At 71.0% G+C, this 95791-nt stretch carries 93 protein-coding genes and 1 tRNA gene (1 of these 94 only partly in view); 55 read left to right on the top strand and 39 right to left on the bottom strand.

The genetic code is table 11. From position 1 onward, the window contains the following. The 5 genes from KAG51_RS04980 to KAG51_RS04960 form a co-directional block, all read left to right on the top strand. On the top strand, nucleotides 1–2126 hold a 2126-nt coding region (locus KAG51_RS04980; RefSeq protein ID WP_290581227.1), incomplete at its 5' end, for an aconitate hydratase. A gap of 71 nt (nucleotides 2127–2197) precedes the next feature. After that, nucleotides 2198–2704, top strand: a complete 507-nt coding sequence (locus KAG51_RS04975; RefSeq protein WP_290581226.1) for a flavin reductase — start codon at nucleotides 2198–2200, stop codon at nucleotides 2702–2704. A gap of 41 nt (nucleotides 2705–2745) precedes the next feature. After that, nucleotides 2746–4659, top strand: coding sequence for a 1-deoxy-D-xylulose-5-phosphate synthase (gene dxs, locus KAG51_RS04970; RefSeq protein WP_290581225.1), 1914 nt, complete (start codon nucleotides 2746–2748; stop codon nucleotides 4657–4659). Between the two features lie 13 nt (nucleotides 4660–4672). Next, the gene (locus tag KAG51_RS04965; protein ID WP_290581223.1) at nucleotides 4673–5608 is read left to right on the top strand and encodes a PAC2 family protein; all 936 of its coding nucleotides are present in this window, start codon (nucleotides 4673–4675) and stop codon (nucleotides 5606–5608) included. Between the two features lie 26 nt (nucleotides 5609–5634). Further along, nucleotides 5635–6501 carry an acyl-CoA thioesterase II gene (locus KAG51_RS04960; protein ID WP_290581221.1) on the top strand — a complete coding sequence of 289 codons (867 nt, stop codon included), beginning with the start codon at nucleotides 5635–5637 and terminating at the stop codon, nucleotides 6499–6501. On the opposite strand, the gene KAG51_RS04955 is transcribed toward KAG51_RS04960, so the two are convergent. From KAG51_RS04955 to KAG51_RS04940, 4 genes are all read right to left on the bottom strand, one after another. Beyond that, nucleotides 6498–8393, bottom strand: coding sequence for a CocE/NonD family hydrolase (locus tag KAG51_RS04955; RefSeq protein ID WP_290581219.1), 1896 nt, complete (start codon nucleotides 8391–8393; stop codon nucleotides 6498–6500). The genes KAG51_RS04960 and KAG51_RS04955 overlap by 4 nt on opposite strands. A 69-nt stretch (nucleotides 8394–8462) precedes the next feature. Further along, nucleotides 8463–10676, bottom strand: coding sequence for a CocE/NonD family hydrolase (locus tag KAG51_RS04950; protein WP_290581216.1), 2214 nt, complete (start codon nucleotides 10674–10676; stop codon nucleotides 8463–8465). 60 nt (nucleotides 10677–10736) lie between these two features. Further along, nucleotides 10737–11618 (bottom strand): MaoC/PaaZ C-terminal domain-containing protein, encoded by an 882-nt coding sequence (locus KAG51_RS04945; RefSeq protein ID WP_290581214.1) that lies wholly within the window; start codon nucleotides 11616–11618, stop codon nucleotides 10737–10739. A 1-nt stretch (nucleotide 11619) separates the two neighbouring features. Then, on the bottom strand, nucleotides 11620–12966 hold the full coding sequence (locus tag KAG51_RS04940; protein ID WP_290581212.1) for a 3-oxoacyl-ACP reductase: 1347 nt from the start codon (nucleotides 12964–12966) through the stop codon (nucleotides 11620–11622). Nucleotides 12967–13111: 145 nt separating this feature from the next. Here KAG51_RS04940 and KAG51_RS04935 point away from each other — a divergent pair, with 145 nt between their 5' ends. Then, nucleotides 13112–14554: an acetyl-CoA C-acetyltransferase gene (locus KAG51_RS04935; protein WP_290581210.1), complete on the top strand. Its 1443-nt coding sequence runs from the start codon at nucleotides 13112–13114 to the stop codon at nucleotides 14552–14554. A gap of 196 nt (nucleotides 14555–14750) precedes the next feature. On the opposite strand, the gene KAG51_RS04930 is transcribed toward KAG51_RS04935, so the two are convergent. Further along, nucleotides 14751–15416 carry a TetR/AcrR family transcriptional regulator gene (locus KAG51_RS04930; RefSeq protein ID WP_290581208.1) on the bottom strand — a complete coding sequence of 222 codons (666 nt, stop codon included), beginning with the start codon at nucleotides 15414–15416 and terminating at the stop codon, nucleotides 14751–14753. Between the two features lie 90 nt (nucleotides 15417–15506). Between KAG51_RS04930 and uvrB the strand changes: the two genes are divergently transcribed. Both uvrB and KAG51_RS04920 read left to right on the top strand, forming a co-directional pair. Then, nucleotides 15507–17591, top strand: a complete 2085-nt coding sequence (gene uvrB, locus KAG51_RS04925) for an excinuclease ABC subunit UvrB (RefSeq protein WP_290581206.1) — start codon at nucleotides 15507–15509, stop codon at nucleotides 17589–17591. Between the two features lie 186 nt (nucleotides 17592–17777). Continuing rightward, nucleotides 17778–18848 (top strand): TerC family protein, encoded by a 1071-nt coding sequence (locus tag KAG51_RS04920; protein WP_290581204.1) that lies wholly within the window; start codon nucleotides 17778–17780, stop codon nucleotides 18846–18848. A 93-nt stretch (nucleotides 18849–18941) separates the two neighbouring features. Here the strand turns inward: KAG51_RS04920 and KAG51_RS04915 are convergent, their stop codons facing one another. Then, complete coding sequence (locus KAG51_RS04915) at nucleotides 18942–20402, bottom strand: APC family permease (protein ID WP_290581202.1); 1461 nt, start codon at nucleotides 20400–20402, stop codon at nucleotides 18942–18944. 125 nt (nucleotides 20403–20527) lie between these two features. Between KAG51_RS04915 and KAG51_RS04910 the strand changes: the two genes are divergently transcribed. Then, nucleotides 20528–21838 carry a cytochrome P450 gene (locus KAG51_RS04910; RefSeq protein WP_290581200.1) on the top strand — a complete coding sequence of 437 codons (1311 nt, stop codon included), beginning with the start codon at nucleotides 20528–20530 and terminating at the stop codon, nucleotides 21836–21838. Next, nucleotides 21835–22806 carry a hypothetical protein gene (locus tag KAG51_RS04905; protein ID WP_290581198.1) on the top strand — a complete coding sequence of 324 codons (972 nt, stop codon included), beginning with the start codon at nucleotides 21835–21837 and terminating at the stop codon, nucleotides 22804–22806. The genes KAG51_RS04910 and KAG51_RS04905 overlap by 4 nt, the downstream gene beginning before the upstream one ends. Nucleotides 22807–22921: 115 nt before the next feature. Here KAG51_RS04905 and KAG51_RS04900 read toward each other — a convergent pair whose 3' ends face one another. After that, nucleotides 22922–23575: an MBL fold metallo-hydrolase gene (locus tag KAG51_RS04900; RefSeq protein WP_290581196.1), complete on the bottom strand. Its 654-nt coding sequence runs from the start codon at nucleotides 23573–23575 to the stop codon at nucleotides 22922–22924. Between the two features lie 152 nt (nucleotides 23576–23727). On the opposite strand from KAG51_RS04900, the gene uvrA reads away from it, so the two are divergent. The 11 genes from uvrA to KAG51_RS04845 all read left to right on the top strand — a co-directional run bounded on the left by uvrA (nucleotide 23728) and on the right by KAG51_RS04845 (nucleotide 35841). After that, a complete protein-coding gene (gene uvrA / locus KAG51_RS04895; protein ID WP_290581194.1) occupies nucleotides 23728–26595 on the top strand; it encodes an excinuclease ABC subunit UvrA in 2868 nt (955 codons plus the stop codon). A 12-nt stretch (nucleotides 26596–26607) separates the two neighbouring features. Continuing rightward, complete coding sequence (uvrC, locus tag KAG51_RS04890) at nucleotides 26608–28554, top strand: excinuclease ABC subunit UvrC (RefSeq protein ID WP_290581192.1); 1947 nt, start codon at nucleotides 26608–26610, stop codon at nucleotides 28552–28554. Nucleotides 28555–28569: 15 nt separating this feature from the next. Continuing rightward, nucleotides 28570–29433 carry an RNase adapter RapZ gene (rapZ, locus tag KAG51_RS04885; RefSeq protein WP_290581190.1) on the top strand — a complete coding sequence of 288 codons (864 nt, stop codon included), beginning with the start codon at nucleotides 28570–28572 and terminating at the stop codon, nucleotides 29431–29433. Next, nucleotides 29430–30383, top strand: a complete 954-nt coding sequence (gene yvcK / locus KAG51_RS04880; RefSeq protein ID WP_290581188.1) for a uridine diphosphate-N-acetylglucosamine-binding protein YvcK — start codon at nucleotides 29430–29432, stop codon at nucleotides 30381–30383. Before rapZ ends, yvcK begins: the two co-directional genes overlap by 4 nt. A 10-nt stretch (nucleotides 30384–30393) precedes the next feature. Next, nucleotides 30394–31371: a DNA-binding protein WhiA gene (gene whiA / locus KAG51_RS04875; protein ID WP_290581186.1), complete on the top strand. Its 978-nt coding sequence runs from the start codon at nucleotides 30394–30396 to the stop codon at nucleotides 31369–31371. A gap of 4 nt (nucleotides 31372–31375) precedes the next feature. Then, nucleotides 31376–32137, top strand: coding sequence for a putative protein N(5)-glutamine methyltransferase (locus KAG51_RS04870; protein WP_290581184.1), 762 nt, complete (start codon nucleotides 31376–31378; stop codon nucleotides 32135–32137). Between the two features lie 70 nt (nucleotides 32138–32207). Next, nucleotides 32208–33212 carry a type I glyceraldehyde-3-phosphate dehydrogenase gene (gene gap / locus KAG51_RS04865; RefSeq protein ID WP_290581182.1) on the top strand — a complete coding sequence of 335 codons (1005 nt, stop codon included), beginning with the start codon at nucleotides 32208–32210 and terminating at the stop codon, nucleotides 33210–33212. 2 nt (nucleotides 33213–33214) lie between these two features. Then, nucleotides 33215–34414, top strand: coding sequence for a phosphoglycerate kinase (locus tag KAG51_RS04860; RefSeq protein ID WP_290581180.1), 1200 nt, complete (start codon nucleotides 33215–33217; stop codon nucleotides 34412–34414). Further along, on the top strand, nucleotides 34411–35214 hold the full coding sequence (gene tpiA, locus KAG51_RS04855; RefSeq protein WP_290581178.1) for a triose-phosphate isomerase: 804 nt from the start codon (nucleotides 34411–34413) through the stop codon (nucleotides 35212–35214). The genes KAG51_RS04860 and tpiA overlap by 4 nt, the downstream gene beginning before the upstream one ends. Nucleotides 35215–35251: 37 nt before the next feature. Then, nucleotides 35252–35488, top strand: a complete 237-nt coding sequence (secG, locus tag KAG51_RS04850; RefSeq protein ID WP_290581176.1) for a preprotein translocase subunit SecG — start codon at nucleotides 35252–35254, stop codon at nucleotides 35486–35488. Next, a complete protein-coding gene (locus tag KAG51_RS04845) occupies nucleotides 35488–35841 on the top strand; it encodes an RNA polymerase-binding protein RbpA (RefSeq protein WP_290581174.1) in 354 nt (117 codons plus the stop codon). Before secG ends, KAG51_RS04845 begins: the two co-directional genes overlap by 1 nt. On the opposite strand, the gene pgl is transcribed toward KAG51_RS04845, so the two are convergent. Genes pgl through tkt form a run of 4 tightly spaced genes read right to left on the bottom strand, consistent with a single transcriptional unit; the run spans nucleotide 35838 to nucleotide 41381 of the window. Beyond that, the gene (pgl, locus tag KAG51_RS04840) at nucleotides 35838–36530 is read right to left on the bottom strand and encodes a 6-phosphogluconolactonase (protein ID WP_290581172.1); all 693 of its coding nucleotides are present in this window, start codon (nucleotides 36528–36530) and stop codon (nucleotides 35838–35840) included. The genes KAG51_RS04845 and pgl overlap by 4 nt on opposite strands. After that, nucleotides 36527–38095: a glucose-6-phosphate isomerase gene (locus KAG51_RS04835; RefSeq protein WP_290581170.1), complete on the bottom strand. Its 1569-nt coding sequence runs from the start codon at nucleotides 38093–38095 to the stop codon at nucleotides 36527–36529. The genes pgl and KAG51_RS04835 overlap by 4 nt, the downstream gene beginning before the upstream one ends. 2 nt (nucleotides 38096–38097) lie before the next feature. Next, nucleotides 38098–39186, bottom strand: coding sequence for a transaldolase (gene tal, locus KAG51_RS04830; protein ID WP_290581168.1), 1089 nt, complete (start codon nucleotides 39184–39186; stop codon nucleotides 38098–38100). 29 nt (nucleotides 39187–39215) lie between these two features. After that, complete coding sequence (gene tkt, locus KAG51_RS04825; protein ID WP_290581166.1) at nucleotides 39216–41381, bottom strand: transketolase; 2166 nt, start codon at nucleotides 41379–41381, stop codon at nucleotides 39216–39218. A gap of 93 nt (nucleotides 41382–41474) precedes the next feature. Here tkt and KAG51_RS04820 point away from each other — a divergent pair, with 93 nt between their 5' ends. Together KAG51_RS04820 and KAG51_RS04815 are read left to right on the top strand one after the other, a co-directional pair. Beyond that, nucleotides 41475–42410 (top strand): heme o synthase, encoded by a 936-nt coding sequence (locus KAG51_RS04820; RefSeq protein ID WP_290581164.1) that lies wholly within the window; start codon nucleotides 41475–41477, stop codon nucleotides 42408–42410. Nucleotides 42411–42419: 9 nt separating this feature from the next. Further along, nucleotides 42420–42629: a hypothetical protein gene (locus tag KAG51_RS04815; RefSeq protein WP_290581162.1), complete on the top strand. Its 210-nt coding sequence runs from the start codon at nucleotides 42420–42422 to the stop codon at nucleotides 42627–42629. 157 nt (nucleotides 42630–42786) lie between these two features. On the opposite strand, the gene KAG51_RS04810 is transcribed toward KAG51_RS04815, so the two are convergent. From KAG51_RS04810 to KAG51_RS04800, 3 genes are read right to left on the bottom strand one after another with little or no spacing between them, the layout of a single operon-like run. Further along, nucleotides 42787–43716 carry a COX15/CtaA family protein gene (locus KAG51_RS04810; RefSeq protein ID WP_290581160.1) on the bottom strand — a complete coding sequence of 310 codons (930 nt, stop codon included), beginning with the start codon at nucleotides 43714–43716 and terminating at the stop codon, nucleotides 42787–42789. A 5-nt stretch (nucleotides 43717–43721) separates the two neighbouring features. Next, the gene (locus tag KAG51_RS04805; protein ID WP_290581158.1) at nucleotides 43722–44504 is read right to left on the bottom strand and encodes an ABC transporter permease; all 783 of its coding nucleotides are present in this window, start codon (nucleotides 44502–44504) and stop codon (nucleotides 43722–43724) included. After that, nucleotides 44501–45415, bottom strand: coding sequence for an ABC transporter ATP-binding protein (locus KAG51_RS04800; protein ID WP_290581156.1), 915 nt, complete (start codon nucleotides 45413–45415; stop codon nucleotides 44501–44503). The genes KAG51_RS04805 and KAG51_RS04800 overlap by 4 nt, the downstream gene beginning before the upstream one ends. Nucleotides 45416–45643: 228 nt before the next feature. On the opposite strand from KAG51_RS04800, the gene KAG51_RS04795 reads away from it, so the two are divergent. Further along, nucleotides 45644–46708: an ATP-dependent DNA ligase gene (locus tag KAG51_RS04795; protein ID WP_290581154.1), complete on the top strand. Its 1065-nt coding sequence runs from the start codon at nucleotides 45644–45646 to the stop codon at nucleotides 46706–46708. After that, the gene (locus KAG51_RS04790) at nucleotides 46705–47181 is read left to right on the top strand and encodes an OsmC family protein (RefSeq protein WP_290581153.1); all 477 of its coding nucleotides are present in this window, start codon (nucleotides 46705–46707) and stop codon (nucleotides 47179–47181) included. The genes KAG51_RS04795 and KAG51_RS04790 overlap by 4 nt, the downstream gene beginning before the upstream one ends. On the opposite strand, the gene KAG51_RS04785 is transcribed toward KAG51_RS04790, so the two are convergent. Beyond that, nucleotides 47178–47972, bottom strand: a complete 795-nt coding sequence (locus KAG51_RS04785; RefSeq protein WP_290581151.1) for a GTP pyrophosphokinase family protein — start codon at nucleotides 47970–47972, stop codon at nucleotides 47178–47180. The two genes, KAG51_RS04790 and KAG51_RS04785, sit on opposite strands and share 4 nt — an antisense overlap. Nucleotides 47973–48140: 168 nt before the next feature. Here KAG51_RS04785 and KAG51_RS04780 point away from each other — a divergent pair, with 168 nt between their 5' ends. Further along, on the top strand, nucleotides 48141–48371 hold the full coding sequence (locus tag KAG51_RS04780) for a hypothetical protein (RefSeq protein WP_290581149.1): 231 nt from the start codon (nucleotides 48141–48143) through the stop codon (nucleotides 48369–48371). 62 nt (nucleotides 48372–48433) lie between these two features. Here the strand turns inward: KAG51_RS04780 and KAG51_RS04775 are convergent, their stop codons facing one another. The 4 genes from KAG51_RS04775 to KAG51_RS04760 form a co-directional block, all read right to left on the bottom strand. Further along, nucleotides 48434–48724: a hypothetical protein gene (locus tag KAG51_RS04775; protein WP_290581147.1), complete on the bottom strand. Its 291-nt coding sequence runs from the start codon at nucleotides 48722–48724 to the stop codon at nucleotides 48434–48436. 152 nt (nucleotides 48725–48876) lie between these two features. After that, nucleotides 48877–49626: an S-layer homology domain-containing protein gene (locus tag KAG51_RS04770; protein WP_290581145.1), complete on the bottom strand. Its 750-nt coding sequence runs from the start codon at nucleotides 49624–49626 to the stop codon at nucleotides 48877–48879. Nucleotides 49627–49732: 106 nt separating this feature from the next. Beyond that, a complete protein-coding gene (locus KAG51_RS04765) occupies nucleotides 49733–50785 on the bottom strand; it encodes an ATP-dependent DNA ligase (RefSeq protein WP_290581143.1) in 1053 nt (350 codons plus the stop codon). An 82-nt stretch (nucleotides 50786–50867) separates the two neighbouring features. Further along, entirely contained in the window at nucleotides 50868–51536 is a 669-nt protein-coding gene (locus KAG51_RS04760) for a hypothetical protein (RefSeq protein WP_290581141.1), read from the bottom strand. Nucleotides 51537–51663: 127 nt separating this feature from the next. Between KAG51_RS04760 and KAG51_RS04755 the strand changes: the two genes are divergently transcribed. The 10 genes from KAG51_RS04755 to KAG51_RS04710 all read left to right on the top strand — a co-directional run bounded on the left by KAG51_RS04755 (nucleotide 51664) and on the right by KAG51_RS04710 (nucleotide 61427). Further along, on the top strand, nucleotides 51664–52398 hold the full coding sequence (locus tag KAG51_RS04755) for a metalloregulator ArsR/SmtB family transcription factor (RefSeq protein ID WP_290581267.1): 735 nt from the start codon (nucleotides 51664–51666) through the stop codon (nucleotides 52396–52398). Next, nucleotides 52395–53846 carry a Fe-S cluster assembly protein SufB gene (sufB, locus tag KAG51_RS04750; RefSeq protein WP_290581140.1) on the top strand — a complete coding sequence of 484 codons (1452 nt, stop codon included), beginning with the start codon at nucleotides 52395–52397 and terminating at the stop codon, nucleotides 53844–53846. Before KAG51_RS04755 ends, sufB begins: the two co-directional genes overlap by 4 nt. A 32-nt stretch (nucleotides 53847–53878) precedes the next feature. Next, nucleotides 53879–55036 carry a Fe-S cluster assembly protein SufD gene (sufD, locus tag KAG51_RS04745; protein ID WP_290581138.1) on the top strand — a complete coding sequence of 386 codons (1158 nt, stop codon included), beginning with the start codon at nucleotides 53879–53881 and terminating at the stop codon, nucleotides 55034–55036. Continuing rightward, nucleotides 55029–55388 (top strand): non-heme iron oxygenase ferredoxin subunit, encoded by a 360-nt coding sequence (locus KAG51_RS04740; protein ID WP_290581136.1) that lies wholly within the window; start codon nucleotides 55029–55031, stop codon nucleotides 55386–55388. The genes sufD and KAG51_RS04740 overlap by 8 nt, the downstream gene beginning before the upstream one ends. 1 nt (nucleotide 55389) lies before the next feature. After that, nucleotides 55390–56151 carry a Fe-S cluster assembly ATPase SufC gene (gene sufC, locus KAG51_RS04735; protein ID WP_290581134.1) on the top strand — a complete coding sequence of 254 codons (762 nt, stop codon included), beginning with the start codon at nucleotides 55390–55392 and terminating at the stop codon, nucleotides 56149–56151. Next, nucleotides 56151–57386: a cysteine desulfurase gene (locus KAG51_RS04730; protein ID WP_290581132.1), complete on the top strand. Its 1236-nt coding sequence runs from the start codon at nucleotides 56151–56153 to the stop codon at nucleotides 57384–57386. Before sufC ends, KAG51_RS04730 begins: the two co-directional genes overlap by 1 nt. A 13-nt stretch (nucleotides 57387–57399) precedes the next feature. Continuing rightward, nucleotides 57400–57861, top strand: a complete 462-nt coding sequence (gene sufU / locus KAG51_RS04725; RefSeq protein ID WP_290581265.1) for a Fe-S cluster assembly sulfur transfer protein SufU — start codon at nucleotides 57400–57402, stop codon at nucleotides 57859–57861. Continuing rightward, the gene (locus KAG51_RS04720) at nucleotides 57858–58226 is read left to right on the top strand and encodes a metal-sulfur cluster assembly factor (protein ID WP_290581130.1); all 369 of its coding nucleotides are present in this window, start codon (nucleotides 57858–57860) and stop codon (nucleotides 58224–58226) included. Before sufU ends, KAG51_RS04720 begins: the two co-directional genes overlap by 4 nt. Before the next feature lie 91 nt (nucleotides 58227–58317). Beyond that, entirely contained in the window at nucleotides 58318–58497 is a 180-nt protein-coding gene (locus KAG51_RS04715; protein WP_290581128.1) for a hypothetical protein, read from the top strand. Between the two features lie 47 nt (nucleotides 58498–58544). Next, nucleotides 58545–61427 (top strand): helix-turn-helix transcriptional regulator, encoded by a 2883-nt coding sequence (locus KAG51_RS04710; RefSeq protein WP_290581126.1) that lies wholly within the window; start codon nucleotides 58545–58547, stop codon nucleotides 61425–61427. On the opposite strand, the gene KAG51_RS04705 is transcribed toward KAG51_RS04710, so the two are convergent. Continuing rightward, on the bottom strand, nucleotides 61424–62401 hold the full coding sequence (locus KAG51_RS04705; protein WP_290581124.1) for a hypothetical protein: 978 nt from the start codon (nucleotides 62399–62401) through the stop codon (nucleotides 61424–61426). The two genes, KAG51_RS04710 and KAG51_RS04705, sit on opposite strands and share 4 nt — an antisense overlap. A gap of 201 nt (nucleotides 62402–62602) precedes the next feature. Here KAG51_RS04705 and abc-f point away from each other — a divergent pair, with 201 nt between their 5' ends. Continuing rightward, nucleotides 62603–64201, top strand: a complete 1599-nt coding sequence (gene abc-f / locus KAG51_RS04700) for a ribosomal protection-like ABC-F family protein (RefSeq protein ID WP_290581122.1) — start codon at nucleotides 62603–62605, stop codon at nucleotides 64199–64201. Here the strand turns inward: abc-f and KAG51_RS04695 are convergent. From KAG51_RS04695 to KAG51_RS04685, 3 genes are read right to left on the bottom strand one after another with little or no spacing between them, the layout of a single operon-like run. Continuing rightward, nucleotides 64185–64988: an SURF1 family protein gene (locus KAG51_RS04695; protein WP_290581120.1), complete on the bottom strand. Its 804-nt coding sequence runs from the start codon at nucleotides 64986–64988 to the stop codon at nucleotides 64185–64187. The genes abc-f and KAG51_RS04695 overlap by 17 nt on opposite strands. Then, on the bottom strand, nucleotides 64981–65193 hold the full coding sequence (locus KAG51_RS04690; protein ID WP_290581118.1) for an acetone carboxylase: 213 nt from the start codon (nucleotides 65191–65193) through the stop codon (nucleotides 64981–64983). The genes KAG51_RS04695 and KAG51_RS04690 overlap by 8 nt, the downstream gene beginning before the upstream one ends. A 5-nt stretch (nucleotides 65194–65198) precedes the next feature. After that, nucleotides 65199–65501, bottom strand: a complete 303-nt coding sequence (locus tag KAG51_RS04685; protein ID WP_290581116.1) for a DUF3099 domain-containing protein — start codon at nucleotides 65499–65501, stop codon at nucleotides 65199–65201. A 58-nt stretch (nucleotides 65502–65559) separates the two neighbouring features. On the opposite strand from KAG51_RS04685, the gene KAG51_RS04680 reads away from it, so the two are divergent. Beyond that, entirely contained in the window at nucleotides 65560–65775 is a 216-nt protein-coding gene (locus KAG51_RS04680; RefSeq protein ID WP_290581114.1) for a dodecin, read from the top strand. Further along, nucleotides 65772–66329, top strand: a complete 558-nt coding sequence (locus KAG51_RS04675) for a DUF6636 domain-containing protein (RefSeq protein ID WP_290581112.1) — start codon at nucleotides 65772–65774, stop codon at nucleotides 66327–66329. Before KAG51_RS04680 ends, KAG51_RS04675 begins: the two co-directional genes overlap by 4 nt. Here KAG51_RS04675 and serB read toward each other — a convergent pair. After that, nucleotides 66322–67554, bottom strand: coding sequence for a phosphoserine phosphatase SerB (gene serB / locus KAG51_RS04670; protein ID WP_290581110.1), 1233 nt, complete (start codon nucleotides 67552–67554; stop codon nucleotides 66322–66324). The genes KAG51_RS04675 and serB overlap by 8 nt on opposite strands. Nucleotides 67555–67611: 57 nt before the next feature. Between serB and KAG51_RS04665 the strand changes: the two genes are divergently transcribed. The 4 genes from KAG51_RS04665 to bluB all read left to right on the top strand — a co-directional run bounded on the left by KAG51_RS04665 (nucleotide 67612) and on the right by bluB (nucleotide 70673). After that, nucleotides 67612–68433 carry an ABC transporter ATP-binding protein gene (locus KAG51_RS04665; protein ID WP_290581108.1) on the top strand — a complete coding sequence of 274 codons (822 nt, stop codon included), beginning with the start codon at nucleotides 67612–67614 and terminating at the stop codon, nucleotides 68431–68433. Between the two features lie 22 nt (nucleotides 68434–68455). Further along, nucleotides 68456–68905 (top strand): NfeD family protein, encoded by a 450-nt coding sequence (locus KAG51_RS04660; RefSeq protein ID WP_290581106.1) that lies wholly within the window; start codon nucleotides 68456–68458, stop codon nucleotides 68903–68905. Between the two features lie 62 nt (nucleotides 68906–68967). Continuing rightward, nucleotides 68968–70035 carry an SPFH domain-containing protein gene (locus KAG51_RS04655; RefSeq protein WP_290581263.1) on the top strand — a complete coding sequence of 356 codons (1068 nt, stop codon included), beginning with the start codon at nucleotides 68968–68970 and terminating at the stop codon, nucleotides 70033–70035. Then, entirely contained in the window at nucleotides 70032–70673 is a 642-nt protein-coding gene (gene bluB / locus KAG51_RS04650) for a 5,6-dimethylbenzimidazole synthase (RefSeq protein ID WP_290581104.1), read from the top strand. The genes KAG51_RS04655 and bluB overlap by 4 nt, the downstream gene beginning before the upstream one ends. A 22-nt stretch (nucleotides 70674–70695) precedes the next feature. Here the strand turns inward: bluB and KAG51_RS04645 are convergent, their stop codons facing one another. Continuing rightward, entirely contained in the window at nucleotides 70696–71223 is a 528-nt protein-coding gene (locus tag KAG51_RS04645; protein WP_290581102.1) for a YbhB/YbcL family Raf kinase inhibitor-like protein, read from the bottom strand. Nucleotides 71224–71241: 18 nt separating this feature from the next. On the opposite strand from KAG51_RS04645, the gene KAG51_RS04640 reads away from it, so the two are divergent. Beyond that, complete coding sequence (locus KAG51_RS04640; protein ID WP_290581100.1) at nucleotides 71242–72051, top strand: RNA methyltransferase; 810 nt, start codon at nucleotides 71242–71244, stop codon at nucleotides 72049–72051. After that, nucleotides 72048–72608 (top strand): 1-acyl-sn-glycerol-3-phosphate acyltransferase, encoded by a 561-nt coding sequence (locus KAG51_RS04635; protein WP_290581098.1) that lies wholly within the window; start codon nucleotides 72048–72050, stop codon nucleotides 72606–72608. The genes KAG51_RS04640 and KAG51_RS04635 overlap by 4 nt, the downstream gene beginning before the upstream one ends. Nucleotides 72609–72614: 6 nt before the next feature. Here KAG51_RS04635 and KAG51_RS04630 read toward each other — a convergent pair whose 3' ends face one another. Together KAG51_RS04630 and def are read right to left on the bottom strand one after the other, a co-directional pair. After that, nucleotides 72615–73148, bottom strand: coding sequence for a GNAT family N-acetyltransferase (locus KAG51_RS04630; RefSeq protein ID WP_290581096.1), 534 nt, complete (start codon nucleotides 73146–73148; stop codon nucleotides 72615–72617). A gap of 10 nt (nucleotides 73149–73158) precedes the next feature. After that, nucleotides 73159–73761 carry a peptide deformylase gene (gene def / locus KAG51_RS04625; protein ID WP_290581094.1) on the bottom strand — a complete coding sequence of 201 codons (603 nt, stop codon included), beginning with the start codon at nucleotides 73759–73761 and terminating at the stop codon, nucleotides 73159–73161. Nucleotides 73762–73952: 191 nt separating this feature from the next. On the opposite strand from def, the gene KAG51_RS04620 reads away from it, so the two are divergent. Genes KAG51_RS04620 through KAG51_RS04605 form a run of 4 tightly spaced genes read left to right on the top strand, consistent with a single transcriptional unit; the run spans nucleotide 73953 to nucleotide 77299 of the window. Next, on the top strand, nucleotides 73953–75257 hold the full coding sequence (locus KAG51_RS04620; RefSeq protein WP_290581092.1) for an acyl-CoA dehydrogenase family protein: 1305 nt from the start codon (nucleotides 73953–73955) through the stop codon (nucleotides 75255–75257). Between the two features lie 16 nt (nucleotides 75258–75273). Then, nucleotides 75274–76494, top strand: coding sequence for an acyl-CoA dehydrogenase family protein (locus KAG51_RS04615; protein WP_290581090.1), 1221 nt, complete (start codon nucleotides 75274–75276; stop codon nucleotides 76492–76494). Between the two features lie 51 nt (nucleotides 76495–76545). Next, on the top strand, nucleotides 76546–76983 hold the full coding sequence (locus KAG51_RS04610; RefSeq protein ID WP_290581088.1) for a MarR family transcriptional regulator: 438 nt from the start codon (nucleotides 76546–76548) through the stop codon (nucleotides 76981–76983). A gap of 1 nt (nucleotide 76984) precedes the next feature. Next, a complete protein-coding gene (locus KAG51_RS04605; protein WP_290581086.1) occupies nucleotides 76985–77299 on the top strand; it encodes a DUF952 domain-containing protein in 315 nt (104 codons plus the stop codon). Here the strand turns inward: KAG51_RS04605 and KAG51_RS04600 are convergent. Further along, a complete protein-coding gene (locus KAG51_RS04600) occupies nucleotides 77296–78312 on the bottom strand; it encodes a zinc-dependent alcohol dehydrogenase family protein (RefSeq protein ID WP_290581084.1) in 1017 nt (338 codons plus the stop codon). The genes KAG51_RS04605 and KAG51_RS04600 overlap by 4 nt on opposite strands. 53 nt (nucleotides 78313–78365) lie before the next feature. Between KAG51_RS04600 and KAG51_RS04595 the strand changes: the two genes are divergently transcribed. Further along, nucleotides 78366–78728: an FKBP-type peptidyl-prolyl cis-trans isomerase gene (locus tag KAG51_RS04595; RefSeq protein ID WP_290581082.1), complete on the top strand. Its 363-nt coding sequence runs from the start codon at nucleotides 78366–78368 to the stop codon at nucleotides 78726–78728. A 92-nt stretch (nucleotides 78729–78820) separates the two neighbouring features. Here the strand turns inward: KAG51_RS04595 and KAG51_RS04590 are convergent, their stop codons facing one another. From KAG51_RS04590 to KAG51_RS04575, 4 genes are all read right to left on the bottom strand, one after another. Next, entirely contained in the window at nucleotides 78821–79723 is a 903-nt protein-coding gene (locus KAG51_RS04590; protein WP_290581080.1) for a DUF559 domain-containing protein, read from the bottom strand. Nucleotides 79724–79888: 165 nt separating this feature from the next. After that, entirely contained in the window at nucleotides 79889–83509 is a 3621-nt protein-coding gene (hrpA, locus tag KAG51_RS04585; RefSeq protein ID WP_290581078.1) for an ATP-dependent RNA helicase HrpA, read from the bottom strand. Further along, nucleotides 83506–84531, bottom strand: coding sequence for a nitronate monooxygenase (locus KAG51_RS04580; RefSeq protein WP_290581076.1), 1026 nt, complete (start codon nucleotides 84529–84531; stop codon nucleotides 83506–83508). Before KAG51_RS04580 ends, hrpA begins: the two co-directional genes overlap by 4 nt. A gap of 32 nt (nucleotides 84532–84563) precedes the next feature. After that, complete coding sequence (locus KAG51_RS04575; protein ID WP_290581074.1) at nucleotides 84564–85319, bottom strand: CPBP family intramembrane glutamic endopeptidase; 756 nt, start codon at nucleotides 85317–85319, stop codon at nucleotides 84564–84566. Nucleotides 85320–85416: 97 nt separating this feature from the next. Here KAG51_RS04575 and KAG51_RS04570 point away from each other — a divergent pair, with 97 nt between their 5' ends. From KAG51_RS04570 to KAG51_RS04560, 3 genes are all read left to right on the top strand, one after another. Further along, a complete protein-coding gene (locus KAG51_RS04570) occupies nucleotides 85417–86688 on the top strand; it encodes a DUF445 domain-containing protein (RefSeq protein WP_290581072.1) in 1272 nt (423 codons plus the stop codon). Between the two features lie 89 nt (nucleotides 86689–86777). Further along, nucleotides 86778–86862, top strand: a tRNA-Leu gene (locus KAG51_RS04565). Nucleotides 86863–86938: 76 nt separating this feature from the next. Continuing rightward, nucleotides 86939–87532: a class I SAM-dependent methyltransferase gene (locus KAG51_RS04560; protein WP_290581070.1), complete on the top strand. Its 594-nt coding sequence runs from the start codon at nucleotides 86939–86941 to the stop codon at nucleotides 87530–87532. A gap of 14 nt (nucleotides 87533–87546) precedes the next feature. Here KAG51_RS04560 and KAG51_RS04555 read toward each other — a convergent pair whose 3' ends face one another. The 7 genes from KAG51_RS04555 to KAG51_RS04525 all read right to left on the bottom strand — a co-directional run bounded on the left by KAG51_RS04555 (nucleotide 87547) and on the right by KAG51_RS04525 (nucleotide 95013). Next, a complete protein-coding gene (locus KAG51_RS04555) occupies nucleotides 87547–88419 on the bottom strand; it encodes a hypothetical protein (RefSeq protein WP_290581068.1) in 873 nt (290 codons plus the stop codon). 52 nt (nucleotides 88420–88471) lie between these two features. Beyond that, nucleotides 88472–89995: a carboxyl transferase domain-containing protein gene (locus KAG51_RS04550; RefSeq protein ID WP_290581066.1), complete on the bottom strand. Its 1524-nt coding sequence runs from the start codon at nucleotides 89993–89995 to the stop codon at nucleotides 88472–88474. A 10-nt stretch (nucleotides 89996–90005) separates the two neighbouring features. Next, nucleotides 90006–90506 (bottom strand): hypothetical protein, encoded by a 501-nt coding sequence (locus tag KAG51_RS04545; protein ID WP_290581064.1) that lies wholly within the window; start codon nucleotides 90504–90506, stop codon nucleotides 90006–90008. A gap of 60 nt (nucleotides 90507–90566) precedes the next feature. Continuing rightward, complete coding sequence (locus tag KAG51_RS04540) at nucleotides 90567–90899, bottom strand: DUF202 domain-containing protein (RefSeq protein ID WP_290581062.1); 333 nt, start codon at nucleotides 90897–90899, stop codon at nucleotides 90567–90569. Between the two features lie 16 nt (nucleotides 90900–90915). Continuing rightward, nucleotides 90916–92541, bottom strand: coding sequence for a GAF domain-containing sensor histidine kinase (locus KAG51_RS04535; protein WP_290581061.1), 1626 nt, complete (start codon nucleotides 92539–92541; stop codon nucleotides 90916–90918). Between the two features lie 73 nt (nucleotides 92542–92614). Then, on the bottom strand, nucleotides 92615–94084 hold the full coding sequence (locus tag KAG51_RS04530) for a VWA domain-containing protein (protein WP_290581059.1): 1470 nt from the start codon (nucleotides 94082–94084) through the stop codon (nucleotides 92615–92617). 11 nt (nucleotides 94085–94095) lie between these two features. After that, nucleotides 94096–95013 carry a MoxR family ATPase gene (locus KAG51_RS04525; RefSeq protein WP_290581057.1) on the bottom strand — a complete coding sequence of 306 codons (918 nt, stop codon included), beginning with the start codon at nucleotides 95011–95013 and terminating at the stop codon, nucleotides 94096–94098. Nucleotides 95014–95062: 49 nt separating this feature from the next. Between KAG51_RS04525 and KAG51_RS04520 the strand changes: the two genes are divergently transcribed. Continuing rightward, nucleotides 95063–95458, top strand: a complete 396-nt coding sequence (locus KAG51_RS04520; protein WP_290581055.1) for an SRPBCC family protein — start codon at nucleotides 95063–95065, stop codon at nucleotides 95456–95458. 35 nt (nucleotides 95459–95493) lie between these two features. Then, nucleotides 95494–95791, top strand: the start of a protein-coding gene (locus KAG51_RS04515) for a M20/M25/M40 family metallo-hydrolase (protein ID WP_290581053.1). 1010 nt of this gene lie beyond the right edge of the window; only the first 298 of its 1308 coding nucleotides appear in the window; the start codon lies at nucleotides 95494–95496; its stop codon lies beyond the right edge, outside the window.

Below are 95791 nucleotides of genomic sequence, written 5' to 3'. Positions count from 1 at the left end.
GCTGGGGCGTGGGCGGCATCGAGGCGGAGGCCGCGATGCTCGGTCAGCCCATCAGCATGCTGATCCCGCGCGTCGTCGGCTTCAAGCTCTCCGGCGAGCTGCCCGAGGGCTCGACCGCGACCGACCTGGTCCTCACGATCACCGAGCAGCTGCGCCACCACGGCGTGGTCGGCAAGTTCGTCGAGTTCTACGGCCCCGGCGTCAGCGCCGTGCCGCTCGCCAACCGCGCCACGATCGGCAACATGAGCCCCGAGTACGGCTCCACCATCGCGGTCTTCCCGATCGACGACGAGACCACGAAGTACATGCGTCTGACGGGCCGCAGCGAGGAGCAGATCGCCCTCACCGAGGCGTACGCGAAGGCGCAGGGCCTGTGGCACGACGACGACCACGAGCCCCGCTACAGCGAGTACCTCGAGCTCGACCTGTCGACGGTCGTGCCGTCGATCGCGGGCCCGAAGCGTCCCCAGGACCGCGTCGAGCTCACCGACGCCAAGGGCTCGTTCCGCACCGCGCTGGCCGACTACGCCAGTGACGACGAGCAGGGCGTCAACGGCTACGACGAGGCGGTCGCCGAGTCGTTCCCCGCCTCCGACACCCCGAGCAGCAGCGCCGACGGCACCAACGGCGACGCGCCGTCCGCCCCGGCCCCGTCGGGTGCGGGTCGTCCCAGCAACCCCCAGCACGTCACGCTGGAGGACGGCACCGAGTTCGAGCTCGATCACGGTGCGGTCACGATCGCGGCCATCACGTCGTGCACCAACACCTCGAACCCGTCGGTCATGATCGGCGCCGCCCTGCTGGCCAAGAAGGCGGTGGAGAAGGGCCTGACGCGCAAGCCGTGGGTCAAGACCACGCTGGCGCCGGGGTCGAAGGTCGTGACCGACTACTACGAGAAGTCCGGTCTGACGCCGTACCTCGACAAGCTCGGCTTCAACCTCGTGGGCTACGGCTGCACGACCTGCATCGGCAACTCCGGTCCGCTGATCCCCGAGGTCAGCCAGGCCGTCAACGACGGCGACCTCGCGGTCGTCTCGGTGCTGTCGGGCAACCGCAACTTCGAGGGGCGCATCAACCCCGACATCAAGATGAACTACCTGGCCTCGCCGCCGCTGGTCATCGCGTACGCCCTGGCGGGCACGATGGACACCGATCTGCAGACGGCGCCGCTGGGCCAGGACTCCGACGGCAACGACGTCTTCCTGCGTGACATCTGGCCCTCGCCGACCGAGGTCGAGGACGTCATCGCGTCGTCGATCTCGTCGGACACCTTCAGCTCGGAGTACGCCGACGTCTTCGCCGGCGACGAGCGCTGGCAGAACCTGCCGACCCCCGAGGGCGACACGTTCGAGTGGGACGAGGACTCCACGTACGCCCGCAAGGCGCCGTACTTCGAGGGCATGGAGCTCGAGCCGGCGCCGGTCACCGATGTCAGCGGCGCGCGAGTGCTGCTCAAGCTCGGCGACTCGGTCACGACCGACCACATCAGCCCGGCCGGTGCCATCAAGAAGGACAGCCCCGCCGGCAAGTACCTGATGGAGAAGGGCGTCGGGCCCCGTGACTTCAACTCGCTCGGCTCGCGCCGTGGCAACCACGAGGTCATGATCCGCGGCACGTTCGCCAACATCCGCCTGCGCAACCAGATCGCGCCGGGCACCGAGGGCGGCTTCACCCGCGACTTCACCGCGGGCGGTGAGGTGACCACGGTCTTCGACGCCTCGGCGAACTACCAGGAGGCCGGCATCCCGCTCGTCGTCCTGGCCGGCAAGGAGTACGGCTCGGGCTCGTCGCGCGACTGGGCGGCCAAGGGCACGGCCCTGCTGGGCGTCCGCGTCGTGATCGCCGAGAGCTACGAGCGCATCCACCGCTCGAACCTGATCGGCATGGGCGTGCTGCCGCTGCAGTTCCCCGAGGGCCAGGACGCCGAGAGCCTCGGCCTGACCGGCGAGGAGACGTTCGAGTTCACGGGCATCACCGAGCTCAACGAGGGGCGCACGCCCAAGACCGTCAAGGTCACGGCCGGCGACGTCGAGTTCGACGCGGTCGTGCGCATCGACACCCCCGGCGAGGCCAACTACTACCGCAACGGCGGCATCATGCCGTACGTGCTGCGCTCGCTCCTCTGAGCTGAGCACTCCCGACGCGGCCCCCTCCGGATCGGAGGGGCCGCGTCGTGTCGAGGGGGCAGGATGGACGCATGACGATCCACGACGAGCATCCGTTCCTGCCGCCCGAGGGCGAGCGTTCGGTGGTCCGCCGTCTGCGCGGCCGCTGGCCCGCGGGCGTGGCGGTCGTGACGACGGGGGCGGGACGGTCGCGCGTCGGCCTCACGGTGTCGTCGCTCCTGGTCGTCGACGGCGACCCTGGCGTCGTCGTGATGATGCTCGACCCGCTGTCGGACCTCGCCGAGTCGCTGGGGGCCGGCGTGCCGTGCGTCGTCAACGTGCTGGCCCCGGGCCAGGGCGACCTGGCCGAGGTGTTCGCGGGGCAGGCGCCGGCGCCGGGCGGGCCCTTCACGGTCGGCTCCTGGAGCGACGGCACCCACGGTCCCGAGCTGCTCGGCTCGGCCGCCGTCGTGCGGGGCCGGGTGAGCCAGGTCGCCGAGGGCGAGACGGGGTGGTCGGTGCGCCACGAGGTCGAGATCGAGGCCGTCGACCTGAGCGACGTCCCGGCGCTGCGGCACGAGCGGGGGAGCTACCACTGAGGCCTCCCAGCGCCGTGGGCGTGCCTCGGTAGACTGATCGAATGGCCGCGAACGACGCTGTGGAAGCCCGCGGGATCCTGGCCGGGATCTCGGGTCCGCGCGATCTCGAGGGTCTGGACCCGGCCGAGCTGGACCAGCTGGCCGAGGAGGTCCGTGAGCTCCTGATCGCGGCCGTGGCGGCACGCGGCGGGCACCTGGGTCCCAACCTGGGCGTCGTCGAGCTCACGATGGCGATCCACCGGGTCTTCGAGTCGCCGCACGACAAGGTCGTGTGGGACACCGGCCACCAGGCCTACGTGCACAAGATGCTCACCGGCCGAGCGCGGGACTTCGCGGGGCTGCGCACCGAGACGGGGCTCTCGGGCTATCCGTCACGGGCGGAGTCCGAGCACGACTGGGTCGAGAACTCCCACGCCTCCACGAGTCTGTCCTACGCCGACGGACTGGCGCGTGCCCACGAGCAGACCGGGTCGGACCGGCACGTCGTCGCCGTGATCGGTGACGGTGCCATGACCGGCGGCATGGCCTGGGAGGCGCTCAACAACATTGCGGCCCACCGCGACCGGCGCCTCGTCGTGGTCGTCAACGACAACGGACGTTCGTACCGTCCCACGGTCGGTGGGCTGGCCCAGCGGCTCACGCGCATCCGTACGAGCCCGGGCTACGAGCCGACCCTGCAGGCCATCAAGGAGCGCCTGACCGGCCGCGGCGGCGCGCTGGGCCCGGCGGCCTACGAGGCGCTGCACGCGGTCAAGAAGGGCGTCAAGGACGCGCTCGCCCCGCAGGGCATGTTCGAGGACCTCGGCATCAAGTACATCGGTCCGGTCGACGGCCACGACCGCGACGCGCTCGAGACCGCGCTGACGGCCGCGAAGCGGTTCGCGGGCCCCGTGCTGGTGCACGTGCTCACGACCAAGGGTCAGGGCTACGACATCGCGGTCGACAACGAGAACGACCAGATGCACCAGTCGGTGCCGTTCGACCGGCTCACGGGCGACGCCCTCGCGGTCGCCCCGGCCGGCTGGACCTCGGTCTTCCGCGACGAGATCGTGCGCATCGCCGACGAGCGCACCGACGTCGTCGGCATCACCGCGGCGATGCTCCACCCCGTCGGGCTCGACGCATTCGCCGACAAGTTCCCCGACCGGGTCTTCGACGTCGGCATCGCCGAGCAGCACGCCGTCACGTGTGCCACGGGTCTGGCGATGGGCGGGGTCCATCCCGTCGTCGCCGTCTACGCGACGTTCCTGAACCGCGCGTTCGACCAGGTGCTGCTCGACACCGCCCTGCACCGCTGCGGCGTCACCTTCGTGCTCGACCGGGCCGGCGTCACGGGCGACGACGGCGCCTCGCACAACGGCATGTGGGACCTGTCGCTGCTCCAGCTCGTGCCGGGGCTCCACCTGGCGGCGCCCCGCGACGGCTCACGCCTGCGTGAAGCCCTCCGTGAGGCCGTGGAGATCGACGACGCCCCGTCGGTCGTCCGCTTCGCCAAGGGCGCGGTGCCCGAGGACGTCGAGGCCGTCGAGCGCCTGGGAGTCGTCGACGTCCTGCGCCGCGACGACGATGCCGAGGTGCTGCTGGTCGGCGTGGGGCCCATGGCGCACACGGCGCTGGCGGCAGCCGAGCTGCTGGCCGACGCCGGGGTCGCCAGCACGGTCGTCGACCCTCGCTGGGTCAAGCCGCTGCCCCCGCAGCTGCTCGAGCTCGCCCGCGACCACCGGCTCGTCGTGACGATCGAGGACAACGGCCGGCAGGGCGGGGTCGGCTCGACCATCGTGCAGGCCGTGAGCGATGCCGGCCTGGCGGTTCCGGTGCGCGTCCACGCGATCGCCCAGGAGTTCCTGCCGCACGCCAAGCGCGACGTCCTGCTGGGCCGGCTGGGCCTGACCGCTCCGGCGGTCGCCGACGATGCACTGCGGTTCCTGCCGCCGAGCGGGAACAACGAGGGCTAGGGCAGGGTTGACGATGAAGTGGCCTTTGAAGCGTGACGAGACGCCCGACGACAGCTCCCCGACCCCTGACGAGCGGGGCGACGACGCCCTCGACCCGAACGACCAGACGGTGCTGGTCGTCGCGCTCGACGGCTTCCTGTCCGCCGGGGGCGGTCCCCGCCTCGCGGCCGAGCACCTGCTGTCCGGGCACGGCGACGTCGTGCACTCCTTCGACATCGACGCGATGTTCGACTACCGCGCCCGGCGACCCATGCTGCGGTTCCACAAGGACCACTACCTCGACTACGACGCCCCGCGGCTCGACGTCGTCCTGGAGCACGACCTCACGGGTCGGCCGTACTTCGTGCTCGCCGGTCCGGAGCCGGACTTCCTGTGGGAGCGGTTCGCCGCCGAGGTCCGGCAGGTCGTCGACAGCCTGGGGATCGACCTGACCCTGAGCCTGGGCTCGGTCCCGATGGGGGTCCCGCACACCCGGCCCATGCTCGTCACGGCCCACGGCACCTCGCCGGAGCTGATCGACCGCACGAACCTGTGGTCGGCCGAGCTCGTGGTGCCGGCCTCGGCGCAGTCGATGCTGGAGTACCGCCTCGGTTCCTGGGGCCACGAGGCCGCGGGCTATGTCGCGCACGTCCCGCACTACCTGGCCCAGGTCGACTATCCCGGGGCCGCGGTCGTGCTGCTCGAGGCCGTCACCGATCGTCTCGGCCTGCAGATCGACCTGACCCCGCTGCGGGAGCGTCACGCGAGCACGATGGTCGAGATCGAGTCGCAGATCGAGGACCAGCACGGCGCCGAGCTCGTCAGCGGGCTCGAGCAGCAGTACGACGCCTTTACCCGGGGCGCGGCCCAGTCCCTGCTCGCGAGCGACGAGGACCTGCCGAGCGCCGACGAGCTGGCCGGGCAGTTCGAGGAGTACCTCGCGCGCCAGCGCAAGAACGGAGACTCCTGAGGCCTGCGGGTCGCTAGGATCGCCTCGTGCCTGCCTCCCTCACCGAACTGCTGGACCTGCTCGAGCTCGAACAGCTCGAGGTCGGACTCTTCCGCGGTCGCCAGCCCCAGAACTCGATGCTCAAGCGCGTCTTCGGGGGTCAGGTCGCGGCCCAGGCCGTCGTGGCGGCGCAGAACACCGTGCCGGACGACCGTCACCTGCACTCGCTGCACATCTACTTCATCCTGGGCGGCGATCCGAGCATCCCGATCGTCTACGACGTCGAGAACGTGCGCGACGGTCGTTCGTTCACGACGCGGCGGGTCGCGGCGCGGCAGCACGGCATGATCATCTTCTACATGACGGCGTCGTTCCAGGTCGAGGAGCCGGGCTTCGAGCACCAGGACCCCATGCCGGAGGTCCCGTCGCCCGACGACGCGATCCCGCTGGGCGAGATCGTCAAGGCCCGAGGCGCGGAGTACGCCGAGCAGTGGAGCCGCGAGTGGTCGTCGTTCGACCTGCGCTACGTCGGTGACAACCGTGACGAGGCGGCGCGGGACGCGAGCGGACGGCTGGTCGTGCAGCGCCTGTGGTTCAAGGCCTCGGGCGAGCTGCCGGCGTCGCGACTGATCCACAACGCGGCCTTCACCTACATCAGCGACCTGAGCCTGCTCGGCGCCTCGCTGGTGCCCCATGGCGTCTACATCGGGTCGCCCTCGGTCCAGCCCGCGTCGCTCGACCACGTCATCTGGTTCCACCGGCCCGTCGCGGTCGACGGGTGGATGCTCTACGACCAGTCGTCGCCGTCGGCCTCGGGGGCCCGGGGCCTCAGCACCGCGCGCGTCTTCGACGAGCGCGGCGCCCTGGTGGCCACCGTGGCCCAGGAGGGCCTGATCCGCCGCGTGTCGAGCTAGCGGCGCCCCAGCAGGAGTCCGAGCGACGGCAGCACGGCGACCACGCTGGTCAGCAGCGACGTCACCGTGCCCACCACCGCAGAGTCGGGCGCGGGTGCGGTCGGCGCGGGCGACGTCGGTGTGGGCTGGGGTGCCGGCGCGGCGAGCGGCAGGGCCGTGGCGATGTCACTCTCCGGCAGCACGGGGAACAGCAGCCGCGAGCCGCTGTCGCCACCGACCTCGACGGTGTTGACGCCGGGCACGGTCGGCAGCGAGAAGGCCGAGGCGCCCACGATGTCGAGCCGGACGCGGTGACCCGCCTTGAACCGGTTGGCGAGCGGCCACATCTCGACCTGGTAGAGCCGTGGGCTCAGGAAGCCCGTCAGGGGAGTCTTGGCGCTGTAGTCGCCGTAGGGCTGCACGATCGTGCCGCTGGCGTCCTTGAGGGACTTCTCCTCGATGACGTCGGGGAAGGACGACAACAGCCGACCGACCGTCAGCGGGTGCGCCGTGCCGTCGGGGTGCACGTCCGACACGACGGCCCAGATCGCGGTCTCGGGCGAGGTCGACGACAGGCGGACCTGGAGCGAGGCGGGCCCCGCGGACACGACGTCCTGCGTGAAGGCGGGTGTCGTGTAGCTCAGGCCCGGCAGCCCGACCAGACCGTTCATGTTGGCCAGGCCGGGGATCTGCGAGGTCAGCAGCCGCAGGCCTGCCGCGTCGAGCAGGGACGCCGTGGGGGAGTCGGTCGCCAGGGGGCTCGTGGGCAGGGGGACGTACGTCTGCGCGCCGGACGCGAGGGGGGTGCCGAGCGTGAGGGTGCCGTCGTTGAGCGTGGCGGCCGTGCCGCTGCGGGTGGCGTCGAGGCTCAGGGCCGCCCAGGTCGTGCCGGGCAGCGGCCAGTCGGCGCCGTCGCGACTCAGGTACTGCCCGGCGATCATGTCGCCCCGATCGCCGTCAGACAGCGTGAGCTGGACGGCGGGCTCCTCGGTGATCCCGTTGTCGACGTCGCGCAGGTAGTGGTCGTACCAGGCCTGCATGTCGGCCTGGCCGTTGTCGGTCCCGGCGGGGAATCCGTCGTGGCCGCCGGCGAGCAGCAGGTGGGAACCGTTGTCGCGCAGCTCCTGGTAGCCCTGGAACGCGCCGCGGGACTCGACGTCGAAGATCCCGTTGACGGCGAGGATCGGCAGGTCGTTGACGTCGCCGCGGAAGCCGCGTTCCTGCCAGAACGTGTCGAGGGTCGGGTGCAGGAAACCGGCCTGGAGTCCGCTGTCGAGCAGGCCGCGGACGGCGTCGAGCGACCCGATCGGATCGGTGCTCGCCCGGTCGGGAGCCTCGGCGAGCGCGAGCGCCCCGATGCCGAGGATCACGGCGGCGCCCGGCACGATGTTGCTGACCCCGCCGGGCATGAGCAGATCGCGGTACAGCTCGAACGTGCCGGACCGCAGGGTCGCGGTGTCGACGCAGGGCAGCTCGAGGTGCATCGAGTTGTAGATCATGATCGCGCTGGCCGAGAACCCGTGGATGCCCAGACGTCCGTTGCTCCAGGGCTGGCCGCAGGCCCACTGCAGGACCTCCGCGACGTCCTGCTGGCTGCGCGGTCCGAGTGCGTCGAAGCCGCCGGAGCTCGACCCTGTGCCGCGCAGCTGTACCAGCAGGTGGTTGTAGTGCGCGTCGGGCATGAAGGTCTGGGAACCCGGTCCGTAGGGACTGAACTCGATCACGGTGGGCCGGGCCGCGACGGGGCCCGGGCTCGTGAGGGTCGTCTGCAACTGGACACCGTCGGAGACGGTCACCCGCTCCTCGTGGACGACGGTGTCCGCCGCGGAGGACGTCGCGGTCGTCGCGACGAGCAGCGGCACGAGCAGGGCCAGGGCGGAGGCGGTCCGAAGGGCGCGCAGTGGAGCAGTCACATGCGGATCAACGTCGTGATGTGACGAGGGTCACGGCTTCCGGCCAAAATTCTTGTACGGATGTACCAATCAGGGTCGGAGGCGCCCCCGGGCGACGATGCGGAACCGCAGCGCGGTCACGGCCCCGATCGCGACGGCCCCGATCGCGAGGGTGCCGAGGATCAGCACTCCGGCGGGCGGCATCGCGCCCGACCCACCGGTCCCGGCCGCGGCGGCGGTCTCGACGAGTCCCGGCACGAACGACGTGCTCGTGTCGCCGTCGGGGGAGTCGACGACCTCGCCCCCGTCGTAGCCAGTACCGGTACCAGTGCCGGGCCCGGGCCCGATCCCGGTGTCGGCCGACGCGAGGGCTGATCGCACGTCCTCGAGCACGGCCGCCTCGGCCCGGGCGTTCTCGGCACCGGAGGCGCCGAGCGTGGGCACCGTGAGGCGGGACGGGTGGTCGGCGTCGTTGTGGATCGTGATGACCCCGAGCTGGCCGGCCAGGTGGGTCAGCGGTGAGAGCAGGTGCGGGGTGTCGAACGACTGCACCGAGATCCGCAGTCGCTCGCCCGCGTTGACGACCGCTCCCGTGGGAAAGACCTCGACGTCGACCGGCACGATCTCGCCCGGGTCCAGCACACGGCGCGACTCCTGCGTGTACGGGTGCCACGGCTGGATGATCTCGCCGTCGAGCACGACCGATCGCGACTCGTCGAGCTCGGCCAGGGAGATGACCTGCCAGCCGCCGGTCAACCGGTCGACCACGCCGTCGGGTGTCACGCGGGACACGCTGACCGACAGCAGGCCGTCGCCGGTCGTGCTGGAGGTGTAGAGGCGTGCGTTGAGCGGCCCCAGGATGTTGAGGTCGCTCGTGAGCGGAGCGGTCTCGAAGACCACGCCGGTGGCGTCGTTGAGGCCGGCGTTCCGGTTGCAGGCGTCCCACGCCCCGATCAGGTTCAGGACCCCAGCGGTCCACTGCGAGGTGCTGCGCGAGCAGAGGCCGGCGACCGGGATCGGGAGGATCTGCGAGGAGCCGTCGACGACCTCGCCCTGCGTCAGCTGACCGTTCGCCCCGCCGAGCGTGGTGGAGGTGCCGGACAGCTTGAACGAGGCCGCAGTCTGGTCGCTGAGGTAGGAGTCGCGGTACTGCCAGGTGTCGGACCCGATCTCGTAGTAGGTGAAGCTCGGCAGGTCGGTGTCGAGGCCGGGGTCCGGCAGCCCCTTGACGTAGTGGTCGAACCAGCGCAGCTGCAGCTCGCTGAGCGTGCCGAGGCCGGCGTCCGGCACGCCTTCGCCGTTGGAGCCCTGCAGGTGGTCCCAGGGTCCGAGGATCATCTTGACCGGGACGCCCCGTTCGCGCAGCGCCTGGTACACCAACGGCGTCCCGCGCTGGAACAGGTCGTACTCGCCGCCGATCAGGAAGGTCGGGACGTCGATGTTCGGCACGGACCGGTCGATCGTGCTGCGTGCCTCGTAGAACTCGCCGTCGTAGGCCTGGGGCCCGCCCGTGGCCGCGTCGAGCAGGAGCTGGATCGAGGACGCGCCGTTGCCCACCAGGTGGGTCAGGAGGTTCTCGACGGCCTGCGGCGACGTGGACGGCACGAGCCCGGTGAGGTTGACCAGGCCCAGCCACAGCGGCATGAAGCCCGTGTCGAGCTGACCGCCCGAGGCGACGACGTCGCGGTACACCTCGGCGGTGGGCACCTGCGGGGAGATCGCCTTGAGGCCCTGGGGGTTCTGGCCGGCCGCGAAGAGCTGGCTGATGCCCATGTAGGACGGGCCCGACATCGCGACCGAGCCGTCGCTCCAGGGCTGCTGGGCCGCCCACTCGACGATCTCCTTCGCGTCGAGCTGCTCGCGCTCGCCGAACACCTGCCACGTGCCGCCGGAACCGCCGGTGCCGCGGGCGTCGACGGTCAGCTGCAGGTAGCCGCGCTGCACCAGGTAGTCGGGGCTGGCGCCGGCGATGACCGCGCCGGCGGTGCTCCCGATCGCGGTCTTGCTGTAGGCCGTGATCGTCACGACGACCGGGAGCGGGGCGTCGACGACCTCTCCGCCGGCGTCGACCGGGCGCTTCAGGTCCGCCAGCAGCACCGTGCCGTCGGAGGTCGGGATCGCCAGGTCGGTCTCGACCGTGGTCGAGGGGTACTCCTCGGGCCGTGGCTGCCAGCCCGAGGTGGTCGGGCCGACGGGCTCGGCGCTGACCGTCGTCGGGCTCGACCCGCCGGGAGCGGCGGTGGCCGAGCTGGGGGCGATCAGGACCGCAGCGGCCACCAGGGCAGCCGTCGTGAGACGTATCACAGAACCTCCGAGTGTCGACGTGACCAACGACACGGTGGGCGTCGAGTTACCCGGGCAGGCTCACGCGAGCGGCGTGACCCGACCGACCATGTGGGTGACGGGCTTGCGGGCACCGACGACTCCGAGATCGATCACGCCGCCGGCCTCGCGCGACCCGAACACCACGGTGCTCGGCAGCAGGATGGGCTTCTTGAACTCGACGTCGACCCGGTAGGAATCCGGCAGGCGGTTCGCCAGGGCGGCCAGGGCGTGGGCCTTGGTCCACATGCCGTGGGCGATGTTGGTCGGGAAGCCGAACGCCTTGGCGGTCAGCGGATACAGGTGGATCGGATTGCGATCACCCGACACCGCTCCGTAGCGCCGGCCCAGGTTGCCGGCCAGCTTCCAGTGCACGACGCCGCTCGGGGCCTCCAGGCCCTCCAGCGGCGCCGGGGAGGTCTCGGCCGAACCGCCCCGACCCCGGGCGAAGAGGGTCGTGACCTCGTTCCAGACGATCTCGTCCTGCACCGTGACGTCGGTGATCAGGTCGATCAGACGGCCCTTGGGATGCGGCCGCAGGTCGGCGGCCCGGACCGTGACGTCGAAGGTCTCGTCGGGGGCGATCGGGCGGTGCTGCGTGATCGCGTTGCGCAGGTGCACCAGCCCCATCGGGGCGAACGGGAACGCCGTGTCGGTCATGAGTGCCATGTGCAGCCCGAAGGCCGCCATGTGCGGATAGGTGACCGGGAGGGACTCGGCACGGCCGAAGCCGCAGACCTCGCGGTACCGCTCGAGATGGTCGGCGTCGGTCGCGACGCCCGGGCGCTGCAGCACGAGGTCGGGGGCTCCGCCCGACGCGTGCTTGACGCCCGGGAGCGATCCGACGCCGGGGATGGCCGGCAGGGCCGCCTTCAGCATCAACGGCGCCGTGGACGGCGCCTTCGCGAAGGTGCGCGTCGCCATGTCAGGACGCGCCGATCAGCATCTGGCCGTTGACACCGATCACGTTGCCGCTCACGGTGGCCGAGCCGGGGCTCGCGAGCCAGGCGATCGTCTCGGCGACGTCGACGGGCAGGCCACCCTGCGACATCGAGTTCATCCGCCGGCCGGCCTCACGGATGCCGAGCGGGATCGTCTTGACCATCTCGGTCTCCATGAACCCGGGAGCGATCACGTTGGCCGTGATGCCCCGGTCGGCGACGCGCTTCGAGAGCGACTGGATCCAGCCGATCACGCCGGCCTTCGCCGAGGCGTAGTTGGTCTGGCCGTTGTTGCCCGCGATCCCGGCGATCGACGCGATGCCGATGACCGTGCCGCCCTCGTTGATCAGGCCCTGCTCGAGCAGCCGGTCGGTGATGCGCTGCGGGGCCCCGACCGAGATGTCGACGACGAGCTGCCAGTTCTCGGGCTTCATGTTCCGCAGTCGCTTGTCGCGGGTGATGCCGGCGTTGTGGACCACGACGTCCACGGCGCCGTAGTGCTTCTGGATGTACTCGGCGATCTCCGCCGGGGCGTCGGGGGAGGTGATGTCACCGACGATGTAGCCGCCGCCGAGCTCGTCGGCCAGAGCCTTGAGGTCATCGGCGAGCGGGGGGACGTCGAGGCCGATCACGGTGGCGCCGTCGCGGGCGAGGGTGCGCATGTCGGCCTCGCCCAGGCCGCGGGAGGCGCCGGTCACGAGCGCGACCTTGCCCGCGAGCGGCTTCGTGACGTCCTTGACGGCCGGGGCCTTGGTGATGCCCGTGGTGCCGAGGCGGACGACCTGGCCCGAGACGTAGGCCGACTTGGGGGACAGCAGGAAGCCGAGGGTCGAGCCCAGGGTCTTCTCGGCGCCGCGCGAGACGTAGACCAGGTTGACGGTCGAGCCGCCGCCGATCTCCTTGCCCAGCGAGCGGGTGAAGCCCTCCAGCGCACGCTGCGCGATGGCCGCGCTCTCGGACTCGGCCTCGTCCGGGGTCGACCCGATCACGACGACGCGGCCGCTGGAGGCCACCTGGCGCAGGACGGGCGTGAAGAACTCCTGCAGGGCGACCAGGCCCTCGGCGGAGTCGATGCCCGTGGCGTCGAACACCAGGCCCTTGTACTTCTTGCCGTCGGCGCGGACGCCGGTGGAGTCGATGCCGTACGCCTTCAGTGCGGCCGCCACGGCCTTGCTGACCGGGCCGGGCGTCGCGCTGCCCGTGAGCACGCTGCCGGTGACCAGGGCGCCGCCGGTGTAGCGGTCGAGGTAGGGGGGATTCGGCAGTCCGAGGTTCTTGACCAGGAACTTGCCGACGGGGTTGTGTGCGAGATCTTGGTAACGATCGCTCACGGGGTGTGTCCTATCTCTCGAATACCGGTGGTATCTGAATCCGACACCTGACTGTAACCTCGTGTGACAGTACCGGTCCACTCCGGCACGACGAGGCACACGTCACGTTCCGTGACCATCATCGACACTTTCGAGGAGTCCCGCCATGGCAGGCAACACGCCCGCGAAGAAGGCCCCCGCCAAGAAGGCCGCCAGCACGAGCACCCCGGCCAAGAAGACGCCGGCCAGCAAGGCTCCGGCGAAGCCGGCGTCGGTCACGGAGACGGCGACGTCCGCGACCCCGTCCGACGACGCCCAGCGGGTGCGCCGCGTCGCGGTCATCGGCGGCAACCGCATCCCGTTCGCCCGCAGCAACACGGTCTACACCGATGTCTCGAACCAGGACATGCTGACGGCGGCGCTCGACGGTCTGGTCGAGCGGTTCGGCCTCGAGGGCGAGCGCGTGGGCGAGGTCGTCGCGGGTGCCGTGCTCAAGCACTCCCGCGACTTCAACCTCACGCGCGAGACGGTGCTCGGCTCGAAGCTCTCGCCCGAGACCCCTGCCACGGACCTGCAGCAGGCCTGCGGCACGGGCCTGCAGGCCGCGTTCGTCGTGGCCGACAAGATCGCGCTGGGCAAGATCGAGAACGGCATCGCCGGCGGCACCGACACCACGTCGGACGCGCCCCTGGCGGTCAACGACAAGCTGCGCAAGATCCTGATCGAGGCCAACCAGCTGTCGGCCAAGGGCGACAAGAAGGGCCTCGTCAAGCTGCTGACGAAGATCCGCCCCGGCTACCTGGCCCCGGACCAGCCCCGCAACGCCGAGCCCCGGACGGGCCTGTCGATGGGCGACCACCAGGCCATCACGACCCACGCCTGGAAGATCACGCGCGAGGCGCAGGACGAGCTCGCCGCCGCCTCGCACCAGAACCTCGCGAAGTCCTGGGACGAGGGCTGGCAGGACGACCTGGTCACGCCGTTCAACGGGGTCACCAAGGACAACCACCTCCGCCCCGACTCGACGGTCGAGAAGCTCGCCAAGCTCAAGCCGGTCTTCGGCCGCAACCTCGGCGCCGAGGCCACGATGACGGCCGGCAACTCCACGCCGCTGTCCGACGGCGCGTCGGTCGCACTGCTCGCCTCCGAGGAGGAGGCGAAGAAGCGCGGCTGGGAGGTCCAGGCGTACTTCGTCGACTACGAGACCGCCGCGGTCGACTACGTCAGCGGTGCCGAGGGCCTGCTGATGGCGCCGGCCTACGCCGTGCCGCGCATGCTCGCCCGCAACGGTCTGACGCTGCAGGACTTCGACTTCTACGAGATCCACGAGGCCTTTGCGGGCCAGGTGCTCTCGACGCTGGCGGCGTGGGAGTCGCCGGAGTTCTGCCAGGACAAGCTCGGTCTCGACGTGCCGCTCGGCTCGATCGACCGCACGCGGCTCAACGTGAAGGGCTCGTCGCTCGCCGCGGCTCACCCCTTCGCCGCCACGGGTGGCCGCATCGTCGCCAACCTCGCCAAGCTCCTGCACGAGGCCGGCCCGGGCAAGCGGGGCCTGATCTCGATCTGCGCCGCGGGCGGCCAGGGCGTCGTGGCGATCCTCGAGAGCTGAGTCCCTCCCGCTGTCCTGAACACCCCCGGGTCCCGTCGCGAGACGGACCCGGGGGTGTCGGCGTCCCGGGCGGTGACTTGCTCGTCTATCGCCGCGGGCAGCGGTGACCTACTCGTCGATCGGGCACGGTGATCGACGAGTAGGTCACCGCTCGAGGGATCGATGGGCGAGTAGCTCACCGCCCACGGGGTGGGTTTCAGGCCGGGCGGGGCGTCGCGCCGGTGGCCATGGCCAGGGCGCCGTGCACCAGGAGGGTGCGCAGGGTGTCGGACGCGACGTCGTCGACGACCGGCATGCCCGTGTTGTGCTCGCGGATCGACCACTGCAGGTGGGCCAGGTTGAGCGCGCCGAGCCCCTGGGCGTAGAGGACGTTGGCCACGAGCGAGGGATCGGTGACGCGGAAGTCGCCCGAGGTGGTGCCGTCGGCCAGCGTCGTGACCAGGTGCGCCAGGCACGCACTGATGGCCGTGCCCAGCTCGATCAGCACCGCATCGCTGACCTCCTGCTGCAGCTCGCTGCCGCGCCGGCGCAGCAGGGTCTGGGAGCAGTCGACGAACGCCGGGTGGGCGACGCCGTAGTCGAAGAACGTGCCGACGATCGACGACAGGCGGGGCCGCGGCAGCGCGTCGGGGTCGACGGCGGCCGTGAAGGCCGCCTCGAGCTCGCGGAGGTACTCGACCAGCGTGACCGCGAAGAGCTCTTCCTTGCTCGTGAAGTGCCGGTAGATGATGGCGCGGTTGATGCCGACGGCGCGCGCGATGTCCTCGATCTGGGCGTCGCGGACGCCGCGCTCGTCGAACAGGGCTCGTGTCGCGGCGATGATCTCGCGCCGGCGTGCGGCGCGCCTCTCGTCCACTCCCATGCGGGTCACCCTAACGAGGGCGGGCGCCGTGCGGTCAGGCCCACTCCTTCCCGACTGCTCCTGTCGGTGCCCGGCCGTAGGCTCGCAGTCATGAGGCCAGTGTCCGAGCTCAGTCGTCAGGTTGCTCCGTTCCACGTCGTCTCCGACTATCAGCCCGCCGGCGACCAGCCGACGGCGATCGCTGCCCTGGAGAAGCGCATCAGCGAGGGCGAGCGGCACAACGTGCTGCTCGGCGCCACCGGCACGGGCAAGACGGCCACGGTCGCCTGGCTGGCCGAGAAGCTGCAGCGTCCGATGCTCGTGATGCTGCCCAACAAGACGCTCGCGGCCCAGTTCGCCAACGAGCTGCGCGAGTACTTCCCCGAGAACGCCGTCGAGTACTTCGTGTCGTACTACGACTACTACCAGCCGGAGGCCTACCTCCCGCAGACCGACACCTACATCGAGAAGGACTCCTCGATCAACGAGGAGGTCGAGCGGCTGCGTCACTCCGCGACGTGGTCGCTGCTGACCCGGCGCGACGTCATCGTCGTCGCCACGGTCTCCTGCATCTACGGCCTCGGCTCGGCCCAGGAGTACCTCGACCGCATGATCGGCTTCAAGGTCGGCGAGGAGATGCCGCGCGAGGAGCTGCTGCGCACGCTCGTCCAGGCCCAGTACGTCCGCAACGACGTCGCCTCGACTCGCGGCACGTTCCGGGTCAAGGGCGACACGGTCGACATCTTCCCGGTCTACCAGGAGCTCGCCGTGCGGGTGGAGTTCTTCGGCGACGAGATCGAACGGCTCATGACCCTGCACCCGCTCACAGGTGAGGTGCTCAGCGAGGACGATCAGCTCTACGTCGGCGCGGCCACGCACTACGCGGTCGGGTCCAGCACGATGCAGCGGGCGATGGGCACGATCCAGACCGAGCTCGACGAGCGCCTGGCCGAGCTCGACGCCGAGGGCAAGCTCCTGGAGGCCCAGCGCCTGCGCATGCGCACGACCTACGACCTGGAGATGATGCAGCAGATCGGCACGTGCAACGGCATCGAGAACTACTCGCGGCACATGGACGCACGTGAGCCGGGTAGTCCGGGCAACTGCCTGCTCGACTACTTCCCGGAGGACTTCGTGCTGGTCCTGGACGAGTCGCACGTCACCGTGCCGCAGATCGGGGCGATGTACGAGGGCGACATGTCGCGCAAGCGCACCCTCGTCGAGCACGGCTTCCGCCTGCCGAGCGCGATGGACAACCGGCCCCTCACGTGGGCGGAGTTCCTGGAGCGCACCGACCAGACGGTGTACCTCTCGGCCACGCCCGGCAGCTACGAGATGGAGCAGGCCAAGGGCGAGTTCGTCGAGCAGATCATCCGGCCCACAGGGCTCATCGACCCCGAGGTCGTGGTCAAGCCCACCCAGGGCCAGATCGACGACCTCATCGGTCAGATCCGCGAGCGGGTCGAGAAGCAGGAGCGGGTGCTCGTCACGACGCTGACCAAGAAGATGTCCGAGGACCTCACCGACTACCTGGTCGAGGCCGGCATCCGCACGCGCTACCTGCACAGCGAGATCGACACGCTGCGCCGGGTCGAGCTGCTGCGGGAGCTGCGCATGGGGGAGTACGACGTCCTGGTCGGCATCAACCTGCTGCGCGAGGGCCTCGATCTCCCCGAGGTCAGCCTCGTCGCGATCCTCGACGCCGACAAGGAGGGCTTCCTGCGGTCGGCGCGGTCGCTGATCCAGACGATCGGTCGCGCGGCCCGCAACGTCTCGGGCCAGGTCATCATGTACGCCGACCGCATCACCGACTCGATGGCGCTGGCCATCGACGAGACCAACCGGCGTCGCGACAAGCAGATCGCCTACAACCTCGAGCACGGTGTCGACCCGCAGCCGCTGCGCAAGCGCATCGGCGACATCACCGACATGCTGGCCCGCGAGGACGCCGACACGACGCAGCTGCTGGCGGCCACCGGCGATCACCGCCGCAAGGGCGCCGCGGTGCCGCTCGGCGAGCACACCGCCGCGCTCGCCGATCTGCCGTCGGCCGACCTGGCGGCGCTGATCGAGTCGTTGAGCGAGCAGATGCACGCGGCCGCCGCCGACCTGCAGTTCGAGGTCGCCGCACGCCTGCGCGACGAGATCGGCGACCTCAAGAAGGAGCTCCGCGGCATGCTGGCCGCCGACGCCTGACCTGCCGGGCCGAGCGCCTCGAATTCGACGCGGCTTCCCGGGCCTGTCACACTGCTCCGCGGAGGGGAGTATTCCTTTCGCCACCTGCTCGTCATCACGGCCGCGCCCTCGCGGTCCGGACAGGTGGGTCGCCTCGACCAGGCGGCGGAAGAGACCTCCGGTCAGATCACACCGGAGGAATCCACCTTGAACGTGTCCACGCTCGAATGGAGCATCACGATCGGCGTCACCATCGCCGTGCTCCTGTTCGACATCGTCATCGTCGCGCGTAAGCCGCACGAGCCCTCCATCAAGGAGTGCTCGATCTACCTCAGCATCTACGTGTCGATGGCGATCGCCTTCGGTCTGTGGGTCATCTACTTCCACGACGGCCCCGGCAAGGACGAGGACTACGGTCTGCAGTTCTTCGCCGGTTGGCTCACCGAGTACAGCCTCTCGGTCGACAACCTGTTCATCTTCCTGATCATCATGGCGAGCTTCAAGGTGCCCCGGAAGTACCAGCAGGAGGCCCTGCTGGTCGGCATCATCATCGCGATCGTGTTCCGCGGCATCTTCATCGCGCTCGGCGCCGTCGCGATCAACAACTTCTCGTGGGTCTTCTACCTGTTCGGCGCGTTCCTGCTCTACACCGCGATCAAGCTCGTGACCGACACCGATCACGACGACGACGCCGACAACGCCGTCGTGAAGTTCGCCCGCAAGCGCTTTACCCTGTCGGAGCAGTGGGACGGCCTCAAGCTCGTCGTCAAGGAGAACGGCAAGCGCGCCATCACGCCGATGTTCCTCGTGATCATCGCGCTCGGCACGACCGACCTGCTGTTCGCGCTGGACTCGATCCCGGCGATCTACGGCCTCACGAAGGAGCCGTACCTGGTCTTCACGGCCAACGTGTTCGCCCTGATGGGTCTGCGTCAGCTGTACTTCCTGCTCGGTGACCTGCTGAAGCGCCTGATCTACCTGTCGCAGGGCCTGGCCTTCCTCCTGGCCTTCATCGGCGTCAAGCTCGTGCTGCACGCGCTGCACGAGAACGAGCTGCCGTTCATCAACGGTGGCGAGCACGTGCCGGTGCCGGAGATCCCGACGCTGCTCAGCCTCGGCGTGATCGTGGGCACGCTCTCGATCACCGCGATCGTCAGCCTCGTGGTCTCGGGTCGCCGGGTGCGGGCCGGGCTCAACCCCGACGGCACCGAGCGCACGGCCGAGCAGGAGGCCGCCGAGGCGGCCGCCGCTGCCGAGCGCGAGGAGAACCGCGGCTGACGCTCACCCGTCCGATGCGATGAGAGGGCCCCCGACACCAGCTGGTGTCGGGGGCCCTCTCGTCGTCGACCTGGCCCGGTGGGGCCGCGGCTGCTACTCGAGCTTGCTGACGTCCTCGAACTTCGCCGTGCCCTGGCCGGTGGCCTTGTTGATGGCCCAGGTCAGGAGCCACAGCACGACGCCGATCACCATCAGGCCGCCGGCGATCTCGTAGACGATCGCGTCGCGGTCGACCCACGGACCGGCGAGGTACAGGCACAGCACCGCGCCCACGACCGGCATCGGCCCCGGGGAGGTGAAGTAGGTCCGCACGTGCTCGTGGCGCCGGCCGCGCAGGACCATGCAGGAGACGTTGACGACGGCGAAGACGCACAGCAGCAGGAAGGACGTGACGGTGGCCAGGTTCAGCACGATGTCGCTGTCGGAGTCTTGGCGGACGTAGAGGATCAGGCCCAGGGCGAGCAGCGTCGTGAAGCCGATCGCCGCCCACGGGGTCCGGCGCCCGGGAAGCACGGCGCCGAGCTGGCGCGGCAGGACGTTCTGCTTGGCCATGCCGTAGATCAACCGGCTCGCCATCAGCATGTTGATCAGCGCGGTGTTGGCCACGGCGAACACCGCCAGGAACGGGAAGATCTTGTCCATCGGGAAGTCCGGAGCGCCCTGGGAGACCACCGCGAGCAGCGCGCGGTCGCCGTCGTCGTTGATCTGGGCGATCTGGTCTGACGACAGGACGCTCACGACGGCGACCGCCACGAGCATGTAGAGGATCACGGCGATGCCCAGACCGGTCAGCATCGTGCGCGGGAAGATCTTCTGCGGCTCCTTGGTCTCCTCGACCATGTTGACCGCGTCCTCGAAGCCGACCATCGCGAAGAAGGCGATCGAGGTGGCGATCGTGACCGCGAGGAAGAGATTCTTGCCCTCGGGGTTCTCGAAGACGGTGATGCGCCCCAGGTCGCCGTCGCCGCTCGCGATGACGAAGAACCCGACGCCGATCACGATCGTCAGGGCCACGACCTCGACGAGGGTCAGGACGACGTTGAACTTGACGCTCTCGCCGACGCCGCGCAGGTTGATGGCCGCCAGCAGCACCATGAACAGCATCGCGACGACCGTGATGGTGGCATCGCTGAACCCGTCGTCGGCGATCCAGCCGTTCAGCCGGAGTCCGTCGCTCAAGAAGCCGGACAGAGTTGCCGAGGCGGTCGAAGCGCTCGTGATGCCGGAGCACACGACCGCGAACGCCACGATGAAGGTGATGAAGTGCACCCCGAAGGCCTTGTGGGCGTAGAGCGCCGCCCCGGCGGCCTGGGGGAACTTCGTGACGAGCTCGAGGTAGGACAGCGCCGTGATCGTGGCGACCACGAAGGCCAGCAGGAACGGGAGCCACACGACCCCGCCCACGACACCCGCCATCTGCCCCGTGACGGCGTAGACGCCGGCGCCGAGGATGTCGCCCACGATGAAGAGCAGCAGGAGCTTCGGCCCCAGGACTCGCTTCAGCTCGGTCGGCTGCTCCGTGGGTTCGTGACCCGTCTCTGCTGCGTGAGCCATGTGCCCGTACCCCCATTCCCCGGAGCGCGCCGTGCGTCCGTGCCCCTACCGTGGCCCCACCCGGGACGGTGCGCAAGAGGTGCGGCGTACCGAGCAGATGCGGAAGTCGGTGTAAGTTGCACGTCGTGTCGACGCAGCAGGTACGCGTGCCGGGGGTGGTCCGTCGTTGGGTGACCGGACTCGTCGTCCGCCGCATCCGCAAGAAGGGGATCGATCTCTCGACAATCTCCTTCCTGCCCGAGGAGACCAAGATCCCGCTGCAGCGGGTCAGCACCGATCCGTTGCCGCAGATCGCCCAGTGGCGGGCCACCGAGCCCATGCGCCGGCTCGACCTCCCGTTCGACTTCACGGCCTGGCTCGTCACGGGCCACGAGGAGACGCGTCAGGTCCTGACCTCGCGCGACGAGTTCTCCAACGACATCCGGCACCTGTTCTCCGGTGACGGCCCGGCCACGTCGGACGACATCGGCGGTCTCGGGTTCACCGATCCGCCGCTGCACACCCGGCTGCGCAAGATCATCACCCCCGAGTTCACGATGCGCCGGCTGGCGCGGCTGGAGCCCCTGATCGAGGCGCGGGTCGAGCGGGTCCTCGACGACCTGGAGAAGGCCGCGGCCGAGAACGGCGGCGTGGCCGACCTCGCGCGGCACGTGGCCTTCCCGATCCCGTTCCAGACGATCTGCGACCTGCTGGGCCTGGACTACGAGGACCGCGAGACGTTCGCCGGACTGGGCAGCGCCCGCTTCGACGCCACCAACGGTGCCGCGGCGGCCTTCGGCGCGGTCTCGGCGCAGCGCGAGTTCCTGTTCGACGCGGTGGCCCGCCAGCGTGTCACTCCCGGGCCGGGCCTGATCGGCCAGATCCTGCGCGACGAGGGGGACGCGATCTCCGACGTCGACCTCGCCGGACTCGCCGACGGCGTCTTCACGGGCGGCTTCGAGACCACGGCCGGCATGATCGCGCTCGGCACCATCGTGCTGCAGCGCGATCCGGAGTACGCCCGCCTGGTGCGCGAGGGATCGCGCGAGGACGTCGACCGTGTCGTCGAGGAGCTGCTGCGCTACCTGGCCGTCGTACAGGTCGCGTTCCCGCGCTTCGCGAAGCACGACATGGAGCTCTTCGGCACGCAGGTCAAGGCCGGGGACGTCATCCTGGCGTCGCTGTCGGGGGCCAACCGCGACCCCGCGGCCGTCGGGGAGGACCCGGACTCCTTCGACCCGTACCGCGTGCCGGCGAGCGGCCACCTCGCCTTCGGGCACGGCATGCACCGCTGCATCGGCGCGGAGCTCGCACGCATGGAGCTGCGCATCGTCTTCCCGCGGCTGCTCCAGCGCTTCCCCGAGCTCGCGCTCGACGTCCCCGAGTCCGAGCTCAGCTTCCGTCAGCTCAGCTTCGTGTTCGGGGTCGAGGAGCTCCCGGTCCGACTTCGCCCGTGACCGACGTCCGCGGTGTCGAGGCGTGGTTCGACGACCACGGACTGCCCTACTTCGTGGTGGGACAGGCCGAGACGGTCGAGGGCTGGTTGTCGAGCCGCCGCATCGTCGCGCTGCTCGTCGTCCTGGTGGGCCTGGGCGTCGGCGTCGGGATCGCGGTCGCCCGCACGATCGGTGGCGCCTCGGACGGCGTCCTCGCCGGAGCTGGCACGTTCGTGGTGTTGCTCGCGCTGTACGCAGGTCGTCTGCTCCGCATGGGCACGATGGTGCGGTGGGCCGTGCGCCGGACGTTCGGGTCGCTGGGGCTGCTGCTGCCGCTGCTGTCGCGGGCGCTCCCGTTGCTGCTGCTGGCGGTGACGTTCCTGTTCATCAACGCCGAGGTCTGGCAGGTCGCAGCCCTGATGTCGCGCACCGTCCTGTGGCTCTCGGCCGGGGCCTTCGCGCTGGTGGCGGCGGCCTTCCTGCTGGTCCGTCTGCCGGAGGAGGTCGCGGCCGTCGAGCGTGAGGTGGTCGGTGACCGGCTCGCCGAGCGGTGCGCCGGCACCCCGGCGCTGGACCTCTTGGGCACGACCGACGTGCGCGTGGGGGAGCTGCCGAGGTTCGCCCGGGCCAACCTGGTGCTCGTGCTGCTGTTCAGCCAGGCGGTGCAGGTGCTGCTGCTGACGGCGGGACTGTTCGCGTTCTTCGTGGTGTTCGGCTCGCTGACGATCCCGCCGGAGACGATCGAGTCGTGGACCGGTCACCCCGTGTCCGACCTGCCGTCGCGGCTCGGCGGACATCTGCCGCTGACGAACGACCTCTTCCAGGTCGCGGTGTTCCTCGCGGCGTTCTCCGGGCTGTACTTCACGGTCTACGCCGTCACCGACGACACGTACCGGCGTCAGTTCTTCACGGGGGTCTCGGCGCAGCTCGAGCGCGCCGTCGCCGTGCACGCCGTCTACCGCGCTGCGCGGGACACGTCGGACACATGACCTCCCACCCCGACCACGGGAAGGCCACCACGGGCCGAGCGAAGCGAGGCTGAGCCGCCCCGTGGTTCGCTCTGGCGAACCACGGAGATGAGCGCGAGGAACGAGCGCGAGCGGCTTACCAGCCGCGCGAGCGCCACTCCGGCAGGCTCGGACGCTCGGCGCCGAGGGTCGTGTCGTTCCCGTGACCGGGATAGACGTGGGTGTCGTCGGGGAAGCGTCCGAAGAGCTTGGTCTCGACGTCGTCGATCAGGCTCGTGAAGTCCTCCTCGGACGACGTCTTGCCGACGCCACCGGGGAACAGCGAGTCGCCGGTGAACAGGTGCACGATGCCGTCGGGGTCGTCGTACGCCAGCGCGATCGAGCCGGGGGTGTGCCCCACGAGCTCGACGACCTCGAGCTCGCACGAGCCGACCCGGACCCGGGCGCCCGTCGCGACCAGGACGTCGGTCACGACCTCGATGCCCTCGGCGTCGCGCTCACCGGCGATCGTCTCGGCACCCGTGACGGCGCGCAGCGCCTCCAGCGCCCCCCAGTGGTCGGGGTGCCGGTGGGTCGTGACGATCCGCTTGACCGGCGCGCCGTCGAGCACCTCGAGGACCCGCTCGGCCTCGTCGGCGGCGTCGATCACGAGCCGCTCGTCGGTCAGCGTGCAGCGCAGCAGGTAGACGTTGTTGGCCATGGGCCCGACGGCCAGCTTGGTGATCTCCAGGTCGCCCGCGTCCTGCACGTCGGCAGGACCGCCGACCTCGACTTCTCCGGTGTAGGTCATGGTCCCGATCCTAGGTGGCCTCCCGGGCGGTGCCCCAGGTCACCGTCGCTCGGCGCGAAACTGTCGGACGCCCTGGTTAGGCTGATCGAGTGCCCACTCGTACGTCGTCCCGCCCTGCCCCCACGGGCTCGAAGGCTCCTGCCCGCGCCGGCGTGAGCAGCATCGACCAGATCGTCGTCCGCGGTGCGCGCGAGCACAATCTCAAGGACATCTCGCTCGACCTCCCGCGTGACGCGCTCATCGTGTTCACGGGGCTGTCAGGGTCGGGTAAGTCGTCGCTCGCGTTCGACACGATCTTCGCCGAGGGCCAGCGTCGCTACGTCGAGTCGCTCTCGGCCTACGCCCGGCAGTTCCTCGGGCAGATGGACAAGCCCGACGTCGACTTCATCGAGGGGTTGTCTCCCGCGGTCTCGATCGACCAGAAGTCCACCTCCCGCAATCCGCGCTCGACGGTCGGCACGATCACCGAGGTCTACGACTACCTGCGGCTGCTCTACGCCCGCGCCGGTCGCGCGCACTGCCCCGAGTGCGGTGAGCCCATCACCCGGCAGACCCCGCAGCAGATCGTCGACCGCATCCTGACCGGCGAGGAGGGCACACGCTTCCAGGTGCTGGCGCCGGTCATCCGCGGGCGCAAGGGCGAGTACCTCGAGCTGTTCCGACAGCTGCAGTCGCAGGGCTTCAGCCGGGCCGTCGTCGACGGTGAGGTCCACCTGCTCGCCGACGAGCCCCCGAAGCTCGCCAAGCAGAAGAAGCACACGATCGACGTCGTCGTCGACCGCCTCCAGGTCAAGCGCAGCGCCCAGCAGCGACTCACCGAGTCGATCGAGACCGCGCTCGGGCTGGCCGACGGTCTGGTCATCATCGACTACGTCGACCTGCCCGACGACTCACCCGAGCGCACCCGGCGGTTCTCCGAGAAGCTCGCGTGCCCCAACGACCACCCCCTGGCCGTCGACGAGCTGGAGCCTCGCTCGTTCTCCTTCAACGCGCCGTTCGGCGCCTGTGGCGAGTGCCACGGGCTGGGGGTGCGCATGGAGGTCGATCCCGAGCTCGTCGTGCCGGACCCGGGCAAGTCCCTCGACGAGGGCGCCATCGCGCCGTGGACCTACAACCAGATGTCGGACTACTTCCTGCGCATCCTGCAGTCGTTGGGCGAGGAGCTGGGCTTTCGCACCGACGTGCCGTACGGCGAGCTCGGCGACGACGTGCAGAAGGTCCTGATGTACGGCCGCCCCGGCAAGGTGCACGTGGTCTACAAGAACCGTTACGGTCGCCGGCGCGAGTACGACACCGTGTTCGACGGTGCCGTCGAGTTCGTGCAGCGCCGCCACGCCGAGACCGAGTCCGAGACCAACCGCGAGCGGCTCGAGGGCTTCATGCGCGAGGTGCCGTGCGGAGCGTGCGACGGCACCCGGCTCAAGCCCGTGATCCGGGCGGTGCTGCTGGAGCACCCCGAGCTCGGTCCCAAGAACATCGCCGAGGTCAGCCATCTCTCGATCGCCGAGGCCGCCGTCTACCTGCGCGGACTCGCGATGAGCGACCGCGAGCTGCAGATCGGCGAACGGGTGCTCAAGGAGATCGACGAACGGCTGCAGTTCCTGCTCGACGTCGGCCTGGACTACATCTCGCTCGACCGCGCGGCCGGATCGCTCTCCGGCGGTGAGGCGCAGCGCATCCGGCTCGCGACCCAGATCGGTGCGGGCCTGGTCGGCGTGCTCTACGTGCTCGACGAACCGTCCATCGGCCTGCACCAGCGCGACAACCGGCGCCTGATCGAGACCCTGCAGCGCCTGCGCGACCTCGGCAACACGCTGATCGTCGTCGAGCACGACGAGGACACCATCGCGGTGGCCGACTGGGTCGTCGACATCGGCCCGGGGGCGGGTGAGCACGGCGGGCAGGTCATCGTGTCCGGGCCGGTCTCGGAGCTGCTCGAGAGTCCGGACTCGATCACGGGCAAGTACCTGTCCGGCCGCGAGAAGATCCCCGTGCCCGAGGTGCGCCGTCCGCGTCAGAAGGACCGCCAGCTCACGGTGCGCGGCGCGCGGGAGAACAACCTGCATGACATCGACGTCGCGTTCCCGCTCGGTCAGCTCGTCGCCGTCACGGGTGTGTCCGGCTCGGGCAAGTCCACGCTGGTCAACGACATCCTCTACCGCTCGCTCGCGCGCACGATCTACGGCGCGCGCACGATCCCGGGCCGGCACCGCACGATCGACGGGCTCGACCAGGTCGACAAGGTCATCCACGTCGACCAGTCGCCGATCGGGCGCACCCCGCGGTCCAACCCGGCCACCTACACCGGGGTGTTCGACCACGTCCGCAAGCTCTTCGCGCAGACCCCCGAGGCCAAGATGCGGGGCTACCAGCAGGGCCGCTTCTCCTTCAACATCAAGGGCGGCCGCTGCGAGGCGTGCTCCGGCGACGGCACGATCAAGATCGAGATGAACTTCCTGCCCGACGTGTACGTGCCGTGCGAGGTCTGTCACGGCGCTCGCTACAACCGCGAGACGCTCGAGGTGCACTACAAGGGCCGCACGATCGCCGAGATCCTCGACATGCCGATCGAGGAGGCCGCGGAGTTCTTCGAGGCCATCCCCGCCATCGCGCGTCACATGCGCACGCTCGTCGACGTCGGTCTGGGCTACGTGCGCCTGGGGCAGCCGGCGCCCACGCTCTCAGGCGGCGAGGCGCAGCGGGTCAAGCTCGCGGCCGAGCTCCAGAAGCGCTCCACGGGTCGCACGCTGTACGTCCTGGACGAGCCCACCACCGGGCTGCACTTCGAGGACATCCGCAAGCTCCTGCTCGTGCTGGGGCGCATCGTCGACACCGGCAACTCGGTCGTCGTGATCGAGCATAACCTCGACGTCATCAAGACCGCCGACTGGATCATCGACATGGGCCCGGAGGGCGGCAGCGGGGGCGGCCTCGTCGTCGCGGAGGGCACGCCCGAGGACGTCGCGCAGGTCGAGGCCAGCCACACCGGCCGCTACCTCGCGCCGCTGCTGGCTCCGTGATCGGCTGAGGGCATGGCGGATCCGGCGACCTACCGACCCAGAACGGGGGAGATCCCCACCGAGCCCGGGGTCTACAAGTTCCGCGACGCCGAGGGCCGCGTGATCTATGTCGGCAAGGCCAAGTCGCTGCGCCAGCGGCTGACGTCGTACTTCGCCGATCCCGACGGCCTGCACGAGCGCACGCGTCGGATGGTCACCACGGCGACCTCGGTCGAGTGGACCGTCGTCGGCACCGAGGTCGAGGCGCTGCAGCTCGAGTACACCTGGATCAAGCAGTTCGACCCCCGCTTCAACGTCAAGTACCGCGACGACAAGTCCTATCCCTGGCTCGCCTTCACGACCGGCGAGGAGGTCCCGCGGGTGCAGGTCATGCGTGGCTCGCAGCGCAAGGGCGTGCGCTACTTCGGCCCGTACTCGCACGCGTGGGCCATCCGCGACACCGTCGACACCCTGCTGCGGGTCTTCCCGATGCGCTCGTGCTCGGCCGGCACGTTCCGCAGTGCCCGCACGAGCGGGCGGCCGTGCCTGCTGGGCGACATCGGCAAGTGTGCCGCGCCGTGCGTCGGGCGGGTCACGCCCGAGGAGCACCGCGAGATCGTCGAGGACTTCATCGGCTTCATGGCCGGCAGCACCACGGCGATCACCCGTGAGCTCAAGCAGAAGATGCAGCGCGCGTCCGACGATCTCGAGTTCGAGCTCGCCGCCAAGTATCGCGACGACCTGGGTGCCCTCGACAAGGTGCTCGAGAAGCAGACCGTCGTGCTGGCCGACGGCACCGACGCCGACGTGCTGGGCTTCGCCGAGGACCCGCTCGAGGTCGCGGTCCAGATCTTCTCGGTCCGCGGCGGCCGGATCCGGGGGCAGCGGGGCTGGGTCGCCGATCGCGCCGACGAGGCCGAGCTGCCCGAGCTCGTGCAGCGTGCCGTCATGACTCTGTACGCCGGCGGATCGGCCTCGGCGGTGCCCCGCGAGGTCCTGGTGCCGGTGCTCCCGGCCGATGCCGCGCTCGTCGAGGAGCTGCTCGGTGAGCACCGCGGCGGACCCGTGCGCTTCCGGGTCCCGCAGCGCGGCGACAAGCGGCGCCTGCTCGAGACCGTCGAGCAGAACGCCCTCCAGGCCCTGGCCCGGCACAAGATGAAGCGCGCCGGCGACCTCACGACCCGCAGCGTCGCCCTCGAGGAGCTGCAGGCCGCCCTCGGTCTGCCCGACGCTCCGCTGCGCATCGAGTGCTTCGACATCTCCAACCTGCAGGGCACCGAGATCGTGGCCTCGATGGTCGTGTTCGAGGACGGCCTGGCCCGCAAGTCCGAGTACCGGCGCTTCGTCGTGCGTCACGAGGGCCAGAGCGACGTCGCCGCGATGCACGAGGTCATCACCCGCCGATTCAAGCGGCACCTCGACGGCCCGCAGGCGGTCGAAGCCGGTGACCTCCCACCCGAGCCCGCCGAGGCGACGGCCGAGAAGCGCCGGTTCGCCTACGCGCCGTCGCTCGTGGTCGTCGACGGGGGGCCGCCGCAGGTCGCTGCGGCCCAGCAGGCCTTCGACGAGCTCGGCATCACCGACATCGCCCTCGTGGGCCTGGCCAAGCGGCTCGAGGAGGTGTGGCTGCCGCGCGACGAGCACCCCGTGATCCTCCCGCGCACCAGCGAGGGTCTGTACCTGCTGCAACGCGTCCGCGACGAGGCCCACCGGTTCGCGATCTCCCACCACCGCAAGCGGCGCAGCACCTCGATGACCGCGTCGGCGCTCGACCAGGTCGACGGACTCGGTCCCGCCCGCCGCGCCGCGGTCATGAAGCACTTCGGCTCGGTCAAGAAGCTGCGGGCCGCTACCGTCGACGAGATCGCCGAGGTGCCCGGCGTCGGGCGCGCTACGGCAGAATCGATCGCGACGGCCCTCGCCGCGTCCGCCCGGCCCACCTCGGTCAACACGGCGACCGGCGAGATCATTGAGGACTGACACGAAGGGACGCCGATGACCCAGCTGACCGAGATCGTGCTCGTGACCGGCATGACGGGCGCCGGCCGCGGCACGGCCGCGAAAGCTCTGGAGAAGCTCGGCTACTACGTCATCGACAACCTGCCGCCGGTGCTGCTGGAGTCGACCCTCGACACGATGGAGCAGGCGCCCGACATCGACCTGCTCGCCGTGGTCGTCGACGCGCGCTCGCGGTCGTTCTTCGACGCGCTCGACGGCGCGCTCGTGCGCCTTCGTCAGCGCGGCGTGCCGACCCGCGTGCTCTACCTCGAGGCGGCCGACGAGGTGCTCGTGCGTCGCCAGGAGGCTGCTCGCCGCCCGCATCCACTGAGCCTCGAGGGTCGCCTGATGGACGGCTTCACGAAGGAGCGCGAGCTGCTGCGGGGCGTGCGCGCCGGTGCTGACCTCGTCGTCGACACGACCTCGCTCAACGTGCACCAGCTCGGGCAGCGTCTGCGCGCGGCCTTCGGCGAGCCGGGCTCGCGGGGCCTGCGCGCCTCGGTCATGTCGTTCGGCTTCAAGTACGGCATCCCGATCGACGCCGACATGGTCGCCGACATGCGCTTCCTGCCCAATCCGTACTGGGACCCCGAGCTCCGCCCCATGAGCGGTCTCGACGCCCCGGTGCGCGACTTCGTGCGCGGCCAGCCGCGGGCCGAGGAGTTCCTCACCCAGTACGAGAACCTCATCTCCCTGCTGACCGACGGCTTCCTGCACGAGGACAAGCACTTCCTGACGCTCGCGATCGGGTGCACCGGCGGCCGGCACCGCTCGGTGGCGATGTCCGAGGCGTTCGCCGAGCGCCTGCGCGCCCACGGGGTCAGCACGCTGGTGGTGCACCGCGACCTGGGGCGCGAGTGACCCCGTCGTCGAGGCCGGACTCCCTGCGGGTCGCCGCGCTCGGGGGTGGTCACGGGCTCGCGGCCAGCCTCACGGCGCTGCGCCGCCTCACGCCCGATCTCACGGGCATCGTCACCGTGGCCGACAACGGTGGTTCCTCGGGCCGCCTGCGTGAGGAGTTCGGCATCCTGCCACCCGGCGACCTCCGGATGGCGCTGGCGGCGCTGAGCGGCGACGACGAGCACGGCCGCCGCTGGGCCAGCGTCCTGCAGCACCGGTTCGCCGGCCACGGACCGCTGGCGGGTCACGCGCTCGGCAACCTGCTGATCGCCGCGATCTGGGAGCGCCTGGGCGACACCGTCGCCGGGCTGGATCTCGTGGGGGAGCTGCTCGGCTCGCAGGGCCGGGTCCTCCCGATGGCCGCCGTGCCGCTGGACATCGAGGCCGACGTCCACCTCGTCTCGGCGCCCGACGGACTCACGGTCGTCCGCGGTCAGGCCGAGGTGGCCGCCGTCGACGGCCAGGTCGTGAGCGTGCGGCTGGACCCGCGTGACCCGCCGGCGTGCCCCGAGGCGGTCGACGCGGTGCGCGATGCCGACTGGGTCGTGGTGGGCCCCGGCTCGTGGTTCACGAGCGTCATGCCCACGCTCCTGGTGCCAGGTCTGCGCGACGCCCTGGTCACCACCCGGGCCCGCCGTGCCCTCGTGCTGAACCTGCGCGGCGATCGGGAGACCGCGGGCCTGAACGCCACCGATCATCTCGACGTCCTCGCGGCCCACGCGCCCGAGCTCGGCATCGACGTCGTCCTGGCCGACGCCAGCGTGGTCGACGACGCCGGTCACCTCGAGGCGATGGCGCGCCAGCTCGGCGCCCGTCTGGTGGTCGACGACGTCGCCCGTTCGCCCGGCAGCGACCAGCACGACCCCGCGCGGTTGGCGAAGGCCTTCAGCCGGTTTCTCACCCGGGCATAGAGTGTCCCGCATGGCGTTGACGGCACAAGTGAAGTCCGAGCTCGTGGCCACCAACGTGACGAAGGCGTGCTGTCGCAAGGCCGAGGTCGCGTCGATCCTGCGGTTCGCCGGGGGTCTGCACCTCGTGGCCGGCAAGGTCGTGATCGAGGCCGAGCTCGACAGCGGCGCCTCGGCGCGACGCCTGCGCAAGGACATCGGCGACATCTACGGCCACGCGAGCGAGATCGTCGTGATGCAGCCCAACGGGCTGCGCAAGAACACGACCTACGTCGTGCGCGTGAGCCAGGGCGGCGAGGCGCTGGCCCAGCAGACCGGCATCATCGACGGCGCCGGGCGCCCGATCCGGGGCCTTCCGCCGGCCGTCGTCGGCGGCAGCTCGTGCGACGCGGTCTCCGCGTGGCGGGGTGCGTTCCTCGCGCACGGATCGCTCACCGAACCCGGGCGGTCCTCGGCGCTGGAGATCAGCTGCCCCGGCCACGAGGCCGCGCTCGCGCTGGTCGGCGCGGCCCGGCGGCTCGGCATCCCCGCCAAGTCCAAGGAGGTCCGCGGCTTCGACCGCGTCGTGATCCGCGACGGCGAGGCCATCGGCGCGCTCCTGACCCGTCTCGGCGCTCACGAGACCCTGCTGGTCTGGGAGGAGCGACGCCTGCGGCGCGAGGTGCGAGCCACGGCCAACCGTCTCGCCAACTTCGACGACGCCAACCTGCGCCGCTCGGCGCGCGCTGCCGTCGCGGCCGGAGCCCGCGCCCAGCGAGCCCTGGAGATCCTCGGCGACGACGTGCCCGACCACCTCAAGCTCGCGGGCGTGCTGCGCGTCGAGCACCGGCAGGCGAGTCTCGAGGAGCTCGGCCAGCTGCACGAGCCGCCCCTCACGAAGGACGCGATCGCCGGGCGGATCCGGCGCCTGCTGGCGATGGCCGACAAGATCGCCGCCGAGCAGGGCATCCCCGACACCGAGGCGACCCTGGAGGACCTCCCGGAGGCGTGAGGCCATGACCGACGTCCTGGTCGCCCGGCTCCGTGCAGCCGGCTGCGTGTACGCCGAGGAGGAGGCGGCCCTGCTGGGCGCCGAGGCCGCGGGGGAGCGCCTGGAGGAGCTCGTCGCCCGTCGCGTCGCCGGGGAGCCGTTGGAGACCGTGCTCGGGTGGGCCGAGCTCGACGGTCTGCGCCTGCGCGTCGACCCCGGGTGCTTCGTGCCCCGCCTCCGTACGGTGCTCCTGGCGCGCCTGGCCCTCCGTGAGCGTCCGCGCACGCTCCTCGAGCTGTGCTGCGGCGTCGCGCCGATCGCCGCGCTCGTGGCCCGCGATCTCCCGGGGACCCGCGTGCACGCCGCGGACCTCGACCCCGTTCCGCTCGGCGCGGCCCGCGCCAACCTCGGCCCGCACGGCGCCGTCCACCACGGCGATCTCTACGCGGCCCTTCCGTCGCAGCTGCGAGGTCAGGTCGACGTCCTCGCGGTCAACGCCCCGTACGTCCCCTCCGAGGAGATCGCGCTGATGCCGCCCGAGGCGCGGCTGCACGAACCGCTCATCGCCCTCGACGGGGGACCGGACGGTCTCGACCTGCACCGCCGCGTGGCCGCCGGCGCGGGGGAGTGGCTCGGCCCCGGCGGCGTGCTGCTGATCGAGACCTCGGTGCGGCAGGCCCCCGTCACCGCGTCGATCTGCACGGCGGCCGGGCTGCGGGCCTCGGTCGTGCACGACGACGAGCTCGACGCGACGGCCGTGCGCGCCGTCGTTGCGGCGGGGGCCTGACCGCAGACGTCCACGAGTCGATAGGCTGGGCCCTGATCCAGGTCCACCCCAGCTTCAGGAGCATCTTGCCGTGACCGTTCGCGTTGGCATCAATGGCTTTGGCCGCATCGGCCGCAACTTCTTCCGCGCGGCGCGTGCCGCTGGCGGCGACATCGAGATCGTGGCCGTCAACGACCTCACCGACAACAAGACGCTCGCCACGCTGCTGAAGTACGACTCGATCCTCGGGCGCCTCGACGCCGACGTCTCGTACGACGACACCTCGATCACGGTCGGCGACCAGAAGATCGCGGCCTTCGCCGAGCGTGATCCCGCCAAGCTCGACTGGGCCAGCGTCGGCGTCGACATCGTCGTGGAGTCCACCGGCTTCTTCACCGACGCGACCAAGGCCAAGGCCCACGTCGAGGGCGGCGCGAAGAAGGTCATCATCTCGGCGCCGGCCAAGAACGAGGACATCACGATCGTGATGGGCGTCAACCACGAGCTCTACGACTCGGCCAAGCACACCGTGATCTCGAACGCCTCGTGCACCACGAACTGCCTGGCGCCGATGGCCAAGGCGCTCAACGACGCCCTCGGCATCGAGCGCGGCCTCATGACCACGATCCACGCGTACACGCAGGACCAGAACCTGCAGGACGCCCCGCACAGCGACCTGCGTCGCGCGCGCGCCGCGGCGATCAACATCGTGCCCACGTCCACGGGGGCCGCGAAGGCCGTGAGCCTCGTGCTGCCGGAGCTGGCCGGCAAGCTCGACGGCTACGCGCTGCGCGTCCCCGTGCCCACGGGCTCGGCCACCGACCTCACCTTCACCGCCAGCCGCGAGACCACGGTCGAGGAGGTCAACCAGATCATCAAGGACGCCTCCGAGGGCGCCATGAAGGGCTTCCTGACCTACACCGACGACCCGATCGTCTCCAGCGACATCGTGACCGACCCGGCCTCGAGCATCTTCGACTCGGGTCTGACCAAGGTCATCGGCGACCAGGTCAAGGTCGTCTCCTGGTACGACAACGAGTGGGGCTACTCCAACCGCCTGGTCGACCTGGTCACGCACGTCGGCGCCTCTCTCTGATCGTGCAGACGATCTCCGACCTCGGCGACCTGCGCGGCAAGCGGGTCCTGGTCCGCAGCGACCTCAACGTGCCGCTCGACGGCACGACCATCACCGACGACGGTCGTATCCGGGCGAGCCTGCCGACCCTGGAGCGCCTCGCCGACGCCGGCGCCAAGGTGCTCGTCACGGCCCACCTGGGCCGGCCGAAGGGCACCCCCGACCCGGCCTACTCGCTCAAGCCGGTCGCGCAGCGGCTCGGCGAGCTCTGGGGTCAGCCCGTGCTGTTCGCGGGCGACACGGTCGGCGACGAGGCGCAGCACATCGCCGCGGCCCTCGAGGACGGCCAGATCGCCGTGCTCGAGAACGTGCGGTTCAACGCCGGCGAGACGAGCAAAGACGATGCCGAGCGCGGCGCCTTCGCCGACCAGCTCGCGGCCCTGGCCGATGCGTTCGTCTCCGACGGCTTCGGGGTCGTCCACCGCAAGCAGGCCAGCGTGTACGACGTCGCGACCCGGCTCCCGGCCGCGGTCGGGGGACTCGTCCAGGCCGAGGTCGAGGTGCTGAAGCGCCTGACCGAGTCGCCCGAGCGCCCGTACGTCGTCGTGCTCGGCGGGTCCAAGGTCTCCGACAAGCTGGGTGTCATCGACAACCTGCTCGAAAAGGCCGATGCGTTGCTGATCGGCGGCGGGATGGTCTTCACCTTCCTGGCCGCCCAGGGCCACGGCGTCGGCTCGTCGCTCCTGGAGGAGGACCAGCTCGACGTCGCCAGGTCCTACATCGAGCGGGCGGCAGCCCAGGGGGTCGACCTGGTGCTGCCGACCGACATCGTGGTCGCTCCGGCGTTCGCGGCCGACGCCCCGGCCACGGTCGTCGCGGCCGACGCGATCCCGGACGACCAGATGGGTCTGGACATCGGACCGGAGTCGGCGACGGTGTTCGCCGATCGTGTCCGCGGCGCCCGCACCGTGTTCTGGAACGGCCCGATGGGCGTCTTCGAGTTCCCGGCCTTCGCCGGAGGCACCCGGGCGGTCGCCGAGGCGCTGACCCAGACCGACGGCCTGTCGGTCGTGGGCGGTGGTGACTCCGCCGCCGCGGTGCGCCAGCTGGGATTCGCCGACGACGCCTTCGGACACATCTCGACCGGGGGTGGCGCGAGCCTGGAGTATCTCGAGGGCAAGACCCTGCCGGGTCTGGCCATCCTGGAGGAGAGCAGCGAATGACCACGACCCGCACGCCGCTGATGGCCGGCAACTGGAAGAGCAACCTGAACCACCAGGAGGCCGTCGTCCTGGTGCAGAAGCTCGCCTGGACGCTGCAGGACAAGAAGCATGACTTCGAGGCGACCGAGGTCGTCGTGATCCCGCCGTTCACCGACATCCGGAGCGTGCAGACGCTGGTCGACGGTGACCACCTGTCGATCCGGTACGGCGCCCAGGACGTCTCCGAGCACGATGGCGGCGCCTACACCGGCGAGATCTCGGCGGCGATGCTCGCCAAGCTCGGCTGCTCCTACGTCGTCGTGGGCCACTCCGAGCGCCGCGAGCACCACGGCGAGACCGACGAGGTCGTCAACACCAAGGCGGGCAAGGCCATCGCGGCCGACATCACCCCGATCGTGTGCGTCGGGGAAGGTCTCGAGGTGCGCCGCTCCGGTGAGCACGTCGCCCACACCCTCGCGCAGGTCGACGGCTCGCTGGCCGGCCTGTCGGCCGACCAGGTCGGTGATCTGGTCGTGGCCTACGAGCCCGTCTGGGCGATCGGCACCGGCGAGGTCGCCACTCCTGAGGACGCCCAGGAGGTGTGCGCGGCCATCCGGTCCCGGGTTGCCGAGACCTTCTCGTCCGACGCGGCCGATCGGTTGCGTATCCTGTACGGCGGATCGGTCAAGGCGGCCAACGTCGCGTCGATCATGGCTCAGCCCGACGTGGACGGGGCCCTGGTCGGTGGGGCGAGCCTGCAGGCCGAGGAGTTCGCGGGCATCGCGCGCTTCTCGCACCTGCCGGACGTCTCCGGCGCCTGATCCGCACCCCTCACTCCCCGCAACCGGAAGCCTCCCCGTGATCATCCTCTTCTCGACCGTGCTGACGATCTGCAGCCTGCTGCTGGTCCTGCTCGTGCTCATGCACAAGGGCCGGGGCGGCGGCCTCTCCGACATGTTCGGAGGAGGCGTCTCGAGCAACTTGGGCGGTTCGTCCGTCGCCGAGCGCAACCTCGACCGCATCACGGTCGGTATCGCCGTCGTGTGGTTCGTGTCCGCCATGGCGCTGGGCCTTCTGCTGAAGGTGAGCAACTGATGGCGGCCGGCGCGATCCGGGGCAGCCGGATCGGCTCAGGCCCCATGGGCGAGGCGGAGCGCGGCGAGGCCGCTCCCCGCCAGCGCATCCTCTACTTCTGCGCCAACGACCACGAGACGTCCCTGATGTTCTCGATCGAGGCGGAGGTCCCGGAGTCCTGGGACTGCCCCCGCTGCGGGCTTCCGGCGAGCGTGGATGCCGAGAACCGGCCCACGGCCAAGAAGACCGAGCCGTACAAGACGCACCTGGCCTACGTGAAGGAACGGCGCACCGACGACGAGGCGAAGCAGATCCTCGAGGAGGCGCTCGACCTCCTGCGCACGCGTCGCAAGTCCGGCGACCTGATCTTCTAGAGCAGCGACGCGGCGGCCGGATCCAGGAACCAGCGGGTCTCGACCCGGCCGGCGACGCCGCGCGCGGGGGTCGCGTGCACCGTGCCCTCGGGGGCGAGCGCTCGCGCCACGGCCTCGGCCTTGCCCTCGCCGGAGGCGACGAACCACACCGCGTCGGTCGCGTTGAGCGCCGGGAAGGTCAGCGAGATCCGTTCGGCCGGCGGCTTGGGGGAGCCGAACACCTCGGCCACGCGGCGGTCGCGTTCGTCGAGCTGGGCGAAGCCCGGGAAGAGTGAGGCGACGTGCCCGTCCGGGCCGAGGCCCAGCAGGACGAGGTCGAACGACTCCGGCAGCGTGGCCGCGTACTCGTCGGCCGCCTCCGCGAGGCTCTGGTCGCAGCCGTGCGCAGGCATCGTGTGCACGCGGCTGGCCGGCACGCCGAGCCGGTCGAGGAAGGCCTCGCGCGCCTGGTGGTCGTTGCGGTCCTGGTGGCCGGCGGGCACGAATCGTTCGTCGCCCCACCAGAGGTCGACCCGCGACCAGTCGACGCGGGGACTGGCGCCGAGCCGGGCGTAGGTCTGGTTGGCGATCGTGCCTCCGGTCAGCGCGACGCGGGGGGAACCGCCACCAGCCTGGAGCTCGGCGAGACGGTCCTCGATCGCGGTCGCGAGGACTGCCGCCGGATCCTCGACGACGTCGAGCTCGGTCATGCCAACACCCGACGCAGGCGCTCCAGGCCCGCGGCCCGGTCGGTGAGGTGGAGCCGGAGCACGGGGCGTCCGCGCTCGGTGAGCACCTGCCCGTCACCCACGGCCTGGGCCGCGATGAAGTCGCCGAAGCTGAAGTCGCGACCGGGCACCGCCAGGTCGGGGTCGGGCGCCGCCGTGACCTGCAGGAACACGCCGGTGGGCGTGCCACCCTTGTGGTACTGCCCGGTCGAGTGCAGGAAGCGCGGACCCCATCCGAACGTGACCGGACGGCCGAGCCGTTCGCTCAGCGGTGCCCGCAGACCGGCGAGATCGGCGTGGGTCCAGCGGTCGAGGTAGACCTGCAGGGCGAGGTAGTTCAGGGGGCCCTCGACGTGGCCCAGGAGCTCGGCCACCGCCTCCTCGACCGTCGTGGCGGTGGTGCCGAACAGCTCGATGTCGCCATCGACCGCATCGGGTGCCGGGAGCTCGACGTCGCCGCCGAGGAAGCCGCGTGCGGCCTTCTTGGCGCTCTCGACGTCCGGCTGGTCGAACGGGTTGATGTCGATGATCTCGCCGGCCACGGTCGTCGCGACCTCCCACAGGAGCATCTGGGCGCCGAGCGGGAGGTCGACCGCAGCGGCGTAGCCCGAGGGGGCCTCCGGGACGTCGGTCGCGCCGATCGCGACGACGACGCAGTCGGGGGTCACGGCGCCGAGGGCGTCCGGGGTCGTGACGACGGGCAGGATCCCGCGCCCGTGCTTGCCGGTCGACTCCGCGACGAGCTGCTCGATCCAGTTGCCGACGCCCGTGCCGGTGTGGTCGACCAGCACGAGCTTGTCGACGTCGTTGTCGGCGGCCACGCCGAGGAGGACTCCGAGCCGTAGGGCGAGGTTCTCGACCGAGTCGGCCAGGTAGTCGTCGTGGACCTGCGCGGCCTGCTCGAGCAGACCCGCGAGCGGCACGCCGGCGAGCCCGCACGGGACGAGTCCGAACGCCGTGAGGGCGGAGTACCGCCCGCCGACCTGCGGATCGGCCCGGAAGACCCGGTACCCGGCGGCCGTGGCGTACTCGTCGAGCGGGGACGAGGGGTCGGTCACGACGACGATGTGGTCCTTGGCGAGCAGACCGGCGTCCTCGTAGGCCTGCTCGAACGTACGACGCTGGCTGTCGGTCTCGACCGTGCCGCCGGACTTGCTGGCGACGACCACGACCGCCGACTCCAGGCGGTCTCCGACGGCGGCACGCACCATGTCGGGGTCGGACGAGTCCAGGACGGTCAGCTCGACCCCGGCCGTGGCGCAGATGACCTCGGGTGCGAGCGACGACCCGCCCATGCCGCACAGCACGACGTGCTCAAGACCGGCGTGTCGCAGGTCGTCACGCGCCGCGGCGATGCGGGGCAGGAGCGGCCGGGAGGTCTTGGCCAGGTCGACCCAGGCGAGCCGCTTGGCCGCCTCCTCCTCGGCGCCGCGTCCCCAGAGCGTGTGGTCGCGAGCGGCCAGGCGGGTGGCGAACCGCTCGTCGACCAGGCGCCGCAGGACGCTCTCGTAGGAGCGGACGGGAGCCGAGACCTCGACGCCGCTCATCATCAGGCCTTGGCCAGCGCGTCGGTCACGGTCTGGACGAGCTCGGCCCACGAGTCGTCGAACTTCTGCAGTCCCTCGTCCTCGAGCTTGGCGACGACCTCGTCGTAGGAGATGCCGGCCCTCTCGAGCTCGTCGATGATCTGCTGCGACTCGGCGGCCGTGCCGGTGACGGTGTCGCCGGTGACCTCGCCGTGGTCGGCGAAGGCCTGGAGCGTCTTCTCCGGAGCGGTGTTGACGGTGCCGGCGACCACGAGCTCGGTCAGGTAGAGCGTGTCGGGCAGATCAGGGTCCTTGACGCCGGTGGACGCCCAGAGCGGGCGCTGCGGATGGGCGCCCGCGGCCGCCAGCGACGCGAAGCGGTCGCTGGCGAAGACCTCCTGGTAGGCCGCGTAGGCCAGCCGCGCGTTGGCCAGGGCGGCCTTGCTGCGCAGCGGGCTGTCCTTCGGCAGACGGCCGTCGACCTCGGAGTCGACCCGGCTGACGAAGAACGAGGCGACCGAGTGGATCGTCGACAGGTCGCGCCCCTCGGCGGCGGCCTGCTCCAGGCCGTACAGGTAGGCGTCCATGACGCCGCGATAGCGCTCCAGGGCGAAGATCAGCGTGACGTTGACGCTGATGCCCTTCGAGATCGCGGCCGCGATGGCCGGCAGGCCCTCCTCGGTGGCCGGGATCTTGATCAGCAGATTCGGACGGTCGACGCGGGCCCAGAGGCGCTCGGCGATCGAGACCGTCGCGTCGGTGTCGCGGGCGGCACCGGGATCGACCTCGATCGAGACGCGACCGTCGACGCCGCCGGTGGCCTCGTAGACCGGCAGCATGACGTCGCAGGCCTGCTGGACGTCGGTCGTGGTGAGCTCGAAGATCGCCTCGTCGACGTCAGCACCGGCGGCCTTGAGCTGCCCGACCTGCTCGGCATAGCGCTCACCGTCGGCGAGCGCCGCCGCAAAGATCGTGGGATTGGTCGTGACACCGACGATCGAGCTCTCGTCGACGAGCGTCTTGAGGTTGCCGGACGCCAGGCGTTCGCGGGAGAGGTCGTCGAGCCAGATCGAGACTCCGGCGTCGCTGAGGGCCTTCAGTCGTGCGTTCATGGTGCTCCTAAGGGGTGGAGTCGAACGGGTCAGTGGGAGGTGTCGGGCAGGACGGGGCCAGACGGTCGCGCGAAGAAGGGGACATCGCCGGTGTGGCCGGCCGCGGCGATCGACTCCCGCGCCGCGGACACGACGGCGTCGGCGGTGATGCCGAACTCTTCGTAGAGACGCTGGAAGTCGGCCGAGGCGCCGAAGTGCTCCAGGCCGACGATGCGTCCGGCATCGCCGACGACGTCGCGCCAGCCGAAGGACACACCGGCCTCGACGACGACCCGGGCGCGCAGCGCGGGCGGGATGACGCTGTCGCGGTACGCGGCGTCCTGCGCCTCGAACCACTCGCGCGAGGGCATCGAGACGACGCGCGCGCCGATCCCGTCGGCTGCGAGCCGCTCGCGGGCGGCGACGGCCAGCTGGACCTCGGATCCGGTCGCGACCAGCACGACGTCGGGCTCGCCGTTCTCGGCGTCGACGAGCGTGTAGGCGCCCTTGGCCGTGAGCGAGGCGTCGGCCCACTCGCCCCCGCGCGGGAACACCGGCAGGTTCTGCCGGCTCAGCGCCAGGGCGGCCGGGGCCTGGTGCTCCAGGATCGTGCGCCAGGCGGCCACGGTCTCGTTGGCGTCGGCCGGCCGGATCACCGCGAGGCCGGGGATGGCGCGCAGTGCGGCCAGGTGCTCGACCGGCTGGTGCGTGGGGCCGTCCTCGCCAAGCCCGATCGAGTCGTGGGTCCACACGTACGTGACCGGCAGCTGCTGCAGGGCGGCCAGGCGGACGGCCGGGCGCATGTAGTCGCTGAACACCAGGAACGTGCCGCCGTAGGGGCGCGTGGGGCCGTGCTGCACGATGCCGTTGAGGATCGCGCCCATCGCGTGCTCGCGGATGCCGAAGTGCAGCACCCGGCCGTACCAGTCGCCGGAGAACTTGTCGGTCGAGCGGCGTGGGGGCAGGAACGACGGCTCGCCCTTCGGCGTGGTGTTGTTCGAGCCCGCCAGGTCGGCCGAGCCGCCCCACAGCTCGGGCAGGCGCGGCGCGGCCGCCGTCAGGAACTCGCCCGACGCGACGCGGGTGGCCAGTCCCTTCTCGGACGCCTCGTAGCTGGGCAGGTCGACGTCCCAGCCTGACGGGAGCGTGTGGGACTTCAGACGGTGCAGCAGCTCGTCGCGCTCGGGGTTGGCGGCCTTCCAGGCCGCGTACTGCTCGTCCCAGGCGGCGCCGGCCGCGGCACCGCGGTCGCGGGCCTGGTGCACGTGGGCCAGGACGTCGTCCTCGACGACGAACGACTCGTCGGTGGGGAAGCCCAGCAGCTCCTTGGTGGCCGCGATCTCCTCGGCGCCGAGAGCGGAGCCGTGCGAGGCCCCGGTGTTCTGCGCGTTCGGGGCGGGCCAGGCGATGATCGTGCGCAGCACGATGATGCTGGGGCGCGAGGTGTCGGCCTTGGCGGCCTGGATCGCGTCCCAGAGCGCGGGCACGTCCTCGTGATAGCTGCCGCCCCCGGTCCAGTCGACCGTCTGGACGTGCCAGCCGTAGGCCGCGTAGCGGGCGGCGACGTCCTCGCTGAACGCGACGTCGGTGTCGTCCTCGATCGAGATGCTGTTGTCGTCGTAGATCAGCGTCAGGTTGCCGAGCTCCTGGTGGCCGGCGAGCGAGGACGCCTCGGCCGAGACGCCCTCCTGCAGGTCGCCGTCGGAGGCGAGCACGTAGACGTGGTGGTCGAAGGGGCTCTCGCCGGCGGCAGCCTCGGGGTCGAGCAGGCCGCGCTCGCGGCGAGCGGCCATCGCGAAGCCGACCCCGTTGGCGATGCCCTGCCCGAGGGGGCCGGTCGTGACCTCGATGCCGGGGGTGTGCTGGTACTCCGGGTGCCCCGGCGTCTGGCTGCCCCACGTGCGCAGGCTCTTGAGGTCGTCCAGCGTCATGGGGTACCCGGCGAGGTACAGCTGGACGTACTGCGTGAGGCTCGAGTGACCGCACGACAGGATGAACCGGTCACGCCCGATCCAGTACGGATCGTTCGGGTCGTGACGCATGACCTTCTGGTACAGCAGGTACGCGGCGGGGGCGAGGCTCATCGCCGTGCCGGGGTGTCCGTTGCCGACCTTCTGGACCGCGTCGGCGGCCAGCAGCCGGGCGGTGTCGACCGCGCGGGCATCGAGATCGGACCAGTCGAGCGGGACGCTGTCACGGGCAGGGGCAGAGGTCACGAAAAAGCTCCTCGAGAAGGCGGACACTGGGTCGACCGGTGGTGGACGACGCCGTCACGTCGAGCCTACTGCCGGTGGCTTAGACTGTCGCGCGTGAGTCTCGTCGATGCCGAACTGCCGCGGTCGTCCCCTGCCGATCGCCCGTCCGCGCGTGACGTCGTGGGTGCGTACGTCGCGCTGATGAAGCCCCGCATCATCGAGCTCCTGCTGCTCACGACGGTGCCGGTCATGTTCCTCGCGGCGCGCGCCGTGCCCGATCTGTGGCTCGTCGTCGCGACTGTCGTCGGTGGGACGCTCTCGGCCGGCAGCGCCAATGCGCTCAACTGCGTCGTCGACGCCGACATCGACCAGAAGATGAACCGCACCAAGCGGCGCCCCCTGCCGCGCCACCAGGTCACGACCGACCGGGCGCTGGTGTTCGGGCTCGTGCTGGGCGTCGTCTCGACGCTGTGGCTGGGCTTCTTCGTCAACTGGCTCTCGGCCGGCCTCGCGCTGACGGCCAACGTCTTCTACGTCGTCGGCTACACGATGCTGCTCAAGCGTCGGACCTCGCAGAACATCGTGTGGGGTGGGGCCGCGGGCTGCTTCCCGGCGATGATCGGCTGGACGGCGGTCACGAACGAGCTGGCGTGGACCCCGGTCGTGCTGTTCCTGATCGTGTTCTTCTGGACGCCGCCGCACTTCTGGTCGCTCGGCATGCGCTACCGCGACGACTACGCCGCAGCCGACGTCCCGATGCTCCCGTCGGTCACGACCTCGCGCGACGTCGCCCGTCAGATCGTGGCGTACTCCTGGGTCATGCTGGCGACCTCGCTGGCGCTGTGGCCCGTGGCCGGCATGGGCTGGTTCTACCCGGCCACCGCGATCGGGCTGGGCATCGTGTTCCTGGTCGAGGCCTACGACCTGCAGAGCCGCGCCCGCGAGACCGAGGACCTGAGCATCATCAAGCCGATGCGCCTGTTCCACTTCAGCAACGCCTATCTGGCGCTGCTGTTCGTGGCGGCCGCGGTCGACCCGTTCATCGGCTGACCCGAGCCCGTGATCCCGGGCGAGTGGGTGCCGTCGCGCCGAAGCGGTGACGGCGAGACGATCGGGTACCTGGAGATGGTGGGCGACGACGTCGTGCCGCGGGGGCTGGTCGGGAACGCACTCGGGGGTCCCCTCGACGACTGGGACGCGGCCGAGCAGGTCATCGCCGACGTCGCGATGCGCCAGCTGGGCGAGCGGTGGGTGTTCACGACCGACTAGGGTCACGAGCTCCCGGTCGTCGTCCTGGAGATCGACCCGGCGCGTGTCGTCGTCGGCGAGGCCGACTTCGGCCAGGTCGTCGGGCGTCCGGCGGAGGACGGCTGGCGGATCGAGGTCGAGGTGCCGACCGACCGCCTGCGTCCGGCCTGATCGGCCCTCAGGCCGTGACGCTCCCGGCCCGCTGACGGGCCGGCTCGACCGTGCGGACGTCGACCGCCCGCACCAGCACCCAGGTGACGGTGGCCATCAGGACCGCCGCGCCAACCAGGTGCGCGGCGACCAGGGCGATCGGCAGGTCGTTGACGTACTGCACGTAGCCGATGAGGCCCTGCGCGAGCTCGACGCCGAGCAGGACGGCGACCGGGACGACCAGTCGAGTGCGGCGCACGACGATCAGCAGCGCCACGGTGACCGCGACCAGGGCCCAGACCGAGAGCGCGTGGATGCGGCTCCACATCTCGGGGTCGAACCCGTTGCGCTCGGTCGAGGCGTCGCCGGCGTGCGGGCCGCTGCCGGTCACGATCGTGCCGAGGACCACGGCGGCCCAGGCGATCACGTACGCCAGGGCGGCGAGCCGGCGTCCCGGCGGGTGCTCGGTGGGTTCGGGGTGCTGGGTCACGCGGTGGAGCAGGAGCACCGATCCGGAGACCAGGGCCATCGAGACGAGCAGGTGGGCCGAGACGATCCAGGGGTTGAGCCCGGTCAGGACCGTGATGCCGCCGAGGACCGCCTGGGCGGGGATTCCGAGGGCCAGCGCCGTGGCCAGACGCCGCACGCGGCGGTTCGTCCCGCTCCATCGCCAGACCGCGACGAACGTGCCGATCGCGACGACGACCAGGACGTAGGTCAGCAGCCGGTTGCCGAACTCGATTGCGCCGTGGATGCCGAGCGAGCTGTGCGGGACGAAGGACTCCTCGGTGCACCGCGGCCACTCCGGGCAGCCGAGGCCCGAGCCCGTGAGTCGGACGACGCCGCCGGTGAAGATGATGACCGAGTTGGCGACCACGGACGCCCACGCCCATCGCGCGACGGGGTCGAAGAGGCGCAGGAAGGCGGTGCGGACGCGTTCCGGAAGGGTCTGGGGCATCGATCTCACTCCCACTTGAAGGTGCGAACGGTGGCGAGGCCGGCGACGAGGGACCACCCGACGAGCACCGCGAGGGGCGCGAGCGCGGACCCGCCCGCGAAGGCCTCGCGGAGTCCTTCACCGAGTGCGCCGGAGGGCACGAGCTCCATGACGTGGCGCCCGGCCTCGGGATAGCGGGACAGCGGGACCATGAGCCCGCCGCCCACGAGCAGCAGGACGTAGACGAGGTTGGCGACCGCCAGCGTGGCCTCGGCGCGGAGGGTGCCGGCGATGAGCAGTCCGAGCGAGCCGAACGCGGCCGTCCCGGCCACCACGAGCGCGAGGGCCCACACCCACGCGACGGCACCGCCGTCCGGTCGCCATCCCAGCGCGAGCGCCGTGGGCACGAGCACCGCGAGCTGGATCGCCTCGACCGCGGCGACGGCGCCGACCTTGCCGAGCAGCAGGACCGATCGGGGGAGCGGCGAGGCGCCGAGCCGCTTGAGGACCCCGTAGCGACGATCGAAGCCCGTGCTGATCGCGAGCGACGTGAACGACGTGGACAGCACGGCGAGAGCCAGCACGCCGGGCGCGATGATGTCGATCGTGCGGCCGGGCCCCAGGTCGACGACCTGGTCGGCCTTCGTGCCCATGACCAGCAGCAGGAGCGGGATGACGAGGGTCAGCAGGACCTGCTCGCCGTTGCGCAGCATGAGCTTGAGCTCCATGCCGGCCTGGGCGCGCAGCATCGCGCCCAGGGGAGCGGAGCCAGGCCTCGGCGCGAGGTCGAGCGGCGTGGTGCTGGTCATCGCAGGCTCCGACCGGTCAGGTCCAGGAAGCGGTCCTCGAGCGTCTGGTGCTCGACGAGGATCGACTCCGGCAGGACCTTCCGCGAGGCGCACCAGGCGGTGAGCGTCGACAGCAGGGCCGGATCGACCTCGCCGGTGACGACGTAGGAGCCGGCGACGCGCTCCTCGACCTTGGTGCCCTCGGGCAGGGCGTGCATCAGGTCGAGCACGTCGAGCCCGGCGGCCGCCGTGAACCGGATCGTGTCGCGGGCCGACTCGTGGGTCAGCTCCGCCGGGGTGCCACTCGCGATGACCCGGCCCGCGTCGACGACGTGGACGACGTCGCTGAGCTGCTCGGCCTCGTCCATGAAGTGGGTCGTGAGCACGGTCGTGACGCCGTGGTCCCGCAGCTCGGTCACGAGGTCCCACGTGGCGCGCCGGGCCTGCGGGTCGAGTCCGGCGGTCGGTTCGTCGAGGAAGAGCAGCTCGGGTCGACCGACGATCGCCATCGCGAGCGAGAGCCGCTGCTGCTGGCCGCCGGAGAGCCGGCGGTAGGGCGTCCGCCCGCACGATCCGAGTCCCAGGCGCTCGACGAGGCCGTCGACGTCCAGGGGGTGCGCGTGCAGCGAGGCGATGTGCCGGAGCATCTCGTCGGCACGCGACCCGGACCACGCGCCTCCGGACTGCAGCATCACGCCGATGCGCGGGCGCAGCGACGCATCGCGCGGATCGAGCCCGAGGACCCGGACCTCGCCGTGCTGGACGGGGCGGAATCCCTCGCAGACCTCGACCGTCGTGGTCTTGCCGGCGCCGTTCGGGCCCAGGATCGCGGTGACCGTGCCCGTCGCGATCTCCAGGTCGAGATGGTCGACCGCCGTGGTGGCGCCGTACCGCATGACGAGATCGCGGATCTCGACGGCAGGAGCGGGCACCGGCACAGTCTAGGTGTGCCATTTCCGGAGCACCGACGGGAGGCAACCCTCAGGCGACAGGACGCCGGCCCGGGGGCGGTGAGCCACCAACAGATTGGACAGCCGGTGAGGTTGCTGACGGACCGCCGCTCCCGCCGGGCGGTGAAGGAGCACCCGAACGACCCACGGATGAGGTGGCTGGCTCACCGCTTCGCGTCACACGTCGGTCTCCGGCCCTACGCTGGCGGCGTGGACCTGCCCGTGATGCCGCCCCTGACGCCGATGCTGGCCAAGTCCGCGCCGCGCGTGCCCGCCGCCGACGCGGTCGACGGCGGGCTGCTCTACGAGCCCAAGTGGGACGGCTTTCGCTGTCTGGTGTTCCGTGACGGCGACGAGATCGAGCTGACCAGTCGCTCCACCAAGCCACTCACGCGCTACTTCCCCGAGGTGGTGGAAGCGGTCCGCGAGCAGCTGCCGGAGCGCTGTGTCCTCGACGGTGAGCTCGTGGTCGTGTCGGGCGACCGGCTCGAGTTCGACCTGCTGAGCCAGCGCATCCACCCGGCGCAGTCCCGCGTCACCGAGCTCTCGACGACCTTGCCGGCGAGCCTCGTCGTGTTCGACCTGCTGGCCGAGGGCGACGACTCGCTGCTCGACACCGCGCTCCAGGAACGGCGTGCGCGGCTCGAGCGGCTGATGTCCGACGTCGTCGCGCCGGTGCACCTCACGCGTGTCACCCGCGACGCCGCCGAGGCCGAGACCTGGTTCCACCAGTTCGAGGGCGCCGGGCTCGACGGCGTCGTCGCCAAGTCGCTCGCGTCCCCGTACGTCCCCAACGGGCGCACCATGCTGAAGGTCAAGCACGCCCGCACGGCCGACGTCGTGATCGCCGGTTACCGCCTCCACAAGACCTCCACCGACGAACGGCCCCTGCTCGGGTCGATGCTTCTCGGGCTCTACGCGGAAGACGGGTCGTTGCACCACGTGGGAGTCGCGGCCTCGTTCACCGCGGCACGCCGGGCCGAGCTGGTCGACGAGCTGGCGCCCGACGTCGTCGACCTGGCCGAGCACCCCTGGGCCGAGGTCGAGATGGGCCAGAACCGGTGGTCGTCGGGCAAGGATCTCTCGTTCGTGCCGCTGGCGCCGTCGCGGGTCGCCGAGGTCGGCTACGAGCACATGGAGGGCCCGGGGGAGCACGCACGCTTTCGGCACACCGCCCAGTTCAAGCGCTGGCGCCCCGACCGCGAGCCCGCGTCCTGCACGTACGCCCAGCTCGAGGAAGTCGTCGGCTACCGACTGTCGGAGGTCCTGGCGTGAGCGGCACCAACCACCACTACGCGGTCGACGTCGACTGGCAGGGCAATCGAGGCGAGGGCACCACGGCCTACCGGTCCTACGGCCGCGAGGTGCTCGTGCGCGCCGCGGGCAAGCCCGAGCTGGCGGGGTCGGCCGACGTCCCGTTCCGCGGCACCGCCGACCGCTGGAATCCCGAGGAGCTGCTCCTGGCCGCGCTCGCCCAGTGCCACCTGCTGTCGTACCTGCACTCGGCGGTCAAGCACGGCATCGTCGTGACCGCGTACGCCGACGCCGCGACGGGCACGATGGAGCAGGTCGGCGACGGGGGTCGGTTCACGTCCGTCACGCTGCACCCCCGTGTCACGATCACCGACGCGTCCCAGCGGGAGCTCGCTCTGCGCATCCATGCCGAGGCGAGCGCCAACTGCTTCATCGCCGCGTCGGTGAGCTTTCCCGTGCTGCACGAGCCGGACGTCACGGTGGCGCAGGCCTAGTAGCGGCCGTCCCCGTCCGCCAACCGCCGCAGCTGGGCGATGAGCGCCGCCGACGGCTCGATGTCGTCGGCGTTCAGTCCCCGCCGGATGTCGTCGGGCAGCGTGGCCACGCCATCGCCGTCGAGCGACTTGACCTCGGCGTGCAGGTCGAGCATCAGGGCGTCGAGCGCGTTGGCGGTGTCGGCGGCGTCGCGCAGCCGGTCGGCGAGATCAGCCGGCACGGCGCCGCGGTACTTGTAGTGGATCTTGTGCTCGAGGCTCGCCCAGAAGTCCATCGCGATCGTGCGGAACTGCACCTCGACCGTGACGGGCAGGGGGCCGTCGGTCAGGTGCACGGGCACCTGGATCAAGGTGTGCAGGCTGCGGTAGCCGTGCGGCTTGGGCACCTGGATGTAGTCGCGCACGTCGAGCACCGTGAGATCGGACTGGGACGTCAGCAGCTCGAACACGTGATACACGTCGGACACGAAGCTGCAGGTCACGCGGACGCCGGCGATGTCGGTGATGGTCTCGCGGATCGAGGCGAAGGTGGGCTCGGTGCCCTTGCGCTGCATCTTCTCAGCGATGCTGTCAGGCGACTTCACCCGGGACGCGATGTTCTCGATCGGGTTGTCGTCGTGCATCATCGCGAACTCGTCGCGCAGGATCGACAGCTTCGTGACGACCTCCTCCATCGCGAACCGGTGGGGGAGCATGAAGCGCATGAAGTCCTGCCGCAGGGCGCGGACGTCGTCGATCCTCACCGGGGCCGAGTCGTCGGCTCGCGTGAGGCGCGGCTTCGGTGTCTGCACCCCCTCAGGGTAAGCACCTGGCCCGAGCACGTCGCGCTCGAGGTGATCCCGGACACACCAGCGGACGGCGCTCCTGGTGCGTGCGTCGGGACCGGCCAGTAGCGTCAGAGGGTCGGACCGGAGACGCCGGAGGACGCGCGCGGGAGAACGCGCTGGGACGGGAGCACCATGGGGAACTCACGCAGGTACGCGATCGCTCGTCTCGCGGCCGCGATCGCTCTCGTGGGTGCGGTGATCGGCGTCGTGCTGTCCTACCGCAGCGGCCCGTTCTGGCTCACGTCGCTGCTGTTCTGCGTCACCCCGCTGCTCGCCGCGTGTGCGATCTACCTCCGGCCGCCGCGCCAGACCCGGCTCGCCCTCTACCGCGCCGCGATCGCGCGGCGCCGGTCGCGTCGGTAGCTGGACGGGCCCTGCACCAGGCTCGAGCTGGCGTGCACGGCGTGGGTGAGCCGTGCACGGCTTCAGCGGCGCTTCTCCTCGCCCGCAGCCTTGAAGATCGTCAGGACGCGCGCGGCCGCCGCGGCCACGATCGCCACCGGCAGGACGGCATAGGCCCAGCCGCGGTCGAGCGTCCCCTGGTTGACGAGCAGGATCACGACGAAGGCCGCCACCACCGCCACGACGATCACGACCATCGCGAATCTCCACGACCCGCGTCCCGCCCCGGTCCTGCCGCGCAGCGGGTGGCGCTCGGCCCGGTCCCCGGTGGCGTCGGGGATGCGGCTGCGGTGGGTGTGGTCGGGATCCTTCATGGCGTCCTCCTTGCTAGACCCGTCCTGTACCCCGTGGCCCCGATCCGATGCGCCGACCTGTCGGATCGGGGCTCGCGCGGCGGGTCGCCCGGGTCATGGCAACGGCCGGCGGGTCGGCCGGACTCGTGCGGTCGGCGGGGTGCACGCGCGGGTCAGGCGGCCGGGCTCCAGGTACTGACGTACCGGTACAGGAACGCCGCCATCTGTTCGCGCAAGACGGGCGCCGAGGGCCTGAACGTCACGGTCTCGTCGGGCTCCTCGTACCCGGTCGTGATCCCCAGCGACGCGAGCAGGTAGATCGCGCTGAAGAACGTGTGGGACGTCGGAACATCGGCGAAGATCGCTGGCTCGTCGATGCCCAGGTCGGCGCATGGTTCCTGCAGGTCGTACCGGTAGAGGAAGGCGGCCATCTGCTCGCGCAGCACGGGCTGCGCGGGTCGGAAGGTTCGGCCTGCGGGGTCGGTGTAGCCCGTGGTGATGCCCGTGGACATCAGCCACTCGATCGGCCCGAGGAAGACGTGCGTGTACGGGACGTCGGCGAAGGTCTTGTCGACGACCGTCACTGTCGTGGAGGTCGAGACGTAACCCTGCCCTGCGTTTGCCACGACCGTCAGCGTGTGCGGGCCGGGGGAGGTGATGCCTGGGTACGTCGCGGTCCAGTCCTGGCCGACGTGGGAGACGACCAAGTCGTCGTAGGGCAAGGCTTGGCCGTCGACCTCGAAGTACAGGTCACCGGCCCCGACGGCGAGCGTGAAGGAGATCGAGACGGGCAGGCCGGGCGTCGCGTGCAACGGGGCGTCGGTGATCGTGACGGGCGTGGCCGCACGAGCGGGCAGGGCCGCCGTCGTGGTCAGCACGACGACGGACAACAGGACGGCAGCAGCGCGCACGAACCTCGGCATGACTCAGGACTCCCTCGATCGCATGGCCACACCCCACGTCGTCGACGATGGTCTCAGACTCCCGGCACCCCTGTCCGCGGGACCGCCTGGATGTCCCCGGGAGCCGCTAGCCCTTCTTCGCCCGGCTCGGCTGCACCCGTGGTGGCTCGCCCGGCATCTTCGGGTAGTCCGGTGGGAAGCTCAGCTCGCCGCCGGGCAGGGACTCCCACAGCTCGAGCAGGGGCTCGAGGACGTGGGCGGTCTCATCGATGTCCTGCCACGGGTCGCCCGCCGCCAGGTGCTCCGGCACGGTCGTGAGGTTGAGGTCGCTCAGGTCGTCGAGGGCGTCCAGCTGTGCCCACGTGACCGGCGTGCTCACCGGCGCCCCGGGCCTGGCCCGCAGCGACCAGGCGCCGGCCACGGACCGGTCCTCGAGATTCTGGTTGTAGTCGATGAACACGGCACCGGCCGGCCGCTCCTCGCGCCACCAGCTCGACGTCACGCCCGCGCCGCGTCGCTCCAGCTCACGGGCCAGCCCGATGACGGCGTGCCGCAGGTCCTGGAAGCCGTACCTGGTCTGCAGGCGCACGTAGACGTGCACGCCTCGGCTGCCGCTCGTCTTCACGAAGGCCGTGAGCCCCAGCTCGTGCAGGAGCTCACGGGTCGCCGTGGCCACACGCTTGACGTCGGCGAAGGAGGAGGTGGCATCGGGGTCCAGGTCGATGCGGAGCTCGTCGGGATGGTCGACGTCCGAGCAGTGCACGGCCCACGGGTGGAACGTGAGCGTGCCCATCTGCGCGGCCCAGACGAAGGCGGCCGGCTCCGAAGGGCACAGCTCGTCGATGGGGCGACCGTTGGGCGTGCGCACGCGCACCGTCTCGAGCCAGTCCGGCGCGCCCTTCGGCAGGCGCTTCTGGTAGAAACCGTCACCCTCGCGGTCCTGAGGCCCCACCGCGAGGCGCATCCCCTCGCGCCAGCCGTCGGGCCACCGCTCCATCGCGACGGGACGATGGCCCATGGCCCGCATGAGGGCGGAGCCCACCGTCGCGACGTACTCGCACACCTGCAGCTTCGTGATCGCCGGCGTGCGATCGGTGGCCTCGTAGATGATCCGGTCCGGGCTCGAGACCCGCACCTCGCGGTCGTCGGCCGTGACCATCGCCGCGGGTGTCTTCGCCATGGAGCCACGCTAGCCGCGCGCGGGCCCGGTGGGGAGGGTTCAGCGCTGTCGGCGCCTGAACGGTGACACCGCCTGAGGTCGGTCAGAGCTGGTGGCCGACGAACCCCGCCGCATGGATCAGCAGGATCGCGCCACCCAGCAGGCAGGCGGCGATCGGGATGAGCGTTCCCACGGTCCACCTGCGCGGAGTCTGGGACTCCGGAGGGGTGCGCGTGAACCGGTTCAGCAGCGTCGGGGCGACCCGGGTCAGTGCGAGCGGCAGCCACGCCGGTGTCACCGTGACGACGGTGATGCCGGCGATCAGCAGGGTGGCCGCCCAGAGCGGGGGCCGCGCGTTGCCGACGTGCTGGGCGGCGGAGATGTAGAGGGGGAGGGTCGTGAAGTTCGTGGCCATGACCAGCAGGCCGAAGGGCACCGAGCCCCGTCGAGAGCCGCCTCCCGTGGGGGCCGGGTGCTCGGCACGTCGGACGAGCCAGGCGCCGTAGCCGAGCAGGACCAGGCCGAGCACCGCGTCGACGGTGCGTGAGGCGATGTCGCGGTCCAGCTGCGTCGCGGTCGCCGCCCCGAGCAGACCGGCGGCCGCGATGCCGATCGGGAGCAGGACCAGGGTGTTGCCCGTCAGGTAGCCCCAGGCGGACGAGCGTTGCCCGCGCAGGACGAACGTGGCCGAGTTCAGGAAGATGACCGGGCTCGCTGCCGCCAGGAGCGACAGCGGTACGACGGTCGCCAGGAGGGCGAGGAGAGGGCTCATCGGCGCCATCATGTCAGGGCACGGCGCCGGTCGACCGGTTGCGCGGCCTCGGTGAGGCCTGGCTCACTGAGGGGAACCTTTGTTGAAGGGCCGGAATCAATAACGACACACTGACGTTGTGAAATACATGGCGGCGAGCGAAGCAGTGGTCGAAGGAGCGTCCCACGACGACTCCTTCCCGACCCGCGCGCGCGTGGCCGACGCGATCCTGCGCGGGGGCCCGTCCACCGCCGCGCGCCTCGCCGACGAGCTGGACCTCACGCCCGCCGCGATCCGCCGCCATCTCGACCATCTCGTGAGCGAGGGCGTACTCGAGGCGCGTGAGCAGCGGGTGCAGGGCCAGCGCGGTCGTGGCCGCCCGGCCAAGGTGTTCGCCCTCACCGACACCGGCCGTGGCCAGTTCGCGCACGCCTACGACACGATCGCCGTCGACGCGCTGGAGTTCCTGCGCGACACGGTCGGCGAGGACGCCGTCAAGCAGTTCGCGGCACGCCGCCTCGATCCGCTGCGTGATCGGCTCGCCGAGCGGCTCGAGGAGGCCGAGCCGGCCCAGCGCGCCGCCGCGCTGGCCGAGGCCCTCAGCGCCGAGGGGTTCGCCGCCTCCACGAGCCAGATCCCCACGGGCACGCAGATGTGCCAGCATCACTGTCCGGTGGCGCACGTCGCGGAACAGTTCCCGCAGCTGTGCGAGGCCGAGGCGGAGATGTTCGCCGGCCTGCTCGGCACCCACGTGCAGCGTCTGGCCACGATCGCCCACGGCGACGGCGTCTGCACGACCCACCTGCCCGATCCCACACCCCAGAGCACCCACGCTCAGACCTCCCAGACCCAGTCCCCCCACGCAGAGAAGGTGACGTCATGACCACCACGTCGCACGAGAACACCGGCGCGGCTCCCTCGATCGAGGAGCTCAATCCCGGACTCAAGGACGTCGGACGCTACGAGTTCGGCTGGTCCGACAAGAACGACGCGGGCGCGACGTCGCAGCGCGGCCTGAACGAGGCCGTCGTCCGCAACATCTCGACCCTCAAGAATGAGCCCGAGTGGATGCTCGACCTGCGCCTGAAGGGCCTCAAGCTCTTCGAGCGCAAGCCCATGCCGACCTGGGGCTCCGACCTCGGTGGCATCGACTTCGACAACATCAAGTACTTCGTGCGCTCCACGGAGAAGCAGGCCGCCACGTGGGACGACCTCCCCGAGGACATCAAGAACACGTACGACCGCCTCGGCATCCCCGAGGCCGAGAAGCAGCGCCTCGTCTCGGGCGTGGCCGCGCAGTACGAGTCCGAGGTCGTCTACCACTCGATCCGTGAGGACCTCGAGGCGCAGGGCGTGCTGTTCCTCGACACCGACACGGCACTGCGCGAGCACCCGGAGATCTTCCAGGAGTACTTCGGCACGGTCATCCCGGTCGGCGACAACAAGTTCTCGGCCCTCAACTCCGCGGTGTGGTCCGGCGGCTCGTTCATCTACGTGCCCAAGGGCGTCCACGTCGACATCCCACTGCAGGCCTACTTCCGCATCAACACCGAGAACATGGGCCAGTTCGAGCGGACGCTGATCATCGCCGACGAGGACTCCTACGTCCACTACGTCGAGGGCTGCACGGCGCCGATCTACTCGAGCGACTCGCTGCACTCCGCGGTCGTCGAGATCGTCGTCAAGAAGGGCGCCCGCGTCCGGTACACGACGATCCAGAACTGGTCGAACAACGTGTACAACCTGGTCACCAAGCGTGCGGTCTGCGAGGCCGGCGCCACGATGGAGTGGGTCGACGGCAACATCGGCTCCAAGGTCACCATGAAGTACCCGGCCGTCTACCTGATGGGCGAGGGGGCCCGCGGCGAGACGCTGTCGATCGCGTTCGCCGGCGAGGGTCAGCACCAGGACGCCGGCGCCAAGATGGTGCACGCCGCCCCGCGCACCTCGAGCTCGATCCTGTCCAAGTCGGTCGCCCGCGGCGGCGGTCGCACCTCCTACCGTGGCCTGCTGCAGGTCAACGAGGGAGCCGAGGGCTCGGCCAGCACGGTCAAGTGCGACGCGCTGCTCGTCGACCAGATCAGCCGGTCCGACACCTACCCGTACGTCGACGTCCGCGAGGACGACGTGACCCTCGGGCACGAGGCCACGGTGTCCAAGCTGAGCGACGACCAGCTCTTCTACTTCATGTCGCGCGGCATGGAGGAGGACGAGGCCATGGCGATGATCGTCCGCGGTTTCGTCGAGCCCATCGCGCGCGAGCTCCCGATGGAGTACGCGCTCGAGCTGAACCGCCTGATCGAGCTTCAAATGGAAGGAGCGGTCGGTTGAGCACCTCACCGCAGTCCGTGGTTGATTCGCCAGTGGCTGGGGCTGCGGCTGATGCCGTCGAGAACCTTCCTGTTCTCGACCACGTCGAGTCGCACCTCCACCCGGAGCCGTCCTACGACGTCGCGGCCCATCCCGTGCCCACGGGCCTGGAGGAGATCTGGCGCTTCACCCCCTTGAAGCGGCTGCGCGGTCTTCTCGAGGGCGCCCCGAGCGACGCGCACCTGGCGTGGGAGCAGCAGCTCCCCGAGGGCGTCACGCTCACCGAGATCAGCACCGAGGAGGCGCAGGCGCTCGCCGTCTCGGCCCCGCTCGATCGGCTCGGTGCCCTCGCGGCCGCCAACGCCGGGGGAGCGGTGCTGCTCGACGTGCCGGCCGATCTCGTGGTCGACGAGCCGATCCGCCTGACCCTGCGCGGCACCGCGTCCTCCGACACCGTCTGGGGCCACGTCGTGATCCGCGTGGGTCTGCACGCCAAGGCCACGGTCCTGGTCGACCACGTCGGCAGCGCCGCCTACGACGCCTTCACCCAGGTCGTCGTGTCCGACGGTGCCCAGCTCGACCTCGTCACGGTCAATGACTGGGACGACGACGCGGTGCACGCCGAGCAGGTCAACATCCGCGTGGGACGCGACGCCACCGTGCGGGCCTTCGAGTTCACCCTCGGCGGCGACCTCGTGCGCACCAGCACCAACGTCGACTACGCCGGCCCGGGCGGCAGCGCCGACCTGCTCGGCGTGTACTTCGCCGATGCGGGTCAGCACATCGAGCACCGGTTGTTCGCCGACCACACCGCGCCGCGCACGCGCAGCAACGTCCTGTACAAGGGCGCGCTGCAGGGTCAGGACGCGCACACCGTGTGGATCGGCAACGTCCTGATCCGCAAGGTCGCCGAGGCCATCGAGACGTTCGAGCAGAACGACAACCTGGTCCTGACCGACGGGGCCCGTGCCGACTCGGTGCCGAACCTCGAGATCGAGACCGGCGACATCGCCGGTGCCGGCCACGCGAGCACGACCGGCCGGTTCGACGACCAGCACCTGTTCTACCTGCAGAGCCGCGGTGTCCCCGAGGACGAGGCACGCCGCCTGGTCGTGCACGGCTTCTTCAACGACATCATCCGGCGCATCGGCATCCCGGACGTCCAGGAGCGCCTGGTCACGGCCGTCGAGCACGAGCTGGCCGATGTCTGAGCAGGACACCGGCTCCAGGACCGGGCAGAGGTTCGCCGCCCCGCTCGCCGACGTCCCCGACGGGGGCGTGCTGGCGGTCGAGGTCGACGGCACCGAGATCGCCCTGGTCCGCCAGGGCGACGACGTGTACGCGATCCGCGACGAGTGCTCGCACGCGTCGATCCCGCTCTCGGAGGGTGACGTCGCCGTCGACCCCGTCAAGGGCCCGTCGATCGAGTGCTGGCTGCACAGCTCGACCTTCTCGCTGCGCACCGGCGAGCCGCTCAACTTCCCGGCCACCGAGCCGGTCCCGACCTACCCCACCACCATCGAGGGCGATCGTGTCTACGTCGCCCTCCCCGAGGAGAACTGACATGAGCACTCTCGAGATCAAGAACCTCCACGTCTCCGTGGACACCGAGGACGGCGCCAAGGAGATCCTCCGCGGTGTCGACCTCACGATCAACAGCGGCGAGATCCACGCGATCATGGGCCCGAACGGTTCGGGCAAGTCCACGCTCGCCTACTCGATCGCCGGCCATCCCAAGTACGACGTCACCGACGGCGAGGTCCTGCTGGACGGCCAGAACGTCCTGGAGCTCAGCGTCGACGAGCGCGCCCGCGCGGGCCTGTTCCTCGCGATGCAGTACCCCGTCGAGGTCCCTGGCGTGTCCGTGGCCAACTTCCTGCGCACGGCCAAGACCGCGATCGACGGCGAGGCGCCGAAGCTCCGCACGTGGGTCAAGGACGTCAACGCGGCCCTCGAGCGCGTCACGCTCGATCCCGCGTTCGCCCAGCGCAGCGTCAACGAGGGATTCTCCGGCGGCGAGAAGAAGCGCCACGAGATCGCGCAGCTCGAGCTGCTCAACCCGAAGTTCGCGGTGCTCGACGAGACCGACTCCGGCCTGGACATCGACGCCCTGAAGGTCGTCTCGGACGGCGTCAACCGCTACAGCGGCCAGGGCGACCGCGGCGTGCTGCTGATCACCCACTACACGCGCATCCTGCGCTACATCGAGCCTGACTTCGTGCACGTGTTCGTCGCCGGGCGTCTGGCCGAGACCGGTGGGCGTGAGCTCGCCGACGAGCTCGAGGCCAGCGGCTACGACAAGTATGTCAAGGCTGCCGCAGTCTGATGGCCGCCACGTACGACGTCGCGCAGGTTCGGGACGACTTCCCGATCCTGCAGCGACGTCTGGCCGGTGACCTGCCGCTGGTCTACCTCGACAGCGCCAACACCTCGCAGAAGCCGCGGCAGGTCGTCGACGCGATCGACGCCCACTACCTCGCGCACAACGCCAACGTCGCGCGGGCGATGCACCAGCTCGGGGCGGAGGCGAGCGAGGCCTTCGAGCTCGGGCGCACCAAGGTGGCCGGCTTCATCGGCGCGAACCGGCGCGAGGAGGTCGTGTTCACCAAGAACGCCTCCGAGGCGCTCAACCTGGTCGCCCGCGTCCTGGGCGACGCCGGTGCCGTGGGGCCGGGCGACGAGATCGTCATCAGCCAGATGGAGCACCACTCCAACATCGTGCCGTGGCAGCTCCTCGCCGAGCGCACGGGCGCGACGCTGCGCTGGTTCGGCCTGACGCCCGAGGGCCGGCTCGACCTCGAGAACGATCCCATCGGCGAGCGCACCAAGATCGTCGCGGTCACCTGGGTCTCGAACATGCTCGGCACGATCAACCCGGTCGCCGATCTCGTGGCCCGGGCGAAGGCGGTGGGCGCCTACTCGGTGGTCGACGCCTCGCAGGCCGTGCCACAGGTGCCGGTCGACCTGGCCGCGCTGGACGCCGACTTCGTGGCCTTCACGGGGCACAAGATGGTCGGGCCGACCGGCATCGGCGTGCTCTGGGGCCGCTACGACCTGCTCGCCTCGCTGCCGCCGTTCCTCGGTGGTGGCGAGATGATCGAGACCGTCACGATGGAGCGCTCCACGTTCGCGGCTCCGCCGGCCCGGTTCGAGGCGGGCACCCCGCCCATCGCGCAGGCGGTGGGCCTGGGTGCCGCGGTCGACTACCTCTCGAGCCTCGGCATGGAGAACGTCGCCGCCCACGAGCAGGCCGTCACGGCCTACGCGCTGGAGCGGCTGCTCGAGATCGACGGCCTGACGGTCGTGGGTCCGACCGAGCCCGTCGACCGCGGGGGAGCCATCAGCTTCACGCTCGACGGCGTCCACCCGCACGACGTCGCCCAGCTGCTCGACAGCAAGGGCGTGGCGGTGCGCGCCGGTCACCACTGCGCGAAGCCGGCCCACGCCTGCTTCGGCGTGCAGTCCACGACTCGTGCGTCGTTCTACCTGTACACGACCGAGGCCGAGATCGACGCGCTCGTCGCGGCGATCTGGCACACCAAGAAGTACTTCGGGGCCTGACATGAGCGATGCGATGAACGTCGATGCTCTCTACCAGGAGATCATCCTCGACCACTACAAGCGCCCGCACGGGGCCGGACTGCGCGACGGCGGCGACGCCGAGGTGCACCACGTCAACCCGACGTGCGGCGACGAGATCACCCTGCGGGTGCACCTCGACGGCGACGTCGTCCGTGACATCTCCTACGACGCGCAGGGCTGCTCGATCAGCCAGGCCTCGGCGTCGGTCCTGAACGACCTGGTCGTCGGCCACACCGTGGCCGAGGGGTTCACGACGCTCGACGCGTTCCAGGAGCTCATGCAGGGCAAGGGGCAGGTCGAGCCGGACGAGGACGTGCTGGAGGACGGCATCGCCTTCGCCGGCGTCGCCCAGTTCCCGGCGCGCGTCAAGTGCGCCCTGCTGTCCTGGATGGCCTTCAAGGACGCAGCCACGCAAGCCACGGGGGCCCAGGCCGCCGGAAAGGAGTCATCATGACCACCGACCACACCGACCTTCCCGAGGTCGACACCAGCGCGCCCGCCGCCGGAGCCACCACCAGCGAGGACGTCCTCGAGGCCATGAAGGACGTCGTCGACCCCGAGCTCGGCATCAACGTCGTCGACCTCGGTCTGGTCTACGGCGCCCACGTCGACGAGCACAGCAACACGGTCCTGCAGATGACCCTCACGTCGGCGGCGTGCCCGCTGACCGACGTCATCGAGGACCAGACGCGCTCGGCGCTCGACGGCATCGTCAACGAGTTCCGGATCGACTGGGTCTGGATGCCGCCGTGGGGCCCGGACAAGATCACCGACGACGGCCGCGAGATGCTGCGGGCCCTCGGCTTCAACATCGGCTGAGCACCGCCCCGCTCGACCTGAGGTAGCCGGCCCCCACATCTAGGGACTTCGTCCGATGTGGGGGCCTACCTCATGGCGGAAGGGTCGAGCCATGATCATCGATCCGCTGTCCTTCGTCCCCGTCGAGATCGAGCGGCGTCGCGCCGCCGCCCGTGCCGTCCGGACCTACCCCAGGCCCGGCGCCCGACCGGTCCGGCGGCGCCAGCGTCCGCGGCGCACCGTGATGCTGCGCCTGGCCGCATGGGCCACGGGCCGCACCGCCCTCGTGTGAGCACCGGCAGGGCCGCCGGCCGGGCGGCCTCGGCCATGATGGATCCCATGGCGACCGACCGAGCTCCCTCCACGGCGCTCGTGGGGCGCACGCGCGAGCTCGACGAGCTGCTCGCCCTCGCCGGGATCAGCGAGCCGGCCGCCCGCGACGTCGTGCTGCTGGGCGGCGACGCCGGCATCGGCAAGACCCGCCTGCTGCGCGAGCTCGGTGCCCGGGCCCGCGGAGCCGGGCACCGGGTGCTGGTCGGGCACTGTCTCGACCTGGGCGACAGCGCGCTGCCCTACCAGCCGTTCGCCGAGGCCTTCGCCGCCGTGCCCGCGCCGGATCGGGACCGGCTCGCCGACCGGTTCCCCGCGCTCGCCGCGCTCCTGCCGGGTCACGCGGCGGCAGAGGCCCCGGGCGTGGAGCGCGGCGAGCTCTTCGCCTCGGTCGTCGCCGCGCTCGACGCCCTGGCCGCCGACCAGCCGCTGCTGCTCGTGATCGAGGACGCCCACTGGGCCGACGCCTCGACCCGGCACCTGATCCGGTACGCCCTGGTGCAGGGCTTCGAGGGTCCGGTGCACGTCGTCGTGAGCTACCGGACCGACGACCTCCACCGCCGCCATCCGTTGCGGCCCGCGCTGGCCGAGTGGGTGCGGCTCGCGGGCGTCCGTCGTCTCGAGCTGGCGCCGCTCGACGACGGCGACGTGGCCGACCTGGCCCGGCTGCAGGCGAGCGACCAGCTCGACTTCGAGGAGCTCCGTGCGGTCGTGCAGCGGGCCGGGGGCAATGCGTTCTTCGTCGAGGAGCTGCTGGAGGCCGGACACGGTCGCGGCACGGCTCCCGGTCCGGTGCCGGAGACGTTGAGCGACGTGCTGCTCGTGCGGCTCGAGCGCCTGGACGAGCAGGCGCGTCGACTCGTCCGCGCCGCGTCGGTCACCGACGGGCGCGAAGGATTTGCGGCACTGGCCGCCGCTGCCGGCCTCACCGAGGTCGAGCTCGACGCGGCGCTGGAGTCGGCGGTCGACCACAAGGTGCTGCGACGCCAGGGCCCTGACGACTACGGATTCCGGCACGCCCTGCTCGGGGAGGCGCTGCGTGACAACCTGCTGCCGGGGGAGCGGCGCCGCATCCACGCGGCTCTGCTCGCGAGCCTGCCGGCCGACGCGCCGCCGGCGACCGTCGCGCGTCATGCGCTGGCGGCGGGGGAGCGCACGACCGCCTTCGGCGCCCTGGTCCGTGCGGCCCAGGCCGCGGACCGCGTGGCCGGCTACGACGAGGCCGCCCACCACTACGAGCAGGCGCTCGAGCTGGTCGACGCCGCCCCGGACGGCACCGACGAGATCGGGCTCGTGATCGACGCGGCGCACGCGCTCGTCACGTCCGGCCAGGTCATGCGCGCCGTCGAGCTGCTGCGCGAGGGGCTCGCCCAGCTTCCCGCCGGCGCCGGTCCGCTCGTCCGGGGCCGTCTTCTCGTGGCGATCGGCAACACCGCCTACTTCGCCAATCTCGACCGTGAGGCGCACGAGGCGAGCCTCGAGGCCGCTGGCCTGGTCCCGGACGACGACACGGTCCTGCGCGCCGAGGTGGCCGCGCTGCAGGCCCGCACGCTCGCGGCCCGCCGAGCCGACGCCGAGGCGACGACGTGGGGCGAGCGTGCCGTGGAGATCGCCGAGCGGCTCGGGACGGAGACGGTCATCTCCGATGCCAAGGCCACGTTGATCCGCGTCATGGTGCGCTCGGGCGAGGACCCGACGACGGCCCGGGCGAGGTTCCAGGAGCTGATCGTCCGCTCCCGCGCGTCCGGTCACGTGCTGGGCGAGCTGCGGGGCCTGCACCAGATGGCCTTCGTGCTGTTCAACGCCGGTGCGTTGGACGAGGCCGAGCAGGCGTTCGCGGAGGGCAAGCGCCGCGCCGAGGAGACCGGATGGTCCTGGGGGCCGTACGGTTTCGACGGACGGTACTTCGGGGCGCTCATGGCCTATCTGCGCGGCCGGTGGGACGAGGCGCTCGACCTCTGCGACGTCGGACCGGAGGCCCCACCGACGCTCGCGGCGTATCTCGGCTCGATCTCGTTGCTCGTGGCCGCCGGGCGCGGGGACGTGCCACAGATCGAACGGACGCTGCCGCTGCGGGTGTGGTGGCGCGACGAGGTGGCCTCGGCGGTGCACAGCTCGGCGGCCCTGATCGACCTGTACGCCGAGGCCGGCGACCTGGCCGCCGCCCGGCGAGTCCACGACGAGCTGGTCGAGCGGCACGACCGGATGTGGGACGGGCCGTGGTTCCCCGGGCGCGTCCGCCTGACGGCGCTGCTGGTCGGGCAGTACGCCGCGGTCGCCGCGTCGCTCCGACGCGACGAGCAGTCTGCTCTCGTCGCGCATGCCGCTGAGCTGTGGGCCGCCGTCGAGGGCGTCGTGGAGCGCCATCGGGCGTTCGGTCCGGAGGGTCGGGCCTGGCAGGACCGTGCCGCGGCCGAGACGGCCCGGCTGAGGTGGGTCTGCGGGATCGACGCTCCCGAGGCCGATGAGCTCCTGCGCCGCTGGCGGTCCGCCCACGAGGGATTCGTCGCTCTCGACGACCCCTACGAGACCGCACGCTCGGCGACGCGTCTGGCGGCCGTCCTGCTCGCGACGGGCGAGGTCGACGCGGCCGGCGCCCTGCTGACGCCGGCGCGCGCGACCGCGGCACGTCTCGGGGCCGCGCCGCTGCTCGGCGAGATCGACCGGCTGGCGCCCCGTCAGGGCGGGGGACCGGTGACGCTGACCCCCCGCGAGCAGGAGGTGTTGCGGCAGGTCGCGCTCGGGCTCAGCAACGGCGAGATCGGTCGGCGCCTGTTCATCAGCACCAAGACGGTGTCCGTGCACGTCTCGAACGTCCTCGCCAAGCTGACCGCGTCGTCGCGGACCGAGGCGGTCGCGATCGCGCGCCGCCAGCGCCTCCTCGACGACTAGGAGCCGGCGCTGGCCGCCAGGAACGCCTCCGCGACCGCCGTGATCGCCTCCGGATCGAGGCTTCCGCTGCTGGTCGTCACGGAGACGTACACGATCTCGGTGGTACTCGGTTGCAGGGTGAGCTCGACCGACCGGCTGTCGCTGCGGATCGTGGCGTCCTCGGCGCCGTCGACCGTGACGGTCTCCTCCCCGGACTCGCGGGCGAGCTCCATGGTCCCGGAAGGGTCGCTGTCGGACGACCGGGAGAGCTGCACCGTCGCGAGGTGGTCCCCGAGGTACGCGCAGCGCACGCTCGAGCCGCTGCGCCCGCCGCGAGCCAGCTGGATCGTGTCGACGCCCTGCTCGATCGTGCGGTCGTCAGCGGGCAGGCACGCCGTGCCGACCTGCGTGGTCAGCGCCTGGGACTCGAAGTCGTCGGGGATCGCGGGCAGGTACTCCCGCAGGAACGTGACAATGTCGTCCTCGGAGACCCGGTTCGCCGGGTCGCTGTTGCCGATCGCGTCGTTGCGCAGGATCACCTCGTGACCGGCGCTGCGAACGCCGATCGTGATCGTGACGGTCTCGCCGTCCGCCTCGTTCGTGCTGCGGAACGCCTCGTCGCCCAGGTCGTCGATCGACTCCAGACCGTCATTCCCGCCCAGCAGCTCGACCCGGTCCTCCAGGCTCTCGTCGGAGTCGACGACCTTCACCCCGAAGCTCACCGAGTACACGTCCCCGACCGTGCAGCCGTCGTAGGTCAGGTCGCCGATCAGCAGCGTCGGAACGAGGTCGCGGTCGTTCGGGTTGAGCGGATCGGTGACGGCACGGTCCACGATCGAGCAGGCGGTGACCTGGCCCGTGGTGGAACGTCCTCCGTCGGAGGACGCGGTGCTGGGGGCCGGGTCCGGCGAGCCGTCGTCCGTCGAGCCCCCACAGGCGGCCACCGCCAGGGCGGCGGCCAGAAGCATGGTCACGGCGGTCTTGGTGCGGTGCATCGCGGTCCTCCATCGCTCGTCAGGGGTCGCCGCCATCGTGCCAGCCTCAGCGCGTCGACCGGTGGCGCAGCGTGTCGAAGCGCACGCGCGCCGTGTCACGGAGGGCCGTTACGATGGTGCGGTGATCATCCAGCGGGAATAGGCCGTCGCTCGACGTGCTCGACGACCGACCTCTGCCCCTTCCTGCCTGAAAGTTCTTTCATGATCACCGTCAACGACGTCACGCTGCGCTTCGGTGCGCGTGTCCTGATGTCCAACGTCTCCTTCCGCGTCGACACCGGCGACAAGATCGGCCTCGTCGGTCGCAACGGCGCCGGCAAGACCACCCTGACCCGCATGCTCTCCGGCGACGGACAGCCGTCGGAGGGCAGCATCAGCCATCGCGGCAAGATCGGGTACCTGCCCCAGGACCCCAAGATCGGCGACCTCTCGACGACGGCCCGCGACCGCATCCTGGGTGCTCGCGGCCTCGACGAGGCGCTGGCCGTGATGCGCAAGGCCGAGATCGACATGGGCTCGGCCGACGCCGACACGGCCGACAAGGCCATGCGCGCGTACAGCCGGGCGCAGGACGCCTTCTCCGCCGGCGGCGGGTACGCGGCCGAGGCGGAGGCCGCCACGATCTCGGCGGCGCTCGGTCTGCCCGACCGCGTCCTGGAGCAGCCCCTCTCGACGCTGTCGGGCGGTCAGCGCCGGCGCATCGAGCTGGCCCGCATCCTGTTCAGCGACGCCGAGACGATGCTGCTCGACGAGCCCACCAACCACCTCGATGCCGACTCGGTCACCTGGCTGCGGGGATTCCTCAAGAACTACTCCGGTGGGCTCGTGATCATCAGCCACGACGTCGACCTGATCGAGGAGACCGTCAACAAGGTCCTCTACCTGGACGCGAACCGGGCCACGATCGACGTCTACAACATGGGCTGGAAGCACTACCTGCGCCAGCGCGAGGCCGACGAGGTCCGGCGCAAGCGGGAGCGCGAGATCACGACCAAGACGGCCGAGCGCCTGCAGATGCAGGGCAACAAGATGCGCGCCAAGGCCAGCAAGGCCTCGGCCGCGCAGCAGATGCTGCGGCGCGCCGAGGACATGATGGCCGGCCTGGAAGGCGTGCGTCAGACCGAGAAGGTCGCCAAGATCGACTTCCCGAGCCCCGCCTCCTGCGGCAAGACGCCGCTCATGGCCGAGGGCCTCTCGAAGTCGTACGGGTCGCTCGAGATCTTCACCGACGTCGATCTCGCGATCGACCGCGGGAGCCGGGTCGTCGTGCTCGGCCTGAACGGCGCCGGCAAGACGACCCTGCTGCGCATGCTGGCCGGCGAGCTGCTGCCGGACTCCGGGGAGCTCCAGCCCGGGCACGGTCTCAAGGTCGGCTACTTCGCCCAGGAGCACGAGACGCTCGATCCGGACCGCACGGTGCTGCAGAACATGCAGGCCAGCGCCCCCGACCTCACCGACACCCAGGCACGCAGCGTGCTCGGCGCCTTCCTGTTCACGGGGGACGACGCCGACAAGCCGGCACGGGTCCTGTCCGGCGGCGAGAAGACGCGCCTGGCCCTCGCGGGCCTGATCGTCTCCAGCGCCAACGTGCTCCTGCTCGACGAGCCCACCAACAACCTCGATCCCGCCTCGCGCGAGGAGGTCCTGTCGGCCATCCGGCGCTACCAGGGCGCGATCGTGCTGGTCTCGCACGACGAGGGCGCCGTGCAGGCGCTGGAGCCCGACCGGGTGCTGCTGCTGCCCGACGGCGACGAGGACCTCTGGAACGACGACTACGCCGACCTCATCGCGCTGGCGTGATCTCGCGGCCGGCCTCGTCGGTCGTGGGCGAGGTCCGGGCCGCGCGTGCGGCCGCCGTGCGGCGCTCCTGGCGCTCGGCCCGGGCGAACCACCCGTAGCCGACGATCGCCAGGGCCGCGAAGAACCACCACTGGAGTCCGTAGAAGAAGTGCGGGCCCTGACCCAGGTCGGGCCGCGGCTCCGGCTCCAGCCCGCTGCTCGCGGGCGACTGCTCCTGCAGGTCGACGTAGCCGCTGCGCAGGTCGTAGGGCACGTGCTCGGCCATGCCGCGACTCGAGACCGCCCGCACCTGACCGTCGAAGACCTGGGTCGCCTGGCGGCCCGCGGAGCTGTCGACGCGCAGCCAGCCCGTGACCTGGACCTCACCGTCCGGTGGCTCGGGCAGAGTCTCCGGACGCGCGTTGGTGCGCAAGGTCTCGGTGAACCCGCGGTCGACCAGCACCGCCGTGCCGTCCTCGAGCAGCAGCGGCGTGAGGACGTCGACCCCGGGTCGTCCGTCGCGGTTGACGAACTTGACCGTGACCTCGTGATCGACGTCGTAGGAGCCGGTGACCTCGACGACGGTCCACTCCTGGTCGGGCTCGACGGCCGATCCGGCGGGGACGACGTCCTCGAGCGGGACCGGCGCGGTGTCGAGGTGCTCCCGCACCAGCTCGTTGCGCACCTGGCGGTCCTCGAGCTTGTGGAACTGCCAGATCCCGAGCTGGATGCAGACCGCGGAGAGGGCGACGACGAAGATCGCGAAGCCGATCCAGCGGGCGGATCCGAGGAAGCGCAGCTCACGCATCGGCGGCTCCGACCGGCACCGTCTCACGCCAGAAGCCCCGCGCGGACAGGAAGGAGGTCAAGGTGGCGTCGTGTTCAGGACACGCGAGCCAGATCTTACGGCGCTCCGGTGTGTGCAGGCGGGGATTGTTCCACCGCACCTCCACGGCCGCGGACGCCGTGCAGCCCTTGGCCGAGCACGTGAGCTCGGGGGAGTCGAGAGCCACCCGCGTCAGAGCTCGTCGCGCTCGGGACGGCCGGCGATGGAGCGGTGCTCCATCGGCACGAACGAGCTGCCGGACGCCCGGGTCGCCCGGACCCCGGCATTGGCCAGCACGACCGAGACGTAGGGCAGGAACACGGCGAGCACGATGAGCACCCAGCGGAACGGGCCGTCGACGAGACACGCGCCGATGAAGCACACGGTGCGCAGACCCATCGACAGCAGGTACCGGCGCTCCTTGGCGCCGAACATCGCGCTCGAGCTCTCCGGAGCCGAGGTGATCAGGGGCACCTCGTCGGTTCGCTTGTTCACCCGGCCAGGATACGCCCCCCACCGCAGCGCCACCGGTCGTGACGGCATCATGGCCACCATGAGCAACCGCACCTACCGCATCACCGAGATCGTCGGCACCTCTCCGGACGGCGTGACGGAGGCCATCGAGAACGGCATCAAGCGAGCGAGCCAGACCCTGCGCCACCTCGACTGGTTCGAGGTCGAGGGCATCCGCGGCCAGATCAGCGACGACGCCCCGTCGCACTACCAGGTCACGATGAAGATCGGTTTCCGCCTGGAGGACGACGAGTGATCCTGCGGCTCCTCGCCGTGACCCTCCTGACGACGCTGGCCCTGACGGCCTGCTCGGACGGAGGTCAGGACGGGGAGCCCCGGCCCGCGTCACCGTCCGCGCCCGAGCCGGGCTCGGGCGAGCCGTCTCCGACGCCGCCCGTGATCGAGGCCCCGACGGGTGCCCCGGCCGATCCGGCCCAGTTCCCGGACGCCTACAGCGGGCACGCGTTCGTGACGCCGACGGGCAACATCGTCTGCTGGATCGACGACGCCGCCGACCAGTGGGGCTGCCTGATCAAGGACCGCACCTACGCTGAGCCCGCCGGCGGCGAGAGCTGTCTGCAGGACTTCGGTCGGGGATTCGTCTCGGTGCAGGGAAGCGCACCGACCCCGTTGTGCCGCGGCGGGGTCATCTCCGCTGCCGAGACCGGCGGGGGTGTCGTGCTGCCGTACGGCCAGGCGATCACGGTGGGCGAGGTGATCTGCGGGTCCGAGCGCGACGGGGTGACGTGCCTCGACCAGGCTTCCGGCCACGGGCTGTTCCTGAGCCGCGCGGCCTACGCCGTCAGCTGAGGTCGGAGGCGTCGGCCTCCTCGACCTCCTCGCGGGTGATGCCCATGAGGTAGACGATCGTGTCGAGGTAGGGGACGTTGACCGACGTGCGCGCCTGGTCGCGCACGGTCGGCTTGGCGTTGAACGCGATGCCCAGACCCGCGGCGGCGAGCATGTCGAGGTCGTTGGCGCCGTCGCCGATCGCGACGGTGTTCTTGACCGGGATGCCCGCGTGCTCGGCGAACTCGCGCAGCGCCGTGGCCTTGCCGGCGCGATCGACGACGGTGCCCAGCACCCGGCCGGTCAGGACGCCGCCGGAGATCTCGAGGTCGTTGGCGCGGAAGTAGTCGATGCCGAGCTCCTCGGCGATCCTCGCGATGATCGGGGTGAAGCCGCCCGAGACCAGGGCGAAGCGGTAGCCGAGACGCTTGAGCGTGCGGATCATGGTGCGGGCGCCGGGGGTGTAGGTCAGGGACGCGTACACCTCGTCGAGCGCCGACACCGGCACGCCCTCGAGCTTCGCGACGCGGGCGTGCAGCGACTGCGCGAAGTCGAGCTCACCGCGCATCGCCCGCTCGGTGACCGCGGCGACCTCGGCCTCGCAGCCGGCGTGGGCGGCGAGCATCTCGATGACCTCACCCTGGATCAGGGTCGAGTCGACGTCCATCACGACGAGCCGTTGGGCGTGCCGGCGGATGCCGTTCTCCTGCACGGCCACGTCGACGCCGTGCTCGTAGGCGACGCGGGCCAAGGTGGCCTGGAGGACGTCCGGGTCGGCGCCGCTGACCTCCATGCGGATCGCCGTGACGGGGTAGCGCGCCATCCGCACGATGCGGTCGATGTTGCCGCCGTCGGTGCGGATCTGCTCGGTCAGGGCTGCCAGGGCGCGGGGGCGCAGGGGTGCGCCCAGGACGACGACCTGGGCCCGTCCGACGCGTCGTGGACGGTTGTCGCCCGTGCCGCGCTCGATCGAGACCGCGAGGCCCAGCTCGGGGCCCAGCGCCGTGACTGCGGTGTCGAGGGCGCTCGTGCCGGCCTCCTCGACGGGCTCGGTCACGAGCACGCTCAGGATCAGCTGGCCGCGCACGACGAGCTGCTCGACGTCGATGACCTCGAGCGGGAAGGCGTCCAGGACGCCGAACAGGCGCGTCGAGACCCCGACGCGATCCGGCCCGACGAGGGTCACGAGGACGGTCGGACCCGTGAAGTGCTGGGGCAGGCGCGGGACGGGCACATGGCTGGTCATCGGCACGAGGCTAGCGCGATAGGTTGGTCACCGACGACGCCCACACCGGAGGGATCCATGACCAGCGCCATCGAGCTGACCCAGGTCTCCGTGGTGCGCTCCGAGTCACTGCTGCTCGATCGGGTGGACTGGACCGTGCGGGAGGGCGAGCGCTGGATCGTGCTCGGCCCCAACGGTGCCGGCAAGACCACGCTGATGCAGATCGCGAGCGCCACGACGTTTCCCAGCAGCGGCCGGGCGGCCGTGCTCGGCCAGGAGCTCGGCACGGTCGACCTGTTCGAGCTGCGCACCCGCATCGGCCACACCAGCCTCACGGTCGCCGACCGCATCCCGCCGGCCGAGTCGGTGCGCGACGCCGTGCTGTCAGCGGCGCACGGCGTGACGGGTCGCTGGCGCGAGGAGTACGACGAGGTCGACACCGCGCAGGCCGACCAGATCATCGGCGAGCTCGGCATCGCCCACCTCGGGCAGCGCACGTTCGGCACGCTGTCGGAGGGTGAGCGCAAGCGGGTCCTGATCGCGCGCGCGCTCATGACCGATCCGGAGATGATCGTCCTCGACGAGCCGGCCGCCGGCCTCGACCTCGGCGCGCGCGAGGACCTCGTGGCGAGCCTGCAGAATCTCGCGTCCGACGACGCCGCTCCCGTCCTGGTGCTCGTGACCCACCACGTGGAGGAGATCCCGCCGGGATTCACCCACGTGCTGCTGCTGCGTGACGGCGCCGTCGTCGCCCAGGGGCCGATCCCGTCCACGCTGACCGCCGAGAACCTGACCCGCGCGTTCGGCACGCCGCTCGAGCTGTCGGACGCCGACGGCCGGTACACCGCGCGCCGGGTGCGCTACGGGCGTCGCGCCGCGCGGGCGGACGAGCGAGGATGACCATGCGGAAGGGGCATCGGCCATGACGGACTGGATCAACGACAACCTCTGGGTCGTCTGGCTCGGAGTGGCCACGGTCCTGGCCGTCGCCGAGCTCTTGAGCCTGGAGCTCGTGCTCGTGATGTTCGCGATCGCCGCCGTCGCAGCGGCAGCGCTGTCGCCGTTCGTCCCGCCGTGGGTCACGATGATCGTGTTCGGCATCGTCTCGATCCTCCTGCTGGGCGTGATCCGCCCGCGCTTTCGCCGCCGGCTCCACGACGGTCCGACCCTCACGGTCGGGCACCACAACCTGGTCGGCCGCGTCGCGGTCGTCGACGAGCCCGTCAGCGACCTCGCCGGTCGCGTCTCGATCGACGGTGAGCTCTGGACGGCGCGCACGCGTTCCGGGGAGCAGTTCGACGTCGGTGCCCGCGTGACCGTCGTCTCCATCGAGGGGGCCACGGCAGTCGTGGCCGGAAAGGTTGCACCGTGATCGGATCTGTCGCCCTGATCGTCGCCTTCTTCTTCCTGGCGCTCGCGATCGCGATCGTCGCGATGTCGTTCAAGATCGTGCCCCAGCAGCGGGCCGGCATCGTGGAGCGGCTCGGCAAGTACCGCACGACGTTGGACTCCGGTCCGCACCTCATCGTGCCGTTCGTCGACCGCCTCCAGTACGTCATCGACCAGCGCGAGCAGGTCGTGTCCTTCCCGCCGCAGGATGTCATCACCGAGGACAACCTGACGGTCTCGATCGACACCGTCATCTACTTCACGGTCAACAACCCGGTGGCCGCGACCTACGAGATCGTCAACTACATCGAGGCGATCCACCAGCTCACGATGACGACGCTCCGCAACATCATCGGTGGCATGTCGCTCGAGCACGCGCTGACCGGCCGCGACCAGATCAACCGCACGCTCGGGGCCGAGCTCGACGCCGCCACGACCCGGTGGGGCATCAAGGTCAACCGGGTCGAGCTCAAGAGCATCGACCCACCGGCCACGATCATCGACGCGATGGAGAAGCAGATGCGCGCCGAGCGTGACCGCCGCGCCGTGATCCTGACCGCCGAGGGTCAGCGTCAGTCGGCGATCCTGACCGCCGAGGGCCAGAAGCAGTCGCAGATCCTGACCGCCGAGGGCGAGAAGCAGGCCGCGATCCTGACCGCCGAGGGTGAGAAGCAGTCGCAGATCCTGCGCGCCCAGGGCGAGGGACGCGCGATCGAGACCGTCTTCCAGGCGATCCACGACGGCAACCCCGACCAGAAGCTGCTCTCGTACCAGTACCTGCAGACGCTGCCCAAGATCGCCGGCGGCGAGAACGCGTCGACCTGGATCATCCCGGCGGAGCTCACGGCCGCGCTCGGCACGCTCGGCGGGGTCATCGGCACGGTGCCGGTCGACGGCGGCGGCACCAAGAAGCGGGTCGACCTCGACGAGCCGCTCGAGGACGTCGAGACCTCGGTCGACACCTCCGAGGCCGTGCAGGCGGCCCTGGAGGCCGCCCGGCGCGCCGAGAACCCGACGGGGGGCAACGGCGACGAGATCGTGCCGCCGTCGATGCTCGACCAGAACGACGACGACACGCCGCCCGGGCCGCCTGCTCCGCCCGCGCAGGCGTGACGGACCGGCCCACGGACCGGTTCGACCAGGACGAGCGCGCCGCGGTCTACCGTGTCATCGCCGAGCGCCGCGACATGCGGCACTTCGTCGGCGGCGCGGTGGACCCCGCGGTGCTGCGGCGGTTGCTCGAGTCGGCCAACCTGGCTCCCAGCGTGGGGCTCATGGTGCCGTGGCGGTTCGTGCGGGTCGTGAGTCCTGCGGTTCGCGCCGCCGTGGCGGACCTCGTCGACGCCGAGCGCGAGCGGACGGCCGAAGCCCTGGACGAGCGCGGCGCCGAGTTCCTGCGGCTCAAGGTCGAGGGGGTCCGCGACTGCGCCGAGCTGATCGTCGTGTCGATCACGGGTGACCGGGATCGGCACGTCTTCGGACGACGCACGATGCCGCACATGGACCTCGCGTCAGTGGCGTGTGCGATCCAGAACCTGTGGCTCGCGGCCCGCGCCGAGAACCTCGGCATGGGCTGGGTCTCGCTGTTCGAGCCTGCCGAGCTGGCGGCGTTGCTGGACCTGCCGGCGGGCGACGAACCCGTCGCCGTGCTCTGCCTGGGCCCCGTGGAACGGTTCTACGACCGCCCCATGCTCGTCGAGCAGCGGTGGGGCGACCCACGGCCGCTCGACGAGCTGGTGGACGAGCGCTGATCCGTCTCCGGACCGGCGCGGGTCAGTGCTGGTAGGTGCCGTGGACGATCGCGCGGCCGAGGGTCTTGAACGCGAGGTTGAAGCTCACGACGGCGGGGCTGGCCGAGGCGTCGACGCCGAGCGTCTCCTCGCCGACCGCGTGGACGACGAAGTAGTACCGGTGCACCTGATCGCCCTCGGGCGGCGCCGCGCCCATGTATCCGAGCCCGCCGCCGTCGTTGCGCACGTGGAACGCGCCGCCTGGCAGGCTCTCGTCGTCCGCGCCGGCTCCGGCGGGCAGGCTCGTCGTGTCGGCCGGGAGATCGACCGCGACCCAGTGCCAGAAGCCGGACGGGGTGGGGGCGTCGGGGTCGAAGCACGTCACGACGAAGGACTTCGTGCCCTCGGGGGCGCCGGACCAGCTGAGCTGGGGCGAGGTGTCGCCGTGGGCATTGACCTGGTCGTCGTTCAGCGGCGCACCGTCGGTGACGTCGTCGCTCGTGACGGTGAAGGTCGCAGCGGCAGGCAGGAGGGGGTACGGATCCGGGGTCACAGGTCGGTCGAGGCTCATGCCGCCTAACCTAACCGCGTGGCCCAGATCCAGCACGTGACGACCGGCGACGAGCGGCTGCGCGAGTACCTCGGCCTGCGCGACGTGAGCCTGCGCAAGCTGCTCGAGACCGAGCGCGGCATCTACGTCGCCGAGGGGGAGAAGGTCGTGCGACGAGCCGTGGCCGCCGGCCACGCGCCACGGTCGTTCCTCATGGCGCCGCGATGGGTCGACTCGCTGCAGGACGTCCTGGCGACGACCGAGGCGCCCTGCTACGTGCTCGACGAGGACGTGATCGAGCAGCTCACCGGATTTCACGTCCACCGCGGCGCCCTGGCGGTCCTGCACCGCCCGGAGCTGCCGGAGCCGGCGCAGGTCCTGGCCGGCGCGCGGCGGGTCCTCGTGCTCGAGGACCTGGTCGACCACACGAACGTCGGGGCCGTGTTCCGCACCGCCGCCGCGCTCGGGTGGGACGGGGTGCTGCTGTCGCCACGCTGCGCGGACCCGTTGTACCGCCGCGCCATCAAGGTCGCGATGGGAGCGGTCTTCTCGCTGCCGTACGCGCGTCTGGACGACTGGCACGCCGCTCCGGACCTGCTGCGCGAGGCCGGGTTCACGACCGTGGCGATGACGCTCGGCGCCGGCGCGGAACCGCTCGACACGGTGGAACAGGACCGGCCGCTCGCCCTGGTCGTGGGGTCGGAGGGGCACGGCCTCTCGGCGCGCTGGGAGCACGAGAGCCTCGTCCGCGCGACGATCCCGATGGCCGAGGGCATCGATTCGCTCAACGTCGCCGCGTCCGTCGCGATTGCCGCCTGGGAGCTGCGCCCCTCTAGGCTCACGCCATGATGCGGCAGCGCGTGGCCCGGACCATCGCCCGAGTGATGCGGTACCGGATGGTCGGCACGGTGCCCGAACGCGGGGTGCTCGTCGGGGCGCCCCACACGTCGAACTGGGACTTCGTCACGATGCTCCTGGTCATGTGGCACGGTGGCGCCCATCCGCGGGTGCTCGTGAAGCAGGAGCTCTTCCGGGGTCCCGTCGGCTGGCTCGTCACGCGTTTCGGCGGCGTGCCCCTGGACAGAAAGAATCCGGGCGGCGTCGTGCAGGCCTTCGTCGACGAGGCCGGGTCCGACCGGGAGTTTCGCCTCGTGATCGCCGCCGAGGGCACACGCTCGGCGGGGGAGTACTGGAAGTCGGGGTTCCTGCGCATCGCGCACGCGGCCCAGGTGCCGGTGACCCTGGCCTTCTTCGACCCACCGACCCGCACGATGGGCTTCGGGCCCTCGTTCGTCCCGACCGGGGACTTCGCGGCCGACATGGACGTCGTGCGCGAGTTCTACGCGGACATGCCGGGACTCAAGCCGCGCAACCGCACCGAGCCGCGGCTGCGCGAGGAGTCGTGACGTCGGTCAGCGCATGAAGCTGTGCGTGTGGGCGCGCAGCGTCGCCTCGTCGAGCTCGCGGTCGGCGTAGACCAGGCGCACGGCCGACTCGTCGGCATTGCCGAGGTCGCGCCCACGCCACACGAGCTGCAGGCCGGCGGCCTCGGCGGTGCGCCGGCTCGCCTCGTTGCGCTCCAGGAGCTTCGCCGTGACCGGGACGTCGGGATCGACCTGCTGAGCCGCCTCCACGCCGGCGCGCGCGAGACGCGACCCGTAGCCACGGTGCCAGTGGGACCGGTGCACCCGGTACCCGATGTTCCAGGCGACCCGGTCGTGCAGCAGCCGGGCGCCACCGTGTCCGACGAACTCGCCGTCCTCGTCGAACGCGGCCCAGTTGCTCAGGCCGTCGTCGCGCCACCCACTCACGAAGAACTCCACGAGCGCCTTCGTCTGGTCGACTGCGGTGAACACCCCGCTCGGCTGGTGCTCCCAGACGCCCGGATCGGCGTAGAGGACGTGCATCTCCTCCCAGTCGCCGGTCTCGATCGGGCGCGTGATCATGGGCGGCGGGTCAGGCCTCCGCGATCGGCGTGACGGGCCAGTCGGCCGGATACAGGTCGTCGAGCTCGCTCTGCATCTTGTCGAGCTTCTTGCGGGCCCGGCCGGCCAGGCGGTCGCCGAACACCGTGCCGAACAGGTGGTCGGTCTCGTGCTGCAGGCAGCGCGCGAGCAGCCCGGTCCCCGTGAACTCGACCGGCTCGCCGAACTGGTCGACGCCGCTCACGTGCGCCCGGTCCGGGCGGGCCAGGGGCCCGAAGGCGCCCGGGAAGGACAGGCACCCCTCGTCGTCGTCGTCCAGGCGGCGGTCGTCACCCTCGGGCAGGGTCAGCACCGGATTGCACACGACGCCGGTCACGACCTGGTCGTCGTCGTCGGGGCAGTCGAACACGAAGACCTTGACGTTCTCGCCGACCTGGTTGGCCGCCAGGCCCACGCCGCGGGCGGCGTACATCGTGGCGACCATGTCGCGCACGAGCGTGTGGAGCTCCTCGTCGAAGGTCGTGACGTCCTCGAGCTCGCGGTGCATGACCGGGGTGCCCCAGCGGGTGATGGGTCGGACGGATCCACCCTCGGGGAGGGGGCGGGACTGCGGGTGGGTCGCGGGGCTGCTCACGGGGCTCCTGGTGCACGTCGGCGGGTGGGCGACGGTCCACGATATCCGACCGGGGCCGAGCACCTGTGGACCATCCGGGCCGACTGGGATACGCTCGTGCCGTCCAAGTGCAAACGCGAGTTACAAACTCGGATACACTGACGCCGACGGCGGGCACCTCGGCCCGACCTCGTGAACTTCCAGGAGCACACGTGGCCTCTCGCAAAGACCCCATGGGGATTGGTCTGGCGGTCCTGAACCGCATCGCCAGCTCACCCACGATCGACCGTCTCGGCCTGCGCAAGCAGAGCGAGAAGGCCGTCTACCACGGCACCCGCGCCGGCTTCCAGGCCGCGGGCGCGGCCGCCCGCACGTTCAAGCGGGTCAAGGGATCGGGCAAGCCGGCGCGCCAGGCCTCGACGGGCGACTCGGGGGTCTTCGACCTCACGCCCACCGAGGACCAGCAGATGATCGTCGGCGTCGTGTCCGAGTTCGCCGGTGAGGTTCTGCGCCCCGGCGCCGAGGCGGCCGAGAAGACCGACGACACGCCGAAGGAGGTGCTCGCCCAGACCACCGAGTTCGGGCTGAGCCTGCTCAACGTGCCCGAGGCCCTCGGCGGACTCTCCGAGGAGCGCTCGGCCACGACCGGCGTCCTCGTCGCCGAGGCGCTCGCCTACGGCGACATGGGCCAGGCCGTCGCCTGCCTGGCACCCTCGGCCGTCGCCACCGCGATCTCCCTGTGGGGCTCCGACGAGCAGCAGCAGACCTATCTGCCGGCCTTCACCGGCGACGACGTGCCGGCCGCGGCCCTCGTGATCAGCGAGCCGGTGCCGCTCTTCGACCCGTTCGAGCTCGGCACGACCGCCACCAAGACCGGTGACGGCTACGTCCTGACCGGTCTGAAGTCCGGCGCCGTGCGAGGCCTGGAGGCCGAGCTGTTCATCGTCGCGGCCTCGCTCGAGGGCAAGCCGGCGCTGTTCGTCGTCGAGGCTGCGGCCGAGGGCGTGAGCGTCGCCGCCGATCCGTCGATGGGCCTGCGCGCCGCCGGCCTGACCCGGCTCAAGCTCGAGGACGCCCCGGCGGCCCTGCTCGGCGACGGCGCTGAGGACGACTACCGCGAGGCCGTCCGCCTGGCCCGCCTGGGCTGGTCGGCGCTCGCGCTCGGCACGGCCAAGGCCGTGCTCGACTACACCAAGGAGTACGTCGTGGGCCGCGAGGCGTTCGGCGAGCCGATCGCGTACCGCCAGTCGGTCGCCTTCATGGTGGCCAACATCGCGATCGAGCTCGAGGGCATGCGCCTGGTCACGCTGAAGGCCGCGTCCCGCGCCGAGCAGCGTCAGTCGTACGCCCGTGAGGTCGCGCTCGCGCGCAAGCTCGCGGCCGAGTACGGCATGAAGATCGGCACCGACGGCGTGCAGCTGCTCGGTGGACACGGCTTCGTCAAGGAGCACCCGGTGGAGCGGTGGTACCGCGACCTGCGGGCCGTCGGCCTGATGGAAGGAGCGGTCCTCGTCTGAGGACGGAGAACACATCATGATCAATCTCGACACCCCCAAGAAGTTCCGCGCCTTCGTCGACCAGGCCAACCAGGTCGCCGACAACTTCCTGCGCGCCAACTCCCGCAAGTACGACCTCGCCGAGCACTCCTATCCGAAGGAGCTCGACCTGCTGGCCTCGCTGGTCGACGGCATGAGCGACTCCGGCCAGGGCCAGGGTGCCGGTGCCGCCGGCGTCCGCCGCGGCGAGGACGAGGCCGAGGGCAAGAAGTCCAAGGTCAAGAACGGCACCAACATGAGCTCGGTGCTGTCGGTCATCGAGATGTGCTGGGGCGATGTCGGCCTGCTGCTCTCGATGCCCCGCCAGGGCCTCGGCAACTCCGCCATCGCCTCGGTCGCGACCGACGAGCAGCTCGAGCGGTACAAGGGCACGTGGGCCGCGATGGCGATCACCGAGCCGAGCTTCGGGTCGGACTCGGCCGCGATCAAGACCACGGCCGTCAAGGACGGCGACCACTACGTCCTCAACGGCGAGAAGATCTACGTCACCTCGGGCGAGCGTGCCGACTCGGTCGTCGTCTGGGCGACGCTCGACAAGAGCCTGGGTCGCGCGGCGATCAAGTCGTTCGTCGTCAGCAAGGACACGCCCGGCATCCGCGTCGAGCGCCTCGAGCACAAGCTCGGCATCCGGGCGTCCGACACCGCGGTGATCCTGCTCGACAACTGCCGCGTGCACGAGTCCAACCTGCTCGGCAGCCCGGAGATCGACGTCAAGCAGGGCTTCGCGGGAGCGATGGCCACGTTCGACAACACGCGGCCGCTCGTGGCCGGCATGGCCGTGGGCTGCGCCCGCGCCTCGCTCGAGCTCATCCGTGAGCTGCTGGAGAAGGCCGGCGTCGACATCGACTACGACCGTCCGGCGACGTCGCAGTCGTACGCGGCGGCGACCTTCCTGCAGATGGAGGCGGACTGGGAGGCGGCGCTGCTGCTGACCCTCGAGGCCGCGTGGCTCGCCGACAACCGCAAGCCGAACTCGATGGAGGCCTCGATGGCCAAGGCCAAGGCGGGGCGTGTCGGCAACGACATCACGCTGCGGTGCGTCGAGCTGGCCGGCACGCTGGGCTACAGCGAGACCGAGTTCCTCGAGAAGTGGTCGCGCGACTCCAAGATCCTCGACATCTTCGAGGGCACCCAGCAGATCCAGCAGCTCATCGTGGCTCGCCGACTGCTCAACCTCTCGTCGACGCAGCTCAAGTAGGACGCGGCCTGGCGGCTCGGGCCCGGGGTCGGCTTCGGTAGGTTGGGACGCATGTCCTCTCCCGACGTCGACCTCGAGCTCGAGCTGACCCGGCTGGTGCAACGGGTCCGCCGGCGCTCGGTGCAGATCCTGTCCGGGCTGCACCGCGATCTCGACTACGGGACGTACCTGTTCTTCCTCGCCATCTGCGACGCCCCCGGCCAGGTCCGCGGCGCCGACCTCGCCGAGGCGATGGGCGTCCACAAGTCCACCGCGAGCCGCGCCGTCGCGGCCCTGGTCACCTACGGCCTCGTGGAGCAGCGCCCCGATCCCACCGACGGTCGGGCACGCCTGCTGGTGCCCACCGAGGCCGCGGCGGGCCGGCTTCGCGACTACCGGTCCGAGACGCACGAGCGCCTGGTGCGACTGCTCGACGACTGGGAGGTCGACGACATCGACGTGTTCGTGGGCCTGCTGCGGCGGTTCAACGACCGCGCCGACGTGCTCTGACGTGCAGATCCTCCACACGGCGTTCCGCGACCACTGGGCCGAGGCGCTCGAGACGGGCGCCTATACGTGGTCGACCCGGGGACGCACGCTGGCCGAGGAAGGCTTCCTGCACGCCTCGCGCCCCGACCAGGTGGAGGGCGTGCTCGAGCGCTACTACGCCGACGTCGACCGGGCCGACCTCGTGCTGCTGGTCATCGACACCGATCTGCTCGACGTGCCGTGGCGCAGCGACCCCGTGGGGGACGACACGTACCCGCACATCTACGGGCCGCTGTCACCGTCAGCCGTGGTGGGGACGCGCGACCTGCACCTCTAGACCGCCAGGTACGACTTGATCGCCGTGCGCTCGTCCATCGCCTGGTAGCCGTCGGCGACCCGGTCGAGCGGCAGCGACAGGTCGAAGACCTCGCCCGGCGCGATGTCGCCCGCCAGCACGTCGGGCAGCAGCTCGTCGAGGTAGGCGCGCACGGGAGCGACCCCGCCGCGCAGGCCCGTGTTCGTGAAGAACATGACCGGGATGTTGAGCTCGACGTCGTGCGGCATCCCGACGTAGCCGACCGTGCCGCCCGGGCGGACGGCGCGGAACGCCTGCTTCATCGAGTCGCCGGTGCCGACGCACTCGAGCACAGCGTCGGCCCCGATGCCGCCGAGGATCTCCTTCACAGCCTCGGCGCCCTCCTTGCCGCGCGTCTCGACCACGTGGTCGGCGCCGAAGCGACGGGCCACCTCCTGGCGCGGCTCGTGGCGCGACATCGCGATGACGGTGCTGGCCCCCAGGCGCTTGGCGGCCAGGACGGCTGACAGGCCGACGGCGCCGTCGCCGACGACCGCGACGGTGCTGCCGGCTGTGACGCCGGCCGACACCGCTGCGTGGTGGCCCGTGGGGAAGACGTCCGAGAGCGTCAGCAGGTGCGGCAGGAGTGCCTCGTCGACGTCGCCGGGCACCGCGACGAGCGTGCCGTCGGCCCACGGGACCCGGACGAGCTCGGCCTGGCAGCCGTCGTAGCCGCCGCCGTTGACGCACGAGGTCTGCACGCCGGCCTCGCAGTGCGCGCACGTGTTGTCGCTGAACAGGAACGGCGCGATGACGAAGTCGCCCTCCTGCACGCCGGAGACGGCGGTGCCGGTGCGCTCGACCACGCCGATGAACTCGTGCCCGATCTGCTGGGGCTTGCGGATCTTGTTGACCCCGCGATACGGCCAGAGGTCCGAGCCGCAGACGCAGGCGGCGACGACGCGGACGATCGCATCGGTGTCGTCCTGGAGGTCCGGATCGGGGAGGGTGTCGAGTCGGATGTCGCGGGGCGCGTGGAGGACGGTTGCTCGCATGGGTCCATTCTGCCCGTCGCGAGGCGGTATCGCGCGTGTGACAGGATCGATCCATGACCTCCAAGCCTGAAGTTGACTTCATCCCCGGCCCGCCTCCGACCGAGCTGACGGTCACCGATCTCGTCGAGGGCGAGGGTGCCGAGGCCGTCGCCGGCGGCGTCGTCGACGTCCACTACGTCGGTGTCGAGTTCGAAACGGGTGAGCAGTTCGACGCCTCGTGGGACCGCGGCCAGTCGGCGCGCTTCCCGCTGCCCAACCTGATCGCCGCGTGGCAGCAGGGCATCCCCGGCATGAAGGTCGGCGGACGCCGCCAGATCGTCGCCCCGCCCGAGCTCGCCTACGGCCCCGCCGGCGGCGGACACCGCCTGTCGGGCAAGACCCTGGTCTTCGTCATCGATCTCCTCGACGTCGCCTGACCCACCCCCTCCACCCCGATGTGACCACGAGATGTGGACACTTCCGCACGTTGGCAACGCCGCTCTCGGTGCGGAGGTGTCCACATCTTGTTCTAGGCCGTGAACCAGCGCCGCCACTCGGCGCTCATGACCGGTGCTGGTCCCGCGTAGCCCCGAGCGGCGAGGGCTCGATAGACCCGGGTCGGCACGGTCGCCGGAAGGCGCAGGTCCTCGTGGGTGACGACGATGACGATCCACCCTTCCGCCTCGAGCTGTTCACGACGGCGAAGGTCACGGTGCCAGGTCGTGGTGTCGAAGGCGTGGTGGCGCCCGTCGTACTCGACCAGGACCTTCCACCTCCGGAACACCAGGTCGCCGCGCGCCAGGAATCGGCCCAGCTCGTCGTGGATGTCCGCGTTGACCTCGGGTTCGGGGAGCCTCGCGAAGCGAAGCATCAAGCGGAGCCAGGTCTCCCGCGGTGACTCCGCTCCCTCGCGGACGAGCCGCAGCACGCGACGAGATCGCCGGACTCCGTCGGTGTGATGCGACTCGGCGTACCAGACGAGCTCCTCGATGCGGGTCAGGCCTCGGTGGACCAGGTGGTCGCCGAGCGCCACGAGCGTCGGCAGGTTCAGTCGTACGGCCAGGTCGACGAAGGTCCGTTCGGGTCCGGTGGCGCGGACTCCCGCGACCTCGATCGATCTGAGCGGCGCCTTGCGTCGGTGCAGGACGACGCCCGGTACCCGGCAGCGCAGCCGCGTGTTCGTCGAGAACTCCAAGCCGTGACGCCCGGGCGGATCGAAGCCGTGCAGCCGCATCGCCGTGGTGTGGCTCACGACGGCATCGGGCGGAAGGAGCAGCAGAGCAGCGGAGATCCAGATGCCAAGGTCGAGCGTCGCGTCGGCCGCGATGTGGACGCCGCGCACCAGCTGTCGAAATCGCGGCCCGCGCAGCTCACCCCGGCCGATTCCTGCCTGCTCGGCCTGGCGTGTGGTGAACGGTCGAGATGGGTCCATCCGTCGACGATCCCGCCCTGCCGCGCCGCACGACATCGCCGGTTCGGCCGCTGTGGACAACCATCCTGTCCCCAGGGCGACGAGATGTGGACGCTCCCGCACCACCGGCGGGCCGGATCACGTGCGGAACTGTCCACATCTGGGCGTTTGCCACATCTGGGTGGCTTAAGGGGTGGGGAGGGTGTCGAGCATCGTGCGGACACGCTTGAGGCTGACGGGGTGGGCGGTGCCGAGGCGCTGGGCCGTGATGCTGACGCGGAGCTCCTCCAGGGCCCACCGGACCTTCTGGACCTCGGGCGTGAGGCGCTGCCACTCGCGCAGCTGCGCCGACCTGCGGTGGAACTCGGCCTCGAGGTCCTGGGCCTCCAACAGGGGCGGCGGGGTGCCGCCGGTCTGCAGGCGTAGCGCAGCCGCCTGCAGGTACACCGCGAGGCGGGGGAGCCGGTCGATCCCCATGTCGCGGACGAATCCGGGGTAGACGAGCCACGACAGCTGCACGCGGACGTCCTCACCGGCCTCGTCGGCGCCGGGTCGCACGTCGCCGAGCCGGTCGTACGCCCGGATCACGTGGGTCACGGCCCGCTGCGTGACGTCGAAGACCTCCTGGCGGACGGTGTCGGTCAGCGCGGCGAAGGCCGCCTCGTCCGAGACCGGCCCGCCGTGGCGCTCCACGAGGTGGTCCAGCGCCGCGAGCCAGCAGGCCTCGATGACCTCGGCGGCATCGCGGTAGGGGCCCGTCTGCAACGTGAGCTTCGCGCGCGTGTCGAGCGTGCGGCCGATCGCGGGCACGACCGACGGCAGCTCGAAGGACATCAGTCGGGCCTGACCCCGCAGGCCCGCGGCACGCTGCTCGGCGGGCGACTCCAGGACCCGCAGCCCGACCGACGTCCCCTCGTCGACGACGGTGGGGTAGCCGGTCTGACGGACCGCCGTGACCTCGGCCGGCACCGTCCCGAACGTCCAGGTGCGCGCGCCGGACTGCTCGAGGTCGCCCGTCGCGTCCTGCAGCTGCTCGCGCAGTCGGGGCCGCAGCTGCTCGCGCAGGACCTCGAGGTCGTGCCCGCGCGCCACCTCCTCACCGGAGTCGTCGCGCACGCGGAACTTGACCCGCAGGTGGTCCGGGAGCGTCGCCGGCGCAAAGTCGTCGGCGCGCACGACGCTGCCGCCGCGGGCCGACAGCACCCGCGCCAGCTCGTCGGTGACGGTGCCGCGGGCCGGGTCGAGCTGTCCCAGGACCTCGCCGACGACCTGCGGCACCGGCACGAACTCGCGCCGGATCGACTTCGGCAGCGAACGCACGAGCCCCTCCACGAGGTCGCGGCGGTGTCCCTCGACCTGCCAGCCGAAGGCCGTGTCGTCCAGACCGGGCAGCTGGTCGAGCGTCACGTCGACCATGACGCCGTCGTCGACCGTGCCGGGTTCGAACGTGTACGTGAGGGGCATCGGAGCGCCGTCGGAGAACCACTGCGTCGGGAACGCGTCGGCATCGGCCTCGGTCTGCACCAGATCGGCCATCGACAGGTCCAGCAGGTCCGGGGCCTCGCGCCGCGCCTTCTTCCACCAGCCGTCGAAGTGTCGCGTGGACACGACGTCGGCCGGGATCCGTTCGTCGTAGAAGGCGTAGAGCGTCTCGTCGTCGACCCGGAGGTCACGACGCCGCACCCGCGACTCGAGCGCGTCGACCTCGGCGAGCAGCTTCTGATTGCGATCCCAGAAGCGGTGGTGCGTGCGCCACTCGCCCTGGACGAGCGCGTGCCGCACGAAGAGCTCGCGGGCCAGGGGAGCGTCGAACCGGGAGAGCGGCACCACCCGGTCGGCGACGACGGGCAGGCCGTAGAGCAGCACCCGCTCGCGGGCCATGGCCGCACCACGCCGGGTCGACCAGTGCGGCTCGGCGTACTGGCGCTTGACCAGGTGCGACGCGGCCTCCTCGATCCACTCCGGCTGCACCCGTGCCGCGGTGCGCGCCCAGAGTCGGGTGGTCTCGACCAGCTCGGCCGCCATGACCCAGGCCGGCGGCTTCTTCGCGAGGCCGGATCCGGGAAAGACCATGAACCGGGCCCCTCGGGCGCCCGCGTACTCCTTGCCGTCGGTCTCCCGCAGCCCGACGTGCGACAGCAGTCCCGTGAGCAGGGCCCGGTGCACCGTGTCGGGGTCGGCGCCTGCCTCGCCCGGCTTCATGCCCAGGTCGCGCGTCGTCCGGCGCAGCTGTCCGTGGACGTCCTGCCACTCCCGGACCCGGAGGTAGTGCAGGAACTCGGTCTTGCACATCGTCCGGAACTTCGAGTGCGACATCGCGTCGCGCTGCTCCCGCAGGTAGCTCCACAGGCTCAGCCAGGACAGGAAGTCCGAGTCGGGCTGCCGGAACCGCGCGTGCTTCTCGTCGGCGGCCTGCTGCTTCTCGAGCGGGCGCTCGCGCGGGTCCTGGATCGACATCGCGGCGACGATCACGAGCACGTCGGCGAGGCAGCCCAGGCGGTCGGCGGCCACGATCATGCGGGCGAGCCGCGGGTCGACCGGCATCCGTGCCATCGTGCGCCCGAGGCGGGTGAGCCGCAGCGCACCGGCCGTGCCCGTTCCGGGGGCATCGACGATGGCGCCCAGCTCCCGCAGCAGGGCGACCCCGTCGGTGACCGATCGGGAGTCCGGGGGGTCGAGGAAGCCGAACTCCTCGATCGGTCCGAGGTCGAGCGAGGCCATCTGCATCAGGACCGACGCCAGGTTGGTGCGCTGGATCTCGGGATCGGTGAACTCCGGGCGTCCCTCGAAGTCCTCCTCGGCGTACAGGCGGATGCAGATGCCGTCGGCGACGCGACCGCACCGACCGGCGCGCTGCGCGGCGCTGGCCTGCGAGATCGGCTCGATCGGCAGCCGTTGCACCTTGAGGCGCTGGCTGTACCGGGAGATCCGTGCCAGCCCGGGATCGATGACGTAGCGGATGCCCGGCACGGTCAGGGAGGTCTCGGCGACGTTGGTCGACAGCACGATGCGGCGGCCGGTGTGCGCCGCGAAGATCTTCTGCTGGTCGGCGGCCGAGAGCCGGCCGAACAGCGGCAGGATCTGGGTGTTCCGGTACTTGCGGCCCGACAGGTGCTCGTCGACGTCACGGATGTCGCGCTCGCCGGGCAGGAAGACCAGGATGTCGCCGTCGCGAGGCAGCTCCTCGACCGCGGCCGCGATGGCGTCGAGCAGGTCTCCGGCGTCGGGATCGCTGAGCGGGCGGTACCGCACCTCCACGGGATAGGTGCGTCCGCTGACCTCGATCACCGGTGCGTCGAACAGCTCGGCGAATCGCTCGACGTCGATCGTGGCCGAGGTGATGACGACCTTCAGGTCGGGCCGGCGCGGCAGGAGCTGACGCAGGTAGCCGAGCAGGAAGTCGATCGACAGCGACCGCTCGTGCGCCTCGTCGACGATGATCGTGTCGTAGCGACGAAGGTCGCGGTCGTGGTGGATCTCCTGCAGCAGCAGTCCGTCGGTCACGAGCCTGACCTGGGTCTCGGCCGAGCTCTGGTCGTCGAACCGCACGGCGTAGCCGACCTCAGCGCCCAGCTCGACGGCGCACTCCTCGGCGATGCGCTTGGCCACCGAGCGTGCCGCGATGCGCCGGGGCTGGGTGTGCGCGATCTTCTCTCGTCCCAGTCCCAGCGCGATCTTGGGCAGCTGCGTGGTCTTGCCGGATCCGGTCTCGCCCGCGACGACCACGACTTGGTGATCGCGGATCGCCTCCGCGATCTCGTCACGGCGCGCCGAGATCGGCAGGGCGTCGTCGAAGTCGAGTCTCATCGCCGTCCCAGGGCGGGGTCGAGGCGCTGCACGACCTCGGCGGCCGTGCCCACGCGTGCCTCGCGCCAGCCAGTGCCGGCCCAGAGATTCAGGTGCTCCGGGTCCTCCAACGCACCGGCGCGGGCCCGAAGGGGCTTGGTGAGCTGGTCCACGACGGGGAACGTCGGCGGAGCGTCGGGAAATGTGGCCGTCCACGTGTTCGCGAGCCCGCGACCGACACGGCCGGAGAAAGCCCGAGTGAGGACGGACTCGCGGTCCGGCTCCGTCAGGGCACGCCGATGCGCCGGACGGGTGCCTGCCTCGTCGACGAGGAGGAAGGCGCTCCCGGCCTGGATCGCGACGGCCCCGGCCTCCAGAGCCCCAGCGGCCTGGGCGCTCGTCATGACGCCGCCGGCCCCGATCAGGGGAAGGTCGCAGACCTTCTGCGTCTCGTGCAGCAGCGCGAGCAGGCCGGCGGACTCCGGAACGGCGCGCCGGTCCCAGGTCCCGCGATGACCGCCGGCCTCGAAGCCCTGCACGCACAGTGCGTCGGCGCCGGCCGCGGCAGCCGCCTGAGCCTCCGCTGCGGAGGTGACGGTGACGACCACGGCCGAACCGGCGTCGCGGAGGCGCTGGATGTCGACAGGATCGGGACACCCGAAGGTGAACGAGACGACGGGGGGAGCGAGGCGGGCGAGTAGATCCAGCTTCTCGCGGTAGTGGTCGGTGTCGGCCCAGTCAGGCTCGGGCAGCGCGGCATCGAGGTGCTCGGCGAGTGGTTGGAGGCGGCGGCGGTATCGCTCAACCGCCTCCGCCTCACGAGCTGGGTCCATCGTCTCGGCAACGAAGACGTTCACCCCGAAGGGAACGCCCGACGCTTGCACCTGCCGGACCTGAGCCTCCACGGTCTGCGGTGGGAGGTAACCAGCCGCCAGCTGGCCGAGCCCGCCTGCCTCTCCTACGGCGATCACGAGCGCAGGAGTCGACACGCCGCCGGCCATCGGGGCCGCCAGGACGGCTCGCCTGAGTCTCGGAAGTGCCACTGCTCCACCGTAGGCCGCGGGCCCGCCTGCGCTCACCGCAGGCCCAGGGCATCACCGAGGCTCAGGTAGCCCACGAACGCGACGACGTCGAGCAGGGTGTGGGCGATCACGAGCGGCATGACGCGTCCGGTGCGCTGGTACCACCAGCCGAACACGAGCCCCATGACGACGTTGCCGATCGCCTGACCGAATCCCTGGTACAGGTGATAGCTGCCGCGCAGCAGGGCACTTGTGATGATCACCGGCCACATGCCCCAACCCAGGTCGCGCAACCGTTCGTGGAGGTAGCCGACGACCACGACCTCCTCGAGGAGTCCGTTCTGCAGGGCCGCGGCCACGAGGATCACGACGGTCCACCAGTAGACCGTGTCGGGGGCCGTGACGATCTCGGCCGTGACCCCCAGGGCGCGTCCGGCGGCGTACAGGCCCAGGCCGGGGACGCCGATCACCAGGGCCAGCAGGACGCCGGTGGCCGTGTCACGCCCGGGGGAGCGCCGGTCGAGGCCGATCGACCGCCCCGCGAGGAGGTAGAGCGCCAGGAAGACCGGCACGAGCGCGAACACGATCGACAGCACCTGGAGCGTCAGGTCGAGCCACTGCTGGTCGGCCCGCGAGGAGTTGAGCGTCGCGGTAGAGGTGCGGAGGCCGCCGTTCGTGAGCTTGACGACCAGGCTCAGCACGGCGTAGACGGCCGACTGCCCGAGGGAGAGCCCGAGGACGATCCAGATCTCGGCCCGGACCCGGCGCCGGTCGGGCACGGCGGGGGCGGGCGTGACGTCGGTGCTCACCGGACGTCGGTGTCGCGCCGGGCATGGTCGTGACTGCTCACGGCGCGAGTCTACGCAGCGAGGGGCGGGGCCCTGCGGTCGTCGCTACGCTGCGGGAATGCCCGCCGAGACGACGACGTCGTTCGCCATGCCTGCCGAGCTCTCGGGCAAGGACCTCGAGCGTCGGCGGTCGCTGCGGCGGATGCGAGGTGTGGCGACGTCGCTGCTCGTGATCGCAGCGCTCGTGTTCGTTCTGACCCGGGACGCGAACGGGTGGCTCGCCTACGTCAACGCCACGTCCGAGGCTGCGATGGTGGGCGCGATCGCCGACTGGTTCGCCGTCACGGCGTTGTTCCGTCATCCACTCAGGATTCCGATCCCGCACACCGCGATCATCCCGCGGCGCAAGGAGTCGCTGGGGGAGAGCCTGCAGGACTTCGTGGTCGACAACTTCCTGCAGCCCGAGGTCGTCCGCGAGCGCCTGATGGCCGTCGGGGTCGCCGACCACGCCGCGTCGTGGCTGCTCGAGCCGGGCCATGCCGAGCGCCTGGTCCATGCCGGGTCGCGCATCGCGGCCCACGGACTGGACCGCATCAGCGACGACGACGTCGAGGCACTGGTCCGCGACGTCATGGTGCCGAAGCTGTCCGCGGAGCCGATGGGCCCGGCCGTGGGGCAGATGATCGCCGAGATCGTGCGCGACGGCGCGCACACGGGCCTGGTCGACCTCGTGACCGAGGAGCTGCACCGCTGGCTCGTGAGCAATCGCGCGGAGGTCGCCCAGATCGTCGAGCAGCGCGCCCCGTGGTGGACGCCGCAGTGGGTCGACGACCGTGTCGCCGCCCGGTTGCACCTGGAGGCGGTCCGGTGGGTCGCCGAGATCCGTGACGACCCGGAGCACCGGGCGCGGGCGGCATTCGACCACTGGCTCGGCCAGCTCGCCCGGGACCTGCAGGACGACCCGGCCACGCGGGAGCGGGCGGACCGGCTGAAGGAGCGGGTCCTGAACCAGCCCCAGGTCGTCGCGACCGCGGTGTCGCTCTGGACCTCGCTCAAGGGCGCGCTGACCGAGGCCCTCGTCGAGGACGGGCTGCTGCGTCGCCGGGCCGTGGAAGAGGTCGAGGCCCTCGGCCGCCGCCTGCAGACCGACGCCCGGTTGGCGGCGCGGGTCGACGACCTCGCGGCCGACGTCGCGTCGTACGCCGTGGAGCGTCACGGCGACGAGCTCGCGACCGTCATCTCGGCCACCGTGGCGCGCTGGGACGGCGTCGAGACAGCCCAGCGGATCGAGCTCCACGTCGGTCGCGACCTGCAGTTCATCCGGATCAACGGCACCGTCGTGGGCGGCCTCGCGGGCCTGGTGATCCACACCCTGTCGCACCTCGGGTGAGAGCAGGGACCGGATTCGGTCCCGGCGCGGGTCTTTGCTAAGGTGGCACGCGCTGCCGAAGCCGGTCAGGCGGGAGCAGCGAGTCACACGTCCGGGTGGCGGAATGGTAGACGCGCTAGCTTGAGGTGCTAGTGCCCTTAATGGGGCGTGGGGGTTCAAGTCCCCCCTCGGACACACGGGAACGGCGGGCCGAAAGGCCCGCCGTTCGTCGTCCGGCCCCACCGCGTACCCACCTGACAGGATCTCGTCCATGGATGGTTCGAGCCGGACGCGCTGGGTCAGGGAACGCAGCGAGCAGCAGCGCCGTGAGTACGCCGAGCGCTTCGTGCGCATCGCGGCCGAGGGCCGCGACGTCGACGGTGAGGCCCGACTGATCGACGCGATGCTCGATCCGGACAGTCTGATCCTCGACGCAGGGTGTGGTGCGGGCCGCATCACCCACGCGCTGGGCGTGCGGGGGCACCGCGTGATCGGCGTCGACGCCGACCCGCTCCTGATCGAGGCGGGGCGCGAGCAACATCCGGGAGCCGATCTGCGGGTGCTGGACCTGTGCGACCTGACGCCGGACGTGGGAGGACCCTTCGACTTGATCGTGTGCACGGGCAACGTCATGACCTTCGCCGAGCCCGGCACCGAGCCGGCGATCATCACCGCGATGGCCGGCGTGCTCGCGCCGCGCGGTCGCGCGGTCTTCGGCTTCCACCTCGACCGGACCTACACCCTGGCCGACCTCGACGAGCAGGCCGGCGCGGTCGACTGGAGACTCGAGCACCGCTTCGGGACGTGGGCCCTCCACCCGTTCACCTCCGAGAGCGACTGGGCGGTCTCGGTCTTCCGCGGCTAGTCGGGCCGGCCAGATCAGCCAGGGACGCCCACGGTGCCGGTCTGGTCACCCGCGTCACTGCGCAGGGCGAAGTCGAGCTGATACCCGTCGTCTGCGGTGTGGGCGAGGGCGGGGTCGGTCAGTGTGGCGACGACGTTCGCCGCCTCCGCCTCGCTCAGCCGGTTCAGGTACAGCACCGGCACCTGGGCCCCCTGCGCCGCGGCGGAGATCTCGACGTCGGCCGCGGGGTGGGCGAGGGAGATCGCGATGACGGCCTGGAGCTGCTCGTCGGTGACCAGGTCGGGGACGTCCATGATCCTGACCCGCCCCTCCTCGGCGTGCACGCTGCCCCCGGCGCTCCACGCAGGCAGCTCGCGCAGCCGCGGCATCAGCGCGGGCAAGGAGGACGCGGACCCGACCTCGAGGGAGAACGTGCCCCCGGCCGTGGCGGCCCGCTGCACCCCGGCAAGGTCCCGGAGGGCCAGGACGTCGGCGACATCGGCCGACGGCGACGTCCTGAGCTCGGGCCACACCTCGAGCGACGCAGCTCCCGGGCCGAGCTCGACGTGCGCGGTCCATCGGGGGCCCGAGTGGTACGTGTCCATGAAGGCGCGCAGCTCCTCGGCCGCGGCCTGCGCCTGAGCGGTCGACACTGCATCCTCGAGCGTGACCTGCACGTACAGGTGCCAGCGATCCGGATCGGACCGGTCCAGCAGGGCATCGTCGGTGGCCGGCTCCTGGGACGCCCGGACGTCCACGACGCCGTCGACGGGCGCAAGCTCGCTCACGGCGAGCTGCTCCAGGGAGACGCTGCGATCGCGCTGCGGGTCGGCACCGTCGGAGCACCCACCCGCCACGAGGGCGGTGATCATGCCGATGAGCATCACCGCTCTCGTCACGCTGCGCATGACGAACAGCCTGTCACGGAGCGGCGGACCACGGGACGGGCCCGTCCCTGAGTCAGCCGGCGGCGCGCAGGGTCGCCGCGATCACGGCGGCCGTCTCGGCGGGGTCGATCACGTCGTCGATCTCGAAGACGCGGGCGACGTTGAGCGCGTGGGCGTGCGTCCGCAGCTCGGCCGTGTGGTGCGCGACGGCCGCCTCGCGCTCGTCCTCGGTCATCGCGGCCAGCTCGTGGGCGAGCGAGAGCCGCACGGCACCCTCCAGGCCCATCGCGCCGAGGTGGGCGCCCGGCCACCCGACCGTGAGGTGTGGCCGGTGCGTGCTGCCGCCGAGCATCGCCTGGGCGCCGAGGCCGTAGCCACGGCGGATCACGACGCCGACGAGCGGCACGGTGAGGCGGGCCCCGGCCGTGACCATCCGGGACGCCTCGCGGACGAGCCCCGTGCGCTCGGCGTCGGGGCCGACCATGAAGCCGGGCGTGTCGACCAGGGAGACCACCGGGACGCGCCACCGCTCGCACAGGTCCAGGAAGTCGGCCGCCTTGGCCGAGGCTCCTGCTGTGAGGGCTCCGGCGAGGTGGGTCGACTGGTTGGCGAGGAGGCCCACCGGCAGGCCGTCGATCCGGGCCAGGCCCGTGACCAGCTCTGGCGCGAACGCCTCTCGCAGCCACAGCACCGAGTCAGGGTCGGCCAGGGCCTCAGCGACCGTGCGGACGTCGAACGCCTCGCGGTCGTTGTCGGGCAGGGCGTGGCGCAGGTGCTCGGCATCGGCCGGAGCACTGCGCGGTCCGGGCCCGCTGAGCAGCTCCAGGACCTGTCGCACGGTCGCGACGGCCTCGGCCTCGTCGGCCACGACGACGTCCAGGACCCCGTTCGACGCCTGGTCCGCGACCGGCCCGATCTCCTCCGCGGTGAAGGTCCCGAGCCCGCCTCCGGCGATCATCGCCGGCCCTGCCATGCCGAGATTCGCCTCGGGCGTGGCGATCCGCAGGTCCGCGCACCCGGCGATCACGGCATTGCCGGCGAAGCAGCGGCCTGAGACGACAGCGATGCGGGGGACCACCCCCTGGAGCTCGGCCCACAGGGCGAACGACCCGACGTCGAGCGCGGAGACGAGCGGGATGTCGGTGTCGCCGGGGCGACCACCCCCGCCCTCGGTGAAGAACACCGTCGGAAGCCGCATCCGGCCCGCGAGCTCGATCAGACGGTCCGACTTGCGGTGCCCGCGCATCCCCTGCGTGCCGGCCATCACGAGGTAGTCGTACGACAGCACGGCGCACGGCCGGCCGTCGACCGTGGCCGTGCCGCCGATGATGCCGTCGGCGGGCGTCTCGACGACGAGGTCGGCGAGATCGCGGCGTGACTCCTGCGCCGCCGTGACGAACCGGCCGTACTCGACGAACGAGTCGGGATCGACGAGGTCGGCGATGTTCTCCCGCGCGGTGCGCCGGCCCCTGGCGTGCCAGCGGTCGACCTTCTCGCCGCGCGCCTCGTCGGTCGTCAGGAACCGGCGGGCCAGCACCTCCAGCAGCCCCTCGGCCGGCACCTGGCCGCCGGGCGGCACGTCGCCGTGATGGCTCACCGGCGTCTCCTCACTCGTAGACGTAGGGCACGACCCGGACCTCGACCTCGGCCTGGATCGTGGCGCCCACACAGTCGGGGACCGGGGTGTCGCGGCCCTCGTAGATCACATCGAAGTCGTACTCGCCCTGGCGGTCGATGCGCTTGCCCACGAGGTGGTTCTCGAGCTTGGCCTGGACGCCGGCACGGCTGGCGCCGGTGCACTCCGGTCCGCCGCCCTCGACGCGCAGGAAGGTGATCTCCGCCGAGGAGATCTCGACCTCCTCGCGCTCGCGGTTCTCGACCGTGTAGAGCGCCGTGACCTCCGCGCCCTCAGGGACCTCGACCCCCGGGGCGCGCTGGACCTGCATCTGCGTGCCGGCCACATCGGCGTCGGACTCGTCGGAGCCACCGAACAGGCCCGGCGCGAAGACCTGCTGCAGCGCGAAAGCGACGACCGCGACCGCGATCACCGCCCAGCTGATGGGCTTCTTGAGCCAGTCGCCCAGCGTCGTCACGTTCTTCTCGGTCATGTGGATCCCCCGTCCAACGGCCAGTGTCGGGGATCAGTCTGTCCTACGACCGGCGCGCGGTCACCCGAGGATCGCGAGCATGACCGTGGTCGCGGCGAAGGCCAGGACGAGCACGGCGGCCGCCACCGACGGTCCGAGCACACCCGGCGGCCGCGGATCGCCGCTCGTGAGGCGGTGATGGGCTCGCCGGTACCGCTGCGTGCCGTACATGACGGCGGAGAGCCCGCACAGCAGGAGAGGCACCGCTGCGAGGACGCTGTTGAGCGAGACCTCCTGGTCGTCGGCGAACCGCATGACCGCGAGACCGACCACGAGGACCGCTGCGCCGGTGCGCAACCACGCCAGGTGCGTCCGCTCGTTGGCCAGGTGGTCCCGCCAGGTGTCGTCCTGCACGTTCTTACTGTGCCAGTCAGTCGATCGGGCTGCCGGTGCTGGGTCGGGTCGCTCCCAGACGCCCGGTCCAGTGCAGCAACGTGCCGCCGGTCGCTCGTTCCTCGACCAGGAACGTGCCGTCGTGTCGTCGGGCGCGCAGCTCCAGGTTCGACAGTCCGCTGCGCCGGGTCATCGGGCCGGGACCCACTCCGTCGTCGAGCACCGAGATCGTGATGCTGTGGTCGGCGATCGCGACCTCGACGTCGATCGACCGGGCGCCGGAGTGCCGCACCGCATTGGTCAACGCCTCGCTGACGACGGCCTCGACGTCGTGGGACAGATCGTCGTCGGTCACGAGGTCGACCGGGCCGGCGAACACGAGGGTGGGCCGTCGGGGCAGGCTGCCGCCGATCCGTTCGACGATGGCCGACAGCCGTGATCGCAGCGTGGCCCCGTCAGCGCTGTCGTGGTTCAGCGCGAAGATGCTCTGGCGAATCTGCGTGATCGCGCCGTCGATCTCGTGCACGAGGTCGGACAGCCGTTCGCCCGGGGGCCCGTCGACCTGCGTGGCGGTCGCCTGCAGGCTCAGCCCGGTGGCGAACAGCCGCTGGATCACGTGGTCGTGCAGGTCGCGGGCGATGCGGTTGCGGTCCTCCAGCATGGCGACCCGATGCCGCGTGCGCCGCATCTCGGCGCGGTCGAGCACGGTGTGGACGTGGCTCGTGAACGAGCCCACGACCTCGATCTCGCGGTCGTGCAGCTCGCTCTGCGTGCCACGGTTCGCGACGCCCAGCGCGATGCGGCGGCCCGGCGGGCCGTCGAAGGGCACCAGCACCAGGTGGCAGGTGGTCTCGACCTCGCCATCGGCGGTGTCGATCAGGAGCGACAGGTGGTTCAGCACGAGAGCCTCGTCCCCGGTGGTGTGCACGAAGCTCTCGGTCACGGGGCGGACCCGGGTCGTGGCCAGGACGGCGCTGTTGAACCCGACGACGTGCTCGACGATCAGCTCGTCGGTCTCCTCGTCGATCGTGGCGATCAACGCGACCTCTGCCTGGACGGCCTCCCGCACGCGGTCGAGCAACCGCGGGACCTGCTGGCTCTCCTCGTCGAGCATGACTCCGCGCGCCGCCTCCGCCAGCGCCCGCGACCACCGTTCGCGCCGGATCGCCTCGTCGAACTGGCGAGCGTTCTCGATCGCGATGCCCGCCGTGGCGGCGAGGGCCTCCGCGAGCTCGACGTCCTCGGCCGTGAACTCGCCGTGGCGGTTGTTGGCCAGGTACAGGTTGCCGTAGACCTCCTCCCGCACCCGGATGCGCACTCCCAGGAAGCTGGTCATCGCGGGGTGGCCCGCCGGGAAGCCGACCGATCTCGGATCGTCGCCCAGCGCGGTCAGACTGAGTGGCCGGGGCGTGTCCATGATGGCGCGCAGCAGACCCTTGCCCTCGGGCTGTCGTCCGATCGCGGCCTCGACCTGCGGACTGATGCCGGAGTGGATGAACTTGGCGATCTCACCCTGGGGGCCGAGCACGCCCATACCGGCGAACTTCGCATCGACGAGCTCGGCGGCCATCGCCACGATGCGGTGCAGGACCGAGTCGAGATCCAGGTCGCTCGTGATGGCCTGATTGACGCGGATCAGGTTGTGGAGGCGGGACTCCGACACCCCCTCACCTCCTCCGTGTGCGGGCCGGCGGCCCCTCTGCCGTCATGCTAGGTCGCCGGCGGCTCACGCACCGTCAGACCGGCAGGAGACGGGAGATGAAGCGTTCGAGCTGGGTGATGGTGCGGCACTCGTGCATGTCGACGACCTCGGCGTACGCTGGCGCCACGGAGTCACCGAGTCCCCAGGAACCCGGGTGCTCCGGGTTGAGCCAGAAGCTGCGGCGGGAGCGTTGGGCGATCGCGTGCAGGGCGTCCAGACCCAGAGCCTGGTTGTTGTTGCGGGCGTCGCCGAGGATCAGGACCGACGTGCGCGGGCCGACGGCATCGAGGTGGTCGAGCGCGAAGTCACGGAAGGACTCGCCGTAGTCGCTGCTCGTGTGCCACTTCGTGATCCGTGCCTCCTCGGCGATGCGCCGGCGGACGTCGACGCCCTCGCGCACGATGTCGGTGACCTCGTCGACGGTGTTGACGAAGGCGAAGACGCGCACCCTGCTGAACTGCTCGCGCAGCGCCTGCACGAGCAGCATCGTGAAGTCGGAGAATCCCGCGACGGAGCCGGACATGTCGCACAGCAGCACGAGCTCCGGCCGCGTGCGGTGCGGGGGAGCGTGCACCGGACGCATGGGCACGCCCCCGGTGCCCATCGCCCGGCGCATCGTGCGGCGGATGTCGATCCGCCCGCGTCGTGAGCGGCGGCGCCGCGCCGACAGGCGCGTCGCGAGCTTGCGCGCCAGGGGCTGGACGGCCTGACGCAGGTCGGCGAGCTGTTGCGCGTTCGCCGAGAGGAAGTCGACCTCGGACGCGCTGCGCCGGACGGCGTGCTGGGTCACCAGGTCGCGCCCGCGGACCTCTGCGGTGCGACGGCGGGCCTCGGCCTCGACCATCGTCCGGAACAGGTCGATCAGGCGCCGCACCTCGTCGCGGGTGAGGGCGTCGGCGACGTCGTGGCCACCCAGCCCGGGGGAGGAGCCCCCGCCGGCGCCCGAGCCCCCACCAGCGCCCTGTCCCGGACCCTGACCCTGACCCTGACCACTCCCGTTCTGCTCGGCACGCAGGGCTTCGGCGGCGGCCGTGAGCGTGCGCGGGTTGAGCCGGTCGAGGGTCTGGTACGCCGACCATCCACCGGCGCTGCTGCCGGCCGTGGAGACTGATCCGAGGGTCTCGACAGCAAGCTCGGCGAGCTGCTGCATCATGCGCAGATCACCCTCGGCGATGGCCATGAGCAGCAGATCGCGCAGGTCCTCGGCCGACTCGGCGTCGATCTCGGCCGCCGAGGCCCCGAGTCCGATGCCGGCGGGGAAGAACAGGTCGTACGTCATGTCGAAGACCTCGCGCTGGCCCTCTCGCCGTACCAGGGCACTTGCGAGACCCTCCCGCAGCCGGCCTCGGTTCTCGAGCCCCAGCGTCGCCATCACGGCCGCCGCGTCGACGGTCTCGCTGGTGCCGGCCCGGACGCCCTTGCTGCGCAGGGCATCGACGAAGTCGACCAGGCGTTCGGCCAGGTCGGTCGGCGACTCGCCGTCGCGGCGCGGGTCGGGGTCCACGTCAGCTCACGTCAGTTCGCGGACGGAGCGAGGATCGAGGGCAGGTCGAGCTTCGCGCGGGCCTTGGCGATGTCGTCCTGGTGCTTGAGGATCACGCCGAGGCTCTCGCTCACGACCTCCGGATCGAGCGTCTTGGCACCCAGCGCGACGAGCGTGCGGGCCCAGTCGATCGTCTCGGCCACCGACGGCGCCTTGCGCAGGCCGAGGTCGCGCAGCGCCGCCACGACCCGGATCAGCGAGTCCGCCAGCCGCTCGTCGAGCTCGGGCACCTTGAGCCGCACGATCCGCTGCTCCAGGTCGGCCTCGGGGAAGTCGACGTGCAGGAACAGGCAGCGGCGTCGCAGGGCCTCCGACAGCTCCCGCGTGGCGTTCGAGGTCAGCACCACGAACGGACGGGTCGTCGCCGTGATCGTGCCGAGCTCGGGGACGGTGATCTGGAAGTCGCCAAGGACCTCCAGCAGCAGACCCTCGATCTCGACGTCGGCCTTGTCGGTCTCGTCGATCAGCAGGACCGTGGGGCCATCGTTGCGGATGGCCTTGAGCAAGGGCCGAGCGAGCAGGAACTCCTCGCCGAAGATGTCCGAGCGCGCCTCGTCCCACGACTCCTCACGGCCGGCCGTGATCCGCAGGAGCTGCTTGGCGTGGTTCCACTCGTACAGCGCGCGCGCCTCGTCGACCCCCTCGTAGCACTGCAGTCGCACCAGCTCGGCCCCCGTGGCGGCGGCGACGGCGCGCGACAGCTCGGTCTTGCCGACTCCGGCCGGACCCTCCACGAGCAGCGGCTTGCCGAGCTGGTCGGCGAGGAACACGGTCGTGGCGACCCCGTCGGACGCCAGGTACCCGACGTCCGCGAGCCGGGAGATGACGTCGTCGACGCTCGCGAAGGCGGGCGTGACCGGGGTGTCGTGACCTGACGGTGGGGTGCTCATGACGTCCTTTCGATCGGCGGACCGGGGTGCCGCCGCCTACCATCGTGCCGTGGAGGGTATCGAGATCGTGCGCGAGGTCCCGTTGCCGCCCGAGGTGGCGTGGGCCCGGATCACCGACTGGCCACGGCACGCCCGGGCCGTGCCCCTGACCGCGATCCATCGCACTCCGGACGGATTCGTCGCGCGCACGGGGCTGGGACGTCTCGGTTTCGACGACCCCATGCGCGTGGTCGAGAACGATCCGCCGCGGTACTGCCGGCTGGTCAAGGAGGGCCGCGTCGTGACCGGACACGCGGAGATCGTGGTGGAGCCGACGACCTGGGGCAGCCGGGTCACGTGGCGCGAGACGTTGCACGTCCGCGGCGTCCCACGGGCCTTCTCCGGGCTCGAGCGGTGGTCGTCCCGCCTGCTGTTCTCCCGCGTTTTCGACGACGTCCTGGCCTGATCGCGGGTCCACCGACTCCTGCGTACGATCGGGCCATGACCGATCCGCAGCCGGCAACTGCCCAGTCCGAGGTCCTCGAGATCTGTCGCGACCTCATCGGTATCGACACCTCGAACTTCGGTGACGACTCCGGGCCGGGCGAGCGCGCGGCGGCCGAGCACGTCGCGGCGCTGCTCGCCGAGGTGGGGATCGACTCGGAGATCATCGAGGCGGCCCCCGGCCGCGCCAGCGTCGTGGCCCGCTGGGGCAACCAGGACTCGCCCCGACCAGGTCTGCTGATCCACGGGCACCTCGACGTCGTGCCCGCGCAGGCGGGCGACTGGCAGGTCGACC

The organism is Aeromicrobium sp. (assembly GCF_023146395.1).
Lineage (GTDB): Bacteria > Actinomycetota > Actinomycetes > Propionibacteriales > Nocardioidaceae > Aeromicrobium.
The sequence above is the reverse complement of the archived record's forward strand: the minus strand, read 5'-3'. Positions and strand labels throughout refer to the sequence as shown.

Excerpts from the sequence above, each read along its gene's own strand:
- KAG51_RS04770 (WP_290581145.1), bottom strand. The coding sequence starts at position 49,626 with ATGCCGAGGTTCGTGCGCGCTGCTGCCGTCCTGTTGTCCGTCGTCGTG.
- KAG51_RS04590 (WP_290581080.1), bottom strand. The coding sequence starts at position 79,723 with ATGGACCCATCTCGACCGTTCACCACACGCCAGGCCGAGCAGGCAGGA.
- KAG51_RS04560 (WP_290581070.1), top strand. The coding sequence starts at position 86,939 with ATGGATGGTTCGAGCCGGACGCGCTGGGTCAGGGAACGCAGCGAGCAG.
- KAG51_RS04545 (WP_290581064.1), bottom strand. The coding sequence starts at position 90,506 with ATGACCGAGAAGAACGTGACGACGCTGGGCGACTGGCTCAAGAAGCCC.
- KAG51_RS04645 (WP_290581102.1), bottom strand. The coding sequence starts at position 71,223 with ATGAGCCTCGACCGACCTGTGACCCCGGATCCGTACCCCCTCCTGCCT.
- tal (WP_290581168.1), bottom strand. The coding sequence starts at position 39,186 with ATGAACGCACGACTGAAGGCCCTCAGCGACGCCGGAGTCTCGATCTGG.
- KAG51_RS04680 (WP_290581114.1), top strand. The coding sequence starts at position 65,560 with ATGAGCAACCGCACCTACCGCATCACCGAGATCGTCGGCACCTCTCCG.
- KAG51_RS04760 (WP_290581141.1), bottom strand. The coding sequence starts at position 51,536 with ATGAGCCCTCTCCTCGCCCTCCTGGCGACCGTCGTACCGCTGTCGCTC.
- KAG51_RS04600 (WP_290581084.1), bottom strand. The coding sequence starts at position 78,312 with ATGCGAGCAACCGTCCTCCACGCGCCCCGCGACATCCGACTCGACACC.
- KAG51_RS04935 (WP_290581210.1), top strand. The coding sequence starts at position 13,112 with ATGGCAGGCAACACGCCCGCGAAGAAGGCCCCCGCCAAGAAGGCCGCC.
- rapZ (WP_290581190.1), top strand. The coding sequence starts at position 28,570 with ATGACCCAGCTGACCGAGATCGTGCTCGTGACCGGCATGACGGGCGCC.
- KAG51_RS04630 (WP_290581096.1), bottom strand. The coding sequence starts at position 73,148 with ATGATCACGCGCCCGATCGAGACCGGCGACTGGGAGGAGATGCACGTC.
- KAG51_RS04945 (WP_290581214.1), bottom strand. The coding sequence starts at position 11,618 with ATGGCGACGCGCACCTTCGCGAAGGCGCCGTCCACGGCGCCGTTGATG.
- sufC (WP_290581134.1), top strand. The coding sequence starts at position 55,390 with ATGAGCACTCTCGAGATCAAGAACCTCCACGTCTCCGTGGACACCGAG.
- KAG51_RS04610 (WP_290581088.1), top strand. The coding sequence starts at position 76,546 with ATGTCCTCTCCCGACGTCGACCTCGAGCTCGAGCTGACCCGGCTGGTG.
- KAG51_RS04900 (WP_290581196.1), bottom strand. The coding sequence starts at position 23,575 with ATGACCTACACCGGAGAAGTCGAGGTCGGCGGTCCTGCCGACGTGCAG.
- KAG51_RS04765 (WP_290581143.1), bottom strand. The coding sequence starts at position 50,785 with ATGGCGAAGACACCCGCGGCGATGGTCACGGCCGACGACCGCGAGGTG.
- KAG51_RS04775 (WP_290581147.1), bottom strand. The coding sequence starts at position 48,724 with ATGAAGGATCCCGACCACACCCACCGCAGCCGCATCCCCGACGCCACC.
- sufU (WP_290581265.1), top strand. The coding sequence starts at position 57,400 with ATGAACGTCGATGCTCTCTACCAGGAGATCATCCTCGACCACTACAAG.
- KAG51_RS04715 (WP_290581128.1), top strand. The coding sequence starts at position 58,318 with ATGATCATCGATCCGCTGTCCTTCGTCCCCGTCGAGATCGAGCGGCGT.
- KAG51_RS04555 (WP_290581068.1), bottom strand. The coding sequence starts at position 88,419 with ATGCGCAGCGTGACGAGAGCGGTGATGCTCATCGGCATGATCACCGCC.
- KAG51_RS04975 (WP_290581226.1), top strand. The coding sequence starts at position 2,198 with ATGACGATCCACGACGAGCATCCGTTCCTGCCGCCCGAGGGCGAGCGT.
- KAG51_RS04660 (WP_290581106.1), top strand. The coding sequence starts at position 68,456 with ATGACGGACTGGATCAACGACAACCTCTGGGTCGTCTGGCTCGGAGTG.
- KAG51_RS04740 (WP_290581136.1), top strand. The coding sequence starts at position 55,029 with ATGTCTGAGCAGGACACCGGCTCCAGGACCGGGCAGAGGTTCGCCGCC.
- KAG51_RS04525 (WP_290581057.1), bottom strand. The coding sequence starts at position 95,013 with ATGAGCACCCCACCGTCAGGTCACGACACCCCGGTCACGCCCGCCTTC.
- KAG51_RS04570 (WP_290581072.1), top strand. The coding sequence starts at position 85,417 with ATGCCCGCCGAGACGACGACGTCGTTCGCCATGCCTGCCGAGCTCTCG.
- KAG51_RS04705 (WP_290581124.1), bottom strand. The coding sequence starts at position 62,401 with ATGCACCGCACCAAGACCGCCGTGACCATGCTTCTGGCCGCCGCCCTG.
- tpiA (WP_290581178.1), top strand. The coding sequence starts at position 34,411 with ATGACCACGACCCGCACGCCGCTGATGGCCGGCAACTGGAAGAGCAAC.
- KAG51_RS04720 (WP_290581130.1), top strand. The coding sequence starts at position 57,858 with ATGACCACCGACCACACCGACCTTCCCGAGGTCGACACCAGCGCGCCC.
- KAG51_RS04965 (WP_290581223.1), top strand. The coding sequence starts at position 4,673 with ATGAAGTGGCCTTTGAAGCGTGACGAGACGCCCGACGACAGCTCCCCG.
- KAG51_RS04845 (WP_290581174.1), top strand. The coding sequence starts at position 35,488 with ATGGCGGCCGGCGCGATCCGGGGCAGCCGGATCGGCTCAGGCCCCATG.
- dxs (WP_290581225.1), top strand. The coding sequence starts at position 2,746 with ATGGCCGCGAACGACGCTGTGGAAGCCCGCGGGATCCTGGCCGGGATC.
- KAG51_RS04665 (WP_290581108.1), top strand. The coding sequence starts at position 67,612 with ATGACCAGCGCCATCGAGCTGACCCAGGTCTCCGTGGTGCGCTCCGAG.
- KAG51_RS04835 (WP_290581170.1), bottom strand. The coding sequence starts at position 38,095 with ATGAGCGGCGTCGAGGTCTCGGCTCCCGTCCGCTCCTACGAGAGCGTC.
- whiA (WP_290581186.1), top strand. The coding sequence starts at position 30,394 with ATGGCGTTGACGGCACAAGTGAAGTCCGAGCTCGTGGCCACCAACGTG.
- pgl (WP_290581172.1), bottom strand. The coding sequence starts at position 36,530 with ATGACCGAGCTCGACGTCGTCGAGGATCCGGCGGCAGTCCTCGCGACC.
- abc-f (WP_290581122.1), top strand. The coding sequence starts at position 62,603 with ATGATCACCGTCAACGACGTCACGCTGCGCTTCGGTGCGCGTGTCCTG.
- uvrC (WP_290581192.1), top strand. The coding sequence starts at position 26,608 with ATGGCGGATCCGGCGACCTACCGACCCAGAACGGGGGAGATCCCCACC.
- KAG51_RS04635 (WP_290581098.1), top strand. The coding sequence starts at position 72,048 with ATGATGCGGCAGCGCGTGGCCCGGACCATCGCCCGAGTGATGCGGTAC.
- KAG51_RS04780 (WP_290581149.1), top strand. The coding sequence starts at position 48,141 with ATGGGGAACTCACGCAGGTACGCGATCGCTCGTCTCGCGGCCGCGATC.
- uvrB (WP_290581206.1), top strand. The coding sequence starts at position 15,507 with ATGAGGCCAGTGTCCGAGCTCAGTCGTCAGGTTGCTCCGTTCCACGTC.
- hrpA (WP_290581078.1), bottom strand. The coding sequence starts at position 83,509 with ATGAGACTCGACTTCGACGACGCCCTGCCGATCTCGGCGCGCCGTGAC.
- KAG51_RS04755 (WP_290581267.1), top strand. The coding sequence starts at position 51,664 with ATGGCGGCGAGCGAAGCAGTGGTCGAAGGAGCGTCCCACGACGACTCC.
- KAG51_RS04730 (WP_290581132.1), top strand. The coding sequence starts at position 56,151 with ATGGCCGCCACGTACGACGTCGCGCAGGTTCGGGACGACTTCCCGATC.
- serB (WP_290581110.1), bottom strand. The coding sequence starts at position 67,554 with ATGACCAGCCATGTGCCCGTCCCGCGCCTGCCCCAGCACTTCACGGGT.
- KAG51_RS04915 (WP_290581202.1), bottom strand. The coding sequence starts at position 20,402 with ATGGCTCACGCAGCAGAGACGGGTCACGAACCCACGGAGCAGCCGACC.
- KAG51_RS04695 (WP_290581120.1), bottom strand. The coding sequence starts at position 64,988 with ATGCGTGAGCTGCGCTTCCTCGGATCCGCCCGCTGGATCGGCTTCGCG.
- KAG51_RS04870 (WP_290581184.1), top strand. The coding sequence starts at position 31,376 with ATGACCGACGTCCTGGTCGCCCGGCTCCGTGCAGCCGGCTGCGTGTAC.
- KAG51_RS04595 (WP_290581082.1), top strand. The coding sequence starts at position 78,366 with ATGACCTCCAAGCCTGAAGTTGACTTCATCCCCGGCCCGCCTCCGACC.
- KAG51_RS04930 (WP_290581208.1), bottom strand. The coding sequence starts at position 15,416 with ATGGGAGTGGACGAGAGGCGCGCCGCACGCCGGCGCGAGATCATCGCC.
- KAG51_RS04655 (WP_290581263.1), top strand. The coding sequence starts at position 68,968 with ATGTCGTTCAAGATCGTGCCCCAGCAGCGGGCCGGCATCGTGGAGCGG.
- KAG51_RS04710 (WP_290581126.1), top strand. The coding sequence starts at position 58,545 with ATGGCGACCGACCGAGCTCCCTCCACGGCGCTCGTGGGGCGCACGCGC.
- KAG51_RS04805 (WP_290581158.1), bottom strand. The coding sequence starts at position 44,504 with ATGACCAGCACCACGCCGCTCGACCTCGCGCCGAGGCCTGGCTCCGCT.
- KAG51_RS04615 (WP_290581090.1), top strand. The coding sequence starts at position 75,274 with ATGATCAATCTCGACACCCCCAAGAAGTTCCGCGCCTTCGTCGACCAG.
- KAG51_RS04810 (WP_290581160.1), bottom strand. The coding sequence starts at position 43,716 with ATGCCCCAGACCCTTCCGGAACGCGTCCGCACCGCCTTCCTGCGCCTC.
- sufB (WP_290581140.1), top strand. The coding sequence starts at position 52,395 with ATGACCACCACGTCGCACGAGAACACCGGCGCGGCTCCCTCGATCGAG.